Annotated in this window: 67 protein-coding genes and 1 pseudogene (2 of these 68 running past the window's edge); 26 read left to right on the top strand and 42 right to left on the bottom strand. The window is 65.1% G+C overall.

The window, feature by feature from the left end; translation table 11 throughout:
- Window positions 1–3,238 carry the 5' portion of a type VII secretion protein EccCa gene (gene eccCa / locus R3P93_RS01125; RefSeq protein WP_317532238.1) on the bottom strand. It extends 761 nt beyond the left edge of the window, so 3,238 of the gene's 3,999 nt are visible here — the first part of the coding sequence; the start codon lies at window positions 3,236–3,238; its stop codon lies beyond the left edge, outside the window.
- A 232-nt stretch (window positions 3,239–3,470) separates the two neighbouring features.
- Between eccCa and R3P93_RS01120 the strand changes: the two genes are divergently transcribed.
- The 3 genes from R3P93_RS01120 to mycP all read left to right on the top strand — a co-directional run bounded on the left by R3P93_RS01120 (window position 3,471) and on the right by mycP (window position 7,540).
- Window positions 3,471–4,460 (top strand): LLM class flavin-dependent oxidoreductase, encoded by a 990-nt coding sequence (locus tag R3P93_RS01120; RefSeq protein WP_317532237.1) that lies wholly within the window; start codon window positions 3,471–3,473, stop codon window positions 4,458–4,460.
- A 129-nt stretch (window positions 4,461–4,589) separates the two neighbouring features.
- Window positions 4,590–6,152: a type VII secretion integral membrane protein EccD gene (gene eccD / locus R3P93_RS01115; protein ID WP_317532236.1), complete on the top strand. Its 1,563-nt coding sequence runs from the start codon at window positions 4,590–4,592 to the stop codon at window positions 6,150–6,152.
- Entirely contained in the window at window positions 6,119–7,540 is a 1,422-nt protein-coding gene (gene mycP / locus R3P93_RS01110; protein ID WP_394855234.1) for a type VII secretion-associated serine protease mycosin, read from the top strand. The genes eccD and mycP overlap by 34 nt, the downstream gene beginning before the upstream one ends.
- A gap of 8 nt (window positions 7,541–7,548) precedes the next feature.
- Here the strand turns inward: mycP and eccB are convergent, their stop codons facing one another.
- Window positions 7,549–9,003 carry a type VII secretion protein EccB gene (eccB, locus tag R3P93_RS01105; protein ID WP_317532235.1) on the bottom strand — a complete coding sequence of 485 codons (1,455 nt, stop codon included), beginning with the start codon at window positions 9,001–9,003 and terminating at the stop codon, window positions 7,549–7,551.
- 132 nt (window positions 9,004–9,135) lie between these two features.
- Between eccB and eccE the strand changes: the two genes are divergently transcribed.
- Window positions 9,136–10,824, top strand: a complete 1,689-nt coding sequence (eccE, locus tag R3P93_RS01100; RefSeq protein ID WP_317532234.1) for a type VII secretion protein EccE — start codon at window positions 9,136–9,138, stop codon at window positions 10,822–10,824.
- Window positions 10,825–10,831: 7 nt separating this feature from the next.
- Here eccE and R3P93_RS01095 read toward each other — a convergent pair whose 3' ends face one another.
- The 9 genes from R3P93_RS01095 to infA form a co-directional block, all read right to left on the bottom strand.
- Window positions 10,832–11,389, bottom strand: a complete 558-nt coding sequence (locus R3P93_RS01095; protein WP_068051320.1) for an NADPH-dependent FMN reductase — start codon at window positions 11,387–11,389, stop codon at window positions 10,832–10,834.
- 30 nt (window positions 11,390–11,419) lie between these two features.
- Window positions 11,420–12,316: a tRNA pseudouridine(38-40) synthase TruA gene (gene truA, locus R3P93_RS01090; protein WP_317532233.1), complete on the bottom strand. Its 897-nt coding sequence runs from the start codon at window positions 12,314–12,316 to the stop codon at window positions 11,420–11,422.
- Between the two features lie 5 nt (window positions 12,317–12,321).
- Window positions 12,322–12,909 (bottom strand): 50S ribosomal protein L17, encoded by a 588-nt coding sequence (gene rplQ, locus R3P93_RS01085; protein WP_068051325.1) that lies wholly within the window; start codon window positions 12,907–12,909, stop codon window positions 12,322–12,324.
- A 34-nt stretch (window positions 12,910–12,943) separates the two neighbouring features.
- The gene (locus tag R3P93_RS01080) at window positions 12,944–14,008 is read right to left on the bottom strand and encodes a DNA-directed RNA polymerase subunit alpha (protein WP_317532232.1); all 1,065 of its coding nucleotides are present in this window, start codon (window positions 14,006–14,008) and stop codon (window positions 12,944–12,946) included.
- A gap of 99 nt (window positions 14,009–14,107) precedes the next feature.
- Window positions 14,108–14,713, bottom strand: a complete 606-nt coding sequence (gene rpsD, locus R3P93_RS01075; RefSeq protein WP_032397528.1) for a 30S ribosomal protein S4 — start codon at window positions 14,711–14,713, stop codon at window positions 14,108–14,110.
- A 21-nt stretch (window positions 14,714–14,734) separates the two neighbouring features.
- Window positions 14,735–15,148 (bottom strand): 30S ribosomal protein S11, encoded by a 414-nt coding sequence (gene rpsK / locus R3P93_RS01070; protein ID WP_027496331.1) that lies wholly within the window; start codon window positions 15,146–15,148, stop codon window positions 14,735–14,737.
- Entirely contained in the window at window positions 15,148–15,522 is a 375-nt protein-coding gene (gene rpsM / locus R3P93_RS01065) for a 30S ribosomal protein S13 (RefSeq protein WP_008718227.1), read from the bottom strand. The genes rpsK and rpsM overlap by 1 nt, the downstream gene beginning before the upstream one ends.
- Before the next feature lie 204 nt (window positions 15,523–15,726).
- A complete protein-coding gene (rpmJ, locus tag R3P93_RS01060) occupies window positions 15,727–15,840 on the bottom strand; it encodes a 50S ribosomal protein L36 (protein ID WP_025347279.1) in 114 nt (37 codons plus the stop codon).
- Between the two features lie 89 nt (window positions 15,841–15,929).
- The gene (infA, locus tag R3P93_RS01055; protein ID WP_005140011.1) at window positions 15,930–16,151 is read right to left on the bottom strand and encodes a translation initiation factor IF-1; all 222 of its coding nucleotides are present in this window, start codon (window positions 16,149–16,151) and stop codon (window positions 15,930–15,932) included.
- A gap of 348 nt (window positions 16,152–16,499) precedes the next feature.
- On the opposite strand from infA, the pseudogene R3P93_RS24580 reads away from it, so the two are divergent.
- Together R3P93_RS24580 and R3P93_RS24575 are read left to right on the top strand one after the other, a co-directional pair.
- Window positions 16,500–16,673: pseudogene (locus R3P93_RS24580) on the top strand (glycosyltransferase); the annotation flags it as partial.
- 35 nt (window positions 16,674–16,708) lie between these two features.
- Window positions 16,709–17,392 carry a glycosyltransferase gene (locus R3P93_RS24575; RefSeq protein ID WP_366235704.1) on the top strand — a complete coding sequence of 228 codons (684 nt, stop codon included), beginning with the start codon at window positions 16,709–16,711 and terminating at the stop codon, window positions 17,390–17,392.
- An 18-nt stretch (window positions 17,393–17,410) separates the two neighbouring features.
- Here the strand turns inward: R3P93_RS24575 and map are convergent, their stop codons facing one another.
- The 9 genes from map to rpsH form a co-directional block, all read right to left on the bottom strand.
- Window positions 17,411–18,208 (bottom strand): type I methionyl aminopeptidase, encoded by a 798-nt coding sequence (map, locus tag R3P93_RS01045; protein ID WP_269594390.1) that lies wholly within the window; start codon window positions 18,206–18,208, stop codon window positions 17,411–17,413.
- The gene (locus R3P93_RS01040; protein ID WP_094639134.1) at window positions 18,208–18,762 is read right to left on the bottom strand and encodes an adenylate kinase; all 555 of its coding nucleotides are present in this window, start codon (window positions 18,760–18,762) and stop codon (window positions 18,208–18,210) included. The genes map and R3P93_RS01040 overlap by 1 nt, the downstream gene beginning before the upstream one ends.
- Entirely contained in the window at window positions 18,759–20,081 is a 1,323-nt protein-coding gene (gene secY, locus R3P93_RS01035) for a preprotein translocase subunit SecY (protein ID WP_032397531.1), read from the bottom strand. Before secY ends, R3P93_RS01040 begins: the two co-directional genes overlap by 4 nt.
- Before the next feature lie 316 nt (window positions 20,082–20,397).
- On the bottom strand, window positions 20,398–20,841 hold the full coding sequence (rplO, locus tag R3P93_RS01030) for a 50S ribosomal protein L15 (protein ID WP_317532230.1): 444 nt from the start codon (window positions 20,839–20,841) through the stop codon (window positions 20,398–20,400).
- Window positions 20,842–20,843: 2 nt separating this feature from the next.
- Window positions 20,844–21,023, bottom strand: coding sequence for a 50S ribosomal protein L30 (rpmD, locus tag R3P93_RS01025; RefSeq protein WP_008718256.1), 180 nt, complete (start codon window positions 21,021–21,023; stop codon window positions 20,844–20,846).
- Window positions 21,023–21,694 carry a 30S ribosomal protein S5 gene (rpsE, locus tag R3P93_RS01020; protein ID WP_032397534.1) on the bottom strand — a complete coding sequence of 224 codons (672 nt, stop codon included), beginning with the start codon at window positions 21,692–21,694 and terminating at the stop codon, window positions 21,023–21,025. Before rpsE ends, rpmD begins: the two co-directional genes overlap by 1 nt.
- A gap of 34 nt (window positions 21,695–21,728) precedes the next feature.
- A complete protein-coding gene (gene rplR, locus R3P93_RS01015) occupies window positions 21,729–22,145 on the bottom strand; it encodes a 50S ribosomal protein L18 (RefSeq protein WP_032365631.1) in 417 nt (138 codons plus the stop codon).
- Window position 22,146: 1 nt separating this feature from the next.
- On the bottom strand, window positions 22,147–22,686 hold the full coding sequence (rplF, locus tag R3P93_RS01010; protein WP_032397535.1) for a 50S ribosomal protein L6: 540 nt from the start codon (window positions 22,684–22,686) through the stop codon (window positions 22,147–22,149).
- A 14-nt stretch (window positions 22,687–22,700) separates the two neighbouring features.
- Window positions 22,701–23,099 carry a 30S ribosomal protein S8 gene (gene rpsH, locus R3P93_RS01005; RefSeq protein ID WP_008718266.1) on the bottom strand — a complete coding sequence of 133 codons (399 nt, stop codon included), beginning with the start codon at window positions 23,097–23,099 and terminating at the stop codon, window positions 22,701–22,703.
- A gap of 481 nt (window positions 23,100–23,580) precedes the next feature.
- Between rpsH and R3P93_RS01000 the strand changes: the two genes are divergently transcribed.
- The 8 genes from R3P93_RS01000 (at window position 23,581) to R3P93_RS00970 (ending at window position 28,615) form a co-directional block, all read left to right on the top strand.
- Window positions 23,581–23,913 (top strand): WXG100 family type VII secretion target, encoded by a 333-nt coding sequence (locus R3P93_RS01000; protein ID WP_317532229.1) that lies wholly within the window; start codon window positions 23,581–23,583, stop codon window positions 23,911–23,913.
- Entirely contained in the window at window positions 23,910–24,200 is a 291-nt protein-coding gene (locus R3P93_RS00995; protein WP_317532228.1) for a WXG100 family type VII secretion target, read from the top strand. The genes R3P93_RS01000 and R3P93_RS00995 overlap by 4 nt, the downstream gene beginning before the upstream one ends.
- Window positions 24,200–25,405 (top strand): colicin E3/pyocin S6 family cytotoxin, encoded by a 1,206-nt coding sequence (locus R3P93_RS00990; RefSeq protein WP_317532227.1) that lies wholly within the window; start codon window positions 24,200–24,202, stop codon window positions 25,403–25,405. The genes R3P93_RS00995 and R3P93_RS00990 overlap by 1 nt, the downstream gene beginning before the upstream one ends.
- A 2-nt stretch (window positions 25,406–25,407) precedes the next feature.
- The gene (locus R3P93_RS00985; protein ID WP_300525308.1) at window positions 25,408–25,647 is read left to right on the top strand and encodes a DUF7683 domain-containing protein; all 240 of its coding nucleotides are present in this window, start codon (window positions 25,408–25,410) and stop codon (window positions 25,645–25,647) included.
- Between the two features lie 15 nt (window positions 25,648–25,662).
- Window positions 25,663–25,914: a hypothetical protein gene (locus R3P93_RS00980; protein WP_317532226.1), complete on the top strand. Its 252-nt coding sequence runs from the start codon at window positions 25,663–25,665 to the stop codon at window positions 25,912–25,914.
- A gap of 49 nt (window positions 25,915–25,963) precedes the next feature.
- Window positions 25,964–26,203 carry a DUF7683 domain-containing protein gene (locus R3P93_RS24675; protein ID WP_449619213.1) on the top strand — a complete coding sequence of 80 codons (240 nt, stop codon included), beginning with the start codon at window positions 25,964–25,966 and terminating at the stop codon, window positions 26,201–26,203.
- Window positions 26,204–26,547: 344 nt separating this feature from the next.
- Window positions 26,548–27,915 (top strand): glutamine synthetase family protein, encoded by a 1,368-nt coding sequence (locus tag R3P93_RS00975; RefSeq protein WP_317532225.1) that lies wholly within the window; start codon window positions 26,548–26,550, stop codon window positions 27,913–27,915.
- A 1-nt stretch (window position 27,916) separates the two neighbouring features.
- Window positions 27,917–28,615 carry a DUF3303 domain-containing protein gene (locus R3P93_RS00970; protein ID WP_317532224.1) on the top strand — a complete coding sequence of 233 codons (699 nt, stop codon included), beginning with the start codon at window positions 27,917–27,919 and terminating at the stop codon, window positions 28,613–28,615.
- A 93-nt stretch (window positions 28,616–28,708) separates the two neighbouring features.
- Here the strand turns inward: R3P93_RS00970 and R3P93_RS00965 are convergent, their stop codons facing one another.
- The 4 genes from R3P93_RS00965 to rplN are packed head-to-tail and all read right to left on the bottom strand — an operon-like array spanning window position 28,709 to window position 30,159.
- A complete protein-coding gene (locus tag R3P93_RS00965; protein ID WP_008718273.1) occupies window positions 28,709–28,894 on the bottom strand; it encodes a type Z 30S ribosomal protein S14 in 186 nt (61 codons plus the stop codon).
- 4 nt (window positions 28,895–28,898) lie between these two features.
- A complete protein-coding gene (gene rplE, locus R3P93_RS00960) occupies window positions 28,899–29,471 on the bottom strand; it encodes a 50S ribosomal protein L5 (protein WP_300518520.1) in 573 nt (190 codons plus the stop codon).
- 1 nt (window position 29,472) lies between these two features.
- Window positions 29,473–29,790 (bottom strand): 50S ribosomal protein L24, encoded by a 318-nt coding sequence (gene rplX, locus R3P93_RS00955; protein WP_317532223.1) that lies wholly within the window; start codon window positions 29,788–29,790, stop codon window positions 29,473–29,475.
- On the bottom strand, window positions 29,791–30,159 hold the full coding sequence (gene rplN, locus R3P93_RS00950; protein ID WP_032397538.1) for a 50S ribosomal protein L14: 369 nt from the start codon (window positions 30,157–30,159) through the stop codon (window positions 29,791–29,793). It abuts the gene before it with no gap.
- A gap of 238 nt (window positions 30,160–30,397) precedes the next feature.
- On the opposite strand from rplN, the gene R3P93_RS00945 reads away from it, so the two are divergent.
- The 4 genes from R3P93_RS00945 to R3P93_RS00930 are packed head-to-tail and all read left to right on the top strand — an operon-like array spanning window position 30,398 to window position 36,591.
- Window positions 30,398–31,435: an endonuclease domain-containing protein gene (locus R3P93_RS00945; RefSeq protein WP_317532222.1), complete on the top strand. Its 1,038-nt coding sequence runs from the start codon at window positions 30,398–30,400 to the stop codon at window positions 31,433–31,435.
- On the top strand, window positions 31,432–32,097 hold the full coding sequence (locus R3P93_RS00940) for a hypothetical protein (protein ID WP_317532221.1): 666 nt from the start codon (window positions 31,432–31,434) through the stop codon (window positions 32,095–32,097). The genes R3P93_RS00945 and R3P93_RS00940 overlap by 4 nt, the downstream gene beginning before the upstream one ends.
- Before the next feature lie 17 nt (window positions 32,098–32,114).
- Entirely contained in the window at window positions 32,115–35,240 is a 3,126-nt protein-coding gene (locus tag R3P93_RS00935; protein WP_317532469.1) for an ATP-binding protein, read from the top strand.
- Between the two features lie 28 nt (window positions 35,241–35,268).
- Window positions 35,269–36,591, top strand: coding sequence for an AIM24 family protein (locus R3P93_RS00930; RefSeq protein ID WP_317532220.1), 1,323 nt, complete (start codon window positions 35,269–35,271; stop codon window positions 36,589–36,591).
- Between the two features lie 64 nt (window positions 36,592–36,655).
- Here R3P93_RS00930 and rpsQ read toward each other — a convergent pair whose 3' ends face one another.
- From rpsQ to rpsJ, 11 genes are read right to left on the bottom strand one after another with little or no spacing between them, the layout of a single operon-like run.
- On the bottom strand, window positions 36,656–36,934 hold the full coding sequence (rpsQ, locus tag R3P93_RS00925) for a 30S ribosomal protein S17 (protein ID WP_032376635.1): 279 nt from the start codon (window positions 36,932–36,934) through the stop codon (window positions 36,656–36,658).
- Window positions 36,931–37,176 (bottom strand): 50S ribosomal protein L29, encoded by a 246-nt coding sequence (gene rpmC / locus R3P93_RS00920; protein WP_032376634.1) that lies wholly within the window; start codon window positions 37,174–37,176, stop codon window positions 36,931–36,933. The genes rpsQ and rpmC overlap by 4 nt, the downstream gene beginning before the upstream one ends.
- On the bottom strand, window positions 37,176–37,592 hold the full coding sequence (gene rplP, locus R3P93_RS00915) for a 50S ribosomal protein L16 (RefSeq protein WP_027496313.1): 417 nt from the start codon (window positions 37,590–37,592) through the stop codon (window positions 37,176–37,178). Before rplP ends, rpmC begins: the two co-directional genes overlap by 1 nt.
- 3 nt (window positions 37,593–37,595) lie before the next feature.
- Complete coding sequence (gene rpsC, locus R3P93_RS00910; protein WP_027496312.1) at window positions 37,596–38,405, bottom strand: 30S ribosomal protein S3; 810 nt, start codon at window positions 38,403–38,405, stop codon at window positions 37,596–37,598.
- Window positions 38,405–38,827: a 50S ribosomal protein L22 gene (rplV, locus tag R3P93_RS00905; protein WP_037188319.1), complete on the bottom strand. Its 423-nt coding sequence runs from the start codon at window positions 38,825–38,827 to the stop codon at window positions 38,405–38,407. Before rplV ends, rpsC begins: the two co-directional genes overlap by 1 nt.
- Window positions 38,824–39,105 carry a 30S ribosomal protein S19 gene (rpsS, locus tag R3P93_RS00900; protein ID WP_008718309.1) on the bottom strand — a complete coding sequence of 94 codons (282 nt, stop codon included), beginning with the start codon at window positions 39,103–39,105 and terminating at the stop codon, window positions 38,824–38,826. Before rpsS ends, rplV begins: the two co-directional genes overlap by 4 nt.
- Window positions 39,106–39,118: 13 nt before the next feature.
- On the bottom strand, window positions 39,119–39,955 hold the full coding sequence (rplB, locus tag R3P93_RS00895) for a 50S ribosomal protein L2 (RefSeq protein ID WP_008718311.1): 837 nt from the start codon (window positions 39,953–39,955) through the stop codon (window positions 39,119–39,121).
- A gap of 39 nt (window positions 39,956–39,994) precedes the next feature.
- Window positions 39,995–40,300: a 50S ribosomal protein L23 gene (rplW, locus tag R3P93_RS00890; RefSeq protein ID WP_027496310.1), complete on the bottom strand. Its 306-nt coding sequence runs from the start codon at window positions 40,298–40,300 to the stop codon at window positions 39,995–39,997.
- The gene (gene rplD, locus R3P93_RS00885) at window positions 40,297–40,974 is read right to left on the bottom strand and encodes a 50S ribosomal protein L4 (RefSeq protein WP_008718317.1); all 678 of its coding nucleotides are present in this window, start codon (window positions 40,972–40,974) and stop codon (window positions 40,297–40,299) included. The genes rplW and rplD overlap by 4 nt, the downstream gene beginning before the upstream one ends.
- Entirely contained in the window at window positions 40,971–41,636 is a 666-nt protein-coding gene (gene rplC, locus R3P93_RS00880; protein ID WP_027496309.1) for a 50S ribosomal protein L3, read from the bottom strand. Before rplC ends, rplD begins: the two co-directional genes overlap by 4 nt.
- Window positions 41,637–41,650: 14 nt before the next feature.
- A complete protein-coding gene (gene rpsJ / locus R3P93_RS00875; protein ID WP_003938093.1) occupies window positions 41,651–41,956 on the bottom strand; it encodes a 30S ribosomal protein S10 in 306 nt (101 codons plus the stop codon).
- Window positions 41,957–42,445: 489 nt separating this feature from the next.
- Between rpsJ and R3P93_RS00870 the strand changes: the two genes are divergently transcribed.
- From R3P93_RS00870 to R3P93_RS00835, 8 genes are all read left to right on the top strand, one after another.
- On the top strand, window positions 42,446–42,940 hold the full coding sequence (locus tag R3P93_RS00870; RefSeq protein ID WP_317532219.1) for a hotdog fold domain-containing protein: 495 nt from the start codon (window positions 42,446–42,448) through the stop codon (window positions 42,938–42,940).
- A gap of 12 nt (window positions 42,941–42,952) precedes the next feature.
- Window positions 42,953–43,855: a prephenate dehydrogenase dimerization domain-containing protein gene (locus tag R3P93_RS00865; RefSeq protein WP_317532218.1), complete on the top strand. Its 903-nt coding sequence runs from the start codon at window positions 42,953–42,955 to the stop codon at window positions 43,853–43,855.
- 34 nt (window positions 43,856–43,889) lie between these two features.
- Window positions 43,890–44,843, top strand: coding sequence for an AurF N-oxygenase family protein (locus R3P93_RS00860; protein ID WP_317532217.1), 954 nt, complete (start codon window positions 43,890–43,892; stop codon window positions 44,841–44,843).
- A 122-nt stretch (window positions 44,844–44,965) separates the two neighbouring features.
- Window positions 44,966–45,937: a daunorubicin/doxorubicin resistance ABC transporter ATP-binding protein DrrA gene (locus tag R3P93_RS00855; protein WP_068051396.1), complete on the top strand. Its 972-nt coding sequence runs from the start codon at window positions 44,966–44,968 to the stop codon at window positions 45,935–45,937.
- Window positions 45,934–46,791 (top strand): ABC transporter permease, encoded by an 858-nt coding sequence (locus tag R3P93_RS00850; RefSeq protein ID WP_317532216.1) that lies wholly within the window; start codon window positions 45,934–45,936, stop codon window positions 46,789–46,791. The genes R3P93_RS00855 and R3P93_RS00850 overlap by 4 nt, the downstream gene beginning before the upstream one ends.
- A gap of 10 nt (window positions 46,792–46,801) precedes the next feature.
- The gene (locus R3P93_RS00845) at window positions 46,802–47,656 is read left to right on the top strand and encodes an ABC transporter permease (RefSeq protein WP_317532215.1); all 855 of its coding nucleotides are present in this window, start codon (window positions 46,802–46,804) and stop codon (window positions 47,654–47,656) included.
- A 339-nt stretch (window positions 47,657–47,995) separates the two neighbouring features.
- Complete coding sequence (locus R3P93_RS00840) at window positions 47,996–48,919, top strand: esterase/lipase family protein (RefSeq protein ID WP_317532214.1); 924 nt, start codon at window positions 47,996–47,998, stop codon at window positions 48,917–48,919.
- 39 nt (window positions 48,920–48,958) lie between these two features.
- Entirely contained in the window at window positions 48,959–49,813 is an 855-nt protein-coding gene (locus tag R3P93_RS00835) for a glycosyltransferase (protein ID WP_317532213.1), read from the top strand.
- Here R3P93_RS00835 and R3P93_RS00830 read toward each other — a convergent pair.
- The 7 genes from R3P93_RS00830 to R3P93_RS00800 all read right to left on the bottom strand — a co-directional run.
- The gene (locus tag R3P93_RS00830) at window positions 49,810–63,528 is read right to left on the bottom strand and encodes a non-ribosomal peptide synthetase (RefSeq protein ID WP_317532212.1); all 13,719 of its coding nucleotides are present in this window, start codon (window positions 63,526–63,528) and stop codon (window positions 49,810–49,812) included. The two genes, R3P93_RS00835 and R3P93_RS00830, sit on opposite strands and share 4 nt — an antisense overlap.
- A gap of 197 nt (window positions 63,529–63,725) precedes the next feature.
- Window positions 63,726–69,464 (bottom strand): non-ribosomal peptide synthetase, encoded by a 5,739-nt coding sequence (locus R3P93_RS00825; protein ID WP_317532211.1) that lies wholly within the window; start codon window positions 69,462–69,464, stop codon window positions 63,726–63,728.
- Window positions 69,465–69,699: 235 nt separating this feature from the next.
- Window positions 69,700–91,449 (bottom strand): non-ribosomal peptide synthase/polyketide synthase, encoded by a 21,750-nt coding sequence (locus tag R3P93_RS00820; protein WP_317532210.1) that lies wholly within the window; start codon window positions 91,447–91,449, stop codon window positions 69,700–69,702.
- 53 nt (window positions 91,450–91,502) lie between these two features.
- Entirely contained in the window at window positions 91,503–112,373 is a 20,871-nt protein-coding gene (locus R3P93_RS00815; RefSeq protein WP_317532209.1) for a non-ribosomal peptide synthase/polyketide synthase, read from the bottom strand.
- 283 nt (window positions 112,374–112,656) lie between these two features.
- Window positions 112,657–113,082, bottom strand: coding sequence for a PPOX class F420-dependent oxidoreductase (locus R3P93_RS00810; protein ID WP_068051470.1), 426 nt, complete (start codon window positions 113,080–113,082; stop codon window positions 112,657–112,659).
- Between the two features lie 88 nt (window positions 113,083–113,170).
- Window positions 113,171–114,364: a glycerate kinase family protein gene (locus tag R3P93_RS00805; RefSeq protein ID WP_317532208.1), complete on the bottom strand. Its 1,194-nt coding sequence runs from the start codon at window positions 114,362–114,364 to the stop codon at window positions 113,171–113,173.
- A gap of 30 nt (window positions 114,365–114,394) precedes the next feature.
- Window positions 114,395–115,343, bottom strand: the 3' portion of a protein-coding gene (locus tag R3P93_RS00800; RefSeq protein ID WP_317532207.1) for an SLC13 family permease. It continues 551 nt past the right edge of the window; 949 of the gene's 1,500 nt are visible here — the last part of the coding sequence; its start codon lies beyond the right edge, outside the window — the gene reads right to left on this strand; it ends in the stop codon at window positions 114,395–114,397.

Below are 115,343 nucleotides of genomic sequence, written 5' to 3'. Positions count from 1 at the left end.
GCAGCATCCGCACCGGCGGCGCTGGAGTTCCCGCAGATGCAGCCGCGATCGCGGCGACCGACTCACCGACTGCGCGAGACAGGTCGTCGACGGAACAGACGTCGTCCACTCGCGGAAGTGCGATCAGCAGATGTAGTCCGTCCCTGGTCATGCCCCGGCCCGGCCGCCCCTCGGGAACGCTCGCCGCCTTGGCGCGACCCATGTCCGAATCCGACGGGTCACCGAGCCGCAGTTCCAATCGGGTGCCGATCAGGTCCTTGGTCGCGGGCCGAACTTCCGCCCACCGCGATGCGGTGAGGATCAGATGCAAACCGAAGGCGAGGCCCTGCGTCGTCAAAGTGGCGATCTGCTGTTCGAGACTCTCGAAATCGGACCTGATCGACGGCCAACCGTCGATGACGAGAAAGACGTCGCCGAATCGATCCTCCGGGTCGACGGGTTGCGTTGCACGTCGTCGTCGGAACTCGGCCATCGAGTCGATCCCGCGATCACGGAACGTCCTCTCTCGCTGTCGAACGACGCCGGCGACTTCGGCCACGGTTCGCCGCACCCTATCGACGTCGAGCCGGTTGGCCACCGATCCGACATGCGGCAGATCGGCCAGTCCGGCCAGCGTTCCGCCGCCGAAATCCAAGCAGTAGAACTGGACCTGCCCGGGCGAGTGCGTCATCGCGAGAGCAAGGATCAACGACCGAAGCGCCGTCGACTTACCCGATTGCGGGGCACCGACTATGGCGACGTGGCCCGCAGCACCGGACAGATCGACGGTCAGCAGATCGCGGCGCTGATCGAAAGGCCGGTCGATGATCCCGATCGGGGCGCGGAGGGTGCTGAGCGGACCGATCCGCTCCGTCAGAACCGATGCGGGCAGCAACCGGTTCAATGTCGGTGCGGTGTCCAACGGCGGCAACCACACCTCGTGGGCCGGCATTCCCCGACCCCGAATTCGTCCGACGACAACGTCGAGCACCGTCGCACCGGTGCTCTCGGAGTCGACCGGATCCGGTTCTGCCGCCGGCGCAGTGGCAGCCTCGATCCGGCCGACATCGATGGAATCCAGTGGTACCGCGTAGCCGGTGAACGGCTTCGGCCTGATGTCACTGCCGAGCGAGGGCCGCGCGCCAGCGCCGGAACGCGGGGGCGAGTAGGGACCGGAGACGTACGCCGCAGCGAACCTGACGATCTCGGCCGAATCGCACTTGAGATAGCCCGCACCCGGCTGAGCGGGAAGGTGATAAGCGTCGGGAACCCCGAGCACCGAACGAGACTCGTTCGCGGAGAACGTCTTCAGACCGATTCGGTACGACAGGTGACTGTCGAGACCGCGTAGTTTTCCTTCTTCGAGGCGCTGGCTGGCCAGCAGCAGATGCATGTGCAGCGAGCGCCCGAGCCGACCGATCGCGACGAACAACTCCGCGAATTCGGGTTGCTGACTGAGCAATTCCGAGAACTCGTCGACCACCACGAACAGGGCGGGCATCGGTGCCAGATCCGCTCCCCCGGCGCGCGCCCTCTCGTAGTCGGAGACGTTCGCGAAGTTGCCTGCCGAGCGCAGAGACTCCTGCCGCCGGTTCATTTCACCGGCCAACGCATCGCGCATTCGATCCACCAACGCCAAGTCCTCGGACAGGTTGGTGATGACCGCGGCCACGTGCGGTGCCGATTCGAGACCCGCGAACGTCGCGCCGCCCTTGAAGTCGACGAGCACCAGGTTCAGCTGTTCCGGCGAGTGAGTCGACACCAAGCCGAGCACCAGCGTACGGAGAAACTCGGATTTACCGGAACCCGTTGCGCCGATGCACAATCCGTGCGGCCCCATACCGTTCTCGGCAGATTCCTTCAGGTCGATCTCGACAGCACTGCCGTCGGGGGCGACACCTATCGGTACCCGCAGCCTCTCGCGTCCCCGGCGCATCGTCCACGCTCGGTCCGTGTCGAGTGCGCCCACATCGGCGATACCGACCAGGCTGTTCCACCCCGAAATCCGGACTCTGCCGTCGTCGACCACATCGACGACCGACGAGGACGACGGCGCGCGGTACGGCGACAGGCGTCGCGCAACGGCGTGTGCTTGCGTGGTGCTCATCGAATCCGCGACGGCGAACACCTCGACCGTGGTTCCGCTGACCGCTCCGATCGACCCGTTCTCGACGAACAGCTGGATTCCACGCGATGCAGCCAGTCGTGGGCACAGGCCGGACAGATCGATGATCGTGACGGAATCGAGGCCCGTGTCGGTGAGATCGGTCGAACGGTTGTCGAGAAGCCCGCCGTCCACCACGATCACCAACTGCACGACGCCGGCAACAGGCACAGCTCCACGCGCAAATCGATTCCGCACACTCAGCACGTCGCCCAGCGCACCCTCGAGTTCGAGAAAACTACCGAAGATCATCCGAGCGGACCCGGCCCCGTCGCGCAGAACGTCGTGCTGAGTGTGTGGAAGCCACTTGGCCCACTCCCACTGCTGCACGGTGTCCGGACCACAGACGATCGCGACCGCGACGTGGTCGGGCCCGTGAAAGGTGCACAGCGAGGCCAACATCGCGCGCACCATCGCGCGGGCACCGTCCCGGTCGCCCGCTACGGACAGCGCCGCGAACCCCCTCAGTGACACCGCAGTCGGCAGCGCGGGCACCACCGAATGCGCCCGCACGAATCGACGCAGGGACACCGCCGAAACCGGTTCGAGTTCCTCCACCGGCCCGGTCTCGGGCGGAACCAGTCGAGTGGCAAGCCGCTGATCCCCCAGGCCGACTCGGACGTGAGCGAAATCCGGATCCGACAGTCGCCGTTCCCACATGCGCTCGGTTCCGGCGACCGACCACAACGTATCGGGGCCCGGGTGGCTCCATTCGAGGGCTCGGCGCTGCGCGCGTTCGGTTTCCGCGACGTCGCGGCGGAGCTGATCGAGATAGCGGAGGTAATCCTTGCGGTCCTCATTGGCCTCGGCGGTGCGCGCCCCGCCGGACTTCCCGCCGCCGGCCAACATCCCCACCATGGACATCAGCATCATGGCCGGGAACATCAACATCATCGGGTTCGCCGCTGCGCCGGAGGTGAACATCAGCGCGACCATCCCGACCATCGCGGCAACCATCACGAGCGGCATCAGCTTCATCAGCAGATTGCCCGGCACCGCGCGTGGGATCTCGGGCGGCGGCTGCAGGGTCACTTCCCCACCAGGAGATCGAGGCACTTCCCGTCGGGCACCGCGAACGAAGCGCACGGTACTCATAGATCCGCCCCCACGGCCACGCCCCCAGAACTGCATCGCGGCAGCCTCCCCCCGAGGCTGCAGGACGACAGGCTAACGCATCGAAGACCGGGCGGTCCACAGTCGGCATCGCCACCCCGGACGGACATGACCACCGGTACGTCCGACGAGAAATAGAACGCTGCCCGACACCGTTGCAATTGAATGCGGCTCTTCGGCCGCGTGCTCGACGAACGAAAGGCTGGCCCCAACCGTGTCCGTACCTCTGTCCATCCTCGATCTCGCTCATGTGGGCGAGGGCGAAACAGTCCGCGACAGCTTCGATGCAAGCGTCACACTCGCTCAGCATGCCGAGAACTGGGGATACCGACGCATCTGGTACGCCGAGCACCACAACATGAAGACGATCGCGTCGTCGGCCACGTCGGTTCTCATCGCGCACGTAGCTGCCCACACCGAGCGCATCCGGCTCGGATCCGGCGGAATCATGCTTCCCAATCATGCGCCGCTGACCATCGCCGAGCAGTTCGGCACCTTGGCGACGCTGTACCCGGGACGGATCGATCTGGGGCTGGGCCGCGCACCCGGCAGTGACCAGGTGACGATGCGGGCGATGCGGCGCGATCCCGCGTCGGCCGATCGCTTTCCGCAGGATGTCCAGGAATTGCAGGGCTACCTGTCGGAAGAGTCTCTGATCCCCGGAGTGAGCGCGACTCCCGGCGCAGGTACCGAGGTACCGCTGTACATCCTGGGGTCGTCGCTCTTCGGCGCACAGCTCGCCGCTGCACTCGGCCTGCCCTATGCCTTCGCCTCACACTTTGCACCCGACGCTCTCGAGCAGGCCGTCGAGATCTACCGACGTGACTTCCGGCCGTCCGCTCAATTGTCCGAGCCACACCTGATCGTGGGCGTCAACGTGATCGCGGCCGATTCTCTGGCCGACGCACAGGCCCAGTTCCTCCGCACCAAGCGCAGCCGCGTCAGCCTCCTGCTCGGCCGCGGCCGGACCTTCACCGACGAGGAAGCCGACATGGTCCTCGAAGCGCCTGCGGGCCAACAGATCACGAAGATGACCAAGTACTCGGCCGTCGGCACTCCGGACATGGTGAAGGACTACCTCGACCGTTTCGCCGAACGCACGGGAGCGGACGAGCTGATCGTCGCGTCCGGTGTGTCCGACCGCGCATCGTGGCTTCGCTCGTTCGAGTTGCTCGCACAGGTGAGTGACCTGGTTCCTGCCTGACGGCGGTGCCGCGTCACCGGCAGATCCCGACGGGCGATTGCTTGTCGCCGCGATGTCGTAAGGTTTGGACACCGATGCCCACTGGGGCGGGCATCGGAACGTGAATCGAACGTATCCGGGGGGATATCCATGACACGCGCCGACAGCCGTCCACCGGCCGGCATTGCGCCGTCACGCACGGCACCTGCCGATCCGACACAGTCACCCGCCGCGTCGGACGTGGGTCGGCGGGCAGCGGGCGCGCAGTCCGTCTTCGCGCAGGAAGTCTGTCGGGTGACGGTGTTGGCCAGGTCCACGCAGGTGGACATGGCGCTGCCGGTGGACGTTCCGGTCTCGCTTCTCGTACCGGGAATCGTCGACCTGATTGCGGCGGGAGTGGAGCCTGCGGGACGAGGAGAACCCCGCGACGGGGATCCCGCGTCTGAAGGGTTGCCCGTGGCGTGGACGCTCGCGCGGATCGGGTTCCCACCGTTGTCACCGACTGCGACGTTGGCGGAGCTGTCGGTGCGTGACGGTGAGTTGCTCGTGTTGGGTGTGGCCGAGCGGCCCGCGCCGGTTCCACTGTTCGACGACCTCATGTATTCCGTTGCGCGATCGGGTACCGACGATGTTCCGCACTGGACTGCGCGTACCGCGCGCACGGTGGGTTCGGTTGTCACCGGTGCGCTGGTGTTGCTGGCGTGCGCGGTCCTGTTACGTGGGCCGATCCGGGCCGGAGCCGAGCACGTCGGCAGTCTCGTCGAGGGGCTGGCTGCCGTCACTGCGTCGATTCTCTTCGCGATAGCGGGGGTGATTCTGGGGCGGATGTATCACCAGCACTCCGTCGCCGTCCTCTTCGGTGGATGCGCCGTCGCGCTGATGTTCACCGGCGGAACTGTGCTGGTACCCGGGCAGTTCGGCGCGGCTCAGCTGATGCTGGGTTCGGCCATGGCCGGTGCGACGGCTCTGCTGTCCCTTCGTATCGGCGGGACCGGGTTCGCACTGTTCACCGCTGCGATATCGGTGGCGCTTCTGACGTTCGCTGCCGCGGTGTGCGCCTTGTTCACCACGATGGCACCACCGGCGATCGGTACTGCCGCGGCCCTCACCGGCCTGGCTGGAATCGCGCTCTCTGCCCGCGTGTCGATGATGCAGGCCAAATTGCCGCTTCCACCGGTCCCCACCGCGGGAGCACCGCTGGACACCGTCGAGGAAGCAGAACTCGACGCGATCTCGTTCGACGATCTGCAGGTCGCCGCGGCCGAAGCGCGTAGTTACCTGACCGGTCTGCTGTCGGCGTTCAGCGTCGCCGTGGTGGCGGGCGTGCTTGTCGCGGCGGGAGCCGATTCGGGAGATGGCGTCCGTTGGCCTGCGGTCGCGCTGGCGGCGCTGTGTGCGCTCGTCCTGCTGCTGCGTGGACGCACCTATGCCGTTGTGACGCATGCCGTTCCGCTGGTCGCAGGCGGAGCGACGATTCTGCTGGCGCTCCTCGTCGGTGCGGTCGTCGCACTGCCGGATCTCGTCCTCGCTCTGTTCGGGGTGGCACTGGCCGGCGCGGTGGCCTCGTCGATCTTCGGGGCATTCGTGCCCACACGGACGTACTCGCCGGTGATGCGGAGAGCGGCCGAACTACTCGAATACGCCGCCATCGCCCTGGTCATTCCGATTGCAGTGTGGGTGTGCGGTCTGTACAGCGTCGTCCGCGGGCTGTGACGCCGCACCGACGGCGAACGGTCGTCATCGCGGCGTTCACTGCTCTGTCGCTGTCGTTCGACGCAGCCTTCGGCGGGTATCCCGCACGCGCCGAACGTCCGGTGATCGACCCCTTCCAGCTGCCTGCGCCGAGCGCTCCCGGCCCGCTCGAACCCACGGAACAGAAGAACGCCTGCGCGCTGCCGTCCGCGACTGCCGACGCCCAGGACGTGCCGACCGCACTGAAGGCGCTCGACTTCGCATCGGTCTGGCCCATCACCCGTGGGGCAGGTCAAGTGGTTGCCGTCATCGACACCGGCGTCACCGCACATCCGCGCCTGCCGGGTCTGATCGCCGGCGGCGACTATGTCAGCGCAGGCGACGGGCTGTTCGACTGCGATGCACACGGAACGATGGTCGCCGGCCTGATCGCCGCACAGACCGCACCCGGCAGCGGATTCGCTGGAGGCGCACCCGACGCCCGCATACTGTCGATTCGTCAGTCCAGCAGTGTCTTTCAGATCGTCGACAACCGGCCCGAGGAGGAGAAGACAGCAGAGCCGGAGAATGCCGCGGGCTACGGCAACGTGCGCACCATGGCCATGGCCATCCGAACTGCGGTGGACTCGGGTGCCTCGGTCATCAACATCTCCGAGGTCGCCTGCGTGCCCGCCGGAGGCGGTGTGGCCGACGGTCCGCTCGGCGCGGCCGTGCAGTACGCCGTCCGAGAGAGGAACGTCGTGGTCGTCGCAGCAGCTGGAAATCTCGGCAGCGCTGCCTGCCAGGCACAGAACCCGATGACCGATCCGCTTCGGCCTGGTGCCGACCCGTGGGCGTCCATCGCGACCATCGCGACTCCGGCGTGGTTCGACGACGTGTTGACTGTCGGTTCGGTCGAGTCGGACGGCACACCGTCTCCGTTCAGCCTGGCCGGTCCGTGGGTCGACGTCGCCGCTCCGGGCTCGAATATGACGTCGCTGTCGCCTACTGGCAACGGACTGGCGAACGGCACCCGGGGCACCGATGGCGTGATTCCCATGACCGGAACGAGTTTTGCGGCACCGCTGGTTGCCGGGGTTGCGGCGCTGGTGCGCTCCCACCGGCCCGAACTGTCGGCGCTGGAGGTGATCGATCGGATCGAACGAACGGCGCACGAGCCGGCCGAAGGGTGGAATCCCTTCGTCGGCCACGGCGTCGTCGATCCGCTTGCAGCGGTGACCGATTCGGTGACGCCCACCCCCCGGTCGGTTCCTGCGGACAGTGTTGCGATGAGTGCGCCGTTGCCGCCGCCCACGCCGGATCATCGACCGCGGACCGCAGCCGTCACCGGTTCGGTGCTGGTGGCAGTGATCCTGGCACTCGGACTCGCACTGTCGGTACCGCTGCGCCGACGCGGCAGAACCGACTGAGCCCGGCGCTACTTCGTCGGAAGCGCCGCGGCCTGCGGGTCGGGAGCAACACCGTCGTGCATCGTCAGGGCCTGGCCGCGCCCGAGAGTTGGCCCACTGCCGAGCAATTGGAGTATCTGCCAGGGCGCGGGTGCCGGCGGTCCGAACCCCAACGCCGACGCAGCCTCGGCACCGTCGACGCCGTATCGCACTCCGGTATCGGCCACGAAGAAGACGCTGCCCTGACGTGTACTCGACGCGGAGATACCGGTACTGCGCACGAAACCGCCGCTACCGGGTGCCAGATAGACCTGGTCGACGGCGTCACCGCCACCATCGGCCTGAGCCAGCGAAACCGGTTGTGCATCTGCCTCCAGCGGCAGCCCGCGACCGGCGGACTCGACCAGTCGAGCCGACGGCCCGCCGTCGGCAACTGCGAGTGGCTCCCACGTCAAGCAACCCACCGGGCGCTCCCCGGTATCGACGATCGTGGGAGCGGTCTCCGGAAACGTCGAAACCTCCAGCCCGAAGGACGTTTTGGGAGCATTCGCGAGCAGGTCGGGATTGACGGCTACGATTTCCGGACTGCCCTGCGAATCGGTGAATTTCAGGAGGAGGGCCGCAGTCTCGTTGATCGCTTGTATTCCGTCCTCGAGAACCACGTAGTACTGGACGTCGCGACCGGCGACCTTGACGACCGATCCGATCGTCCGGCCGTCGAACGGAAACGCAGGAGCCTCACCCGCTCGAGGCACGAACGGTGCTGCGACGGGGGGTGATTCGGGCACGGAATTGAGCAGACCGGCACTGACCGGAGATGGTGTCGCGTCCTCGAGTCCGAGTGCCCGGACCACTGCCCTGTTGTTCAGGTCGACCGGCGATTTGGTGCCGTCGTGCACGAGATAGGCAGTGCCGTCCGATGTCCAGAGGAACGCCTCGGAATCGGCGAGCGCAGCCGTGCTTTCACCGAAGCGAGGATCACCCACCACAACCGTTGTCGAGGTCACTCCCGTGATCCGGTCGACGGTGTCGCAGACGGTCCACGTTTCTGCGCTGCCGTCACTGTCGTGCGGTAGCGCAGACGGAGCACCGGGAATACCCACCAGCGCGCCGCGGGGTCGTGCGGACAATTCGGATTCCTTGACCGTCAACGGGTCGTCGGGCTTGCCTACGATCAATCGAGCCGACGCGAGATTGAGCACCGGATGGAACACGTCGTCCACTTTCACGAACATCGCGGCCGAATCCTTGCCCACCACGATCGACGCGTCGCCGATCTTGTCCTGCGGCCGAAACAGTGCCAGCGCAGCGCATCCCGCCAAGCCGATGCAGGCGACGACGACGCCCACGAGCAGTGCCCGCGACTGCGACTTCATCGGATCGTGCAGCATCCGAACGTCGCGTCTGATCAGTGCATGTTCCATTCTGCGGACGAGAAAGCGGTAACCGCCAACCTGCCACTTCGTTGTCGGCGTCGACGCCACGCTTCCTCCCCAGGATTGTGCGGACCCGATCCCCATTCGGGTCACGCGACACAGTACAGTTCGTCCGCACACCTCGGCGACCGCGTTGGCGTTCGTCGATGGGGCACTGCGACCTTCGGGGGGAGGGTTTCGATGACGCGTACCGGTCGGGCAGGGCGTGGGCGAGCCGCCGTTCCTTTCGTCGCGCCCACGGTGCGGCGGGTGATCTTGGCCGAGACCGCAGCCGTGGCGATCGGCTCGGCTCTGTTCGCGGCACAGGTGAGACCAGGGCTGACTCTGCTCGCTGTTGCGACGGTAGCGCTCGTTCCGTTCGTCGCCGTTCGGCGCAGATCGGTCGTGGACTGGGTCCGGACAATCTGGCGGTTCCTCGCCGATCGTGCCCCCGATGTCGGTGTGAGTACGGACCACACCGACACGGCAGTCGGCCCGGTCGGGGTCCACTGGCAGCGCGACACCGTCACCTGCACCATCGAGATCGTCCCGCCCGGGCACGCCACCACAGTCCTCGGCAAGGCGAGCGCCGAGACGCAACACACGCTTCCTGTCGACGCGTTGGCGTCGTGTCTGCGACAGCACGACATCGAGGTCTGCTCCATCGACGTCGTTGCACTCGGATTCCGCAGCTCGGCAGGCTCGGTCGCCACCGAGGTGTACGAGTCACTCATCGGTCCGCTACCGGCAGTAGCGGTGCGAACAGTCTGGGTGGCAGTCACTCTCGACCTGCGTGCGAATGCGCGTGCGATCGGGGCCAGAGGCGGAGGCAGGGCCGGGGCAGCCCGCGCCGCTGTCGTCGCGACCACTCGCGTACATCGCGCTCTGAACGCCCACGGGCTGTCCTCGCGACTGTTGACGAGCTCCGAACTACGATCGGCTGTGTTGCACCTGTGCCGGGGCGTGAGTATCGACGACCTCACCCAGACGTGGTCGACAGCACCCCTACCGGGTGCGTCGAGTACCGGCTTCGGAATCGATTGCAGCACAGTCACTGCCGAGGACATCGCGACCCTGTGGGCAACACCGTCCCTCGGAACGACGCTGTCCTTCCGCCTGCAACCGACCCACGACACCGGGAAGGTGCGCATCCATGGGTCGTGCAGATTCGCCACTCGAACACCGATCACGAAGCCTCGTGTACGCGCGCTGACCTCGATGAGCGGGAGTCAACGCGACGGCATCCTCGCCCAGCTCCCGCTGGCCCTACCCGCCCTGGATTCGTTGTCTCCCAGACGATTTCTCGACACAACGACGATGCACGAGCTGAAACTCCCGGTAAGCGGGTGCGGCCAGCTGTTGGGATCCGATGCTCACGGACACGGTGTCGCGGTGCGGCTGTTCGGACCGGGCCTGACGCGAGTTCGAATCGCCGGAGAGCTCTACCTCGCCCAGCAACTGATCTTCCGCGCCATCGCCACCGGTGCCAGGGTTCTCGTCCGCACGGATCGCCCGCACGCCTGGCGCGCGATCCTCGACGCCATCGGCGCACCCGATCGACTACTGGTCGACGGCACCACGACCCGATCCCGGCCGTCGTACGACGTGATACTGATCGACTTCGCCGACGATTCGGCACCGTCTGTGCAACAGGGACTTTCGGGCGTCACCATGATCTCGTTGTCCGAGCACCTACCGCGGACCGGCCGCCCCGAACAGGAGCGAAGCGTGCCTGAGCCGGATCTGACGATCGTCCAGCCCCATGCGTCGGGAGATCGAATTCGAGTCCGATCCGGTCCACTCGACGTCGAGCTGACATTGGTCACGATTCCGCCGGAGACGGCGTTCATCGGCCGCCCCAGGAGTCTGCGCCCCGCGGTTCGTGCATGACCGATTCTCAGCCGGGGTAGTCGGCGCGCCCACGAGCGCCGGCGACCGCATCGGCCCACCACTCCAGCTGATCGAGAAGACGCCCGAGAGCGTCGACGGCTGCGGCATCGTCGATCCGTCCCGACTCGTCGAACCGCTTGCGCACCCGGTGCAGCGACACGGCGTCTCGGACCGAGACCATGTGCAATTCGGCAGTGATCTGCCGCAGCTGTTCGGTCGCTCGAATCCCACCGCCCAGCCCGCCGTAGGAGACGAATCCCACCGGCTTGCCACGCCATTCGTACTTCACCGTGTCGAGCGCAGTCTTCAACGCACCGGGTACGCCGTGGTTGTACTCCGGAGTGACGAACACGAAGGCGTCGGCGGCACCTATGATCCCGGTGAAGCGTTCGGAGTCCTCGCACGGAACGAGAGAATTCGGTAACTCGAAATCGGCCAGGTCGACGTCCACCACCTCGACGGTGGTGCGTTCGGCTGCGACACCTCGAACCCAGGCCGCGACGGTCGGTCCCACTCGACCGGCACGCACACTACCGACGACGATGGCGAGCTGTATCGGCTGCATCGCTCCGACACTAGACCCGGTGACGCTCGGTCAGCCCTCTCCCCCACAGCAACCGCCGCCGGTGATCGCCGAGCGCACTTCTCGGGTGGCCGCGTTCCGAGCGGCCAGCTCGTCGGCCGGCGGGTAGTCGACTCCAACCAAGGACAAGCCGTGCGCCGGAGCCACCGCCACCTCGCTCGCCCGCTCGCGCCGAGTCAACAATGACCGCGCCCAGTCGGGAGTTCGACGCCCTTCCCCCACGGCCTGCATGGCACCGACGAGGCTACGGACCATCGACCAGCAGAATGCGTCGGCGCTGACGTATGCGGTGAGACGATCGCCGTCGCGCTCCCAGTCGAAGCGCTGCAGTTCCCGAACGGTGGTGGCACCGTCACGTCGCTTGCAGAACGCGGCGAAATCGTGCAGACCGACCAATCCCACGGATGCCTCACGCATCGTACCCAGATCGATGGGCCTGGGCCAGGAGACGACACCGGCGACATCGTGGGGGTCGACACCGTATGGCGCAGTGCCGAAACGATATTCGTAGTGCCTGCGGTATGCCGAGAATCGCGCGTCGAAATCACGGGAGACGGCGGTGATGGCCCGCACTCGAACATCGGTGGGTAGAAACCGGGCCATTCGGCGGACCAGTCGGTCGTGATCGTCGGGAACGTCGACGGCGTCGAAGTGCGCCACCTGTCCCGTCGCATGGACTCCCGCGTCGGTTCGTCCCGCCACGGTCAGCTCTACCGATTGCCGCAGCACCGTGGAGAAGGCTTCTTCGAGCACTCCGCAGACGGTGCGGATACCCGGTTGGCGCGCCCACCCGGAGAATCTCGTGCCGTCGTACAAGATGTCGAGCCGAAATCTGGTGGGGACCGACAAAGCGGGCCCGCCTTCCCCTGGGGGAATGGCGGGCCCGCTTCGATCGTGCGCGGAGCTCAAAAGGACTAGTCCTTCTTGGCTTCCTCGGCCTCGGGGGCGTCCGACGCGTGTGCGTCGTTGTCCTCGATGCCTTCGATGACTGCGTCGGCGTTGGCCACCTCGGCGTCGGTCGCGTCGGCTTCGACAGCCTCGACGACGTTCTCGTCGGTCGCGTCCTCGGCCGGAGCCTCGGTTGCGGCGGGAGCAGCCTGCGAAGCCTTCACGCGGCGAGCGCGATCGGCTTCGTTGGACACCGTCTGCTCGTTGACGAGCTCGATGATGGCCATCGGCGAGTTGTCACCCTTGCGGGGGACGGTCTTGATGATGCGCGTGTAGCCACCGTCGCGATCGGCGAAGAAAGGCCCGATCTCGGCGAACAGCTTGTGCACGACATCTTTGTTGTTGATCGTCTTGAGAACCTCACGACGATGCGCCAGATCACCCTTTTTGGCGTGGGTGACGAGCTTCTCGGCGTGGGGACGAAGGCGCTTGGCCTTCGACTCGGTGGTGGTGATGCGGCCGTGCTCGAAGAGTGACGTCGCCAGGTTGGCCAGGATGGCCTTCTGGTGCGACGCCGACCCGCCGAGACGGCGGCCCTTGGTGGGCTTGGGCATGATGAATCTCCTAGTAAGAGCTCCAGCGAGCTGATTACAGCTGTTCTGTCTCGGCGTAGTCCTGCTCGGCACCTTCGGTGTCGCTGAAGGAGCCGGCGTCGGTGTCACTCCACGTGCCCGTGGTGGCGTCGTAGCCAGGCACGGTGCTCGGATCGAACGACGCGGGGCTGTCCTTGAGGGAGAGGCCGAGCGAATGCAGCTTGACCTTCACCTCGTCGATGGACTTCTGCCCGAAGTTACGGATGTCGAGCAGATCGGACTCGGTACGACCAACCAACTCGCCGACGGTGTGAACACCCTCGCGCTTGAGGCAGTTGTAGGAACGGACGGTGAGGTCCAGATCCTCGATGGGGAGTCCGAAGGAAGCAATGTGATCGGCCTCGGCGGGCGAGGGTCCGATCTCGATGCCTTCTGCTTCGACGTTCAGCTCACGGGCGAGGCCGAAGAGCTCAACCAGGGTCTTGCCCGCCGAAGCGAGCGCGTCCCGCGCGGTGATGGAATTCTTGGTCTCCACGTCGAGAACGAGCCGATCGAAGTCGGTGCGCTGTTCGACGCGGGTGGCCTCCACCTTGTAGGTGACCTTGAGCACGGGTGAGTAGATCGAGTCGACCGGAATACGGCCGATCTCGGCACCCGAAGCCTTGTTCTGAACGGCGGGGACGTAGCCGCGACCGCGCTCGACTACGAGCTCGATCTCCAACTTGCCCTTGCCGTTCAGGGTCGCGATGTGCAGATCGGGGTTGTTCACCGTGACGCCGGCCGGGGGCACGATGTCGCCTGCGGTCACAGCGCCGGGGCCCTGCTTGCGGACGTACATGGTGACCGGTTCGTCTTCTTCGGAGCTCACCACGAGGCCCTTGAGGTTCAGGATGATGTCGGTGACATCTTCCTTGACTCCGGGGACGGTGGTGAATTCGTGGAGGACGCCGTCGATACGGATGCTGGTGACAGCAGCGCCGGGGATCGACGACAGCAGGGTGCGGCGGAGCGAGTTGCCGAGTGTGTAACCGAAGCCGGGCTCGAGCGGCTCGATGACGAATTTCGAGCGGTTGTCGGCGATGACCTCTTCGGTCAGCGTCGGGCGCTGTGAAATGAGCATTGTGTGTTCCTCCTGTACGGGCGTCCGCTATTTGACGCCCACGTGTGGAGGCGAAGACGCATGTGAGCCTCACGGGGAGACTCACATGCGTGCTGCGCCTTACTTCGAGTAGTACTCGACGATGAGCTGCTCCTGGAGCGGCACGTCGATCTGTGCGCGCTCCGGCAACCGGTGCACCAGGATGCGAAGACGGTTGGGAACGACCTGCAGCCACGGGGCGACGGGACGGTCGCCGTAGCTTTCGCGGGCGATCTGGATCGGCAGAGTCTGTGCCGACTTCTCACGCACGTCGATGATGTCGTACTGCGAGACGCGGTAGCTGGGGATGTCGACGCGCTTGTTGTTCACCAGGAAGTGACCGTGCGTGACCAGCTGACGGGCCTGACGACGCGTGCGTGCCAGTCCGGCGCGGTAGACGACGTTGTCGAGACGACTCTCGAGGATGGTCAGCAGGTTCTCGCCGGTCTTGCCGACCGTCCTGTTGGCTTCCTTGTAGTACAGACGGAACTGCTTCTCCATGACGCCGTAGGTGAAGCGAGCCTTCTGCTTCTCCTGCAGCTGGAGCAGGTACTCGCTCTCCTTGATCCGCGCGCGGCCGTGCTGGCCGGGCGGGTAGGGACGACGCTCGAACGCTTGGTCGCCTCCGACGAGGTCGACGCGCAGACGACGCGACTTGCGGGTGATAGGACCGGTATAACGTGCCATTTTCTAAACCTTTCCTTCCCGCTAGACCCGACGCCGCTTGGGCGGACGGCAGCCGTTGTGCGGCTGAGGGGTGACATCGGAGATGGTGCCGACCTCGAGGCCAGCGGCCTGAAGCGAGCGGATCGCGGTCTCACGGCCGGAGCCGGGACCCTTGACGAAGACGTCGACCTTCTTGACGCCGTGCTCCTGTGCCTTGCGCGCAGCGTTCTCGGCTGCGAGCTGTGCGGCGAACGGAGTCGACTTGCGCGAGCCCTTGAAGCCCACGTGTCCCGAGGACGCCCACGAGATGACGTTTCCGGCGGGGTCGGTGATCGACACGATCGTGTTGTTGAACGTGCTCTTGATGTGCGCAGATCCGTGCGGGACGTTCTTCTTGTCCCTGCGACGCGTCTTCTGCGCCTTCTTCGGACCGGTACCGCGTGCTTTGGGGGGCATTACTTCGCCTTCTTCTTGCCGGCAATGGTGCGCTTGGGTCCCTTACGGGTACGCGCATTGGTCTTGGTGCGCTGTCCACGGACGGGCAGACCACGACGGTGGCGAAGACCCTGGTAGCAGCCGATTTCGATCTTGCGACGGATGTCGGCCTGAACCTCGCGGCGCAGGTCGCCCTCGACCTTGAGGGACTCGTTGATGTAATCGCTGAGCTTGCGCAGATCGTCGTCGCCGAGATCCTTGCTTCGCAGGTCGGGGCTGACGCCCGTCGCTGTGAGGATTTCCTTGGAGCGGGTACGGCCGACGCCGTAGATGTAAGTCAGTGCGATCTCCATGCGCTTTTCGCGCGGCAGATCCACACCTGCGAGACGTGCCATGTGGCATTTCCTTTTCTTGTCCGGAGGTCTGCTCCCAGTCCGTCCCCTGTGTCCTTCTCACCGCTGGGGTGTGAAGCGTCTTTCAACTAACTCAGTGGGGCCCCGGCCTCCGTGCCGGGGGTCTGCCGCGACGCGTGTGTCGCGGTTGGTGCTGGGAGGTCATCTTCTAGCTGTTGCCAAGCCGACGTGCGAAATGCTCGGTGGTTATCCCTGACGCTGCTTGTGACGCAGGTTGTCGCAGATCACCATGACGCGTCCGTTACGACGAATCACCTTGCACTTTTCGCAGATCTTCTTGACGCTCGGCTGAACCTTCACGTCGTTGATCTCCTGTGTGTAGCTCGGCCCCGCTGCGTGCAGTGGCCCCGAGCATGGTTCTCCCCGACCGGACGTGGCCGGGGAAGCTCTTACTTGTAGCGGTAAACGATGCGTCCACGCGTGAGGTCGTAGGGCGAAAGCTCCACCACGACGCGATCCTCGGGAAGGATGCGGATGTAGTGCTGACGCATCTTTCCGCTGATGTGAGCGAGTACCTTGTGGCCGTTTTCGAGCTCAATGCGAAACATCGCATTGGGCAGCGGTTCGACAACTCGGCCCTCTACCTCGATAGCACCGTCTTTCTTGGCCATATCCTCCGCGATCCTGGCTCTCACACCTGGTTGATTGCATCTGTTTCCGTTACCGTGATGCCCACTGACCGACCCGAATCAACGGGTCGACGTATCGCCGGAACGGTTCGCAGCCCACCAGGGCACGCGAACATCCGGTACGCAGGGCGCACCGTCGATCCATGCTACCGGGTAATGCACGTCTGGCCAAATGCGTCCAGTGTCCATACTCCAGGTCAACGTTTGCCCCAGTTCGATTTCCTGAGCTAACGTTCCGCCGGGCTGCATCACAGCCGCACAACCACTGGCCGTACCGACTGCGTTCGCAGCGGCGGCCGTGTCCGCGAAGACGACTACGAGGCACCCCTCTTGAGATCAGACACGCGCGCCGGAGACCCGGTCGTATCCGTCATCATCCCAATTCACAACGCCAAGGACGTTCTCTACGATCAACTGCGAGCTCTCGCTCGACAGGACTACGAGCATCCGTTCACGGTGATCATCAGCGACAACGGCTCGACCGACGGCCTTCGCGAACACATCGACAGCCATCACCTTCGTGGCGCTCTGGACCTGAGATACGTCGATGCTGCGGGAACCCCGGGGCATCGTTCGCACGCAACCGGGGTGCAGACGCCGCCCGCAGCGAATTGCTTGCATTCTGCGACGCGGACGACGCGGTGCACCCGAGCTGGCTCCGACGCATCGTTGCGGGCCTCGACGAGTACGACCTCGTGGGTACCGGCCTGGAGACGGAGACACTGAACTCCGTTGCCACGCGAGCATCGACGCCTTTCGCACCGCCCACGGATCAGGGCAAGTCGACATTCCTGCCGTTCGTCATCGGTGCCAGCATGGCGTGCCGCAGATCGACCTACCGTCAGCTCGGCGGCATGCTCGAATACGTACACGCCAGCGAGGACATGGAATTCTCGTGGCGCGCACAGCACGCGGGCCGTCGGTTGCACTTCATCGCCGAACCACTGGTCTCGTACCGACTGCGCACCGGCCACCGGGAGAACTGGAAACAAGCGGGAGCTCTGGGATACGGATCGGCTCACGTGCGCGGCCTCTACCGAGTCCACGGCTGCCCGCCGTTCCGGGCCCGCTCGATCTCCGTCGCCCTGCTGATGCTGGGCGTACGGAACCCTCTGCTTCCGACTGCCGTGACAAGGACGCCCACTCGACTCTGGCTACGTCTGGTGGCTGCGCACCTCGGCCTGCTCCGTGGCGGGCGGCGCTACGGCTCGTTGGCCTGGTGACCCCGGCCGGGTCTGCCCCTAGCTGGGTCGTAGCGTCAGGATCCGCGGCCCGTCCTCGGTGACGGCAACGGTGTGTTCCCAGTGCGCGGATCGGGATCCGTCGGTGGTCACGACCGTCCACCCGTCGTCCAGAATGTCGGTCTCGTACGTTCCGAGGGTCAGCATGGGCTCGATCGCGAGGGTGGATCCGACCACCAACTCCGGCCCCTTGCCGGGCGCACCCTCGTTCGCAAGGAACGGGTCCATGTGCATTTCACGGCCGATGCCGTGACCGCCGTATCCGTCGACGATTCCGTACTTGCGGCCGTGTGCCTGCTCGGCCGCGTGGGTTCCGGATTCGATGGCGTGCGAGACGTCCGTGAGCCGGTTGCCGGGAAGCATCGCGGCGATACCGGCTTCCATCGACAGCCGCGTCGCCTCGCTCAGCATCGCATCGGCCTCGATGATGTCGCCGACACCGAACGTCCACGCAGAGTCTCCGTGCCAACCGTCGAGAACTGCCCCACAGTCGATGGACACCAGGTCGCCTGCGACCAGCAGCTCATCCGCCGACGGAATGCCGTGCACCACACGGTCGTTCACCGACGAGCAGATGCTGCCGGTGAAGCCGTGATACCCGAGGAACGACGGCACAGCGCCGGCGTCGCGAATGACCGCCTCGGCCACTCGGTCCAGCTCGAGAGTCGAGACACCGGGTACCGCCGCTGCCCGAACGGCAACCAGAGCAGCGCCGACGACCGCGCCGGCCGCAGCCATGGCGTCGAGTTCGCCTGCGCTGCGGAACGGCACGACCTTGCGTTTACGGCCGAACGCCATTACTTGCCGTGGTCCTCGATGGACTTCAGCGCGCGAGCGTTGACCTCGTCCACCTCACCGATCGCGTCGACCGTCACGAGTTGACCCTCGTAGTAGTCGAGCAGCGGCGCGGTCTCGTCCCGGTACACCTTGAGTCGGTTCCGGATGACGTCTTCCTTGTCGTCCTCGCGTCCACGCGAGAGCATGCGTTCGACGACGACGTCCTCGTCGACGGCGAAGGAGAGTACCGCGTCGAGCTCGGCGTTCAGATCCGCCAGGATGCCGACCAGCGCCTCGGCCTGACCCACCGAACGCGGGAAGCCGTCGAGCAGGAAGCCGTTCACCGCGTCGGGCTCGGCGAGGCGACTGCGGACCATGTCGATGGTCAGCTCACTGGGAACAAGGTCGCCTGCATCGAGGTACTTCTTCGCTTCGAGTCCGAGCGCCGTCTTCTCACCGATGTTCGCGCGAAACAGGTCGCCGGTGGAGATGTGCGGAACGCCCAGCTTCTCGGACAGGAGGACGGCCTGGGTGCCTTTGCCGGCACCGGGGGGACCGAGCAGAACAAGTCTCACTTGAGGAACCCTTCGTAGTTACGCTGCATCAGCTGGCTTTCGATTTGCTTCACGGTATCCAAGCCCACGCTGACCATGATCAGAACGGCGGTGCCGCCGAACGGCAGGTTCTGTCCTCCACCCGAACTTCCGATGTCGAGGAACAGGTTCGGCAGTACGGCAATGGTGCCCAGGTAGACCGCACCCGGCAACGTGATGCGACTGAGGACGTAGTTCAGATAGTCGGCGGTCGGCTTGCCCGGACGGATGCCCGGGATGAACCCGCCGAACTTCTTCATTTCGTCGGCGCGCTCTTCGGGGTTGAACGTGATCGCCACGTAGAAGTACGTGAAGAAGACGATCAGACCGAAGAAGATCGCGATGTACACCGGGTTTGCGGGGTTCACCAGGTACTCGTTGATGATGCGCTGCCACCAACTCGGATCGACCGCGGTGCTCGCCGAGGTGAGCTGGGCGATGAGGTTCGGCAGGTACAGCAGCGAGGACGCGAAGATCACCGGGATGACGCCGGCCTGGTTGACCTTGAGTGGAAGGTACGTGGACGAGCCGCCGTACATCTTTCGACCGACCATGCGCTTGGCGTACTGGACGGGAATTCGGCGCTGACCCTGCTCGACGAAGACCACGCCGGTGATGATCAGGAACGCTGCGAAACAGACGAATCCGAACACCAGCCCGCCGCGGCTCTCGAGGATCGAGTTGCCCTCGGACGGGATACGCGAGGCGATTCCGGCGAAGATGAGCAGCGACATGCCGTTGCCGACGCCGCGCTCGGTGATGACCTCGCCGAACCACATGACGACGGCTGCACCGGCGGTCATGACGAGCACGATGATGACGAGGCCGAAGATGGACTGGTCAGCGATGATGTCCTGCTGGCAGCCCTGAAGCAGCTGGCCGCGCGAAGCGAGTGCCACCAGGCCGGTCGCCTGCAGGATGGCCAAGGCGATCGACAGATAACGCGTGTACTGCGTCATCTTGGCCTGCCCGGACTGGCCCTCCTTGCGGAGTTCCTCGAACTTCGGGATGACGACGGTGAGCAGCTGCACGATGATGCTGGCGGTGATGTACGGCATGATGCCGATCGCGAACACCGAGAGCTGAAGGAGCGCTCCACCGGAGAACAGGTTGATCAACGAGTAGATGCCCGCCGAGTCTCCACCGGAGACCTGGTCGATGCATGCTCGGACATTGGCGTAGTCGACGCCCGGCGACGGCAGCGTGGCACCGAAGCGATACAGGGCGACCAGACCGAGCGTGAAGAGGATCTTCCGTCTCAGGTCAGGAGTCCTGAGGGCCGACACGAAGGCGGAAAGCAAAGATCCTCCTGGCACGACTGCATTGACGCTGCGAGTACTTCGTCGGGAGCGCAAACCGGTGCTCCCGTGAGCCTCACGAGCATGGACTGCAAGCGACATGCGTCGCCCGCATCGAAACGAACTTCTGTGAACTCTAGAACTCTAACAGTGCGTATCGAACCGCCCGACGGTCAGTGTTGGACCCCGTCCGTTCGGTCGACCACGGCACGTGGTGCCGAGGCAACGATGGCCGCAGCTCAGCTGCGAGAGCTGTGGCTGCGGCCATCGTCACGAACTGCTGGTCGATGCACTGCTACTCAGCACATCGAACCGATGCTCATACCTCGGTTGCAGAACCGCCGGCAGCGGCGATCTTTTCCTTGGCGGAGCCCGTGAACTTGTTGGCCGAGATCTCGACCTTCACGGACAGGTTTCCGTCGCCGAGAACCTTGACGGGCTCGTTCTTGCGAACGGCACCCTTGGCGATGAGCTCGGGGATACCGATCTGACCGCCCTCGGGGAACAAACGCTCGATGTCACGCAGGTTCACGACCTGGAACACGACACGGTTGCGATTGGTGAAGCCCTTGAGCTTCGGGAGCCGCATGTGGAGGGGCATCTGGCCACCCTCGAAGCGTGCCGGCACGTTCTTGCGTGCGCCGGTTCCCTTGGTACCGCGACCTGCGGTCTTGCCACGCTTGCCACCTTCACCACGGCCGACGCGAATCTTCGTCGACTTGGATCCGGCTGCGGGGCGCAGGTGGTGCAGTTTGATGGTCATGGTTAGACCTCCTCAACAGTTACGAGGTGGCGCACCGTGTTGACCAGTCCGCGGTTCTGCGGGTTGTCCTCGCGGACGACCGTCTGGCGGATGCCCTTGAGCCCGAGAGTACGCAGGCTGTCACGCTGGTTCGCCTTCTGGCCGATGGTGCTCTTGATCTGGGTGACCTTCAGCTGAGCCATTACTTCACCGCTCCTGCCTGTGCGCGTGCGCGCAGCATTCCGGCGGGTGCAACCTCTTCGAGGGTCAGGCCGCGGCGAGCCGCAACTTCCTCGGGACGCTGCAGACCCTTGAGGGCTGCGACGGTCGCGTGCACGACGTTGATGGCGTTGTCGCTACCGAGCGACTTCGACAGCACGTCGTGGACACCGGCGCACTCCAGCACGGCACGCACAGCGCCACCGGCGATGACGCCGGTACCGGCGCTGGCCGGACGCAACATGACGACGCCTGCTGCGGCTTCGCCCTGGATGGGGTGGGTGATGGTGCCGGCGATCATCGGGACGCGGAAGAAGCTCTTGCGAGCCTCCTCGACACCCTTCTGGATGGCCGCGGGAACTTCCTTGGCCTTGCCGTAGCCGACGCCGACCAGTCCGTTGCCGTCACCGACGATGACGAGGGCGGTGAAGCTGAAGCGTCGACCACCCTTGACCACCTTGGAGACGCGGTTGATCGTGACGACCTTCTCGATGAAGTTCGACTTGTCCGCAGCGTTGCCGCCACGGCCGTTGTCACGACGGTCACGACCGCCACCGCGGTTGTCGCCGCGCTGGTTGTTGTCGCCACCTGCGTTGGGGCCACTGTTCTGTCCGGCGGGGCCGCTTCCGCCGTCACGCCGTTGACGTCCCGGCATCAGGCTGTCCTTCCGTTGTCAGTCATTGTCATCATCAGAACGTCAACCCGCCTTCACGGGCTGCGTCTGCGAGTGCCGCGATGCGGCCGCTGTAGTTGTTGCCGCCGCGGTCGAACACGACTGCCTCGACGCCGGCTGCCTTCGCGCGGCTGGCGATGAGCTCGCCGACCTTCGCGCTGACGGCCTTCTTGTCGCCCTCGAGGGCGCGCACATCTGCTTCGATGCTCGACGCGCTGGCCAGCGTGTGGCCGGCGAGGTCGTCGATCAACTGCACGTGGATGTGACGCGAGGACCGGTTGACGACCAAGCGGGGACGCTCGGGCGTGCCGGAGATCTTCTTGCGAAGGCGGAAGTGACGACGTGCCTTCGACAGGCGACGCTTCGTCGAGACGTCGGTGCCACGCGGAGTGCGCTTGACGACGTTCGCCTTGTCTGCTGTTTGCTGGCTCATATCACTTACCCGTCTTTCCGACCTTGCGGCGGATCACTTCACCCTCGTAGCGGATGCCCTTGCCCTTGTACGGGTCCGGACGCCGCAGACGACGAATGTTGGCAGAGATCTGACCGACCTTCTGCTTGTCGATGCCGACAACGGTGAATCGCGTGGGCGACTCGACCGTGAACGTGATGCCCTCGGGTGCTTCGATCAGCACGGGATGGCTGTAACCGAGTGCGAACTCGAGGTCCTTGCCCTTGAGTACGACGCGGTAACCGACGCCGTGAATCTCCATCTTGTTGGTGTAACCGTTGGTGACACCGGTGATGAGGTTCGCGACGAGAGTGCGCGAAAGTCCGTGCAGTGCACGGCTCTTGCGCTCGTCATCGGGCCGGGTGACGGCGATGGTGCCGTCGTCGGCGCGAGCGATCTGGATGGGCTCGGCGACCGTCAGGCTCAGGGCACCCTTGGGGCCCTTGACCGCAACGTTCTGGCCGTCGATGGTGATATCGACTCCAGCGGGGACCGGTACCGGCAATTTTCCAATACGTGACATGGTGGTGGCCTCCCCTACCAGACGTAGGCGAGGACTTCTCCGCCCACACCCTGCTTGGCCGCCTGACGCTCCGTGAGCAGACCTGTGGACGTGGAGATGATCGCCACGCCCAGGCCGCCGAGAACCTTGGGCAGATTGGTGGATTTTGCGTACACCCGGAGACCGGGCTTGGAGACGCGTCGCACGCCGGCGAGGCTGCGCTCACGGCTCGGGCCGTACTTCAGATCGACGATGAGGGTCTTGCCCACCTCGGCGTCTTCCGTGCGGTAGTCGGAGATGTAGCCCTCGCGCTTGAGGATCTCGGCGATGTTCGCCTTGAGCTTCGAGTGGGGAAGCTTCACCTCGTCGTGGTACGCCGAATTGGCGTTGCGCAGACGGGTCAAGAAGTCTGCAATTGGATCGGTCATCGTCATGGTGTGACCTGTGCACCTTTCTCGCAGCGGTTCCCATACAGCACGCGCGAGCTGGTGCCCCTGGATTCTCGAGAACCCGGCGGGCCTGGCTCGTCACATCGTGGGCCTACAACGAAGTGAACATGTCCTGACCGACTGTTGCCGGTCAGGGGTTGCGCTCCAAGCAATGCATCGCTGCACTGCCAGGTGTTTCGAGCTTCCGCATTTCGATGCTGACGTACGGAGAACTCGAGGTTGCGTTTCCATTGCAAGGACTCGCGTGCAGGCACGACGAAGCCCGGGCAACCGCTCTAGTGTAGGGAACCGGGTGCCATTCTCAAAATCGGTCGTGGTAGAGCTCGAGCGGCACCACGCCAGTAGAACTCGCGAGACACAGCCGTGCTCGTCGGTTCGGTGCAGTATTCTTCCGGAATCATTTCATCGCTCCGGGGGGTTCGATGCGCACAACCGATTCCGTTGCCAGGACGGTCGACGTCCCACCATGGCCGGGTTCGTCCCGCACGACGCAGTGAAAGCCGATCCCGATCGGATCCGCCGTGCCTCTGCTCGGATGTCCGGCCTCGCCGACGTGTTGTGGGATGACATCGATCTCGTCCGTCTCGCCGTGGAGGAATTGCTGGAGACCTCCTGGACAGGCGCTGCGGCCGATTCCCATGCAGTTCTGTGGGCGGAGTGGGTCGATTCGGCTCGGAAGATATGCGGCGCGCTCACCGAGGACGCGTGGCTGCTCGATGGCTTTGCGACCGAATATGCCGCAACGGACAACGTGATCGATGAACACGTGGTGGATTCCGGCCTTCGGTTGGACCGTTGACGGCGCGCTACGTCGCCGACGTCGAGAAGATTTTCGCTCTTGTCGATCGCGCACACATAGTTGGAGCCACGATCGAATCGGCTATCGCCGATGTGGAGCGCGAGGTGAACGATCTCGGCATCGAATGGGAAGGCGAAGCGGCTGAGGCGCACCGCTCGAAGCACGAGCTGCTCCGGCAGGAATTGAACGATATGCGAACCGCACTCGCGCAACTCGGCACGCTGGCGCGAGGTGCCCATGATCGCTACCGCGCAGCCGTCGACCACAACAAGCGAATGTGGCCCTGATGGCCCCGATCAGCGTCGACCCGCACATCCTCGCCGATGCGGCCTCCCAGTACAGCAGCGCCAAGACCATCTCGAGCGGCGCGATAGCGGAACTCGCCGCGGAACTCCACCGGAACTGGGGCTGCGCAGGCACCGACAACGCCGGAAAGTCTTGGGCAGACAGCTACGACTCCGCGGCATTCGACGCAGTCACCGCGGGGACCGACATCGCGAATGCGTTCGGCAAGCTCCACGACCTGCTTGCAACAACCGGTGTCAACCACGCCAACGCAGAGAATGCGAACACCGTTCCGCCGACACCGCCGCTGCCCGCTCCCCCACAACTTCCTCATACGAATACACCGCGGTTCAACGGTTCCTACGGCGGCGATACCGACGCCCCGATGGGGTGGGGACTGATCACGCGTTGGCTACAGGGCCACATGTGGCCCAACGGTGACCCGGAGAAGTTGCGGGGACTCGGAAGCGCGTGGCGCACCGCCGCCGAAGAGCTGAGACGAGCGAGCGACGCCACGAACTCCGCGTGGACCGACATCGAAAAACTTGCCTCCGACGAATTGCCGCAGGTCCTCGCCCAGATGGACGGCGTCCACAGCGCTGCGCACAACGTCGCCGACCAATTCGACACTCTCGCGAGCGCTTGCGGCGAATGGGCGTCGACCATTCAGGACGCGCACCAGAGCGTCATCGATATCGTGGGAACCGCCATCGTTGCCGGCACGATCGCCGGTGCAGTTGCCGGCTTCTTCACCCTCGGCGTGGGAACAGTCGCCGTTACCGGCGCGACGGGCAGCGTCATCGCCGGAAGTGTCATCGCCGTCCTGACCGGAGTGGAAGCGGCGTCCGCAATTGCCGTCGGTGTCACCGTGGCAACCGGGGCGGCGGCCATTGGAATTGCATCGGACGTGCAACCGCTCCTACAAGCAAGTCCGACCACCTTCAACGCAAACACCGGCGGAGGAAATTGGCACTACAACCCTCCCCCGGCTGATCGACGGCTTCCTGGCTTTCCTGATGCCAAACAGACGAAGCCGTTGAATAATCGACCGCGTTGGACTGACAGCAGAGGAAATATTTTGGAGTGGGACTACCAGCACGGAGCTATCGAAAAATACACGAAAAACGGAAAACACCTAGGCGAGTTCGACCCAGTAACGGGCGACATGACCAAGGGGCCAGCGCCCGGCCGAACACCAGGGAGATGACAATGTGGTACTTGGACGCGTACGAGAACAAATCTGAACTTCTTGCAAAAAGCTATCCGCTTCAGGGTGCAACCAGCACGACTATAGAAGAATTGATCGGGACAAATGAAGAAAGCGGACCGATTGAAGCCGCAATGCACGAGGTTGCGCCCGCAGACTTACCTAGATTCGCCAGATATATTGATGGCGAGCTGCTGATCGACCTCGGCTGTACATACTTCGTAGGCCTTTTCGCAGACTGACTAAAGAAGAAGGGAATGTGGTACTTGCAAGAATTCGATGATGAAACCGAGTTGGGAACAGAAATACACCTTCTTCGCGACATGACTGTCGAATTCGTCAAACGCACGCTCCAGATCGATGACAGCGACTTCGACCTACCCGTTGCAGTCGGCCAGAACGACGTTCCGGCGGAGACGATACCCAACTTTGCTCGGTTCATGCAAATACCGTTCGAGGCGAAGGAGAATCATTCGCACGAAGTCTCGTTTCTTGCCGAACCGAAATAGACTTCACAATCCGCCACCATGGCCGGTAAGCAAGAAGTAGCGAGACGGCATGTGGTATTTGGAATCTTATAATAAACGAACCGATACGATCGCACACAGCTATCTCCTGACTGCTATCACCGGAGACGAAATCAGAGAACTGATTGACGTCGACGAAAGTGAACTTCCCCTAGAAATGGGATCATATCCAGTCGCATTGGCCGACGTGCCGAAGTTCGCGCGGTACATCGAGGGCGATTTCAGGATCAGCTCCGATAATGAGTACTTCATCGGCCTGTTCACCGACTGAGGAAAAGCAGTCTGGCACCTGGAGGCCAGCTGTAACGCGACTGAAAACCGGCCCGAAATTCACGTGCTCGGGAACATGACTGTCGACATTCAGAATCTGTCATTCGGCACCTGACATCACAACGCGCCCTGACACGGTCCGGAGGTTCAGATGCAGGCCTCGGGCACTCTTCAACCCTGTTCCAATGTCGTCCGTGAGACTCACGTCGCGGCGACTCCGCCCTGGGCTCAACCGCATAGACGATGAAGCGCGGCAATCGCTCAGTTCCCGCGCAGCCCAGCCATTTCGCAATCCGCACACCCGGTTGGACACCCGAACTCCCACTTCTTCGCTAACGTCGGACCATGACGGACTCGAAGGCAGTCGACATCGACCATCTCACCCACTCGCTGCGCGACCGCAACATCGCCGGGGTGACCATCGGCTGGGTCGACAACAACGGCATCGTCCGATCACGCACCGTGCCCACCGCAGAATTGACGGCAGTCGCACGTCGCGGAGTGGGAATCACCGCGGTCTTCGCCGTATTCGATTCGCACGACGGGATCACGTTCGCCCACGATGGACTGTCGACCCCGTCCGGCGATGTGCGGTTGATTCCGGTGATCGACAACGCGTCGAGCGTAGTAGCGCTCGCCGGCCAATCGGGGCTTGCCTGGGTACACGGCCGGCAGCTCTCAGCAGACGGCTCTCCCTGGCCCTACGATCAACGCGCGGTTCTCGAGCGTCAGGTGCAGAAGGCGTCCGATGCCGGATTCGAGGTGCGGGCCGGATTCGAGATCGAGTTCGCGCTTACTCGCGAATCGGACGGCCTGTCCGCTCATCGCGGACCTGCCTACTCCGCGAACGCAGTACGTGATGTCGACGAATTCGTCGTGCTGCTGCTCAACGCGCTTGCCGCGAACAGTCTGAATATCGGCCAGATTCACGCCGAGTACGGCGCTTCCCAGATCGAGATCGCGCTCAGTCCACTCGATCCACTCGCCGCGGCCGATGCGCAGATCCTCGCGCGGCAGACCATCCACTCAGCGGCACGTGCTCTGGGTCTGCGGGCCAGCTTCGCTCCCTTGCCGTCGTCGAGCAGTGCAGGCAATGGTTGGCATCTGCACACGTCGCTGGTCCGCGACGGCCGGAACGCTCTGACCGGAGACGGAGAGCACGGATTGTCCGAGACCGGGCGGTCCTACATCGCCGGCCTGGTTCGAGAACTGCCGGGACTCACTGCCATCACGGCACCGAGTTCGGGATCGCTGCTGCGTCGTCGACCCGGCTACTGGGCCGGTGCCTTCGGGTTCTGGGGCGTCGAGAACCGTGAGGCTGCAGTGCGGCTCGTACCGTCGTCGCCGCTGCTCGGTCCGAATCACACAAACGTCGAGTTGAAAGCGTGCGATGCGTCCGCCAACCCGTATCTGGCGCTGGCCGTCACGATTGCGGCCGGCCTGTCGGGAGTAGCGGATTCGGCCCAGTTGCCGCCACCCGTTCAAGAGGATGTGGGCGGCTGGGACGACGCACGTCGTGAGGCCGCGGGTATCTCCCCACTCGCGACGACCCATACTCAGCAGCGGGAGAACCTGCTGTCATCCGAACTGGTCGCGAACGTGTTGGGCGAGGATCTTCTGGGAGCGTTCGTTGCGTGCCGGGACGCCGATGCCGCGTGGGCGGAGAGTCACACCGAGGACGAACTGCTCGAGTCGTTGCGCTGGATCTACTGAGATGCTGCGACGGTTCCCCGGCGCAGGTGCAATCGTCTCGTCACTCGATCGTGTTCTGCCGCAACCGGATCAACTCTGCGGACCGTTCTCGGCATCGGTAGCGTTGACCGCTGTTCTCGACGAAGACGCACCGGATGTCACGGCACTCGCGGTCGCATCGGGATCCGCGATCTGGCCGATCGAGGTCGAGTCGGCGCGTCCCCCTGGATCGCCCCGGACCACCGACGGGTGGGATGTACTGCCGAGGGCTGCATCGATCGATGCAGCCGGGACCACAGCAGCAGGTCTCGCGTCGGGCATCGAGACGGCGACCGACCACCGCGTTTCCGTTGTTCCGATCAGGGGACCCGGTGCCGGGAGACTGCGTCTGTTTCTTTCCCGCCTCGCGGACGCGCAGTTCCGATTCAGCCTGCTGGCGAATGTACATACTGCAGAGTTGACCGAATTCGATTGGAACGTAGGGCATTTCGTGACCGTCTGGGGATTCGACCCAGCCGAGGACGGAGTAGCGATTGCCGACACCTATCGAGAACTCGGAGACCCAACTATGCCACCCGGATGTAGGACCGTCTCCGCCGATGCTTTCGCGTCGGCGATGTCCGAACGCGGCCTGCTCATGATCGTCGAGAGCGATGATCACGATGCCGCACTGGCTCTGACCCGATCGCTCGATCTGCGACACGACGTGTGGTCGGTATGAAGCTCCGGGCCTGAGAAACACGAAATGGGCGTGGGTTCCTCGAAAGGAACCCACGCCCATCAGCGTGGTGTGGTGAAGCCCGAGGGCTTCAGATCACCAGGAGCTCTTGCGAACTCCGGGAAGCTCTCCGGCGTGTGCCATCTCGCGCACGCAGATACGGCAGAGGCCGAACTTGCGGAACACGGAATGGGGACGGCCGCAGCGGTTGCAGCGAGTGTATGCACGCACCGCGAACTTCGGCTTCTTGTTGGCCTTGTTGACCAATGCCTTCTTCGCCATGGACTCAGTTCTCCTTGAACGGGAAGCCGAGGTGCTTGAGCAGCGCGCGGCCTTCTTCGTTGTTGGTTGCGGTGGTTACTACGGTGATGTCCATGCCGCGCGGACGGTCGATCTTGTCCACGTCGATCTCGTGGAACATCGACTGCTCGTTGAGGCCGAACGTGTAGTTTCCGTTGCCGTCGAACTGCGTGCCCGAGAGGCCGCGGAAGTCCCTGATTCGGGGAAGGGCAATGGAGACCAGACGGTCGAGGAACTCCCACATGCGGTCGCCACGGAGGGTGACGCGTGCGCCGATGGGCATTCCTTCGCGCAGCTTGAACTGTGCGATGGACTTGCGAGCCTTGCGGATCTCCGGCTTCTGGCCGGTGATGGCAGCGAGGTCGGCAACTGCACCGTTGATCAGCTTGGCGTCACGGGCGGCGTCGCCGACACCCATGTTGACGACGACCTTGACGATGCCGGGGATCTGCATGACGTTCTCGTATGCAAATTCGGTGTTCAGGGCGTCTTTGATCTCGGCGCGGTAGCGCGCCTTGAGGCGGGGCTGTGCGCCCGCGATGTTTTCGGTGGTAGTCATCTCAGATGTCCTTCCCGTTCTTCCGGGAAACACGAACGCGCTTGCCGGTTTCATCGTCGGTCCGGTAGCCCACGCGAGTGGGGTTTCCGTCCGAGTCGACCACTGCGACGTTCGATACGTGGATCGGGGCTTCCTGGGTGACGATGCCACCCGAGGATGCGCCGCGCTGGTTGGCGGAGACCGCGGTGTGCTTCTTGATGCGGTTCACACCCTCGACCAGAACCTTGGAGTCAGCGGGGTAGGCCTGAATGACCTTGCCCTTGGCACCCTTGTCCTTGCCTGCGATCACGAGAACGGTGTCGCCCTTGTGCACCTTCATTTACAGCACCTCCGGGGCGAGCGAGACGATCTTCATGAACTTCTTCTCACGCAGCTCACGGCCGACCGGGCCGAAGATACGAGTTCCACGGGGATCGTTGTCGGGCTTGATCAGCACCGCAGCGTTCTCGTCGAAACGGATGTACGAGCCATCCGGACGGCGACGCTCCTTGATGGTGCGGACGATGACGGCCTTGACGACCTCACCCTTCTTGATGTTTCCACCGGGAATGGCGTCCTTCACCGTAGCTACGATGATGTCGCCGATTCCGGCGTAGCGACGTGACGAACCACCGAGAACGCGGATGCAAAGGATTTCCTTCGCGCCCGTGTTATCAGCGACGCGTACTCGCGACTCCTGCTGAATCACTAACTTCTCCTTGACCTGGATGTACGTACGTGCCGGATTTCCGTCCCGACACGCGCGGTCGGCTGCCGGGAACGGGCGCACGAAGGCACACCGCTGCCACAGGCAACCGGTCAAGTGTAGGGGAACGGGCCCTCGGGATCCAAATCGCCATCGCGCGAGCACCGACCGCCGCCTGCCGACCCGGAACTCTCGGTACGGTTTCGGGGATGGGACATCTTCGGATCAGCGGGGCGCGGCGATGACGTCGACGGGCGACGGCGGCCACTGGTGGTCGAGTCTGCCACTGGATCGGGTCGTCCGACTGCACGGTGCCACCGAGCGTGAACTCGCCGAGTCCGTGAACCCTCTGCCGTCGGACGCGCCCTCGATCGTGTTCTTCGCGGTCGATCCAGCGACGGCGAATCGTGCCGTCGATCTCGTCGATGCGGTGGTGGCAGAACTCGAGAACGCTGCAGTCGACTCGGTTCCGCTGTTGCTCACGGAATTCGACCATCAGGAAGACTCGTCGACGTTGCATCGGCGCGCTGCACGCGCCGCCGCTGTGCGGCTCGCCGGCGACACAGCGCACTTCGGTCCGTACGTCGGGGCCCTCGCAGATGCCGCAGTCGCGGGGCGGTCGCCGCGTCGAACCGCATTCACCGTCGAGACCCGAGCAGCAGGGTCGGCCCGAGTACTTGCCTCCGCTCAGCACAGAAGCACTGTTGCCCTCGTGTTGGTCGTGCCCGTCGGAACGGACGCCGGAGTCGTCGCGGGAGCAGCGGAATGGTTGTGCGCCCACGCCGGGGCAGGGGTCTGGGTGACGGGCGACGGGGCGTCGAGCGTGAACCGATTCCCGTCGGTCTCGGTACGTGCGCCGGAAGTACCCGACGGCGTCAGCACGGTCCTCGATCGATTCCGGCCGCTCAGCTATCCCCCGATCGCGGGTCACCCCCACCCGGCGAGCGAACCCGAGAAGCGTCTGTGCCGCGCGCTGGACGCCCATGACTGGGCCACCGGGCGTGAGCACAACCGCTCGATCCGGCTCGACGAGCTCAGCCGACCGTTCACGGTCGACGTACTGTGGCGCACCGAGAAGGTCGTGGTGGAAATCGACGGAAACGAGCACCGGGCAGTCGATCGGTTCGCCGAGGACCGCGTCCGTGACAACCAGCTGCAGACACACGGCTACATGGTGTTGCGCTTCACCAATGCTCAGGTGATCGACGATCCGCAACGTGTGGTCGCTACCATCCGCGAGGCAGTATCGAGAAGACGATCGAAGGGGGATCCTCGATGAGCACCGAAGACCTGAACGGGACGGAAGCGGCAGTGCTGCTCGTCCTGATGGCCGAGGCAAGTCCGGTCAAGAACTCCGAACTCAGAGCGATGGGACCCGAGCTCGCGAAGCCGTCCCGGGACAGGCTGAAGAATGCCGGTCTGATCGAGGTGAATGCATCCGTCCGACCGATGACTCTCGAACTGACCGACAAGGGTTGGCGCACCTGCGGCGAACTCATCGGCGGGGAGCCACCGGCCCGGTCGACGGGAGCAGGAAAGGCCATGTTCACCGTCTTGGCCGGGTTGCGTCGGTGGCTCGACCGCACCGACAGCCGTCCGGCAGACGTGTTCTCGCCCCGCGGAGACGAGGCTGCACCCGACGAATCTGCAATCGACGAGAAGGCCGTCGATTCCGATACCGTCGACATCGAAGCCTCGATTCGCGCGGCGTATGCCCGGATCGCGCGCGAACCCGGCAGCACCGTGCGACTCTCGCGCCTGCGAAACGAGTTGCGCGACATACCCAGAACCGATCTGGACGACGCCCTCGCGCGCCTGCGTCGTGCGGCGGATGTCTCGCTGATACCCGAAGAAAATCAGAAGACTCTGACCGACGAGGAACGCGCCGCGGCCGTCGTCGTCGGTAATCAGCAGAACCACCTTCTTTCGATCGAACCATGATGGGCGTTGAGTCGACGATGACGGACAACGAGCAGATCAGAGCTCTCGAATCGGTGCGGTTGAGCTGGGCACCGACCCCCGACGACGTGTGGCGTTCGCAGTCCAACGTGCATGTGCCGGGGATGCACGAACGAGTGTTCCTCGAAGTGATGAACGCATACGACGACGCGGACGCCTCCGACGACGCGAGTCCGCTCGGGGTCGTCGTGCGCGGCCCGGCCGGTTCGGGCAAGACGCATCTGCTCGGCCAGGTGCGCGAAGACGTGCAGCTCAAGGGCGGTTACTTCTTCCTGATCAGGTTGCTCGACGCTGCCGGCTTCTGGCGCTCGACGCTGATGGGGATGCTCGACGACCTGATGCGTCCGTCCGGCCGCGGATCGGACAGCCAGCTCGGGCTGTTGCTCCGACGCCTGTGCGAGATCGGCGAGATTCCCGACGATCGACGCGCAAAGATCATGGGCGAGAACATGATCGACGCGGACACGTTGAACGATTTCGTCACCGCGGTGTACAAGGTTCACCCCCGCCACCGCCGGACGTCGCAGCACACGCTGCGCGCACTCGTGCTGTCCATCGCCCCCGACTCGGCAGTTCAGGACCTGGGTGACGCATACCTGCAATCGATCGACGATGTCGATCCGGACGAGTTCTCGGCCTGGGGCATCCGCCGGGCCGAACTCGGCCATCAGGGCATCGCCGAGAACATCTCGCGTCTGCTCGCTATCACCGGTCCGACGATTCTCGCGATCGACCAGATCGACACACTCGTGGCGCAGTCTCGTACCGGATCGGACCAGGAGTTCGCCGACGCTCAGGAAGACAAGGTCGTCGAGCAGCTCGCGCACGGCTTGATGTCGTTACGCGAGACCCTCCCCCGCACCGCCTCGGTACTTTCTGCGCTGTCGAGCGCCTGGGAACTGATCGCCGCGCGCGGAGTCGCGCCGATGCGTGACCGCTTCCGAGTCACTCAGTCGCTCAAGCCGATTCCATCGTCGGACATCGGACGCCTCCTTCTCGGACGACGTCTGGCAGCGTGCTTCCTCGAAGCCGGGTTCACTCCGCCGCACCCCACGTGGCCGGTCGCGCCCGACGCGTTCGAGCAGGCCCCCGATTTCACTCCGCGCCAGCTGCTCATCGCCGTCGATCGCCACATCAGGCACTGCCTCGACGCCGGCGTCGCGTCGGAGTTGGAGAGCTTCACCGACCGGTCGGGTCCGGCCGATGCGCCGGATCTACCCACTGCGCGGGTCAACGAACTCGACGCGCTCGACGATCGCTACAAGCAACTTCGCGAGCAGGTCGACGTCTCGATTCCGCTCCGACCCGACAGCGAGGACTCGATCGTTCCCGCACTGCTGTCCGCGGGCCTGACCGCGTGGATTCACGAGCATCAGTCGTCCGACGACAGCCTGGCCCAGGATCCGCCGCCGAGCGGCAAGCCTGCGCTGCACGCTCGCCTGCGCCACACCGTCGACACCGATACCGACGACGAAGAGCACTGGTGCTTCCGCGCGGTCACGTCCGGTAATGCCCGCGCCGCGCTGGCCCGAGTGGAACGGGCAGTGACGACGGCTGGCCTGCGGATAGACATGCCGAGGCGTCGGCTGATCCTGATCAGAAACGATCCGTGGCCGAACGGCGCGAAAACCGAGCAGACAATCGCGGCCCTGCGCCGCGCCGGCGGCATCGTGGTGCCCTTCGGCGACGAGGACCGCAGGGCTCTGGCGGCGTTGTCGATCCTGTTGACCGAGAACTCCCCCGCACTCACGTCCTGGCTGCTCGCACGCAAGCCGGCGCACGATGTGGAATTGTTCCGGGCGGTGCTGCCCGCTGTCAGTGTCGTCGACGACGACACAGCCCTCATCGAACCCGAGACGCCGAGCGTCGCAGCGCAGCCCGCGGCGCCGCGGCGGCCGTCCATCGTGGTCGGTGCCGAACTCAGCACAGGTGCGGACGTCGCCGTTCCACTCGAAGCGTTGCGCAAGCACACTGCGATCTTCGCGGGCTCCGGTTCGGGCAAGACGGTGCTGATCCGTCGCCTGGTGGAAGAGTGTGCGCTGCAGGGAGTTTCGGCGATCGTACTCGACGTCAACAACGACCTGGCTCGGCTCGGCACCGCCTGGCCCGAGGACGAGAGGACGTGGCCACCGGGGGACGAAGCGAAGGCGACCGCGTATCTGCGCGACACCGACGTCGTGGTCTGGACGCCGCGCAAGTCCTCCGGTCGGCCGCTGAGCTTCCAGCCACTTCCGGACTTCGTCAGCGTCCTCGGCGACGCCGATGAGTTCGAGGCCTCCGTCGAGTCGGCACTAGCCTCACTCGAACCGGCTGCGGGAGTTCTGGGCACGTCACAGAAGGCCAAACACGGTCGGGCCGTGTTGAAGTCAGCGCTCGATCTGTTCGGTCGACGGCCGCAGGGCGGGGACCTGACCGCCTTCATCGACCTGTTGGAAGAGTTCCCCGAGGACGCCAGCGAGATGCGCGATGCGGTGCGCATCGCGGCCGGACTGGCCGAGAATCTCAAGGCCGCCGCCGCGAACGATCCGATGTTCGCGGGAGCGGGTACCCCGGTCGATCCGGCCGTTCTGCTCACTCCTGCCGAGGGCAAGAAGGCCAGGGTCTCGGTGATCAACCTCGCCGGCCTGACCACCGACGAGCAGAAGCAGAGCTTCGTCAACCAGCTGCAGATGGGTTTGTTCGCCTGGATCAAGAAGAACCCTGCGGGCGACCGGCCGCTGGGTGGGCTGTTCGTGATGGACGAGGCGCAGAACTTCGCGCCCTCGGACAGGACGACCGCTGCAACACACAGCACTCTCGCTCTGGCCTCGCAGGCACGCAAGTACGGACTCGGCCTGGTGTTCGCCACCCAGGCCCCGAAAGGTCTGCACAATCGAATCGCCGGCAATGCGTCCACTCAGTTCTACGGCCTGCTCAACAGTCCCTCGCAGGTCGAGGCAGCCAAAGAGATGGCGCGCGTGAAGGGTGGCTCGGTTCCCGACGTCGGACGCCTGCCCGCCGGTCAGTTCTACGCGGCCGTGGAGGGCGCAGAATTCCGTCGTACGGCCACTCCGCTGTGCCTGTCCTACCATCCGAAGAGTCCGCCGACCGAGGAAGAGGTCATCGAGCTGGCGCGCCAGTCCTGACGCCCTCGACAGTGGCACACTGGATTCGATGAAAACCCTCGCACGCGGGGAGAACTGCCCCGCTCCTGCCGGTCCCCTGACGGTGACACTCGCAGCGTCGACCTCGGTCGACGTCTCCGCGCTGCTTCTGGGGCCGGACGGGCGGGTCCGTTCGGACGCGGACCTGGTGTTCTACAACCAGCCATCCGCCCCCGGTGTCGAGTATCGCCGTGCATCGACCGGGCACCTGCTGATGTTCGACGCCACCGCCGTCCCCGCCGGCGTCGATTCCGTGGCCGTTGCCGCGTCCCTCGACGGAACGGGGCCGGCAACGTTCGCGGCTGCGGGTCCGACGGCGGTGACGGTGTCCGATGTGTCGGACACAGCCCTGGTGGCATTCAATGCCGAAGCACTCGGAGACGAGAGCGCGCTGGTGTGTCTCGAGTTCTACCGCCGCGGCGAGCAGTGGAAGATCCGTGCCGTCGGCCAGGGCTACGCCGATGGTCTGGCGGGGTTGGCCACGGCGTTCGGGATCAGTGTCGAAGACGACGAGCCGACGCCCGACACCCCCGACGAGCCATCAGCAGACGCCGCCGCGCCACCCGTGAATTCACCCGTCCCTCGAGGAGTCCTGGCCATGAGAAGTGAACTGTTCACGCCCGCCCACGCCGAGGTTCCCGGCTCGGGCATTCAGAAGCAGGGCAGCAAGATGTGCCGAATCGGGATGAACGGTGACGTGATGGCCCGGGCCGGTTCGATGGTCGCGTACCAGGGCGATCTCCGGTTCGAGGCCAAGGGCTCGGGTGGTATCGGCCGGGCGCTCAAGCAGGCGCTCTCGGGCGAAGGTGTCCCTCTGATGAAAGTCACGGGCCGGGGCGACCTCTTTCTCGCCAACGCAGCTCAGGACGTCCATCTGATCGACCTGGACGGGTCCGACGGTCTGACCATCAACGGTGCCAACGTTCTGGCTTTCGAGTCCACGCTGAGCTACGACGTCAAGCGTGTGCAGGGCGCTGCGGCAGGCGGTAACGCGGGCTTCTTCAACTGTGTGTTCACCGGGCGCGGACGGATCGCCATCACCACGGACGGGATTCCGGTGGTGCTGAACGTCGATCAGCCCACATTTGCCGATCCGCAGGCTGCGGTTGCGTGGTCGTCCTCGTTGCAGACGAGAGTCAAGAAGAACGATTCGTTCGGTCTCGGCACGCTGATCGGCCGATCGACCGGTGAGCGGTTCACCCTCGAGTTCGCGGGCCAAGGGTTTGTCGTCGTACAGCCGTCGGAGCAGCCGCCGGGCGGGATGATCGGTGGCAGCGGCAGTGGTGAGCAGGCCGGTGTGGGCGGCGCGCTCGGCGGCTTGTTGGGCAGATAGGCCGCGCGGCCGGAACACAGAAATGCCCGCTCCCAGGAAGGGAGCGGGCATTTGTGTGCAGGTACTACTTGGCCTTTTCGAGAACCTCGACCAGTCGCCAGTGCTTCGTGGCGGACAGCGGACGGGTCTCCATGAGCTGAACGCGATCGCCTACGCCGGCGTCGCCCTTCTCGTCATGTGCCTTGACCTTGGTTGTGCGACGGATGATCTTGCTGTAGAGGGGGTGCTTGACCCTGTCCTCTAGCTCGACCACGATCGTCTTTTCCATCTTGTCGGATACGACGTAGCCGATCCGAACCTTACGGTTGTTGCGCTCTTCAGTCACAGTGTTTTCCTCGCTCATGCTGCGTCACCTGCTGTGTCCTCGGAAGGACCAGAGGCCAAGCCGAGCTCACGTTCACGAAGCACCGTGTAGATACGCGCGATTTCGTGGCGCACCACGCGCAGTCGACGGTTGTTGTCCAACTGGCCGGTAGCCATCTGGAAACGAAGGTTGAACAGCTCTTCCTTCGACTCACGCAGCTTGGTGACCAGCTCTTCACCGGTGAGCTCGCGGAGCTCTGCGGCTGGGGTTCCGGTAGCCATCAGAACTGCTCCTCCCTGGTGATGATGCGTGCCTTGATGGGCAGCTTGTGGATGGCGCGAGTCAGTGCCTCACGCGCGATGGTCTCGTCGGGGTACGACAGCTCGAAGAGCACACGACCCGGCTTGACGTTGGCGATCCACCACTCGGGCGAACCCTTACCGGAACCCATGCGGGTCTCGGCAGGCTTCTTGGTGAGCGGGCGGTCCGGGAAGATGTTGATCCAGACCTTGCCGCCACGCTTGATGTGGCGAGTGATCGCGATACGAGCGGACTCGATCTGACGGTTGGTGATGTAGGCGGGCTCGAGAGCCTGGATGCCGTAGTCACCGAATGTCACCTGAGTTCCGCCCTTGGCGGCACCCGAACGCTTCGGGTGGTGCTGCTTGCGGTGCTTGACCCGGCGGGGGATCAACATGCGTCAGCCCTCCTGAGTGGGCTCGGTCGAGGCCGGAGCCTCGGTTGCGGATGCCGCGCGGCCGGCCTCGGTGCTGGTCGCCGTGGTGCCCGAGGCACCGCTGCGACGCGGACGAGTGGGACGCTCACGACGGGGACGGTCTGCACCGGCGGCCGGAGCCGCAGCGGCAGCGAGTTCACGCCGTCCGCCGACGATGTCGCCCTTGTAGATCCAGACCTTCACGCCGATGCGGCCGAAGGTGGTCTTGGCCTCGTACAGTCCGTAGTCGATGTCGGCACGGAGCGTGTGCAGGGGAACGCGTCCCTCGCGGTAGAACTCCGAGCGCGACATTTCGGCGCCACCGAGACGGCCGGAGCACTGAACACGAATGCCCTTGACGTTCGGCTGACGCATGGCCGACTGGATGGCCTTACGCATTGCGCGACGGAATGCGACGCGGTTGCTGAGCTGCTCGGCAACACCCTGGGCCACGAGCTGAGCCTCGGACTCGGCGTTCTTGACCTCGAGGATGTTGAGCTGAACCTGCTTGCCGGTCAGCTTCTCGAGAGCTCCGCGGATGCGGTCGGCCTCGGCGCCACGACGACCGATGACGATGCCCGGACGTGCCGTGTGGATGTCCACGCGAACACGGTCACGGGTGCGCTCGATCTCGACCTTCGCGATGCCTGCGCGCTCCATGCCGGTGGCAAGAAGCTTGCGGATCTCGACGTCTTCCTTGACGTACTCCGAGTACTGCTTGTCTGCGTACCAGCGCGACTTCCAGTCAGTGGTGATACCCAAGCGGAAGCCGTGCGGGTTGATTTTCTGACCCACTACTGAGCCCCTTCCTTGGACGCCTGGCCCTTACGACGGTTGCGAGACGTTCCGCCGGTCTTGGGCAGGCTTTCGACGATCACCGTGATGTGGCTGGTGCGCTTGCGGATCCGGAATGCCCGGCCCTGAGCGCGCGGCTGGAATCGCTTGAGGGTTGCACCCTCGTCGACGAATGCAGTGGCGACGATCAGTGTGCTGGGATCGAGATCCAGGTTGTTCTCGGCGTTGGCCGCTGCGGAGGCGATCACCTTGGCGACCGGCTCGCTCGCTGCCTGCGGCGCGAACTTGAGGATGTTGAGCGCGTCCTCGACGGAGCGCCCGCGAACCAGATCCACGACGCGACGTGCCTTCATCGGCGTGACGCGAACGTGCTTCGCTACGGCCTTGGCAGTCGGATTGGCGGTGGGGGTGAAGTTGGTCATCGCCTCTTCGCCTTCCGGTCGTCCTTGATGTGACCCTTGAACGTGCGGGTCGGTGCGAATTCCCCGAGCTTGTGGCCGACCATGGAGTCGGACACGAACACCGGCACGTGCTTGCGACCGTCGTGGACGGCGAAAGTGTGACCGATGAAGTCGGGCAGGATTGTCGATCGACGGGACCAGGTCTTGATGACCTGCTTGGTTCCCTTGTCGTTCTGGACGTCAACCTTCGCGAGGAGGTGATCGTCTACGAACGGGCCTTTCTTCAGGCTGCGTGGCATTCTGAACTCCCTCCTAGCGCTTGTTCTTGCCGGTACGACGACGACGGACAATCAGCTTGTCGCTCGCCTTGTTCTTGCGGGTACGGCCTTCCGGCTGTCCCCAGGGGCTGACCGGGTGGCGTCCACCGGAGGTCTTGCCCTCGCCGCCACCGTGCGGGTGGTCGACCGGGTTCATCACGACACCACGAACGGTCGGGCGCTTGCCCTTCCAGCGCATGCGGCCGGCCTTGCCCCAGTTGATGTTCGACTGCTCGGCGTTGCCGACCTCGCCGACGGTTGCGCGGCAGCGCACGTCGACGCGACGGATTTCACCGGACGGCATACGCAGCGTGGCGTAGGGGCCTTCCTTACCGAGGAGCTGGATGCTCGCTCCGGCGGAGCGGGCCATCTTGGCGCCACCACCCGGACGGAGCTCGACCGCGTGGATGGTCGTACCCGTCGGGATGTTGCGCAGGGGCAGGTTGTTGCCGGGCTTGATGTCGGCATTGGCACCCTGCTCGATCGGCGAGCCCTGGGCGATGCCCTTGGGTGCGACGATGTAGCGCTTCTCGCCGTCTGCGAAGTGCAGCAGTGCGATGTTCGCGGTGCGGTTGGGGTCGTACTCGATGTGAGCGACCTTGGCCGGCACGCCGTCCTTGTCGTTACGACGGAAATCGATGAGACGGTACGCACGCTTGTGACCGCCACCCTTGTGCCGGGTGGTGATACGACCGTGTGCATTACGTCCACCGCGACCGTGCAGCGGGCGGATCAGCGACTTCTCGGGGGTCGAACGCGTGATCTCAGCGAAATCGGAAACGCTGGAGCCACGACGGCCCGGGGTTGTCGGCTTGTATTTACGGATTGCCATGAGTCTTCTCGTCCTCTATATCCGAAGAGTCCCAGTCGCTTACGCGACCGGACCTCCGAAGATCTCGATGGGCTTGCTGTCGGCGGAGAGCGTTACGAGCGCGCGCTTGGTGTCCTTGCGCTTGCCGTAACCGAACCGGGTCCGCTTACGCTTGCCCTGACGGTTCATCGTGTTGACGCTGGTCACGGTGACGTCGAAGATCTTCTCGACGGCAATCTTGATCTGCGTCTTGTTCGAGTCCGGGTGCACCAGGAACGTGTAGGTGCCTTCTTCGATCAGTCCGTAGGACTTCTCGGAGATGACCGGTGCCAGCAAGATGTCGCGGGGATCGGCGATCGTGGTCACTTGCTTGCCTCCTCGTTCTTTGCAGGCCCAGCGATGAAGGTGTTCAGCGCTTCCACGCTGAAAACGACATCATCGGCGTTGAGCACGTCGTAGGTGTTGAGCTGGTCGGGTGCGATGGGATGCACGCCGTCCAGGTTCTGAACGCTCTTCCAGGCTGCGATGTCCTCGCGGCCGACGACGAGCAGGACCTTCTTGCGGTCCGAGATCTCGGCGAGGAACGTCTTCGCACCCTTGGTGGACGGAACCTGTCCGGCAACCAGTTCGGTGATGACGTGCAGACGCTCGCTGCGGGCCCGATCCGAGAGGGCTCCGCGCAATGCGGCGGCCTTCATCTTCTTGGGGGTCCGCTGGCTGTAGTCGCGCGGCTGCGGTCCGTGGACCGTGCCACCGCCGACGAACTGAGGAGCGCGGGTCGAGCCCTGACGGGCGCGGCCGGTGCCCTTCTGCCGGTACGGCTTCTTGCCGCCGCCGCGAACCTCGCCACGAGTCTTCGTGGAGTGGGTTCCCTGACGAGCAGCTGCCAGCTGTGCGATGACGACCTGGTGCAGCAGCGCGATGTTCGCCGGAGCGTCGAAGATCTCCGCGGGGAGATCGACGGTGCCGTTGGTCTTGCCGCCGGCTTCCTTGACATCGAGCGTCAGCTTGGTCTCGGTGTTCTTCTCGAGGCTGGTCATGCCCGTGCACCACCCTTCAATGCAGACTTGACGATCACGACGTTGCCGCGACGGCCCGGGATCGCTCCCTTGATCAGCAGCAGACCGTTCTCGCTGTCCACCTTGTGGACCGAGAGGTTCTGCGTCGTGACGCGGTCGCCACCCATACGTCCGGACATGCGCATTCCCTTGAAGACGCGACCGGGCGTTGCGCAGCCACCGATGGATCCGGGACGACGGTGCACGGCCTGTGCACCGTGGCTCGCGCCCTGACCCTTGAAGCCGTGACGCTTCATGGTTCCGGCGAAGCCCTTGCCCTTGCTGGTGCCGGTGACGTCGACGTAAGCGCCGTCCTCGAACACTGCAGCGGTGAGCTCCTGGCCGACCTCGAACTGCGAGGCGTCGGCAACGCGAATCTCCACGATGTGGCGACGCGGCGTGACACCTGCCTTCTCGAACTGGCCGGTGGTGGGCTTGTTCACCTTGCGCGGGTCGATCGCACCGAATGCGACCTGGACGGCGCTGTAGCCGTCACGTTCCTGGGTGCGGATCTGGGTGACCACGTTGGGGCCTGCCTTGATCACGGTCACCGGAACGACGCGGTTGTTCTCGTCGAAGACCTGGGTCATTCCGAGCTTGGTGCCCAGAATTCCTGTTGCAGGCCGGTTCTTGTTATCAGTCATCGTTGTCTCCGCGCTCACTGGATGTTGACGTCGACACTGGCCGGGAGGTCGATGCGCATGAGCGCGTCCACCGTCTTCGGTGTCGGGTCGAGGATGTCAATGAGCCGCTTGTGAGTACGCATCTCGAAGTGTTCGCGCGAGTCCTTGTACTTGTGCGGCGAACGGATGACGCAGTACACGTTCTTCTCTGTCGGCAACGGCACCGGTCCGACGACGCGGGCACCCGTACGGGTGACCGTTTCGACGATCTTGCGCGCTGACGCGTCGATCGCCTCATGGTCGTAGGCCTTGAGCCTGATGCGGATCTTTTGTCCCGCCACGCTTAGTGTCCTTTTCTTGCCGCTTGGTCGTAGAACGGGCCGTTCGGCCTGCTCCACCTCGTCTGCACAGTCCCCGAGCCGTGGGAAACCCACCGACTCGAACTGCCTTCGTGCACACACGACAGTGAAAAACGTTGACGACCAGGCGTGACCTGATTCCGTTGCCGCTCTTCATCTGTCATGGTTCTCCGGTCCACGCGGTCGGGCGTGTCGCGATTCCGCTCATTCTTCTGGGCTGAAACTTTCGCTTCAACCATCCGAATCCAACGAAATCCGCACCGATCGAGCTGGTGTTCCGGACGCGCTCACGTGGAGCGCTGGTCTCATGTTCTTGCTCAGTCGGCTTTTCGGCCGACTCACCTGTGTCAGGCCGCACGCATGCGCGTCCCGTGTCCAGGCAACCCGACCAGTATGCCGCAGACCGGGCATCAGATCAACTCGGGGCCGATCGATCGTCACCGCGCTACCTTACCGAGCAGTAAGGTAGCCATGACCGCCGTCGAGAACACCACCGGCGCGACCTATCGCGCCTGGTCGAAGCTACCCAACAACGGTATCGGCTCCACCCTCTTCTCTGTCGGCATGTGCCTACGGGTTCCGTACTTCGCATCCGTACTGCCCCGTGTCGTCGCGCTCGAGCCGGGGCGCTGCGAGGTCACTGCCCCCAAGTGGTTCGGCATTCGAAACCACCTGGGCACCTTCCACGCCGTCGCGGCCTGCAACCTCGCCGAGGTCGCGATGGGCATGCTCGCCGAGGCAACCGTCCCCACCTCGCACCGATGGATCCCCAAATCGATGACGGTCCAGTATCTGACGAAGGCCACCACATCACTGCGCGCGGTCGCCGCACTCGACGAGCTCCCCGACTTCGGGACGGTCACCGATGGCATCGACATCGTCGTGCCGGTCGCGATCCGAGACACAGCCGGCGTGGAGGTGGTGCACGCGGACATCACCATCTGGGTCTCTGCCGCATCTCGTTGACATACTCGACCGATGAACTCGGTGACGCGGTCGGAGCCCGACAACTCCGTGATTGTGGTCGGAGGTTCGGGAGCTGTCGGACGTCTGATGGTCGACCTGCTGCGCGGAGACGGCGCTTCGGTCACCGTCGTCGACATCCACGACGGTCCCGACGCCTTTCCCGTCACGGTCGGTAACATCACTGCGCCCGACGAACAGCTCGCAGCGGTGCTGGCACGTGCGGCGACGGTCATTCTGGCGGTGCCCGAATCCGTGGCGCTGGCGGCGGACCTGTCTGCTCTGCGGCCCGACGCTCTGCTGGTGGAGACCCTGTCGGTCAAGTCCGGCTTCTCGCGCCATGTGCAGGGCGCACGTCCGATCGGTGCCGCGGTGGGAATCAATCCCATGTTCGCCCCGTCGCTCGGAATGACCGGACGCCCCGTCGCCGCCGTCGTGCACCGACCCGGCCCGCCGGTGGATCTCTTCATCGAGGGAATTTCGCGGTGGGGCGGTCGAGTAGTGCTCCTCGACGCTGCACGCCATGATCGCCTCGCCGCCGCGACGCAGGCGCTGACACACGCCAGTGTGCTGGCGTTCGGCTTGGCTCTGGCCGAACTGGACCTTCCGTTCGTCGACATCGACGCCGTTGCGCCTCCCCCACACGCAACGATGCTCGCGGTGCTGGCGCGCATCACCGGCGGTGAACCCGAGGTCTACTGGGACGTACAGGCAGGCAATCCGCACGCCGCCGATGCCAGGGCGGCGCTGCATCGAGCGACGCAGACGGTGAGCGAGACCGTCGATTCCGGCTCCGAGACCGACTTCGCTCGCCTGTTGACGCAGGCCGAAGCCGCTCTGGGCGGGAACGGCAATCGGTATCGAGCATTGTGTGCGGAGATGTTCGGTATCGTTCGAGGCAGCGGCGGTAACCGATAGCCGCAGTCGGACGAGCGGAAAGCGCAGGCACGCGATGTTGGAGCAACCGTCGTTGCCGGAATTCGACTCCGCCGATGTCGTGGAGAGTGCCGTCGTCGCCCGGTTGGCGAAGAACTGGTCACAACGCGCGACGGTCAAGAAGCCCGAACCCGAGCTGGACGATCTGTTCGACATCGCCAAGCAGGATTTCCCCGACGCTCTGATCCCGTTCGGTGAGCACGACACCTTCACCGGTGCCACTCCCGAGCAACAGAATCGACTTCGGGCGTGGGGCTGGATCGCGTTCAACAAGAACGTGATGGACGTCGAGCAGCATGTCGTTCATCCCGGTTTCGCCCTGCTGGCGCAAGACGTGTTCGAGACCGGGATGGGTGACACCCTCGCAGTTGCGGTGACCCAGGCCATGGTGGACGAGCAGTACCACACCCTCATGCACCTCAACGCGAGCGCAGCCACCAGACGCGGACGCGGTTGGGCCCTGTCGGAACGCTCGCTGCCGTTCAGCTCCACCGTGCGCCGGCAACGCGCGGCACAGGCGAACAGTGACGACCCCTGGTCGGCCGCGATCAGCTCCCTCGCGTTCATGACGGTTGCAGAGATCTCCATCACGTCGTACCTGGACCTGATCGAGGACGACGACGTCATTCAGCCCATCAATCGGGCAACGGTCAAGCTGCACAACCGCGACGAGTACTGCCATGCGTCCATCGCCGACGACATGGCCGCGATCGTCTTCGAGCGACTCGGTCCCGACGACCGGCAGAAGTTCCTGGACGGCCTCGTCGATGGCATGGACGCGTTCTCGAGCAGCGATTTCTCCACCTGGGGACGCATTCTCGAACTCGAAGGCGTGCTGGGAGCCGAGGCGATGCTCGCCGATGTCGAGCAGGACAAGAGCCGGCGCGCGTTGGTTCAGGACTACAGCGGGTTGCGGTCTCTGTGCCGAAAACTCGACGTCGAGAACAGTATCGATATCGACTGGGGCTGACTGCGGAACTCACGCAACGACGCCCCTCCACGTAACATCCACGGCGAATTTCGCTATCAAGTAGTGGCCCTCGACTCCACGGGGTCCGATCCCACCACTCCCCCCGACAGCTCGGAGATTCGATGTCGTCAGCTCAACACGCAGCCGTACACGTGGAGGACGTACACAAGTCCTTCGGCGATGTGCAAGCGTTGCGCGGCATCAGCTTCTCCGCGGAGCGGGGAACAGTTCTGGGCATTCTCGGCCCGAACGGTGCAGGCAAGACGACGACCGTGAAGGTGCTCTCCACCCTGATCGCACCCGACAGCGGCAGAGCCTTCGTGGCGGGTCACGATGTCGCAACCGACGCTCCGGCAGTACGCCGCTCGATCATGATGACCGGGCAGTACGCGGCCCTCGACGACACACTGTCCGGCCGCGAGAACATCGAGCTCTTCGGTCGTCTGATGGGTCTGGACAAGAAGGCCGCGAAGGCCCGCGCCAAGGCGCTGCTCGACGAGTTCGACCTCTCCGATACCGGCAAGCGCCCCGTGCGCGGCTACTCGGGTGGTATGCGTCGCCGCATCGACATCGCCTGTGGCCTCGTCGTGCGGCCGGAGGTCGTGTTCCTGGACGAGCCGACCACCGGACTCGACCCACGCAGCCGGCAGGGCGTCTGGTCGCTGGTCGAGGCACTCAAGGCACAGGGCATCACCGTGCTGTTGACGACGCAGTACCTCGAAGAAGCAGACGTTCTGAGCGACAACATCATCGTCATCGACAAGGGCACGGTCATCGCAGAGGGCACGTCGGACCATCTCAAGGCAATGACCGGCGGAAGCTACTGCGAGGTCGTTCCTCTCGATCCCGGCCAACTCCGTGCGGCCGCCGAAGCCCTGGGCGACATGGTCCCCGCTGCAGTTCACGCCGAGATCACCGCTGCCTCGGACCGGCTCTCCGTTCCCGCACCCGACGGCGCGGCAACGCTGTCGGAGATTCTGCGGCGTATCGATGCGAGGGGAATCGTGCTCGCCGACATTGCTCTGCGCCGCCCGTCGCTCGATGACGTGTTCCTCACGCTCACCGGGCACTCGCAGACGAGCACCACACCGTGACGGCCACTACGCGAGGCGTCGCCGATTCGAAGGCCAGAACCGTCCAACGGGCCGATGCCGGTTCGACGGCTCAGCAGCCGAAACGACGGTCGAGGACGAAGCCGTCGGGGTTCGTGCAGTGGCAGGCCCTCACCGGCCGCGCACTGTGGACCATGCTGACCAAGGGCGAGTTGCTGATCGCGGTCATCGCCCCGTTGATCTTCACCATCGGCTTCTACCTGCCGTTGAAATTCGTGATGGGCCTACAGGGCATCGACTACGCGCAGTTCCTGATGCCGATCATCGTGTTGCAGGCCATGGCGTTCACCGCCATCTCCGCCGCGCAGAGGGCATCGACGGAGGCGATGAGTGGACTGAACTCTCGCTTGAAGACGATGCCCGTCGTACGCGGTGTCCCACTGGTGTCGCGAATCTCAAGCGGAGTAGTTCGCTCGTTGGTGTCGCTGGTATCCGCCCTCGGTTTCGGTTATGTCATCGGTTTTCGCTTCACGGCAGGGTTCGGTCAGGCCCTGTTGTTCTGCGCACTCGCGATGCTGATCAGCACCACGTTGTCGATCGGGGCCGATGCGATCGGAACTCTGTCGAAGAGTCCCGAAGCAACCAGCCAGGTGTTGACTCTCCCCCAGCTCATTCTCGGGATGGCGTCGTGCGGCTTCGTTCCGGAAAGTGGATTCCCGGAACTCATCCGACCGTTCGTACGCAACCAGCCGATCTCGCAGTTCTCCTTCGCGATGCGCGATATGGCCGAAGGCGGAGTCACTTTCCAGGTGTTGTGGCCGTCGCTCGCGTGGGTGACCGGCCTGATCCTGTTCTTCGTACCGCTCGCCATCTGGGCGAGCTCCAGGCCAGAGTGACGAGTCGGAGATGACGATGTCCGAAGCGTCGGTGAACACGACCCGCGTGTCCAGCTTGACCTTCCCCGAACCCAACATGGTGCTGGGCGAAAGGTCTGTCCGAGCTCTCTGGACCCACAGTCTGATCCAGGCCAAACGACTGTTGATGCGTTGGATGCGAGATCCGTCGACGATGATCCAGGCGTTGTTGTACCCCGCCTTGATGCTGGTCATGTTCCGTGTCGTACTCGGGAACTCGATTTCGGCGGCCACCGGTGCGCCGGCGATCTACGGCCAGGTGCCGATGATCGCTCTCGTCGGAGCCATGTTCGGATCGATCGTGAGTGCTGTCGGTCTCAAAGGCGAACGCAAATCGGGTTTGCTGTCACGGTTCTGGACGACACCGACGCACCGTGCCGCCGGTCTGCTGGGCAGAATGATTGCCGAAGCAGTTCGAGTGCTGGTCACCACGCTCGTGATCACCTGTGCCGGTGTGGCAATGGGGTTCAGATTCACCCAGGGAATCCCGGCCGGCATCCTGTTGATGTTGATACCGGTTGTATTCGGTATCGGTTTCGCCGTGATGATCACATTCCTGGCCACCGTCGCCGGCGACGCACCCCTGGTCGAGGTCGTGTCGATCTTTGCCACACTGCTCATGTTCTTCAACGCCGGCTTCGTACCCGTGCTCGCCTACCCGCCATGGCTTCAACCGGTCGTCGCGGCGCAGCCGATGTCGGTGGCGGTCGATGCAATGCGAAACCTGGCAATGGGTGGTCCGGTCCTGACGCCGGTGTTGCAAACTCTTGCGTGGTCACTCGGAATGGCAGTTGTGTTTCTGATCCCCGCAATCCGCGGCTACAAGAAGGCATCTTCGGACGGCTGACAGGGGTCCACACCCGGGTGCTTTCGGACCAATACGTAGCCCGAGCGGGGAGGGGTCCGGATCTGTTCCTCAGTCGAAGACCATTTCCCAGCCAGTAAGGACGTAAGGGTCAGCCGGCACCTGTGAATGGCAGACCGAAGTGTCGAACACCCGATATTCAGATGGTTGACAAATTGACCAATGAAGTGAGCATTATCACATTGCAGCGGGTACACAACTCGCCCACCAGTAGTTCTGCAATTGTCCAAAAGGACGCTCGCAGTAAAAATGTTACGGTTCTGTCAACCCCATGCTAAAGCTGACGTCGTCCGACGCGGCGAGCTGAATCGGAAAGAGGCCATGGCGATTACACCCCGAGCCGCGCGAATTCTCTGTGCGCTCGCAGCAGCGTTTGCCATGATCATCTCCGGACAAGCCATCGCGTCCGCCGATCCTGCCGCTACCCCTGCACAGTTCCCGACCGTCGAGGGGACCAACGACTTCGGCTGCGTCCCCAGCCCCGAGCATCCTCGACCCGTCGTGCTCATTCACGGCACCAAAATGGACGCCACGACGTGGACGATCCTGGCCCCTCAGCTCATCGAACAGGGCTACTGCGTGTTCGCGCCCAACTACGGCGCGGTCGGACTGCTTTTCGAACCCGGCAAGATTGTCTGGGGATCGGGTGACATACCCGAATCGGCACGCGAGATCGGCGGCTTCATCGATCGAGTTCTGACCGAAACAGGAGCCTCACAGGTCGACATCGTCGGACACTCGCAGGGCGGAATCGTAGCCAGGCAGTACATGAAGTTCGACGGAGGAACAGATCCCGCCGACCCCGCTCGCAACAAAGTCCACAGCCTTGTCACCTTGGGCGCGACAAACCACGGAACAACTTTCGGTGGATTGCAGGAGTTGGCAAAGCTCGTCACCTCACTCGGACTGCCCGGTGACGCCATCACACCCTTGACGTGGAACATGGCCGGTGCCCAGCAACTCGTCGGCTCTCCGGTTCTGGTCAATCTCAATGCCGGTGGTGATGTGCTGCCCGGAGTCGACTACACGGTGATCGCCACTCGTGACGACACGATCTCTACCCCGCCCGAGCTGACCTTCCTACGCACGGGTGATACGGAGTCGGTTCACAACGTGTGGGTGCAGGATGTCTGTCCCGCCGCTACCACTACCCACGTCGGGCTCGTCACCGATCCAGTACCGAACCACATGGTGCTCTCCGCACTCGACCCGGAGTACGCCGCAACCCACACTGCAGCTTGCTGATCATTCGCGATTACCGCTCCCAGCAGGAGAGGTCAGCTTTTGCATGATTCCGTAGCCGTCTCGATCGTGGTGCCCGCCCACAATGCCGGGGAACTACTGGCAGTCCAGTTGACCGCACTGTTGCAGCAGGATTACGACGGCCGATTCGAGATCGTGGTGGTCGACAACAATTCGACAGACGGCTCGGTGGACCACCTCGAAATTTCGAATACAGGTCAGGCGGTACGCATCGTGCGGGCCCACGACGGTGTCGGCCCTGCTTACGCCCGCAATCGAGGGGCAGACGCCGCCCAGGGCGAACTGCTGCTGTTCTGTGACGCCGACGATCGAGTCCACCCCGATTGGGTTCGCAAGATGGTCGATTTTCTGCACGATGGCAGCTACGACATCGTGACCTCTGCTGTCGAAGGACGAACCCTCAACCCCGCGGGGCATCGCAAGATCGCCGAGATCGCATCTCCGGAGACCTTTCAATCCCCCAAGTTCTTTGCACCGATCGTCGTGGGTTGCAGCTTCGGATGCACCGCTGCGGCATACCGAGATTTGGGTGGGATCGACGAAACCTACCGTGCCAACGAGGAAGTCGAATTCGGATGGCGGGCAGTTCGGTCCGGCTACCGTGTGGGCTACTTGCCCGAGGCACTTGTCGCATACCGGTATCGCGTCGGCTTCCGAGCCGGCTTCCGCCAGGGCGTGTCTCGCGGAACCAGTTTCGCGCGACTCGCAGATGCGTTCCCCGACAGTGGGCTACCCTCCCAATCGGCCACTCGCCTCTGCCGTGAACTCCTCGGACTCGCTGTCGCGCGTGCGACACCCGAGGAGCGCGGCTTGCTGACAGGTATCGCCCTCGGCCGCCTGCGCGGCGCGATCACGCACCGCACCCTTCGTCTCTAGTCGACCGTTGTCCCCTCGGCGGCGTGCATCGCTGTGTCGAGTGCCCGCCCGACGACCACCAGCGACTCCGCTGAGGTCATGTTCGCGTGGGTAGCGTCGACGTCGATGTTCTCGATGGTGCCGCCCACGTACGGCGACCACAGCAGGGCCGCATCGCTTGCAGACGGGTGATCTCGCGCTGCGGAGAAGAACAACAGATCCCCCTCAAGCGCCAGCGGCGAATAGCCGTTGATCTTCATCGCGCTCGCCAGAGCGTCCTCATACAGGTTCGACACCTGCAGCTCGTCGAACATGTCCAGTTCGGCCAGCACGAGATCGACAACCTGCCGGCGAGTGGCCTCGCTGCGCAAGTCGGTGAATGCCCCCGCTCCGCCGATCCCGAGCGCATGCAGGTTGTCCGCGAACTCCTCGGCGAAGACCGTCTCGTCGACAGTCGGGAGACTGTCGAGCATCGCGACCACTCCCACGTCGTGCCCGGATGTTCGGAGCGAAACGCTGATGGCATGGGCGAGCACGCCGCCGAACGACCAACCCAGTAGATGGATCGGACCGGTCGGCTGCACACGAAGAATCTCGCGGGCGTAGAACTCGGCTTGCTCATCCATGGTTGTCGGCAATGCCGAACCACCGCTGAGTTGCGGAAGCTGCAGGCCGTAGATGGGGCGTCCCGGAGCGGTGGTCTCGGCCAGCGCGGCATAGTTCCAGGCCAGCCCGATCATCGGGTGGATACAGAACAACGCGGGACGGTCACCGCCAGTACGAATGGGCAGGACTGTCGCCAACGGGTCTGCTGCGTCCGTGGAGCCGAGAGACTCCTGAATCCGGCGTGCCAGCAGCTCGACGGTGGGCTCGGTCAGAATCCACTGCACCGCAACTGCAGCGCCGCAACGTGAACGGATCCGAGCGGCAAGCTTGGCCGCGAGGAGCGAATTGCCACCGAGCTGGAAGAATCTGTCGTCGAGCCCGACGTCATCGAGTCCCAGCACGTCGGCGACCGAGGCAGCCACGTCCGCTTCGAGATCTGTGGTCGGCGCGCGAAACTCGTTCCGGCGCACCTGCGGGTCCGGTAGTGCGCGACGATCGAGCTTGCCGTTGACCGTCAACGGCAACAACTCGAGGGCAATCAGGGCGTCGGGGACCATGTAAGACGCCAGGCTCTGCGCCACGTGCCCGCGAACGTGATCGAGATCCACGGACCCGTCGACGGGAACCACGTATCCGACGAGCCGGGATCCGAGGTGATCGTCATCGCGGACGATGGCGACAGCCTGCGCCACACCGGGTGCGGACCGAAGCGCTGCTTCGACCTCGCCGAGCTCGATCCTGAAGCCTCGCAACTGCACCTGCGAGTCCGCCCGCCCGACGTAGTCGAGGGTGCCCTGCGGCGTCCACTGCGCCAGATCGCCGGTGCGGTACATACGCGCGCCGACGCCCTGGAACGGATTCGCGACGAATCGTCCCACTGTCAGTCCTGCACGTCCGAGGTACCCGCGCGCGAGCTGCACACCGAAGACGTAGACCTCGCCCACCACTCCGACCGGGACCGGGCGCAGACCCTGATCGAGGACGTACGTTCCGAGGCCGTCGATCGCGGTCCCGATCGGGTGTCGGACGCTCTCGTCGACACCACGGACCTCATGGTGTGTCACGTGCACAGTGGTCTCGGTGATCCCGTACATGTTGCTCAGCAGCGGCGCATCGACTCCGTGCGCATCGAACCATCCGGTGAGCTTGCTCGGATCAAGGGCCTCGCCGCCGAACACGACGTGTCGCAACGCCGTCGGAGACGACGACGCCCGCTCGGCGTCGACGAACTGGTAGAACGCCGATGGCGTCTGGCTGAGCATCGTCACGCCTTCGCGCGCCACGAGCTCGACGAACTCTCGAGGCGACCGGGACGTGGCATGATCCACCACCACCAGAGTGCCGCCGTGCAACAACGGTCCCCAGATCTCCCACACGGAGAAGTCGAACGCGAACGAGTGGAACATCGTCCACACGTCACTCGGTCCGAAGTCGAATGTCCGCTCGGTGTTGCGGAACAGCCGTACGACGTTCTCGTTGGGTATCGCAACGCCTTTGGGCGTGCCGGTGGAGCCGGAGGTGTAGATGACGTAGGCGAGATCCGCGCCACTGCGCGCTGTACCGGTTCGGGTCGCCGAAGGCTCCTCGGTCGCACCCGCGCCCTCCCATGCGATGACTGGCACACCGAATTCGGCGTACGCCGTCGTGCCGTCATGGTCCGTCAGTACACACGTCGGACGCGCATCCTCGATCATGAAGCGCGCCCGGTCGAGCGGCAGTGACGTATCGACGGGGAGGTAGCCGGCACCGGACTTCAGTACGGCCAACAGGCCGACGATCAGCTCGATGCCCCGGGGAAGCGCTATGGCAACCAGGGTTTCCCGCCCCGCGCCAGCGGAGACAAGCGTGCTGACCAGCTTCTCGGCTCGTACGTCGAGGTCTCGGTAGGTCACGCGCTCGTCACCGAAGACCACGGCGGTGGCGTCGGGTGCGGCCAGTACCTGCTTCTCGAACAGTGAGATCAGCGATTCGTCCCACACCTCGGAATCGGACTCGGCTGCAACGGTTTCCGTCACACCGTTCCAGGTCTGCAGCAGCTGCGCCCGCTCGGCATCATCGAGAATGTCGATGGAACCGGCCGTGTCGGCTCCCTTCGAGGCGTCGGCGACGGAGTCCAGCACGCGAGCAAATCTCGTCGTCATCGATTCCGCGGCGTCCGCGTCGACCAGATCGGCCCGGTACTTCAGGGTGAAGGTGATCTCGGCGTCGGCCACGACCACCATGGTCAACGGATAGTGAGTTGCATCCTTGGTGTCGACACCGAGAACGCTCATCCCGTCGATCGAGCTTGCCGCGGACAACCCGGACTTGTCGATCGGGTACGACTCGAACACCACCAGGGTGTCGAACACTGCTGCCGAGCCGACCGTCTGCTGAATGTCGGTCAGACCCACGTAGTGATGATCGAGAAGTTCCGCCTGCGCCCTCTGTGTGCGGTGCACCAGATCCTCGATGCTCGAGTTCGCGTCCTGGGTGAATCGGACCGGAACGGTGTTGATGAACAGACCGACCATCGATTCGATGCCGTCGAGCTCCGCCGGACGACCGGACACCGTGGTTCCGAACACGACATCGTCGCGAGTCAGCAAGCGCGAGAGCAGGACTCCCCATGCCACCTGAACCAGAGTGTTCATCGTGACGCCCAGTTCCGACGCGCGGTCCGACAACCGAGCGGCGTCCACACCGCTGAGCACGAACTTCTTCTCGCCGATCTCAGGAGAGTCGGCATCTGCAGAGCCACGCTGCGAGATCAGCGTCGGATCGTCCAGTCCTGCGAACGCCCGTCGCCAAGAGTCCAGCGAGTCGTCGATGTCACGCGTGGACAGCCACGCAAGGAAATTGCGGTAAGGACGCACCCTCGGCAGGACGGACGTCTCACCGCGGGTTGCGTACAGGACCAGCAAATCCTTCATCAAGATGGGCATCGACCAGCCGTCGAGCAGAATGTGGTGGCTGGTCACGCCGAGCGTCCACCGATCGGCGGCCGTGCGGATCAGCAGGAATCTGATCAACGGCGGCGCGGTCATATCGAATCCGAGCGCTTGTTCAGCACTCAGCAACTGGTCCGCAGTCGTCGAATCATGTTCGGCGACAGTGAGATCGATGGTTCGCCACGGCACGCGAACCGACTCGACGACGACCTGTACGGCATTGCCGGTCTCGTCGCGCAGGTATGCGGTGCGTAGGTTGGCATACCGTTCGAGAATCCGATCCGCCGCTATGTGCAGCCTTTCCGAGTCGACGTCGCCGCCCAGGTGCAGCTGGATCTGCGTGGTGTACACGTCGGTCGTGGCCTCGGAGATCGACGCGTGGAACAGCAGTCCGTTCTGCAGCGGCGACAGCGGCCAGATGTCGCGCACCGACGGCAGCTGTGCCTCTACCTGCTCGATGTCGCGCTGAGTCAGCTGCACGAGCGGGAGATCCGACGGCGTCAGGCCTCCGGCGCCGTCCTGTCGTCCGTGCTCGACGATGGACGTCAGCGCATCTCGCCAGTGCTCGGCCAAGGCGTGAACGTCCGACTCCGACAACAGGGTCGTCGGGAAGCCGAAGTCTGCGGTGAGGCGTCCACCGACCACAACGGCGTTGATGTCGATCGGAGCCATGGCGGGGGCGTCCACGTCGGGCGTCCCGGTGAGGTCACCGAGATCGCCGGCCGGAATCCACCCGACCTTGTCCATGCCCTCGGGTATGTCGGCCGCCGACACACGGCCCAGGTAGTTGAAGCTGATCTGCGCGTGCGCCGCCGAGGGCGGTGCGAACGCCGGGTCGCCCATGTACCGCAGCAATCCGTAGCCCAGCCCCTTGTCCGGAATCGATCGCAACTGCTCCTTGACCGACTTCACGACGTCACCCGCAGCGACGCCACCGGAGAAGGCGTCCCCCACGTCGATGGTCTCGAGTTCGAGTCGGACGGGGTAGATGCCGGTGAACCAGCCGACCGTGCGGGACAGATCTGCCCCTGGGGCCAGCGACTCCTCGCGCCCGTGACCCTCGAGTCTGATCAGAACCGACGGAGACTGTGTACCCCGTTCTTCACGCCAGCGGGCCACCGCGAGCGAGAGTGCGGCGAGGAGAACATCGTCGACACCGGCGTTGAAGGCAGTGGGGATCGCCGTCGTCACGGCCTCGGTCGTGGCCTCGTCCACCTCGATGTGGACCTTGCGCACAGTCGATGCCAAGTCCACCGTGGGGTCGAAGGCGCGCGTACCGACGGGCACCTCGACCCGATCCAGAACCGAAGTCCAGTAGGGCAATTCGGCTCGACGGAGGTCGGAACCAGAGTTGTCGACCAGTGCGTGCGCCCATCGCCGGAACGACGTGCCGACGGCATCGAGTGTCGGTACGGACCCCGCAGACACCTGCAGCCAGGCCGAGATGAGATCGGGAACGATGATGCGCCAGGACACGCCGTCGACGACGAGGTGGTGAGCAGCGACGATGAGCCTGCCCGTGTCGGCGGTTCGTTCTCCCGACGGTGATGCCGGATCGAGCCAGGCGAACTCGACGACTCGTCCGGCCGCTGGGTCCAGACGACTCAGCGCACCCTCGAGTGCCGACCCAGCGAGGTTCAGACGATCCTCGTCACCGAGGCCCGGATCGACGGCCGTGCGAGTGACGGCCGCTGCGACATCGACACTGCCCTGCTCGCGCGTGCTCAGCACCCACGCACCCTCCACGTCGCGTTGCAGCACCGCACGCAACATGTCGTGGCGATCGATCACCGCGGTGAGGGTGGCGACGATCTGGTTCTCGGTGATGCCGGCAGGAAGCTCGAGAGCGAGGTTCTGGGTGAACCGATCGAAGCCACCGGCGCGCTCGACCATGAAACCGACGGCCGGGGTCAGCGGAATCGTCCCCACTCCCCCGCCGGGCAGTTCCTCGAGCACCTCGGCGGCACCGGATTCCACGATCTCGGACAGTGCGGCAACAGTTCTGAGCTCGAACACGTCCCGCGGTCCGAAGTTCAGGCCGCGGGCCCGGGCGCGCGAGACCAGCTGGATGGACACGATGCTGTCACCGCCGAGGGCGAAGAACGAGTCGTCCACGCCCACGGTGTCGACACCGAGTACTTCCGCGAACACCTCGCTCAGGGCGCGCTCGGTGTCGGTGGAAGGTTCCCGACCCGCAGCGGTCTCGAACACCGGCTCTGGCAATGCGTTTCGGTCGAGCTTGCCCACCGGGGTCAGCGGCACTTCGTCCACCACAACGACGGCCGAGGGGACCATGTGTGCAGGGAGAGATCTACCGACGTGCTCACGAACGTCGGCGGCGTCGATGTGAGCTCCCGGCTGTAGGCGCACGTAGGACACGAGGGCGGTGCCGCCGGAGGCAAGCGTCCGCCCGAGGGTGGCCACGAAGTCGACGCCCGGATAGGTCGCGACGACGGAGTCGATCTCACCGAGCTCGATGCGGAATCCGCGGATCTTGACCTGAAAGTCCGAGCGACCAACGTACTCGATCACGTTGCTGCCGTTGCTCTTTCGCCAGCGTACGACGTCACCTGTCCGGTACATCCGGTCTCCGGCATCGCCGAAAGGACTCGCGACGAAACGCTCGGCCGTCAGCCCGTGCCGCCGGAGATATCCCCGAGAGAGCTGCACACCGGCGAGATAGAGCTCGCCGGTGACGCCGAGCGGTACCGGACGCAGGCGCGAATCCAGGACGTACGACGCCATTCCCCGGATGGGCCCGCCGATCGACAACAGGTCGCCGGGGCTCAGAGCGTCGCTGATGTTGGTCATGATGGTGGTCTCGGTCGGGCCGTAGCCGTTGAAGAACCGAACGTGAGTGGACCAGCGCTGCACCAGCTCTGGCGAGCACTGCTCACCACCGGCGATCACGACCTCGAGACTGGTCACCGCGTCGGGATCGATCGAGGCCAGAACCGTCGGAGTCAAGAACGTGTGCGTTACCGACTCCCGCGTGATCAGCTCCTCCAGCTCGCCGCCGCCGTACGTGCGAGGAGGCGCGATCACGAGGGTGGACGCGGAGGCGACCGCGAGAAGTAGTTCGAGAACCGACGCGTCGAAACTGGGCGATGCGAAGTGCAGCGCGCGTGATCGCTCGGTCAGCGTGTATCGCTCACTCTGCTCGGCCGCGAAGTTGGCAAGCCCGCGATGCGTGACCACCACGCCCTTGGGCTTTCCGGTGGAGCCGGAGGTGTAGATGACGTATGCGGCGTCGTCGGTCTGTGCACGGCGAATCGAATCAGACTGCACTACTGGGGTGTTCGGCTGCGCGAGTGCGTCGACGACGATCCAGTCCACCTCGGTCGGCAGTGAGTCGACGACATCCGACGTCGTGAGCCCGATTGCTACGCCGGAGTCACTGAGCATGAAGCGAACTCGATCGTCCGGGTAGTCGGGATCGACGGGCACGAAGGCCGCGCCGGATGCCGTCACGGCCCACACCGCGGTCACCGACGAGATGCTCCGGCGAGTGGCGACAGCCACCGTGGTGCCCGGCCCGACACCGCGACCCCGCAGAATCTCCGCGATCGCGGCGGACGTCTCGTCGAGCTCGCGATAGGTCATCTGGTCGCTGCCCTGCGCCAGTGCAGTTCCGTCCGGGTTCGCCGCGACGGCATCGGCCATCAGGTCCGCGAGGGTTTGTGGGGCGACGGTTCCCACCGGCCCGCGCAGCAGATCCTGCACCTCGCAAGGTGCCGACAACTCGATATCGCCCACCACCGTCTCGGGATCGGCAGCAACGGCGGCCAGCACCCGCACGAGCCGCGCAGAGATCTCGTCGACGGTGTCGGCGTCGAACAAGTCTGTGGCGTAGGTGATCACGCCTGCCATGCCGTCGGCGCTGCCGTCTGGCCGGGCCTGTTCGGACAGCGTGAACTGCATGTCGAACTTTGCGCTCGTGTCCTCGATGTCGACACCGGCGATCGTCAGATCGGGCAGTGCCAGAGAACTGGTAGCCGGGTTCTGGAACGAGAGCGCAATCTGGAACAGGGGGTGCCGGGACTGCGAACGTTCGGGGTTCAGCTGTTCCACCAGACGCTCGAACGGCACATCGGCATGCGCGAAGGCCTCGAGGTCCGCGTGCCGAACTGTGTTCAGAACGGTCGCGAACTGGCTGCTCGGCTGGACGTCGGTCCGCAGTACGAGCGTGTTGACGAACATTCCGACGAGATCGTCGAGGGCGGCGTCCCCGCGGCCCGCGATCGGCGTGCCGATCACGACGTCGTCGGTCGCCGCCAATCGTGCCAACAGCACTGCGAGCGCTGCGTGGACCACCATGAACAGCGTCGAACCACGCTCGCGTGCGACCCGGCCGAGGGAGGCGTGCAGGGACGCGTCGATCTCGAAACGGGCCGCTGCTCCCCTGTTGCTGATCACCGGTGGACGAGGTCGATCCGTGGGCAGATCCACTCGGTCGGGGATTCCGGCCAGCGTCCGGGTCCAGAAATCCAACTGCTTCGAGAGCACCGACTCCGGGTCGGTCTCCTCACCCAGTACCCGACGCTGCCACAGGGTGTAGTCCGCGTACTGCACGGCCAGATCCGACCAGCTCGGGGCAGCTCCCGCCGTGCGCGCCGAATACGCCACCGCAAGATCCCGCGCGAGCGGCCCCATCGAGAATGCGTCACCGCTGATGTGGTGCACCACCACGGCCAGTACGTGCTCGCGTTCACCGAGCCGGTAGAGCCACGCTCTCAGCGGTACCTGGATCGTCACATCGAACGGCATGCTCATGGCGTCGGTCAAAACCGCGACGAGTTCGTTCGACTCGACGGCAATGGGCGTGAGATCGGGCACCTCGATGCCGTCGGTCACCACCGATTGCCTTGCCCGACCATCTGTTTCGGGATACAGCGTCCGCAACGACTCGTGTCGATGAACGATGTCGGATACCGCGCCCTGTAGCGCAGCCACATCCAGATCACCGGTCAGCGAGATCGCCAACGGCAGATTGTCGGCGGCCGAGGTGGTGTCGAACTGGTTGAGGAACCACATCCGCTGCTGTGCGTACGACAGCGGGATCTCCGCCGGACGCTCGACAGGCTCGAGCTTCGGAACGGCGCGCTCGGACGACAACGCCGAGACCGCCGCAGCGAAGGCGGCGACAGTGGAGGCCTCGAACAGCGCTCGAACCGGAACACGCCATCCGGCGACAGCCCCCACTCGTGCGACGAGACGGGTTGCGATCAGAGAGTTCCCGCCCAGAACGAAGAAATCGTCGTCGAGTCCGACGCGGTCGACACCCAGAACATCGCTGAACGATGCCGCGACGATTTCTTCCACCGGTGTCGACGGTGCGCGGTACTGCCGGGTATCGATCGACGGGGACGGTAGTGCTCGACGGTCCAACTTGCCGCTCGAGTTCAACGGAAGTTCGCCGAGGACAACGACGGCACTCGGAATCATGTACGCGGGCAACAAGTTCTTGGCGAACTCGGTCACAGATGCACGATCGGGTGCGGCACCGACCGTCGGCACCACGTAAGCCACGAGCTGATCACCGGTGGCCGTCGGCACCACCAGCACGACGGCCTGGTTGACATCGGCAGAGGTGAGCAGCGCAGACTCGATGTCGCCGAGTTCGATGCGCTGGCCGCGGAACTTGACCTGGAAATCGCTGCGCCCGATGTAGTCGAGCACGCCGTCGGGTCGACGCCGAACCAGATCGCCGGTGCGATACATCCGAGTGCCGGAACCACTCACGTCGGCGACGAATCGGTCCGATGTCAGATCCGGACGGGCGACGTAGCCCCGGGCGAGCTGGTCACCGACCAGATACAGCTCGCCCTGCACACCTGCCGGCACAGGGTGCAGTCGTCGGTCGAGTACCAGTGCGCCGACGTTCCACTCGGCCACACCGATGGGTACCGAGCCGCGCGAATCCGGCTCCGCGCGATGATGGGTCACCGATACCGCAGCCTCGGTAGGCCCGTAGAGATTGTGGACGCGGGCAGTGCTGACGCGACCGAAATCGGTGACGGTCTCCGGCGGCAACGCTTCACCGATGACGAAGATGTCACGCAGCGTCGCACATTCGGCGGCGCGTGCGTGCGCAGCGAACACGGTGAGCATCGACGGCACGAAGTCCGTGAGTGTCACCCCGTGCCGGGCAATCGAGGCCGAGATGTACTCGGGATCGCGATGCCCGTCCGGCGTCGCGAGGACGATGCGGCCCCCGGTACGCAGCGGGAGGAAGAAACCCCACACCGACACGTCGAAGGTGGTTGCGGTCTTCTGGAAATAGACGTCGGTGTCCGCCACGTCGTACTGTGCCGCCATCCACGCCAACTGGTTCTCGACCGCGCGGTGCGAGACCGCGACTCCCTTGGGGTTTCCGGTCGAGCCGGAGGTGAAAATGACATAAGCGGGACTGGCCGTGTGCAGGGGGCGCAACTCGTTCGTGCGCAGAGGAGAACCGTCGAGCGCTGGGTCGAGGGTGTCGATCGCGATGGACTCCGGCACCGTTTCGTGCCGGCGGGTCTCGTCGGGTTCGATGTCGGCGGCGCTGGTGAGCAGACACAGCGGGTCAGCCGTGCCGAGGATGTGGGCTCTGCGTTCGCTCGGGAGATCAGGATCGATCGGCACGTAGGCACCGCCTGCTCGAACCACGGCGTAGATCGCCACCAGCAGGTCGATCGAGCGCCTGACGGACACGGCGACGAGCACCTCGGGGCCGACACCGCGCGAGATCAGGTGCCGCGCAAGCGCGTTGACTCGACAGTCGAACTCCGCGTAGGTCAGCGTGACGTCCTCGAACGTCACCGCCGGCGAATCGGGAGTCGCGGCTACCTGCCGCACGTAGGCGTCCAGGATCGACCGGTCCGGCACCGCTGCTGCGTCGACGGCAGCGTGTTCGGTGGACTGTGCTCGCTCGGCGGCGTCGAGCAGATCCACATCGCCGACCGGAAGTGTCGGCGCATCGATGAGCCGCGCGAGCAGCAGGACGAAGCGGTCGGCGATTCCGCGTACCGTCGCCTCGTCGAAGAGATCTGCCGCATAGGTGAACGTGCCCGCGAGAGCGTGCTCCTCGGTACCGGCGGCGCGGTCCTCCAGGACCAGTTGCAGGTCGAACTTCGCGACCACCTCACCGAAGTCCAGCGGGGCGATCGTCAGATCGGGCAGCTCGAGTGTGCCTGTCGCCTGGTTCTGGAAGAACAGAGCAACCTGGAACAGCGGGTGACGGTCGCCGGATCGAATGGGGTCGAGCACCTCCACCAGACGCTCGAACGGGAGGTCGGCGTGCGCGAACGCCTGTAGATCGGCCTCGCAAACCTGGAAAAGCAGGTCCGAGAATGTGCGGGACGCATCGACGGCGGTCCGCAGAACGAGGGTGTTGACGAACATTCCGATCACGTCGTCGAGCGCCTGCTCACCTCGACCGGCGATCGGCGATCCGACGACGACGTCAGTGGAATCGGACAGGCGGGCGAGCAGCACCGCGAAGGCGGTGTGTACCACCATGAACGGCGTGGCCCCGTGCTCGCGGGCCAGACGCCCGATCGCCGCCGTCGACGCCGCGTCGATGTCGAATCCGAGTACCCGACCGACTCCGGACGGATCTAGTGGGCGGCTACGGTCGGTCGGCAGGTCGAGCTGATCCGGCAACCCCTCGAGGTTGTCCTTCCAGAACGAAATCTGCTGATGCGCAACGGACTCGGGATCGTCATCGGATCCGAGCACCTCGTGCTGCCACAGCGTGTAATCGGCATACTGCACGGCCAGTGGTTCCCAGCCGGGTGCATTCCCCGCGCTGCGAGCGGCGTAGGCGGTCATGATGTCTCGCACCATCGGCGCAACGGACGAGCCGTCGGCGGTGATGTGGTGGGCCACCAGCACGAAGACGTAGTGGTCGGTGCCCAGATGCAACAGGTGCAACCGCACAGGGACCTGCTGGGTCACATCGAAACCCGTGAAAGCCAGCTTCTGGACCCGACGCGCGACCGCATCGGCCTCGATCGATTCGATTTCGAGCGTGACGCCGCTCTCGACTGCGTCCCGCACCATCTGGTACCCGGTCCCATCGACCTCGGGGTAGTACGTGCGCAGGGATTCGTGACGATCGACGACATCGTCGATCGCGGAAGAGAGCGCCGGGACGTCGAGAATTCCGCGCAGTTCGATGGCGGCGGGGATATTGTTCGCTCCTGACGCGGTGTCGAAGCGGTTGAGGAACCACATCCGCCGCTGAGCCAACGACAGCGGGATCCGCTCGGGCCGCTCCCTTTTCGCCAGCACCGGCTGCGGTCGGCTCGCGGCGTTGTCGCCATCGGACGAGGCAATCTCCAAACGGACGGCGAGGGACTGCACCGTCGAGAACTCGAAGACGGTGCGTGCCGGCACTCGGGTTCCGGTCGCAGCGCCGAGACGTGCGGCCAATTGCGTTGCGATCAGCGAGTTTCCACCGAGCTCGAAGAAGTCGTCGTCGGCACCGACTCGGTCCATTCCGAGCAGCTCACCGAAGATCTGCGCGACGGTGTTCTCGAAGGGCGTCGACGGGGAACGGAACTCTGCCGCGGCGAAGACCGGAGCGGGCAACGCGGCGCGATCCAGCTTGCCGACGGGCGTCAGGGGAATCGAGTCGAGTGCGATGATCATCGACGGAACCATGTGTCGCGGAAGATGTTGTGATGCAACCGAAAGAAGTGCTCGCTCATCGAATACCGACGTCGACTTCGGCAGTACGTACGAGACGAGGGCGGTGGACTTCGACGGGGTCTCGCGGCCGACCGTCACGGCGAATTCGACGTTGTCGTCGGCCGCCAGAACGGCGTCGATCTCACCGAGTTCGACGCGGAAGCCGCGAATCTTGACCTGAAAGTCGTTGCGGCCGATGTATTCGACCACTCGCTCGCCCTCGACCACCCGCCAGCGCACGACGTCTCCGGTGCGGTACATCCGCGCACCGCCCTCGCCGAACGGACAGGCAAGGAAGCGCTCCGAGGTCAGTCCACGTCGCTGGTGATAGCCGCGGGCAAGTCCCGGTCCGGCCAGGTACAGCTCTCCTGCCACCCCGTCGGGAGCTGGGTTGAGGGATGCGTCGAGCACATACGCGCTGACGCCGCGGATGGGTCCGCCGATGGTCACGCGCTCGTTCTCGGCGATCGGTCCGCCGATGTTGGTCATGATCGTCGTCTCGGTGGGCCCGTACCCGTTGAAGAAGCGGCGGCCCGGTGCCCATCGGTTCGCCAGCTCGGGCGGGCAGGCCTCGCCGCCGACGACGACGGTGTGCAGAGTGTTCGTGTCGGCCGGATTCACCGACGCCAGTGCTGCGGGGGTGATGAAGGCGTGACTCACGTTCTGCGCGCGGATGAGCGCAGCCAGATCGTCTCCACCGAAAATCTTCGGAGAGGCGACGACCATCGTGGAACCCCGGCCGATGCTCATCAGGAGTTCGAGTACGGACGCGTCGAAGCTCGGTGATGCGAAGTGCAGCACTCGCGACTGCTCGGTGAGCGAGTAGCGATCGATCTGCTCCTCGCAGAAGTTGCTCAGTCCGGCATGGGTGACGACGACGCCCTTCGGCAGACCGGTCGATCCGGAGGTGTAGATCATGTATGCCGGGTGCGTCGGTTCCAAGGCTCGCACCCGATCCTCCGCGGTGACGGGCTCGCCGGACAGTTCATCGAGACGCCGAGTCATGTCACTGTCGTCGATGACCAGCCATTCGACCTCCGCAGGCAGATCCTCGCTCACCGCGCCGACGGACAACCCCAGCAGCACGCCGGAGTCGGACACCATGTGCCGTACCCGGTCGGCCGGATAGGTCGGATCGATCGGCACGAATGCCGCGCCGGTCTTGGCCACCGCCCACAGCGCCATGACGGACAGATCGGAGCGCGGAATCGACAATGCGACGAAGTCCTCGGGACCGACGCCACGCGCGATCAGTACGCGGGCGAGGGCAGCCGATCGAGCATCGAGCTCGGCGTAGGTCCAGGTTCGGTCGTCGAACACGAGGGCATCCGAGTCGGGTCCGAGTTCGACTGCCGAGGCCAGCAGCTGAGGCAGGAGTGGGGTGCGCGGGCGCCGACGGCGTGCCGGACGCTCACGTCGTGCCGGCCGCTCTCTGGTTCGTGCTTCCCGGCCCCGCTCTTGCGAACCGTCCTGCACCGGGTTACCGCCGCCGGTCGTTCCTGCTGTCCCCGACGTCTCGGTGCCCATGTACTGTCGTGCTCCTCACATTCGAACGGCATTCGGCCGTCGACCACTCACCCGATTCAGCGCCGGCGAACTATGACGTCCGACGGTACGCATTACTCGAGATATCGGGCACTTAGTTGGATTCGTTACCCTCGAACTGACGCCGCGTTCACGTGTGAGCTGCTCGGCGATACGGATCCATGCGGTGCCGCTCACCGTCAGCGAGATACCCATTCGTCGAGGACGGGTCCGATCTCGGCGAGTGCCGTCGCCGACGCCATCTGCCAGTGTGTCGAATGAACCTGCGTCACGATCGGTTTCCCGTCGACGAACTCGGCCCACGTCGACGCACCGGCATCACCGGTCGGGTCGTCGACGACGGACGCGAAATAGAGCAGCTCGCCGTCGAACCGTTCGGGCTCATGGGCCTGCAACATCGCCGACGACCGTTCGATTCCGTCGACGATTCCCTGCACCCGCTCTCTCGACAAGGCGTCGAACGGAGCGGGCATGGTGCGTAGTAGCGCCATGGCAGAATCCACAGACAGTTCGGCCACGTCCGAGTCGTGTGCGGAGTCGATACCCAACCCGCCCAGCACCTCCCCCGCAGTCACCGTCCGTTCGACGAGATGCGTGGTTCTTGACAGCACGAACGAATCCATCATCGCCAGCGTCGACACCGTCTCGCCGAGCCCACGTAACTGCACGGCGACGGCATGAGCGATGACGCCACCCATCGACCACCCCAGCAGGTGGTAGGGACCGCTGGGCTGAATCTCGCGGATACGATCGACGAAGGTCGATGCCCACTCCTCGATCGAGGCGGGCATCGGGTCGCCGGCGAGTACCGGCGATTGCAGGCCGTAAATGGGCCGAGTTCTGTCGACGTACGGCGCAAGCCCGCCGAACGCCCACGACAGACCCACGATCGGATGTACACAGAAGAGTGGTGTTCCGCTGCCGCCGCGCAGTTCGACAACGGTGTCCAATCCGGTCTCTTCGGCGATCGGACTCTCGGCACCACGCGCCGCATCGATCCGAGACGCCAACGCCGTGACCGAGGAATCAGAAAACACCCACGACACCGGCACCGTCACGCCTTCGAGGGAGCGGCCCAATCGGGACACGAGCTTCATCGCCGACAGCGAGTTTCCGCCCAGCGAAAAGAAGTCGTCGTCCACACCTACTCGCTCGACGCCCAGTACATCCGCGAACACCGACGCCACCGCCTCCTCCAACGCGGTTGCAGGAGAACGGAATTTGCGTGCTTCGAACACTGGATCCGGCAACGCTCGGCGATCGAGCTTTCCCGCAGGATTCAGCGGAAGTGACTGCAGGACAACAAAAGTCGACGGAACCATGTACGACGGAACCAGCGAGCCGAGCCTGGTGCGAATATCCTCGATATCGAGAACCGCATCGGCTACCGGTACGAGGTACGCAGCCAGGAGGTCACCGGCGACCGAACTTGAGACCACGACCACTGCCTGACCGATCCCGCGCAACGATGTCAGAGCGGTCTCGATCTCCCCGAGCTCGATGCGCTGACCGCGGAACTTGACCTGGAGGTCGGTACGTCCGATGTACTCGATTCGGCCGTCGCCGAGCATCGACCACCGCACCAGGTCGCCCGTTCGGTACATGCGGTCACCGGCGCTGCCGAACGGATCGGCCACGAACCGTTCGGACGTCAGGTCCGGTCGTGCGACGTAACCGCGGGCCAACTGCACACCCGTCAGATACAGCTCACCGGGCACCCCGGCAGGAACCGGATTCAATCGCGAATCCAGAACTTGCACAACCGTATTCCATTCCGGTACACCGATCGACACCGAACCGTCACCGGACGCGGTACCGAGGTCGAGTGCGTCATCGGAGACATCACGATAGGTCACCGACACTGCCGCCTCGGTGGGACCGTAGAGATTGTGCACTCGTGCGTTCGACACTGCACGGCAGGCCGCCACCGTCCGAGAGGGTAGAGCCTCTCCGATGACGAATACGTGCTGAAGTGTAGATATCAATTCCGCAGCAACGGATTCCGCGAAGACAGTCAACATCGACGGTACGAAATCCGTCACGGTCACTCGGTGTCGAGAGATGAGGGTGCCGACGACATCGACCTCGCGCTGCGCACCCGGCGGCGCGATGATCAGCTGCCCGCCGGTCCGAAGGGGAAGAAAGAAGCCCCACAGTGATACGTCGAACGTCGTCGCCGTCTTCTGTAGATACACGTCCGATTCGTCGAGTCCGTACTCCTCGGCCATCCAGACCATCTGATTGACGATGGCCCGATGCTCGACGGCGACACCCTTGGGCCTGCCCGTCGAACCCGACGTGAACAGGACGTACGCGAGATCGGCGGAGTGGGGTCGACCGAACGTGGGCACAGAATCGGCTCGCTCCACCCCGTCGACGAGGAGGACCGAGACATCGCTGCCCGTCGTGAATTCGTCTCTGCTGGTGGACAGTACAACCATCGGATCTGCCGTGGAAAGAATGTGATCGTTTCGCTCGGTCGGTTGATCGGGGTCGAGGGGAACATAGGCCGCACCGGTCCGCAACACCGCATACATGCCGACGACCAGTTCGATGGATCTCCTCATGGCCAACCCGACGAGCGCGCCGGGACCGGAGCCGTCCTGATGCAACCGCTGCGCGACGGCATCCACCCGAGCCGCGAACTGGGCGTAGGTGAGCACCTCGTCACCGCAGACAACGGCTACGGCATCCGGCGTCGCGGCGACCTGTCGATCGAATCCGTCGAGCAGCAACTCTCCATCGGGCACACTCGAATTTCGAGTATCGTTCCACTGCACCAGAATCCGGTCTCGCTCGGAGTCCGATACGATGTCGAGGTCACCGGACGCCACGTGCGGGTTCTCGGTGACAGCATCGAGCAACGCAACCAGCCGCTCCCCGAAGGCGACGACGGTATCCTCGTCGAACAGGTCGGTCGCATACAGGAGTTCGCCGGCGAGTCCACCCGCCGACTCCGTGATCGTGACCTGCAGATCGAACTTGGCCGAGAACGCTGCGGACCCGAATCGCGAGACCGTCAACCCGGGAAGCTCGAACGTCCCCTCGGAGAAGTTCTGGAAGAACAGTGCAACCTGCACCAGCGGGTGTCGGTTCTGCGATCGCACCGGATCGAGCACCTCGACCAAACGCTCGAACGGCACGTCTGCGTTCTCGAAGGCGTCCATGTCGGAGATCCGGACCTGGTCGAGCAGCTGCGCAATCGATCGATCTCCGTCGATCCGCGTCCGCAGGATCACCGTATTGACGAACATGCCGACCAGATCGTCGAGGCCGGCATCGCCGCGACCACCGACCGGTGCACCGACGGCGACGTCGGGGGAACCGGACAGCCGCGCAAGCAGAACCGCCAACGCCGCATGTACCACCATGAACGGTGTCGCGTCGTGCTTGTGCGCGAGTTCGACGATGCGCTCGTACGTCGTGGGTTCGACGGCGAACTGCGTCAGTCCACCTCGCCCGGACGCCACCCGGGGACGTGGCCGATTCCATGGCAATTGCAGCTGCTCCTGGGTACCTGCCAAAGCAGCCTCCCAGAAAGCGACCTGCCTGGACACCAACGAATTCGGATCGTCCTCGGAACCGAGCATCTCGTGCTGCCACAGTGTGTAGTCGGCGTATTGCACAGCCAGCGGAGGCCAGTCCGGTGCATCTCCCGCCGCCCGAGCCACGTAGGCAGTCATCACATCTCGTGACAGCGGCCCCATGGACAACCCGTCGGCGGAGATGTGATGAGCGACGAAAGCCAACACGAATTCCGGCTCGGAACCGTCCGGGTCCGTGATCTCGAACAGCCGCACCCGAAACGGAATCTCCGTCGTCACGTCGAATCCCCTCGACAGGAACTCGCCCACCGCCTCGGACACCGACTCGCGTGACGCCGGAACGACTTCCATGGCGACGTCGACACCGGACACGTCGAGAATCTGCTGGAAGCCCGTTCCGTCGAGTTCGGGATACACGGTGCGCAGCGACTCGTGCCGAGCGATCACATCGTCTATCGCCGCGCGCATCGCATCGACGTCGAGTGCGCCGGTCAGAGCCAACGCCACCGGCACGTTGTTCATCGCCGATGCAGTGTCGAATCGGTTGAGGAACCACATGCGCTGCTGCGCCGGAGAAAGCGGAATATGTTGCGGGCGTGGCCTCGAGGAATCCAGAACCGTCAGGGCGTCGGCGTCGGTGGTGTCGATCGCCGCGGCCAAGGACTCTACGGTGGCGTTCTCGAACAGTGCCCGTGGTCGTACTCGACGCCCGAGGGCTGCGCCGATGCGCGCAGCGGCCTGAGTCGCGAGGAGCGAGTTGCCACCCAGCGAGAAGAACTCGTCGTTGGACCCCACCTCGTCCACACCGAGCAAGTCGGCGAACACGTCGGCCACGGCGATCTCGGTTGGAGTCGTCGGAGCGCTGAACTCGCGCACGGCGAACACCGGTTCCGGTAGCGCACTTCGATCGAGCTTGCCCGCCGGTGTCAGTGGAATCGACTCGAGTATCGTCAGCGTCGTCGGGACCATGTGGGCAGGCAAGTATCTCTTCGCTGCGTCCAGGACCTCATCGACGTCGAGATCCACCCCCGCGTTCGGCAGAACGTAGCCGACCAGTTCGGTTGCGCCGGAATCACGTCGATAGCCGACGGTCACGGCGAAGTCGACCCCGTCGACGGCCGCGAGCACCGCGTCGATCTCCCCGAGTTCGATGCGAAAGCCGCGCAGTTGAATTTGCGCGTCGTTGCGACCGACGTACTCCACCACGGGTCCGCTGTCGCCGTGCCGCCACCGAACCAGGTCGCCGGTTCGATACATCCGCGAATGTGAAGCATCCCCCTCTGCTGCAAAGGGATTAGCCACGAACCGTTGCGCCGTGAGCGCCGTGCGTTCGAGATAGCCGCGGGCCAGTCCAGGCCCACTCATGTACAGCTCCCCCACCACACCCGCCGGAACCGGCCGGAGTCGGTCATCGAGCACATGACCGGCCATACTCTGTGTGGGAGAGCCTATGTCGACAGCCCCGCCGGGGACGAGCGGGGCGGACAGACTGCAGATGACGGTCGTTTCGGTAGGACCGTAGGCGTTGTGGAACTGCCGACCACGGGCCCACCGTCCCATCAGCTCCGCGGTGAAGGTTTCCCCACCGACGGCGAGCGCGCGAAGTTCGGGAAGGTCGCCGGAATCCATTGTCGTCAGCGCGGCAGGCGTGATGATCGCGTGAGTGACTCGATGCTCCGCCATGATCTCGGTCAATTCCGAGCCGCCGTAGATGCCCGACGGAACGATCACCATCATCGACCCGTTCACGATGGAGATCAACAGTTCCAGCACGGAGGCGTCGAAACTGGGTGAAGCGAAATGCATTGTGCAAGAGTCACCGGAGGTCTCGAACGTGTCGTTGACGGTGGCGGCGAGCGGGGCAAGTCCGGCGTGCGTGACCGCGACCCCTTTCGGCCTTCCGGTCGACCCGGACGTGTAGATCACATAGGCCAGATTGGCGGGAACCGGCTGAGCCAGACGGTCCTGCGGTGCGATCGGCTCTGCCGACAACTGCTCGAGTTGCCGCTTTTCGTCGGGCCCGTCCAGCGCGATCCACGACACTCCGTCGGGCAGCTCGGCTACCCGGTCGGACGTCGTCAGTCCCCACCGAACACCGGAGTCGGTCACCATGTGCTCGATCCGCCCGGGGGGATACCGCAGATCGATCGGCAGGAAGGCTCCGCCGGACTTCGCGACCGCCCACACCGAGGCCACGGACTCGATGGATCGATCGAGCGCAATCGCCACCAGGTGGTCCGGTCCGACGCCGTGAGAGATCAACAGCCGAGCCAACTTCGACGACTGACCGTCGAGTTCTTCGTACGTAACCGACGTTTCGCCGAATACGAGCGCGGTACCCGTCGGATTCTTCTCGACCGCTGCCGAAAGCAAGGCCGGCAAGGTAGGAACCCGTGCAGCTCGGCTACGGCCCGGTTTCGGACGCCTGACACGTCCATTCGGTCGCTTTGCCTTACCCGACGTACTGGTCCCCGACCAATCCGAACTCACTCAACACTCCTCATCGGCGGCGCTCCCGCACAACCACCTCAGTGAGGCGCGTCGAGAACGCTCACCGTCTCTATGGACGGTTGTTGTTCAGGGCCGAAGTCTATCGACCCGAACGGGTTCAGCCGAACTGTGGCGCGCCGTGTACAGACACACCGACCGGTCGTTCGGCCTCCTCCACATCACCGTCCACGATCACCAGAGCCACCAGGTCCTCGAGATCGTCCGACTCCAATTCCGCGACCGCCGTGGCTTCCGCCGCAGTCACGAACACGTGCGTCATCCACTCGGCGACGACGAGATCGGCAGAGTCCTCGGGTGATTCGGCCCGATCGACCACCAGCACCGCACCGACCGAAGCAGCCAACACACCGGCGAACCACGCTGACGGAGAGGTGATCGCTGTGGGTACGCCCAGTCGCGACTCGTAGTCGATTCCGTAGTCCCCGACCGCCCGAACGGCCGTGGCAGCAAGGGCACCATGGCTCACCGTAGCGCCGGTCGACACATCCACCACCAGAGCCGGGCTGTCTGCGGAGAGTACGGCCACGCGGTCGGTGTACGTGATCGGACGAGCCGATCGGCCGGTCACCGAGCCGGCGGTCGCCTCGTCACCGAGATCGACGATCGTGGAGATTCGATCCCAATCCTGCGCCTGACCGGTGTCGATGACGACTGCGCTCGCGCCCACCCTGACGGCACTGTCGATGTCGTCCACCAGGGCCAGAGCGCCGCCCGCCTTGACCACCGCCCACCGGGCAACGACAGCTTCGACTGCGTCGTCGACGACGACGGCAACCGTGACGTCGGGACCTACGTTGCGATCGATCAGTTCACGGGCCAGGCGTGACGAACGTCGGTCGAGCTCGAGGTACGTGGTTTCCTCACCTGCCGAGGACAACGCCGGGGCCTCCGGATCCGCTTCCACGGTCGCAGCGAGCAATTGTGGCAACGTGCGCCCCGCCACCGCGCCCACGGCGTCGCCGACCGGTGTCGGGGATGCTGTCAACGCTGCCCGCTCGTCGTCACCGAGATCGTTGATCGCACCGACCTTGATTCCCGGAGCCGCCGCGACGGCGTCGGCGATCCTGACGAAACGATCGACCATTGCCGATACGGTCGTCTCGTCGAACAGGTCTGCGGCGTAGGCGAACTCGACCGCGAGGTCTGGTTCGCCCTCGATACCGGCCGCGGGCCTGGTCTGCACCGTCACCTGGAGATCGAACTTGGCGGTCGGCTCGAATCCCTCGACGGGCTCGACGGTCAGAGCAGGCAGCTCGAAGCGAGCCTCGCCCAGTGGTTCGACCGACAGCACGGTCTGGAACAGCGGGCTGATTCCGGGGGTTCGGTCCTGCCCGATGACGTCGACGACGTGCTCGAACGGTACGTCCGCGTTGCCGAATGCCCGCAGGTCGCTTTCCCGAATGCTGCGTACGAGATCCTCGAACGTCGCGTCAGGATCGACGCTGGTACGAAGCGCCAGCGTGTTGACGAACATTCCGACGATGTCGTCGAGTTGTTCGTCTCCCCTACCGGCAATCGGAGTTCCGACGGCGAAATCCCGTGCACCGCTGGTTCTCGCCAGCAATACCGCGAGGACGCTGTGCAACACCATGAACAGAGTCGCGTTGTTCGACCGTGCGATGTCGACGAACGCCTCGTGGGTCTGCGCGTCGAGATGTACGCGGACACTTCCGCCGTGCAGCGAGGGCTCTGCCGGTCTCGGCCGATCCCACGGCAGGGCGATGACCGGGGTGATACCGCTCAGCTCGGTGCGCCAGAAATCGACCTGCCGATTCGCTGCGGAACCCGGATCGTTCGTCGAACCCAGCACCTCGCGCTGCCACAGCGTGTAGTCGGCGTACTGGATCGGCAGCGGTGCAACCGAAGGAACCGTACCGGCTGTCGCGGCGAGGTAGGCGGTCATCACATCGCGAGCCAGCGGTGCCATCGACGCTCCGTCGCCGCTGATGTGGTGCATCACGATGACGAACACGTACTGCATGTCGCCGTCGTCCGTTCCGGCAAGTCGGAACAGTGCCCCACGCACCGGAGGCGCGGCGGTGACATCGAAGCCGTCGTACACCAGTCGACGCACCCGATCGGCGATGTCGGCTTCGCCCGTGGCGTCGATCGGATCGAGGTCGAGAGTGGTGGCCCGGGCATCCAGGACCTCCTGGAAAGCAGTGCCGTGGGCATCCTCGGGATAGCGGGTTCGCAACGTCTCGTGCCGCTCGATCGCCCACGTCGCGGCCGCCTGCAGTGCGGCCACGTCCAAATCACCGGTGAGCCGCAGCGCGAGCGGCATGTTGTACGCGCCCGACCCGGGGTCGAGTCGATTCAGTACCCACATCCGCTGCTGCGCGAGCGAAAGCGGTACCCGCTCGTCGCCCGTCCTGGGTCGAAGCGGCACGCGATGCACCGTTCCCTGGAGGTCCGTGCGCGCTGCGAGCGCTGCGACCGTCGAGTTCTCGAACAGCTCGCGCACACCCACCTGCTTGCCCAGAGCAGCGGTGATGCGAGCCGCTGCACGGGTGGCCGCCAGCGAATTTCCGCCCAGCGCGAAGAAATCGTCGTCCGATCCCACCCGATCGATACCGAGCACGTCGGTGAACACGTCGGCGATGGCGATCTCGGTCGCGGTCACCGGTGCACGGAACTCGCGGGCTTCGAACACCGGCTCCGGCAATGCTTTTCGATCGAGCTTGCCGCTGGCGTTCAGCGGGAACTCGGCGAGCACCATGATCTGGGTCGGCACCATGTAGCCGGGGAGTCGGCTGCCTGCGAACGAGGTCAGCTCGCTCACGTCCACCGACGCACCGGTACGAGGAACGACGTAGCCGACCAGGATTTCGCCCGACGCCGTCGACGTCACCAGTACGGTCGATCGGTCGACGTCGGGGTACGCCGTCAACGCCGCCTCGATCTCGCCGAGCTCGATGCGCAGGCCGCGCAGTTTCACCTGGAAGTCGGTGCGGCCGATGTACTCGAGCTCGCCGTCGACGTTCCACCGGACCAGGTCGCCGGTCCGGTACATCCGAGTACCCGGTGCACCGTACGGATCGGCAACGAACCGGTCTGCGGTCAGATCCACTCGCCCGAGGTAGCCGCGGGCCAGCTGGACTCCCGCGAGGTAGAGCTCACCCGCGACGCCGACCGGCACCGGTCGCAGCCGCGCGTCGAGCACGGTCACTCGGGTGTTGGCCACCGGCACACCGATCGGAACGCCGGCAACGTCGGCGGCGGTGACGCGGTGGTAGGTCACGTCCACCGCAGCCTCGGTGGGGCCGTACAGGTTGTGCAGGTCCGTGTTCGGCAGTGCCGTACCGATTGCCGAGGCGACCGATACCGGCAGCGCCTCACCCGACGCGAACAGCATGCGCAGGCTCGAACACTGCGAGACTCCGTCCGCTGCCGCGAACACGGCCAACATCGACGGCACGAAGTGTGCGACGGTGACCGACCGCTCGGTGACGATCTCGACCAGATAGGCCGGGTCGCGATGCCCGTCCGGTTTCGCTATCGCCAATTCGGCACCGATGTGCAACGGCCAGAACAGCTCCCACACCGACACGTCGAACGTCACCGGAGTCTTCTGCAACACCACATCGTCGACGGTCAGACCGTACTCGTCCTGCATCCACACGAGCCGGTTGACGATGGCGGCGTGAGTCACGGCAACACCCTTGGGCTTACCCGTGGAACCCGAGGTGAAGATGACGTACGCGACGTCGTCGGAGAGCAGCGCGGCGCGGCGCTCGTCGGCGCGAACCGCATCGGTGGCGAATCCGGTGAGATCGACGGAATCGACCTCGATTCGCGGTGCGGCGGGCGAGACCGAGTCCACGGCAAACGAATCCGCCTCCGTCGTGAGAATCGCAACGGGATCGGCCGTCGCCAGGATGTACTCGACGCGCTCGGCCGGCTGGTCGGGATCGATAGGAACGTACGCCCCGCCCGCGGTCAGCACCGCGTAGACACCGACGAGCATGTCCACCGATCTACGCATGGCGATGGCGACCATCGTTTCCGGGCCGACGCCCTCGCGGATCAGCAGTCGCGCAAGCGCGTTCACTCGACCCGCGAATTGCGCGTACGTCACTCGATCATCCTCGAAGGAGACCGCGATCCGGTCCGGGGACTGCGCCACCCGATCCTCGAACATCGACACGAGCGTTGCCGCGGACTCGATCTCGCGGGCAGTGTCGTTCCACTCGTCGAGTATCTGGGTGCGCTCCGCGGCGTCGAGCAGGTCGATGTCGAGAACCCGACGCGTGGGGTCCGCCGCGAACGTAGCGAGAAGCGAGACGATGCGCGCCAGGATCGACTCGACCGCACGGGTGTCGAACAGGTCGCTGATGTACTTCGCCGTCAGCGTCACTTCCTCGTTCGCCACCACCAGCAGGGTCAGCGGGTAGTGGGTGTTGTCGTTGGAGCCGACACCCTCGACGGTCATGCCGTCGATCGATGCTGCCTGCTGTGCCAACTCGGCCTCGTTCACCGGGTACGACTCGAACACCGTCAGCGTGTCGAACAGGTTGCCCAGCCCAGCATCCCGCTGGATGTCCGCCAATCCCACGTGGTGGTGATCGAGCAGATCGGCCTGCTCACCCTGGAGTCGCGTGAGGTACTGCTCCACAGTGTCGTGTGCGTCGAGGCTAACTCGTACCGGAATGGTGTTGATGAACAAGCCGATCATCGACTCGACTCCGGGCAGGTCCGCGGGCCGACCCGACACCGTGGCCCCGAACACCACGTCGTCGCGGCCCGTCATCTGAGCCAGCAGCATTCCGTATGCGGCCTGTACCAACGTGTTCACGGTGACGCCGAGGCGTCCACCGAGCGTTGTCAACGCTGCGGTGGCCTCCGCGTCGATCCGTACCTCGGTCTCCGCCGATCGGGTGGAGATCTCGCGGCCCAGCGTCGGCGGTGTCAGTAGTGTCGGCTCGTCGACGCCATCGAGCGAACGGGCCCACGCCTGCCGGGAGATCTCCGGGTCGCGCTGACCGAGCCACTGCAGGAACGAGCGATACGAGCGCGGACGCGGCATCGACGACGTGTCACTGCGGACGGCATAGAGGTAGAGCAGCTCCTTCATCACCAGCGGCAGCGACCATCCGTCCAGCAGCACGTGGTGGTTGGTCATTGCCAGTCGGTACGTCGTGGGTCCGAGGCGAATCAGCAAGAACCGCAACAACGGGGCAGTGGTGATGTCGAAATGCTCCCGCTGCTCCCCGTCCAGCGCAGCCGCGACCGCGGCCGCGCGTGCGTCGTCCTCGACATCGCTGAGATCGACAGTGCGCCAGGGTAACCGCACACCCTGCTGAACTATCTGCACACTCTCGCCGTCTGCGGTCACCGCGAACACTGCGCGCAGGTTCTCGTACCGATCCAGTAGGGCCTGCGCGGCATCGCGCAGACGCTCCTGATCGACGTCGCCTGCCAGGTCCAGCACGACCTGCATCGTGTAGACGTCCAGCGACGTGTCGGCGAACAGGGCATGGAACAGCAGGCCCTGCTGCAACGGTGCCAGCGACCACACATCGGTCAGTGCCGGATAGCGCTGCTCGAAACCGAGAATGTCGGCCTGATTCACGCGCGCCAACGGAAGGTCCGACGGAGTGAGACCACCGGCACCGGGGGTACGTGCGTGGGCCGCGAGCGAGTCGAGCAGCCCCGACCACAGTTGTGCCAGACGCGCCACGGTCGCCTCGGAGATCGCGCCCCGCGGGAACGCCAGCGAAGCACTCAGGGCGCTTCCGTCGTCGGTGTCGACCACGATGGCGTTGATATCGATCGTCTTGTTCGCGGCCATGTCCGGATCACCGGCTGCAGACAAACCTGCGGTGTCCTCGGCAGGCAACCAGCCGAGAGACTTCATGTCCTCCGGTACATCCCCGGTACCGACCCGACCGAGATAGTTGAAGCTGATCTGCCCGGTGGACAGCGGCGCCAGCTCCGTCTCGCTCGTCGGATCGAGGTAGCGCAGTAGCCCCCATCCCATTCCACGGTCGGGCAACGCCAGCATCTGCTCCTTGACGGCCTTCACGGCGTCACCGAGGGCAGAACCGCCGCCGAGAGCGTCGTCGACGTCGATTCCGGTCAGGTCGAGCCGAACAGGGAAGAGGCTGGTGAACCAGCCCACGGTCCGACCGAGATCTGCTCCGGGGACCACGGCCTCCTCGCGGCCGTGACCTTCGAGCTGAAGCAGCGTCGCGGGGGCATCGATTCCCTGTTCCTTGCGCAGCGTGGTGACTGCCAGCGCGAGTGCGGCGAGCAGTCCGTCCGCGACTCCGCCGTGGTAGATCTCGGGAACCGTGGTCAGCAACGTGCGCGTCGCATCCGACGACAGGGACATCTCGACTCGCTCGAGGGTGTCCACCACGTCGACGGTCGGCTCGAAGGCCCGCTCCCCCAGGATCGGGTCCGGGGTCCGGGCGATGCTGCGCCACTCCGGCAACTCGTGCGTGCGGCGCACCGCTTCCTCCACGAGTGCGTGTGTCCATCGCCGCATCGAAGTACCGACGTCCGGCAGCACCGGGGTGGCACCGCCGCCGATCTGCGCCCACGCGGACACGAAGTCCGGCACCAGGATTCGCCACGACACACCGTCGACGACGAGGTGATGCGCGACGACCGTCAGTGTGTTCGGTGCGCTGTCGACCCACACGAACGCGAGCATGCGCCCGTTCTCCGGATCGAGCGATCCGACCGCCGCATCCACCGCGGCGGTTCCACCGTCCGCCGCCGAGGTCGTCAGCAGCTCGTCGACGTCCACCGAACCGGGCTCGCCGACCTCGAGGCCCCAGCCACGATCGTCGTGCACGAGGGTCGACCGAAGAATGTCGTGATGATCGACGACAGCAGTGAGTGTGGCAACGACACCGTCGCGGTCGATCCCTTCCGGAAGCTCGAGTGTGAGCGCCTGATGGAAGCGACGGTACCCACCGCCGCGCTGCAGTAGTGCTGCACCGAACGGTGGCAGCGGGAGCCAGCCGACTCCACCGCCGTCGAGTTCCTCGAGCACGGCCGCGTCACTGCCCTCACCGATGACAGCCACCTCGGCCAGCCCGGCAACGGTCTTGCGCTCGAACACATCTCGTGGGCCGAACTGAATTCCCCTGGCCTTGGCACGAGAGACGAGCTGAATCGAGACGATGCTGTCGCCGCCGAGCGCGAAGAACGAATCGTCGACCCCGACGGTGTCGAGGCCGAGGACGTCTGCGAAGACCTCGGCAATGACACGTTCGGTGTCGGTTGTCGCCGTACGGAATTCGGCATCGCTGCCGAATTCCGGTTCGGGTAGTGCTCTGCGGTCCAGCTTGCCGTTCGGCCCGAGTGGGAGGGCATCGAGCACGATGAGCCCGGTCGGCACCATGTATTCCGGAACCAGGGTGGCAACCGAGGTGGTGACCGCTGCAGTGTCGATCGTCTCCCCGGCGACAGGAACGACGTACCCGACCAGTAGTTCACCTGCCGACGGCGTCCTGCGCACGAGAACCACGGCTTGGTCGACCGACGGATCTCCGGTCAACGCGGCTTCGATTTCGCCGAGCTCGATCCGCAAGCCTCGGAGTTTGACCTGGAAGTCGGTGCGGCCGAGGTACTCGAGCTCGCCGTCTGCGTTCCAGCGAACCAGGTCTCCGGTGCGATACATCCGCGAGCCGGCACTGCCGTGCGGGTCGGCTACGAACCGGTCGGCGGTGAGGTCCGGGCGGCCGAGGTATCCGCGGGCCAGTTGCCGCCCGGCGAGATACAGCTCCCCGGGTACTCCGACCGGGACCGGGTGCAGGCGTGCATCGAGCACGGTGACTCGGGTGTTCCAGACCGGAGCACCGATGGGGACCGACGCGACGTCGGCCGGCACCACGCGGTGGTAGGTGACGTCGACTGCAGCTTCGGTCGGCCCGTACAGGTTGTGCAGTTCGGTGGCGGGCAGTGCCGCGCGCAGCGCCGAGGCAACCGATGCAGGCAGTGCCTCACCCGAGGCGAAGACCGCACGCAGGCCGATGCAGTCGGAGACACCGTCGGCAGCAGCGAACACGGCCAACAGCGACGGGACGAAGTGCGCGACCGTGATGCCGCGTTCGGCGACGGTGCTCACCAGGTATGCCGGATCTCGGTGGCCGTCGGGCACCGCGATGACGAGTTCGGCACCGATCTGCAACGGCCAGAACAGTTCCCAGACCGATACGTCGAACGTGACCGGCGTCTTCTGCAACACCTTGTCCTGCTCGGTGAGACGGTATTCGTCCTGCATCCACAGCAGACGGTTGACGATGGCCTCGTGGCTGACCGCAACGCCTTTGGGGCGACCGGTGGAGCCGGAGGTGAAGATGACGTACGCGGTGTCCGCCGGTCGCAGCGGCGCGGTTCGCTCGGCATCGGTCACCGGTGCCGTGGACAGACCTGTCGTGTCGACGGTGTCGACCAGAATCCTGGCGGCGTCGGTCACGAGAGATGTGCCGTCGTGCTCGGTCGTGAGCAGTACCACCGGTGCCGCCGTGTCCAGGATGTAGCCGATTCGTTCGGCCGGAAGATCCGGGTCTACCGGGACGTAGGCACCACCGGCGGCGAGCACGGCGTAGATACCCGTGAGCATGTCGATCGAGCGGCGCATGGCCGTTGCCACCACGGTTTCCGGGCCGACCCCCTCGGCGATGAGCAGGCGCGCGAGCGCATTGACCCGCTCGGAGAATTCGCGGTAGGTCACTCGGTCGTCGGCGAAGCTCGTGGCGATGTTGTCCGGAGACGCCGCAACTCGGGCCTCGAACAGCGACACCAGAGTTGCGCCGGGATCCACCTCGTGCGCGGTGGCGTTCCATTCCTCGAGGACGCGGGTGCGTTCGCCCTCCTCGAGGATGTCGATGTCGCCGACGACTGCGTCCGGTGCATCGGTGAGCGCGTGCAGAACCCGGACGAGCCGGCGCCCGAGAGACGCCATGCTGGACTCGTCGAAAAGATCGGTGGCGTAGTCGAATTGGACGTCGATGCCGGCTGGAGCGCCGGATCGGTCGACGTTCTCCCACAGCGTCACCTGCAGGTCGAACTTTGCGAAGGCGCTGCCGAGATCGATTCCCTCGACGCTCAGCCCGGGCAGGGCCAACGTCTGACGGTTCAGGTTCTGGAACGTCAACATGACCTGGAAAATCGGGTGCCGAGCCTGAGAGCGGTCCGGGGCCAGCTCGTCGACCAGCCGCTCGAACGGCATGTCGGCGTGCCCGAAGGCACCAAGGTCGGCGTCACGAACCGCGGCGAGTTGCTCGCGCAACGTTGCCGCGGGGTTCATCGCGGTACGGAGGGCGAGCGTGTTGACGAACATGCCGACGAGCTCGTCCAGATCTGCGTCACCGCGGCCGGCGACCGGGGTTCCGATCGTCACGTCGTCGGTTCCCGCCATCGCGCCGAGGAGCACCGCGAGCGCGGTGTGCACCACCATGAAGTTCGTGGCGTTTCCGGCCCGGGCGGCCCGAGCGATGTTCGACTGCAGGGTCGAGTCGATCGAGAAGTTGTATGCCGCACCGCGATACGACGCCACCGCCGGGCGCGGCCGGTCGGTCGCGAGATCGAGCTGCGCCGGGGCACCGGCAAGAGCCGACGTCCAGTAGGCGAGCTGGTTCGCCAACGGCGAATCGGGGTCGTCCTCGGAACCGAGTACCTCGCGTTGCCAGAGCGAGTAGTCCGCGTACTGCACCGGAAGTGGAGCCCACTGGGGGCTCTCCCCCGCGGCACGGGCGGTGTAGGCCACCATGACGTCGCGCGTCAGGGGTCCCATCGAGAACCCGTCCGCGGCGATGTGGTGGGCGACGAATGCCAATACGTGCTCGGTCTCGCTGACCCGCAGGATCCGGATTCGCACCGGGACCGCTCGGGTCACATCGAATCCAGCGGACACGAAGTCGCGCAGGGACTGCTCGATCGAACTCTCGTCCACGTCGTCGACGACAACCGTCACGCCGGACTCCGCGGTACCGAGCACAACCTGCTGGCCTCGCCCGTCGACCTCCGGGTACACGGTGCGCAGAATTTCGTGCCGCGCCAGCACGTCGTACACGGCGCTGACGAGTGCATCGACATCGACGCTGCCGGACAACCGAATTGCGACCGGGATGTTGTTCACGGCGGACGTCGGATCGAACTGGCTCAGGAACCACATGCGCTGCTGGGCCATCGACAGCGGCACCGAGTCCGGTCGTGTTCGAGCCGTCAGTGCCCGGCGCGCACCGGTACCCACCTCGGACTCGATGGCGCGTGCGAGCGACTGCACCGTCGGAGACTCGAAGATCGAGCGAACCGGCACCTGTGTATCGAGCGCCGCCCCCAGCCGGGAGACCACCTGGGTGGCGATCAACGAGTTACCGCCGAGTGCGAAGAAGTCGTCGTCCAGACCGACCCGCTCCACCGAGAGCACCTCGGCGAAGACCGCCGCGACGGCCTCTTCGACCGGGTTGGTCGGTGCGCGGAACTCGGCTGTCTCGAACTGCGGTTCCGGCAATGCCTGTCGGTCCAGCTTCCCATTCGTGTTGCGGGGCAACGCATCGAGAATCACGAAAGCCGACGGAACCATGTACGACGGCAGCAGGCCGAACAGGGCTGTCCGCAACGTGTCGGCATCCACCGTGGCACCGACTGCGGGCACGACGTAGGCCACGAGTCGTGCGCCCGATCCCGTGTCCGCGAGAGCGATCACGGCGACGTCACGAATCTCGTCGAGCGATCCGAGAGCGGCATCGATGTCGCCGAGTTCGATACGGAAACCGCGAATCTTCACCTGGAAGTCGGTACGGCCGACGTACTCCAGTTCGCCGTCGGCGCGCCAGGACACGAGGTCACCGGTGCGGTACAGGCGGCCACCTGGGGTGAACGGGTCCGCGACGAAACGCTCGGCGCTCAGATCCGGCCGCGCGAAGTACCCATCGGCCAGCTGCGCACCCGCGAGGTAGAGCTCGCCGGCGACGCCGACCGGAACGGGAGCCAGACGCGAGTCCAGCACGTAGACACGGGTATTCCACTCCGGGCCACCGATGGGAACGGTGGTCGCGTCGACGGTCGACACTCGATGCGCGGTCACCGACACCGCTGCCTCGGTCGGTCCGTACAAGTTGTCCAGTCGCGCAGCAGAACTGCGTAGAGCGCGCTCGGCCGTCGCGACCGGCAGCGCCTCGCCGATCGCCAGGATCCGTGTCAGATGCCGGGGTAGGACTCCCGCCGACGCCGTGACCAATGCGTCGAGGACGGACGGCACGGTGTGCAGTGTCGTCACCGATTCCCGGTCCATCAGATCTACGAGATAGGCGGGATCGCGGTGGCCTTCGGCGTCGGCGACCACGATCGCACCACCGGAGGCGGTGGCGACCCAGAACTCCCACACGGACAGATCGAAGGTGGCGGCGGTCTTGAGCAGTACCCGGTCCGTGTTGCCCAGCCCGTAATGGGCGCTCTGCCAGAGCAACTGGTTGACGATGGCGGCGTGACCGACCGCGACGCCCTTGGGGCGGCCGGTGGATCCGGACGTGAAGATGACGTACGCGGTGTTCGCAGGCCGCAGCGGCGAGGTGCGCTCACTGTCTGTGACGGGCGCGTCCGAGACCTCTGCACCCAGCAGTCGAGGATCGGTGTCGACGAGCAGAACCGGAATCGACTCGACGTCGACATCGTCACGCGACGTGCTCAGAACCAGAGCGGGAGCAGCTACCTCGAGAATGTAGGCGTTGCGGTCCGCCGGCTGATCCGGGTCGATGGGTACGTACGCCCCGCCTGCCTTCGCGACGGCGTACATCGCCACGAGCAGATCCACCGAGCGCCTGATCGCCAGGGCAACCGTCACCTGCGGGCCGACGCCGGCACCGATCAGGACTCGAGCCAACCGGTTGATTCGACGATCGAACTCCGCGTACGACAGCGATTCTCCCGCATGGACCACCGCGATGGCGTCGGGCTGCGCCTGCACCTGTCGATCGAACAGCGATACCAGGGTCTGCGACGCATCGACATGATGATCGGTGTCGTTCCACGTGCGCACGATCCGGGTGCGCTCCTCGGGCGAGAGCAGAGCGAGATCGCCGATGACGGCCGAGGGATCCTCGGCCACTGCGGCGAGGAGGCGCACGAACCGGTCGGCGAACGCTTCGATCGTGGTGCGATCGAAAAGGTCGGTGGCGTAACTGAATTCGGCCGACAGTTCCGCAGGCGAGCCGTCCTGGTCGTAGCGATCCGAGATCGACAGTTGCAGATCGGTTTTCGCTGTCACAGCATCCGCCTCGACGGCGCTCACCGTCAGACCCGGCAGCTCGAACGTCGACTCGGCGAGGTTCTGGAAGGACAGGCCCACCTGGAACAGAGGGTTGCGCGCCGTGGACCGCACCGGGTTCAGCACCTCCACGAGACGCTCGAACGGAACGTCGGAGTGCGCGAACGCGGCCAGGTCCCGCTCGCGGGCCTGAGCGAGCAACTGGCGGAAGGTCATCGACGATTCGACGGTCGATCGGAAGACGAGAGTGTTGACGAACATCCCGATCATCGAATCGAGAGCCCGCTCGCCGCGGCCGGCGATGGGCGTTCCGACGGCGATGTCCTCGGAACCGGACAGGCGCGCGAGCAGCACCGCGAATGCCGAGTGCACCACCATGAACAACGATGCCTGCTCGGTACGTCCGAGTTCGGCGAGAGCGGCGTGCGTGCCTGCGTCGACGGTGAACCGCACGGCGTTGCCGCGGAAACTCTGCGCAGGCGGGCGCGGGCGATCGGTAGGCAGTACCAGTTGATCCGGCAGCTCGGCGAGCGCATCTTTCCAGAACGACACCTGCTGCGCTGCAACAGAATCGGGATCCGATTCGGAACCGAGCACGGTTCGCTGCCACAACGCGAAGTCGACGTACTGCACGTCGAGCGGCTCCCAATCCGGCGCCGACCCTGCAGATCTCGCGGTGTACGCGGTCATGACGTCGACGGCCAGCGGGCCCATCGACGCGCCGTCGGCCGACACGTGGTGTACGACGAAGGCCAAGACATGCTCGTTCTCACCGACGCGGAACACACGCGCGTCGACCGGCACCTCGACGGTGACATCGAAGCCGCGTCCGAAGAACTCCGTGACTGCCGCAACGACATTCGTACCGGCCACGTCGCGGACGGCGAGGTCCATCGGCACCTCGGACGCCGGGAGCACCTGCTGGAACGGGCCCTGTGCCGAGTCCGGGTACCGGGTACGAAGAGACTCGTGACGTTCTACGACGTCGCGTACCGCCGACTGCAGCGCAGCGACGTCGAGCTCGCCGGACAACCGCACGGCGAACGGAATGTTGTCCACCGACGACGTCGTGTCGAACTGGTTGAGGAACCAGTACCGCTGCTGCGCCGGCGAGAGCGGCGGGCGCTCGGGACGCGGACCTGCCACGAGTGCAGCTCGACCGCCCGAACCGACAGCGCTCTCCACGTGCGCCACCAGCGCGGCGACGGTCGAGCTCTCGAACAGCGCGCGCACCGGCACGACGGTGTCCAGGGCCGCGCCGAGTCGCGAGACCACCTGGGTGGCGATCAAAGAATTACCGCCGAGGGCGAAGAAGTCGTCGTCCAGTCCCACTCGATCGATGTGCAGGACATCGGCGAACACTCCGGCGACGATCTCTTCGACCGCGGTGGTGGGTGCTCGGAATTCACGGGCCTCGAACACCGGTGCGGGAAGTGCGGCGCGATCCAACTTGCCGACCGGGGTCAGCGGAACGGCGTCGAGCACGATGATCGACGACGGAATCATGTAGGCCGGCAGTGATTTTCCGACGAATGCGGTCAACTCGTCCACGTCGACGACGGAACCGCGCGTCGGCAGCACGTACGACACGAGGGTCGTGACGCCCGACGGCAGTTCGTGACCGAGCGTGACGGCGAAGTCGACCTCGGGAACGGCGGTGAGCGCGGAATCGATCTCGCCGAGCTCGATACGGAAGCCGCGCACCTTGACCTGGAAGTCGGTGCGCCCGACGAACTGCAGCTGCAGGTCGTCGGTCCATCGCACGACGTCGCCGGTGCGGTACATCCGTGCGCCGTCGATGCCGTACGGGTTGGCCACGAAGCGCTCGGAAGACAGACCGGGCCTACCGAGATAGCCGCGAGCGAGCGCACCGCCTGACAGATACAGCTCTCCCGCCACTCCGGACGGCACCGGGCGCAGTCGGTCGTCGAGGATCAGCGCCGACATTCCGTGAATCGGCCGACCCACGGTGATCGGCTCGCCGGGGATCAGGCTCGCGAAGCTTGAGATAATCGTAGTCTCGGTGGGGCCGTATCCGTTGAAGTACTTACGGCCCGGTGCCCACCGCTCTAGCAGCTCCGGTGTCGTCACGTCACCACCGACCGAGAACACCTCGAGAGAATCCATTCCCGCCGGATCCATCGTGCCGAGAACCGCGGGCGTGATGATGGCGTGGGTGACCTTCTCCGCCTTCAGCAATGCGGACAGCTCGGTGCCGCCGAGAATGGATGCAGGCACGACCACCAACGTCGCGCCGACGGAGAACGCCGCCATCCACTCCAGGACCGAAGGGTCGAAGTTGGGCGAGCAGACGTGCAGGAACTTCGAGGCCGGTTTCAGGTGGTACAGGTCGGTTGCTGCGTCGAGTACACCGCCGAGTCCGGCGTGCGTGACGACAACGCCCTTCGGCTTGCCCGTGGAGCCCGAGGTGTAGATGACGTAGGCCGGGTTCTGGAACGTGACGGGTCGCAGGCGGTCGGCGTCGGTGACCGGCTCGGCAGAGCGGGTGCGGACCTCGGCCACGAACTCCTCGTCGTCGACGCTCAGCCAGACCGGATCCTGCTGTCCGCCGGCAAGCCGATCCGCGTGCGCACGGGTGGTCAGGCCGAGTACGGCCTCGGAGTCCGAGAGCATGTGAGCGATGCGATCCTGCGGGTACGTCGGGTCGACGGGTAGGTGCGCAGCCCCGGATTTGGCCACTGCCCAAACCGCGAGCACCATGAAGTAGGAGCGCTGGAATCCCAGAGCCACAACGGATTCGGGTCCGGCCCCGCGCTCGATGAGCACCCGGGCGAGCTGCGAGGACGTCGCGTCTAGTTCGGCGTACGAGATCGAGCGGCCCTCGTAGCGTATCGCGGTCGCCGACGGGTCGAGTGCAGCTCCGGCAGCGAAGATCTCGGCCAGAGTTCCGCCGGCCAGCACCTCGTCTCCGTGTACGTGCGTGAGCCGGTCGTTCTCGTCGTCGTACAGGATCGGGAGATCCCCCACCGGTGCGCTCGGGGTCCGAACCACAGCGGCGAAGAGCCACCGTAGTCGGCGGGAGAACACCTCGATCGTGTTCTCGTCGAACAGGTCTCGCGCGAACAGGAAGCTGGCCGACATGCCGGCACCGTCGGGCTTCTCGTGCAGTGTCAGCGACAGATCAAACTTCGCCGTCTCTATCTCGAAGTCGACGGCGGAGACCTCGAGTCCGGGCAGACGGAAGGAGCTCGGCGGAAGGTTTTCGAAGGCGATCGCAACTTGGAAGAGCGGATGGCGGGCGGTGGATCGCTCGGGATCGAGCAGATCGACCAAGCGCTCGAACGGTATGTCCGCGTGTGCGAACGCGGCGAGATCGACCTCCCGCACGGCGGCGAGCATCTGGTCGAAACCGAGTGCGCGATCGACCTTCGTTCGCAGTACCAGAGTATTGACGAACATTCCGACGACATCGTCGAGCGCAGCGTCGCCGCGGCCCGCTACCGCGGTACCGACCGCAACGTCGTCCGAGTTCGACATGCGAGCGAGGAACACCGCAAAAGCAGTGTGCATCACCATGAACAGGGTCGTTCCCGAGGTACGGGCCATCTCTGCGAGACCCGCATGGACGTCGGCATCGATGTCGAAGGAGAATCGACCACCGGTGTACGACTGAACAGGTGGACGGGGGCGATCGACCGGCAACGACAGCTCGGCGGGCAGGTCCGCCAACGCAGTTCGCCAGTAATCCGCCTGCCGCGAGATCAGACTCGTCGGGTCCGATTCGGCACCGAGAACCGAACGCTGCCACAACGCGAAGTCGATGTACTGCACGGGTAACGGTGACCACTGCGGAGCGTCGCCGCCTGCTCGGGCCACGTATGCGGTCATCACGTCGCGAGTCAACGGTCCCATCGACCAACCGTCGGCGCTGATGTGGTGGACGACGACCACGAGAACGTACTGCTGCGCAGAGGCTTCGAGCAGTCGAGCGCGCAACGGGACCGAGGCCGTCACATCGAATCCTGCGGAGACGAACGCGGTGACGTCCTCGAGAATCGTTCCCGCCGAGGAGGGGACCGGAGTCAGATCGGGCAGCGCCGAACTAACGGGCAGCACAACCTGGTAGCCGGACCCGTCCTGGTTCGGATACACGGTACGCAGGGATTCGTGGCGGTCGAGCAAGTCGGCCACGGCTGCCCGGAGTGCGTCGACATCGAGTTCGCCTGACAGCCTGATGGCCACTGGGATGTTGTTGACGGCAGATTCCGGCTCGAAGCGGTTGAGGAACCACATTCGTTGCTGCGCAAGCGAAAGCGGGATGCTCTCCGGTCGTTCCTGTGGCACCAGCGGGGCGCTCCCGCCATGACCGACATGGCTTTCCATGCGCGCGGCTAAGGCACCCACGGTGCTCGCCTCGAAAAGCATCCGTACCGCAACGGTGGTTCCCAACTCCGTCCCGAGCCGCGACGCCACCTGGGTCGCCACCAATGAGTTGCCACCGAGCGCGAAGAAGTCGTCGTCCACACCGACGCGGTCGACACCCAGAACGTCACCGAACACTGCGGCGACGATCTCCTCCACCGGGTTCGACGGGGCGCGGTACTCGGTTTCCTCGACTGTGACGTCCGGCAATGCTTTTCGATCGAGCTTGCCACTGGAGCCGATCGGCAGTCGATCGAGCACCACAATCGTGCGCGGCACCATGTACGTCGCCAGACGCTCACCCAGCGCTTCACGGAGAGCCTCGGTGTCGACGGTCCCACTCTCGGTATCGCTGTCCACGACGATGTAGGCGACCAATTGCTCGCGGCGCACCACCGTCACTGCCTGGCGAACCGATGGTAGTTCGGTCAGTGCCGATTCGATCTCACCGAGCTCGATGCGAAGACCGCGCAATTTGACCTGGAAATCGGACCGACCGACATACTCGATCTCACCGTCGGGCGTCCATTTCACGACGTCACCGGTTCGATACATGCGCACGCCGCTCCCCCGCGACGGATCGGCGACGAAGGGGTTGGCGACGAACCGCTCCGCGGTCAGGTCGGGCCGTTCGACGTACGCCCGCGCCAGCTGAACACCCGCCAAGTAGAGCTCACCCTCGACACCGACCGGGACCGGCCGGAGCCGCGCATCGAGCACGAACACCGAGGTGTTCCACACGGGCGCACCGATGGGCACCGAGGTGGTGTCGGAGTCGGTCACGGTATGGAAGGTGACCTCGACTGCCGCCTCGGTGGGGCCGTACAGGTTGAGCACGTCGATCTCGGGCAACAACGCCCGCAATTCGTGCGCGGTCGCAGCAGCGAGAGCCTCGCCGGAGGCGAGCACACGGCGCAGCGAACGCGCGGCGACGGGGCGGCGCCGGACCTCCGGTACGAAGACCGACATCATCGACGGCACGAAGTGGGCCGTCGTGATCTGCTCGCGTTCGATCAGATCGAGCATGTACGACGGGTCGCGGTGGCCGTCGGGAGCCGCCAGAACCAGCGTCGCGCCGTTCTGCAGCGCTCCGAACAGCTCACCGACGGAGACGTCGAAGGTGACCGGCGTCTTCTGAACGACAATATCGTCCGGCGTCGACGGGAACCGACCCTGCATCCAGAGCAATCGGTTGCGAATTGCCGAGTGCGAGACGGCAACCCCCTTCGGCCGTCCGGTCGAACCCGACGTGAAGATTACGTACGCGATGTTCGTCTCGCGGAGCGGGGACAGTCGTTCGTCGGGGGTCAGCACATCGGCGGACAGCGCGCTCAGATCGAGAGTATCGATATCGACGGTGGAGAATCCGTCGATGTCCACGTGGTCACGGGTAGTCGAGAGCACACAGACCGGTGCGGCTGTGGATGCGATGTAGCGATTGCGATCGACGGGCTGAGTGGGATCGATCGGAACGTACGCGCCACCCGCTTTCAGGATCGCGTACATGCCGACCATCATCTCCACGCTGCGGTCGATGGCGAGACCGACGGTGCGCTCGGGGCCGACTCCGAGCGAGACCAGATGTCGCGCCAGGCGATTGACTCGCTCGTCGAACTCCCGATACGTCAGATGCTCGGTGTCGTACACCAGGGCAGATGCCTCGGGAGTGGCGGCAACCTGCGCCTCGAACAACTGCACCAGGGTAGAGCCCGTCGGGACCTCGTGGGCCGTCGAGTTCCAGGACGTCACCACCCGGTCCAATTCGCCGGCATCGAGGATGTCGACGTTTCCGATCGGGGCCGCCGGGGTCTGCACCATCGCCGAGAGCACCCGGAGGAACCGCCGACCGAATTCGGCCATCGTGGTTTCGTCGAAGAGGTCGGCGGCGTAGGTCAGCGCAACGGTCAAACCCGAGGGATCGCTCTCTGCGGCAATCGAATTCCACAAAGTAACCTGTAGGTCGAACTTTGCCAGATCGGCCTCGTAGTCGAGTGCGGCAACGCGAAGACCCGGGATCTCCACGGAGGTCTGGTCGAGGTTCTGGAACGTGAGCATCACCTGGAAGAGTGGATGCCTGGCCTGGGACCGCGTCGGAGCCAACGCGTCGACCAACTTCTCGAACGGCACGTCCGCGTGCGAGAACGCCGCTAGGTCGACGCCCCTCACCTCGCGCAGGAAGTCTTCGATTGTCGCGTCCGGTTCGACGGCGGTGCGCAGAACCAGGGTGTTGACGAACATACCGATGACGTCGTCGAGGACTGCGTCACCACGTCCGGCGACCGGTGTACCGATCGAGATGTCCTCGCTGGAAGACAGTTTGGCGAGAAGAATGGCCAGAGCAGCATGCACGACCATGAAGGTCGTCGCACCGTGGGCGCGGCCGAGCTTCTCGGTCGCGAGGACCAGGTCGGCGTCGATCTCGAACTTGTACGTTCCGCCTCGGGTCGTGGCGACGGCAGGACGGGGCCGGTCGGTGGGTAGTTCGAGTTGATCGGGTGCTCCGCCGAGGCGTCCGCGCCAATAATCCTGCTGAGCGGAGAGCACCGACTCGGGGTCGTCCTCGCTACCGAGGACGGCTCTCTGCCACAGCGTGAAGTCGGCGTAGTGCACCTCGAGCGGAGTCCACTGTGGTTCCTGCCCGTTGGTGCGGGCAACGTAGGCCCCCACCACGTCTCGGGTCAGCGGGCCCATCGAGAATCCGTCGGCCGCGATGTGGTGTACCACGAACGCGAGCACGTGCTCGGTCTCGGACGTCTCGAGAAGCACTGCGCGGAACGGTAGCTGTATCGCCAGATCGAAGGGCCTGAGTGCGAACTCGAGCAGCACGGCGGGGACGTCGGCACCGGCTGCCGTCGCTCGCTCCAATTCCACTGTCACCGAATCCGATTCGAGCACCCGCTGGAAGCCGATACCGTCGTGGTCGGGGTAGACCGTCCGTAGCGACTCGTGCCGATCCAATACGTCGACCAAGGCCGACTGCAGGGCCGTGAAGTCGAGTACTCCACTCAACGCGATGGCGACCGGGATGTTGTTGACAGCCGAGTCCGGCTCGAATCGGTTGAGGAACCACATCCGTTGTTGGGCAAGCGACAGCGGCACACGTTCGGGCCGCTGCTGCGCAACCAACGCCGGTCGCGCGTGCGTCGAGCCTGCGGCGTCGACTGTCGCGGCGAGTTCGGCGACGGTCGGTGCGTCGAAGAACGACCGCACATCCACCGCAGTGCCCAGCTCGGCGTTGACCCGCGCGATCACGCGGGTGGCGTTGAGCGAGTTGCCGCCGAGTGCGAAGAAGTCGTCGTCGACGCCGATACGGTCGATGCCGAGCACGGTCTCGAAGATCGCGACCAATGCCGACTCGGTCTCCGTGCTCGGTGCGCGGTACTCCCGCGCCAGGGACGCGAAATCGGGAGCGGGCAACGCTTTTCGGTCGAGCTTTCCGCTGGCGTTCAGCGGAAACTCGTCCAGGACGACGAACACCGACGGCACCATGTACTCGGGCATGCGGCGTCTCACCGCGTCCGCGAGGCCGTCGTGGTCCAGATCGGGATCGGTACTGACGACGTAGCCGACGAGCTGTTGTTCCGACTGCTCCGACGAATGAAGCAGTACAGCCGCCTGGGTCACCTCAGGCTCGGCGAGCAGGGCCGATTCGATTTCGCCCAGCTCGATACGCAGGCCGCGCAGCTTGACCTGGAAGTCGGTGCGCCCGATGTATTCGATGAGGCCGTCGCCGCGTCGACGCACCAGGTCGCCGGTGCGGTACATGCGGTCACCCGGCTCACCGAACGGGTCGGCCACGAACCGATCGGCTGTCAGGTCGGTGCGTCCGAGGTATCCGCGAGCGAGCTGCACGCCCGCCAGATAGAGCTCGCCCTCGACTCCACGGGGCGATCGCCGCAGTCCTTCGTCGAGCACGTACAGATCGGTGTCGTCGACGGCAGCGCCGATGGGAACCGAAGCTTCTTCCACCTGCTGGGTTCGGTAGTACGTGACGTCGACGGCCGCTTCGGTGGGACCGTACAGGTTGTGGAGTTCCGCGTTCGAGATCTCGTGGAACGCGTTGACGGTGCGCGCCGGGAGAGCCTCGCCGGAGGCGAACACCATCCGAAGCGAATCGGCCTGCGCAGCAGTGGGTTCGGCGACGTACACCGAGAGCATGGAGGGCACGAAGTGCGTCACGCTCACGCCGCGCTCGCCGATGACGCGGGCGAGGTAGGCGGGGTCGCGGTGACCCTCGGGCTCGGCGATCACGAGCGTGGCACCGATCTGCAACGGCCAGAAGAACTCCCACACCGATACGTCGAACGTGAACGGAGTCTTCTGCAACACGACGTCGGCAGCACTCATCGAGTACTCCCGCTGACGCCAGGAGATGTTGGCGACGATGGCCCGGTGGCTCACCGCCACACCCTTCGGACGTCCCGTCGAACCGGAGGTGAAGATGACGTAGGCGAGATCGTCCTCGGTCAGGGCGGAGAGCCGATCCGCATCGGTGATCCGTCCTCCCGGCACATCGGTCAGGTCGAGCTCGTCGACGAGAACGGTGGCGGTGCCCTCGGGCAACTGCGGTAGGTCGTTCGTGGTCGTCAGGACCAGGACAGGTGTCGCGATGTCGAGAACGTAGCCGAGTCGGTCGACCGGATGATCCGGGTCCAACGGCACGTAGGCTCCGCCTGCTGCCGAGATGGCATACATACCCACCAGCAGATCGAACGATCGGCGGATCGACAGTCCCACCGCTGAATCGGGGCCGACTCCCCGTGCGATCAGTACGCGGGCGAGACGCTCCACCGAGGCGGCGAACTCGGCGTAGGTTCGGGTGTCGTCGCCGAAGACGAGGGCAGGTGCGTCCGGGGTGCGCTCGGCCTGGTCGGCGAACAGCGCGTACAGCATGGCGGCTTCGGGATGGGCGGAGTTCGACGTCGACTCGTCGCCGCCGAGAACCGACACGGCATCCGCGACCACGGTGGATACGACCGCGTCCAGTCCACCCTCGGTGGCCTCGATGAGGCCCGCAAGCGTGTTGGACAGCACGACCGGGACCAGCGCGTCGGGGCCGAGGACGCCCCCCATGGCCGCATCGAGGGTGGTGATCTCCTCGTCCAGGCGGGCGTAGGTCAGTTCCGTACCGAGGTGCGTGAGAGCTACGCGGTCCGGTTCGACCGCTGCGACCCTCCGAACCAAGCGCGGAAGGTCCTCGACCGTCAGAGCTGCATCGCTTCGACGTCCTACCGCCATCTACCTTTTCCTCCTGATCGATCCACGTGCACAACCGGCGAGCTCGGCATTCGTCACGACGACGCGATCACCGACTCCGCCCGTTCGATCAACGATGCCAGAGCGGTGTTCAGCCCCTCCGCACCGAGGGCGGGCAAGATCCCCGGAACCAGTGCCGACAGAGTGACCGTCACCAGAGCCTGCGGCTTCATCGCCGAGCCCATCGTTGCCGACATCTGAGCCAGTTTGGCGTGCAGAGCAGCAAAATCGACCGTCGTCGACTCGTGTTCGAGTGCCACCGCATCGGGTGCGACGGCCGCTGCGCGGGCAACGAGATCGGGCAGATCGTCCACCGTCTTGGGCTTGGTTCGCGGTGCGAACTCCGCCTTCTCCTCCTCGGAGAGGATGTCGATGGACCGCAGCACCACATCCGGATCCGAGACCACGGCGTTCAGAATCCGCAGCAGCCGATCTGCGAACGTCGCGATCGACGACTCGTCGAGGATCGCCGTCGCGTAGGTGAACGTCGCCTCGATGTCGCGCAGTGCTCCGGTGTCGTCGAATCGTTCGACGGCGGTCAGCTGCAGATCGAACTTGGCCTGGTCGTCGCCCGCGGGCAAGGCCTGTACGTGCAGACCCGGCAACTCGAACGATCCGGTCACGTGGTTCTGGAACGTCAGCATCGCCTGGAACAGCGGAGTGTAAGCACTCGACCGCGCCCGGCCCAGTGCGTCGACGAGCCGCTCGAACGGGACGTCCGCGTGACCGAACGCAGCCAGATCCTTGTCCTTGGCCTGCCGCAGCAGCTCGGCGAACGTGCCGCTCTGATCGAGTCGAGTTCGCAACACGAGGGTGTTGACGAACATGCCGACGAGCTCGTCGAGTTGCTGTTCACCGCGACCGGCAGTGGGTGTGCCGATGCTGATGTCGGAGGAGTTGCTCAACCTCGAGAGCAGCACGGCGAAGGCACTGTGCACCACCATGAACGTCGTCGCCGAGTGTTCGCGAGCGATCTTCTCGATCGCCGATGCGATGTCGGTGCCGAACGAGAATTCGTACGACGCACCCTGCATCGTCGGGCGAGGCGGTCGCGGCCGATCCAGCGGGAGCGCCAACTGTTCGGGCGCTCCTGCCAACTCGGTCGTCCAATACGCCAGTTGCTTCGCGAGTGGACTCTCGGGATCATCCTCGCTGCCGAGCACGTCACGCTGCCACAGCGCGAAGTCGGCGTACTGGACCGGCAGCGGAGTCCATGCCGGCATCTCCCCCGCAATCCGAGCGGTGTACGCCACCATGACATCGCGGATCAGCGGACCCATCGAGAAACCGTCGGCAGCAATGTGGTGTGCCACCACGGCGAGCACGTGCTCGTTGTCGGCGACCTGCAGCAACGCAGCGCGCACCGGAACCGACTTCGTGACGTCGAACCCGGCACCGAGGGTCTCGGTCAGGCGGGAGATCACTGCATCCGGTTCCACCCGCTCGGGCGTCAGATCGACCCCTACCTCGGCGACGGAAACGATCTGCTGCACCGGCCCGTCCACAGAATCGGGGTACGCCGTGCGCAGAATTTCGTGGCGCCCCAGAACGTCGTCGAATGCCCCACGCAGGGAGTCGACGTCGAGTGCGCCGGTCAGCCGGACCGCGACAGGAATGTTGTACGCCGAGGAACCGGGGTCGATCCGGTTGATCGTCCACATTCTTTCCTGAGCGATCGAGAGTGGAAGCAGATCGGGTCGCTCACGAACGGTCAGTTCTCGGCGCGCACCGCCGCCGACGAGCGGGGCGATGTGGGCGGCCAGGCCTGCGACGGTGGACGCCGCGAACACTGCTCGCACCGGAATCTGGGCGTCGAGAGCCTGTCCCAGCCGCGAGACCAATTGCGTTGCGACCAAAGAGTTTCCACCGCGCGCGAAGAAATCGTCGTCGAGTCCGGCACGGTCCAGACCGAGCAGTTCCGCCACGGTGGCCGCGACGATCTCTTCGACCGGAGTGACCGGAGCGCGGAACTCGGCAACCTCGAACTGCGGTGCCGGAAGTGCCCGTCGATCCAGTTTGCCGTTGGCGTTGAGCGGAAGGGCATCGAGGACGACGAACGCTGCCGGAACCATGTACGACGGCACGGCGCGGGCGAGTTCGGCTTCGACACTCGCCACGTCGAGTACTGCTCCGGACGTACCGACGACGTAGGCAACCAGCTGGTCCCCCATCGATTCGCCGGTGTGCACCACGACGGCGGTGTCGGCCACCGTCGCCTGTGTGCGCAGGGCTGCCTCGATCTCACCGAGCTCGATGCGGAAGCCGCGAATCTTGACCTGGAAGTCGGCGCGCTCGATGTATTCGAGGCGGGCCGCGCCAGGTGCTCCGTCGACGACCGGAACCCGCCAGCGCACGAGGTCGCCCGTGCGATACATCCGCATTCCGTTCGCGTCGAACGGATTCGCCACGAACCGTTCGGCGGTGAGGTCCGCACGCCCGAAATATCCTCGCGCCAGCTGTGCACCGGCGAGATACAGCTCTCCCGTGACTCCGGCAGGAACCGGATGAAGGCGCGAGTCCAGCACGAACACGGCGGTGTTGGCCTCGGGCACGCCGATCGGCACGGTGACGGTGTCGGCATCGGTGACCGGATGCGAGGTCACCGACACCGCAGCCTCGGTCGGACCGTAGAGGTTGAACAGCTCGGCGGAACCGTTGTGCCGCCGGAAGTCCTGTGCCACCGCTGCGGGTAGTGCTTCACCGATGGCCAGGACACGTCGCAGATCGGGTGACAGCTCGCCCGCGGCAACGGTGCCGAGCATCGACAACATCGACGGCACCAGATGCAACGTCGTCACCGCGTGCCGACGGATCAGCGTGAGCAGGTAGTCGGGATCGCGATGACCCTCCGGGTTCGCGATGACGAGTCGCCCACCCGAGGTCAGTTGCGACCAGAACTCCCACACCGACAGGTCGAACGTCGCTGCGGTCTTGAGCAGAGACGCATCGGTCTCGTCGAGGCCGTACTCCGCGCGCAGCCAGTTCAACTGGTTCACCACTGCGCCGTGCGAGACCGCCACGCCCTTGGGCCGGCCGGTGGAGCCGGACGTGAAGATGACGTAGGCCGTGGTGTCGGCGGAGAGTTCACCGCAGCGCTCGGAGGTCTCGACCGGCGCGGACGAGTAGACCTCGAGATCGAGTTGCGCCAGATCGACGACCGTTGCTGCAGAGGAGATCTCCGGGCCGACAGCGCCGGATGTCAGTACGCACAGCGGAGCTGCGGTCTCCAACACGAGCGCGTTGCGCTCGGCCGGCTGATCCGGATCGATCGGAACGTAGGCACCTCCGGCCACGGAGACGGCGTACATGCCGACGAGCAGATCCACCGAACGCCGAATGGCAAGCCCCACCGGCACTTCGGGTCCGACACCCAGACCGATCAGATGACGGGCCAGACGCGACACCCCCTCGGAGAACTCGCCGTACGTCAGTGTGCCGTCGTCGTGCACGAGTGCAACGGCGTCACCGTTGCGCGCTGCCGAGCCCGCGAACAGATCGGCGAGCGTGGTGCCATCTGCCGAATCGAACTCGCGGTCGGTGTCGTTCCATTCCTCGACGATGGCGGGCAGCTCACCGTCGAGGAACAGATCGAGATCGCCGATCGGGGTCGACGGTGCCGCTGTGACAGCGTCGAGCACGGCCTCGAACCGGGCTACGAGCGAACGCGCGGTGCGCTCGTCGAACAGGTCGGTCGCGTAGGTCAACAACGCATCGGCCCCGCCCGACGACTCGTCGCCGCTCGATGCGTCGGAGACGATCAGATGTAGGTCGAACTGCGACGTTCCGGTCTCGGTGTCCAGGGCCGAGATGTCCAGTCCGTCGAGCTCGAATTCTCGGCGCGCGAAGTTCTGGAACGAGAAGCCGACCTGGAACAGCGGGTGACGCGCCGTCGACCGGGTGGGGTTGACGACCTCGACGAGCCGCTCGAACGGTATGTCGGAGTTGGCGAAAGCCTGCAGATCGGTTTCCCGAGCCGCGTCGAGGAGGTCCTCGAAGCTCGCTCCGCCCGCCACGTCGAGCCGCAGCACCAACGTGTTCACGAACATCCCGACGAGGTTCTCGATCTCCGCTTCGCCGCGACCAGCGATCGGAGTCCCGACGACGATGTCCGACGACCCCGACATGCGCGAGAGCAGCACGGCGAACGCCGCGTGCACGGCCATGAACACCGTCGCGTTGCGTGCGCGTGCCAGTTCGGTCAGTCGAGCGTGCGCGGCTGCGTCGATCCGGAAGTCGACGCGGCTGCCCCGGAAGGTCTGCTCGGCCGGTCGCGGGCGATCGAGCGGTAGTTCGATCTGCTCGGGCAGCTCGGCCAGAGCGCTTCCCCAGTACCGAATCTGCTGCGCAGCAATCGATTCCGAATCCTCCTCGGATCCGAGAACCTGGCGTTGCCACAGCGCGTAGTCGGCGTACTGCACCGGCAACGGTGCCCACGCCGGATCGGAACCACGGGTGCGCGCGGCGTATGCGGTCATGACGTCGGTGGACAACGGCATCACCGACAGACCGTCGGCGCTGATGTGGTGGATGACCATGCCGAGTACGAATTCGGTGTTCGAGACTCGGAAGAGTGCGGTCTTCAGCGGAACCTGGGTGGTGACGTCGAACGTCGCCGACAGGAGCTCCAGAACCCGCGCGGTCACCGACTCCGCGTCGGTGTCGATCACCTCGAGAGTGGTGGGCACCTGGGACATCGGCACGATCACCTGATGCGGGCCTTCGGGTGAATCCGGGTAGACCGATCGCAGAGTCTCGTGACGTTCGATCACGTCGGAGACGGCACGCTGCAACGCGTCGACGTCGAGACGCCCGCTGAGCCGAAGCGCGAACGGGATGTTGTACGCCGTGGACTCGGAATCGAAGCGGTTGAGGAACCACATCCGCTGCTGCGCGAGCGAGAGCGGCACTCGGCTCGGTCGCGTCGATGCCACCAGCGCCGGACGCGCGCCTGCGCCCGAACCCTGCTCGACCCGCGCTGCCAGAGCCGCGACGGTCGGGGCTTCGAACAGTGCGCGGACGGGGACAGTGGTGTCCGCTGCGGCACCCAGCCTGGACACCACTTGCGTTGCCACCAGCGAATTGCCGCCGAGCTCGAAGAAGTCGTCGTCGAGACCGACGCGCTCGACGCCGAGAACGTCGGCGAACACGTCAGCGACCATTTCCTCCACCGGAGTGGTCGGTGGTCGGAACTCACGTGTGCGCGCGGCCGGCTCGGGCAGCGCTCGTCGGTCCAGTTTTCCGTTGCCGGTCAACGGAATCGCGTCGAGAACCACGAACGCCGAGGGCACCATGTACTCGGGAAGGTGCTCCCCGATCGCTGTCCAGACGACGTCGATGTCGACGGTCGACTCGGCCGCGGGCACGACATAGGCAACCAGGCGTGCGGCACCGGGAGTGTCCTCGCGCACGATCACCGCGGCCTGCCCGACGGTAGGAGCGGTGGCGACGGCGGATTCGACCTCGCCCAGCTCGATTCGGAAACCGCGGATCTTGACCTGATCGTCGGCGCGACCGACGAATTCGAGTTCGCCATCGGTCGACCACCGTGCCACGTCGCCGGTGCGGTACAGGACCGATCCGTCGCCTGCGAAAGGATCGGCGACGAACCTCGTTGCGCTCAGTCCGGCTCGCCCGAGATACCCGCGCGCGACCTGACCACCGGAGACGTACATCTCCCCCGGCACGCCTGCTGGCACCAGGGACAGTCGCGAATCCAGTACGTACACCGAGAGCCCGGAGATGGCGCGTCCCACCAGAGATCCCGAAGCCTGCGCTGCGGACTGCGCGTCCACGACGCGGTGCGAGACGTGGACGGTGGTTTCGGTGATGCCGTACATGTTGACCAGTTGCGGGGATTCGTCGCCGTGACGATCGAACCAACCGGCCAGTCGTCGCAGTTCGAGCGCCTCGCCACCGAACACGATGTACCGCAACGAATAGTCGCCTGTCGAGCCTGCGGTCCGATCGACCTGATCGAGCTGGTAGAACGCCGACGGAGTCTGGTTGAGAACGGTGACACGCTCACGAACGAGCAGCTCTCGCAATGCTTCCGGCGACCTGGAGGTGAAGTAGTCGACCACGACGACGCTGCCGCCGGTGGTGAGCGGGCCCCACAGTTCCCACACCGAGAAGTCGAACGCGAACGAGTGGAACAGCGTCCACACGTCGCCTCGACCGAAGTCGAAGTGCCGCTCGGTGTTCGCCAACAGCCGTACGACGTTGCGATGCGGAACGAGCACGCCCTTGGGCTTGCCCGTCGAGCCCGAGGTGTAGATCACGTACGCCGTCGCAGCCGCGGTCGCCGGAATCGGATCGGCCACCGACACGTCGCCCGCGATCGAGGCGGTGTCGATATCGATCCGGGGAAGCGCGGCGGGTAGCTCCACGTCCACACCGGTCCACGTCAGGACGGCCACCGGACGAGAATCGGTGAGTACGAACTCGATACGGTCGGCCGGGTAGGACGGATCGATCGGAACGTAGGCACCGCCGGCTTTGAGCACCGCGAGCAGTGCCACGACGAGATCGGCGGTACGCGGCAGCACGACGGCCACCAGCGACTCCGGCCCGACTCCCTGGCCGGCGAGAATTCTCGCCAGTGCCGTCGAGGACTCGTCGATCTCTCGGTAACTCCTGGTGGCACCCTCGAACACCACTGCGGGAGCGTCCGGGTCCTCGGCCACCCGAGCGGCGAAGAGATCGACGATCGTGTCGAGCGAATCGGCAACGGCAGGCGCGTCCTGGGCGAGTGCGAGAACACGGCCGCGTTCGGCGTCGTCCATCACAGGGACGTCGCCGATTCGCTGACCAGGATTGCTTGCCACGGACTCGAGGACGCGGATCAGGCGTTCCCCGATCACACGCGCTGTGCTGTCGTCGTACAGGTCGCGAGCAAAGGTGACGTCGACGGTCATGCCGCCGTCGACGTGGTTCTCGGTGAACGTGAACTGAACGTCGAACTTGGCCGTCTCGACGTCGAGATCGACTCCGCGCACGCTCAGTCCGGGGAGCTCGAGCTCGGTCTGCTCCATGTTCTGCACGGTGAGCATCACCTGGACGAGCGGGTGCCGAGCCGCCGACCGCGGTGGGTCGAGTACCTCGACGAGCCGCTCGAACGGCACCTCGGCATGGGCGAACGCCGACAGGTCGGTCTCGCGTGCCCGAGCCAGCAGCTCGGTGAACGCGCCGCCGTGATCGATGTCGGTCCGCAGTACCAGCGTGTTGACGAACATTCCGATGACGTCGTCGAGCGCGGCCTCACCGCGTCCTGCGACCGGAGTACCGATCGCGATGTCGGTCTCACCGGACAGCCGGGCCAACAGCACGGCGAGCGAGGAGTGCAACACCATGAACAGTGAGCTCTGGTTGGCGCGGGCCACGTCGCCGAGGCGTCCGTGCGTGGCTGCGTCGAGGGCCAGCGTGATGTTGCCGCCGCGATACGACGACCTGTCCGGGCGGACGCGATCGCCGGGGAAGGTGACCTCGTCCGGCAGCGAGGCCAATGCCCTCGCCCAGTACCGAATCTGGTTCGAGACCGGTGACGACGGATCGTCCTCGGAACCGAGAACGGCCTGCTGCCAGAGGGTGTAGTCGACGTAGCGGACGGCGAGCGGAGCCCAATCGGGCTCGGTGCCCGCGCTCCGGGCCGCGTACGCGACCATCAGATCCCGAGTCATGGGGCCGATCGAGAAGCCGTCTGCAGCGATGTGGTGGGTGACGAACGCCAGAACGTGGTGGTCCGAGCCCAGCTCGAACAACGCAGCGCGCAACGGCGGCTCCGCGGTGACGTCGAACCCGCCCATCGCCAGCGCCGCCAGCGCCGACGGCAGTTCCGCCGTGGTGGTCGCAGCCGGTACCAGATCCGGAACCACCCGCTCCGCCGGGACGATCACCTGGGAGGCGACGCCGTCGACCTCCGGGTAGACCGTTCGCAGCGACTCGTGCCGCTCGATCACGTCGGCCACTGCTGCGCGCAGAGCGGGGATGTCGAGATCGCCACTGAGCTCGATGGCGACGGGGAGGTTCTCCGTCGCGGACTCCGGGTCGAACCGGTTGAGGAACCACATCCGGCGCTGCGCGAGCGAGAGCGGTACCAGATCCGGCAAATCGGCACGCACCAGCGGAATTCGACGGCCCGAACCCGAGAGCTCGTCGAGCCTGGCCGCCAGAGCGGACACGGTCGATGCCTCGAATATCGTCCGCACGGTCACCGTGGTGTCGAGTGCAGCGCCGATTCTCGACGCCACTCTCGTGGCGACGAGGGAGTTGCCGCCGAGCGCGAAGAACTCGTCGTCGACACCGACCACATCGATGCCGAGAACATCGCGGAAGACCTCGGCCACAACGGTTTCCGACGTGGTGGTCGGTGCACGGAACACGCGCTGCTCGATGTTCGGCTCCGGCAGAGCGCGACGATCGAGCTTGCCGTTGGGGGTCAGTGGCAGCGCATCGAGGACGACGGTCGCGGCCGGGACCATGTAGCTCGCGAGCGAACGCGACGCGAACTCCGTCAGTTCGGCGACGTCGACGGTCCCGCCGACCGTGGGTACGACGTATGCGACCAGCTGATCACCCGCGGCAACGGTCTGCCGAACCAGTACGACGGAGGATTCCACGGACGAATGCTTGCGCAGCACGGTCTCGATCTCGCCGAGTTCGATGCGCAGTCCTCGAAGCTTGACCTGGAAGTCGGTGCGGCCCAGGTACTCCAACCGTCCTGAACCGGGGGACGCCGCGCGCCAGCGCACCAGGTCACCGGTGCGGTACATGCGCGAGCCCGGTTCTCCGAACGGGTCGGGAAGGAATCGATCGGCCGTCAGGTCCGTTCGTCCGAGATATCCGCGGGCCAGTTGAACTCCGGCGAGGTACAGCTCGCCGGCAACCCCAGGAGCGACCGGAGACAGTCGAGCGTCGAGGACATACGTTCTGGTGTTCCACACGGGGACACCGATCGGGACGAGGTCGACGTCCGCCTCCGTCACTGCGTGGTAGGTGACGTCGACGGCCGCCTCGGTGGGGCCGTAGAGGTTGTGCAGAGCCACGCCCGGCAAGACGCGACGGAGCCGATCGCCGACCTCGGCGGGCAGCGCCTCTCCTGATGCGAACAGCGTCCGCAGAGAGCCGGCCGCAGGAGACGGCGCAGCCGCCACGACGGACACGAAGACCTCGAGCAACGACGGTACGAAGTGCGCTGTGGTGACCGACTGTGCCTCGATCGTCTCGAGCAGGTACTGAGGGTCGCGATGGCCGTCGGGCTTCGCGATGACCAACGTAGCGCCGATCTGCAACGGCCAGAACAGTTCCCACACCGACACGTCGAACGTGACGGGGGTCTTCTGCAGCACCACGTCGTCGGGACTCAGCTCGTACTCCGACTGCATCCACAGCAGGCGGTTGACGATCGCCTCGTGTGAGACGGCCACGCCCTTGGGCTGCCCGGTCGAACCCGAGGTGAAGATGACGTAGGCGGTGTTGGACGGTGCCAGCGCACTGATTCGGTCCGCGTCGGTGATCCGCGCATCGGAGAAGCCGGACAGATCGAGGGTGTCGATATCGAGCACCTCGTAGCCGTCGGCTTCCACCGCGTCACGTGAGGTGGTCAGCACGCAGACCGGTTCCGCGGTTCCGAGAATGTGTGCGATCCGCTCGGTCGGCTGGTCCGGATCGATCGGTACGTACGCACCGCCGGCGGCGATGATCGCGTGAATGCCGACGAGGAGTTCCACCGAGCGACGGGCAGCGATGCCCACCGCGCTCTCGGGTCCGACACCGCGGGCGATCAGGAACCGCGCCAGACGGGAGACCCGTTCCTGGAATTCGCCGTAGCCGAGCGTGTCGCCCTCGAAAATCAGTGCGGCGGAGGTCGAGTCGACCTGTCCGGCGAGCGAGGCCAACGTCTGTGCCCGGTCGAGCTCGTGCGCGGTGTCGTTCCACTCGACCAGCACCCGACTGCGTTCGACGGGCTCGAGCAGCTCGATGTCGCCGACCACGGTGGAGAGGTTGTCGGCGACGGCTTCGAGAACCGTGATCAACCGATCGCCCAGCGTGACAACCGTGGCTTCGTCGAAGAGATCGGTGGCGTAGGTGACGTCGACGGTCATGCCCTGCGGAGCACCGCTCGGTCCGATCGACTCGACGAACGTGAACTGCAGATCGAACAGCGCGACCAGCGTCTCGAAATCGACACCGGAGACCGACAGTCCCGGCAGTTCGAGATCCTTCTGTCCCAGGTTCTGGAACGCGAGTACCACCTGCACGAGGGGATGCCGAGCCGTGGATCGGGCGGGGTTGAGAATTTCGACCAGCCGCTCGAACGGTACGTCCACGTGGGCCAGAGCCGACAGATCGGTCTCGCGGGTGTCGGCGAGAACCTGGTCGAATCGCCGTGACGTGTCGATCTCGGTGCGCAACACCAGCGTGTTGACGAACATGCCGATCAAGTCGTCGAGGGCGGCCTCACCGCGACCGGCGACCGGGGTGCCGATCGCGATGTCGGCCTCGCCGGACAACCGCGACAGCAGTACGGCCAACGAGGTGTGCACCACCATGAACAGCGAGGCGTTCTCTGCTCTGGCGGCATCGATCAGCGCGCGGTGCAGATCTTCGTCGATGGAGAAGCGTACGAGCGCGCCTCGGTTCGACGCCACGACGGGCCTCGGTCGGTCGGACGGCACGTCGAGCTGATCCGGTAGGCCGGCCAGAGTGGCTGTCCAGTAGTCGATCTGCTGCGAGACGACCGACTGCGGGTCGTCCTCGGAACCGAGTACTTCGCGCTGCCAGAGGCTGTAATCGGCGTAGTCGACCGGCAGCGGAGACCAGAAGGGCTCCTGGTTCAGCGAGCGAGCCGCGTACGCGTTCATCACGTCTCGGGTGAGCGGGCCCAGCGAGAACCCGTCGGCCGCGATGTGGTGGACGACGAACACCAGCAGGTGCTCGGTGGGGCTGACCTCGAAGAGCCTGGTTCGGAAGGGCAGGTCCTTCGACAGGTCGAATCCGGTGGTCGCCAGTTCACGCAACGCATCCGCGACCTCGTGCGCGGCGATGTCGACGGGCGTCAGATCCGGTGTGGCCGTGGCTGCGTCGACGATCACCTGATGTGCGGTTCCGTCGGTCTCCGGGAACACCGTGCGCAGGGACTCCTGCCGAGCCACGACGTCCGCGACCGCGATCTGCATTGCGCGACGGTCCAGCAGACCGGACAGTCGCACGGCGATCGGGATGTTGTTGGCTGCGGATTCGACGTCGAACTTGTTCAGGAACCACATCCGCTGCTGCGCGAGCGACAACGGAATGTGTTGCGGCCGTTGCTGAGGCACCAGCGGCGGACGGCTTCCGGTGGCGACCAGTGTGCCCAACCGCGCGGCCAGATCGGCCACCGTGGAGGTGTCGAACAGCTCTCGAACCGCAATTCGAGTGTCCATGGCGACGCCCAGTCGTGACACCAGTTGTGTTGCGATGAGGGAGTTTCCGCCGAGCTCGAAGAAGTCGTCGTCGAGACCGACGCGCTCGACTCCGAGGACCTGGGCGAAGACCTCCGCAACGGTGCGTTCGATGTCGTTGGTCGGTTCCCGGTACTCGGTGACCTCGAAAGCGGGATCGGGCAGAGCCTTGCGGTCGAGCTTTCCGCTGGCACCGAGCGGAAACTCCTCGAGCACGATCAGCGTCGACGGCACCATGTACTCCGCGAGTCGAGAGCGCAGGGCACCGAGGACGGCTCCGGTCTCCACCGAGGCACCGGACGGTACGACGTACCCGACGAGTTGGTCGTTGCGGACCACGACGACTGCCTGAGAGATGGAGCGTTGTGCCAGCAATGCGGATTCGATCTCGCCGAGTTCGATGCGCAGGCCGCGCAGCTTCACCTGGAAATCCGAACGACCCACGTACTCCAGCTCGCCGTCACGGTTCCACCGCACCACGTCGCCGGTCCGATAGAGGCGCTGCCCGCCCGTTGCGAACGGATGTGCCACGAAGCGATCCGCGGTCAGGTCGGGGCGGCTCACGTAGCCGCGAGCCAGCTGTGTACCTGCGAGATAGAGCTCACCTGCGACACCGACGGGAGTGGGATTCAGCCGCGAGTCGAGCACGTACACGGCGGTGTTCCACACCGGCGCACCGATCGGCATCACGTCCGAATCCTCGTCCGTGACAGCGTGATAGGTGACGTCGACGGCGGCCTCCGTCGGACCGTAGAGGTTGTGCAGCTCGACTCCCTTCACCGCTCGGCGTAGTGCACGAGCCGTGGTGGGAGCCAGTGCCTCGCCGGATGCGAACACCAGCCGCAGTGTGGCACCCGATGCTCGGCGTCGCTCCACCTCGGGGACGAAGACAGACATCATCGACGGTACGAAGTGCACCACCGAGACATGTTCGCGCGCAATGACGTCGAGCAGATACATCGCGTCTCGGTGACCGTCCGGAACAGCGATGGCGACCGATGCGCCGTTCTGCAGAGCCCAGAAGAACTCCCACACCGAGACGTCGAAGGTCGACGGAGTCTTCTGCAGCACCACGTCGTCGGCGTTCAGCCGATACTCGTGCTGCATCCACAGCAGGCGGTTGACGATCGCCTCGTGTGAGACCCCGACACCCTTGGGGCGACCTGTCGATCCCGACGTGAAGATCACGTAGGCGATGTTCGAGGGCCGCAGCGGGGCTGCACGGTCGGCATCGGTCAACGGCGTCGAGGACAGGTCGGACACGTCGAGGGTGTCGATGTCGATCGTCTCGACGCCGGCGAACTCCACGTGATCTCGCGTGGTGGACAGCACTCGGACCGGTGCGGCCGTGGCCACGATGTATTCGTTGCGATCGGCCGGCTGCGTCGGATCGATCGGAACGTACCCGGCTCCGGCCTTGACGATCGCGTACATGCCCACGAACAGGTCGAGGCTGCGTCCGATGGCGAGCCCCACGAGGGAGTCGGGTTTGACACCGGTCGACACCAGATGTCGCGCAAGGCGATTGGCTCTCGCCGCGAACTCCGCATACGTCAGCCGCTCCCCCTCGAACACCAGAGCCGGTGCATCGGGGGTTCGGTCGACCTGACGGTCGAACAGGTCGACCAACGTCACCTGCTTCGGCACGTCGTGTTCGGTCCGGTTCCACGCCGTGACGACTCGGTCGCGCTCGCCGTCGTCGAGAAGGTCGATGTCTCCCACCGACAGCGAGGGATCTGCGACCACGGCAGTGAGCATCCGCACGAAACGTTCGGCAAATCCTCGGACCGTCGCGGCGTCGAAAAGATCGGTCGCGTAGGTCAACTCGGCTGCCATGCCCTGTCCGCGACCGTCCACTCCGATGGACTCGGTGACGGTCAGCTGCAGGTCGAACTTCGCCACCTCGGCATCGAGCGCGACGCTGTCCACCGACAGTCCGGGTAGGTCCACGTGCGTACGGGTGAGGTTCTCGAACGAGAGCATCACCTGGAACAGCGGGTGCCGAGCCTGCGACCGGGACGGGTTCAGCACCTCGACCAAGCGCTCGAACGGCAGATCGGCGTGCCCGAACGCACCGAGCGCGACCTCGCGGGCGCGGCCGATCTGCTCCGAGAACGTGCGACCCGACTCGATGTCGGTGCGCAGCACGAGGGTGTTGACGAACATGCCGACCACGTCGTCCAGGGCTGCGTCGCCGCGGCCTGCGACCGGAGTACCGATCGCGATGTCCTCGGTGCCGGACAGGCGCGCGAGCAGTACCGCCAGAGCGGCGTGCACGACCATGAACAGCGATGCGTTGTGCGTGTGGGCCAGCGAGGACAGGCCTCGGTGGACCTCGGCCGGTACCTCGAATCGGATCGACGATCCCTGGTACGACTGACGATTCGGGCGCGGCCGATCGGTCGGGAGATCCAGCTGATCGGGCAGACCGGCAAGCATGTCGGCCCAGTAGTCGACCTGACCGGAGATCAGCGAGTGCGGATCGTCCTCGGAGCCGAGAACCGAACGCTGCCACAGGCTGTAGTCGGCGTACTGCACCTCGAGCGGCATCCACGCCGGGTTCTCCCACGCGGTGCGTGAGGCGTACGCGATCATGAGGTCGCGGGCCAGTGGACCCATCGACCAGCCGTCGGCCGAGATGTGGTGCACCACCATGGCGATGACGTGCTCGCGGGGACCGATCTCGAAGAGGCGAGCCTGAATCGGAACGTTGACCGTCACGTCGAACGTCGTCGATGCCAGCGTGAAGACCTGCCGCTGGATATCGGTCGCGGACGTCGGAACCGGCATCAGGTTCGGCACCGTCTGCGCGGCGTCGAGGATGGTCTGCTGCGGGCCGGCCGCGGTGTCCGGGTAGACCGTGCGCAGCGATTCGTGGCGGTCGATGACGTCCATGATCGCCACCTGCAAGGCGGCGACGTCGAGTTCGCCGGTCAGTCTGAGTGCGAACGGAATGTTGTATGCGGTCGAATCGGCGTCGAATCGATTGAGGAACCACATACGCTGCTGCGCGAGCGAGAGCGGAATGCGCTCGGGCCGCACGGTTGCGACGAGCGCGACGCGGCCGCCCTCCCCTGCGGCCTGCTCCACCCGTACCGCGAGCAGCGCTACGGTCGATGCCTCGAACAGCATGCGCACCGGCACGGTCGCATCGAGAGCGACTCCGAGGCGCGAGACCACCTGCGTGGCGATCAGCGAGTTACCGCCGAGCTCGAAGAAGTCGTCGTCGAGACCCACGCGTTCCACGCCGAGAACGTCTGCGAAGACGTCCGCGACGATCTCCTCGATCGGTGTGGTCGGGGCGCGGAACTCGCGCACCTCGAACACCGGAGCCGGCAGTGCCCGGCGATCGAGCTTGCCGTTGACGGTCAGTGGGATCGAGTCGAGCACGACGAAAGCCGACGGCACCATGTACTCGGGAAGTACCTCTGCGATACCGGTTCTGATGTCTTCGATGTCGACGATCGGCCTGCCCTCGACCGCGGCGGACACCACGTAGGCGACCAGTCGAGCTGCACCGGGCGAGTCCTCGCGCACGACCACGGCGGCCTGGGTGACGGTGGGCTGCGCGGACACCGCCGCCTCGACCTCACCCAGTTCGATGCGGAATCCGCGAACCTTGACCTGGTCGTCGGAACGTCCGAGGTACTCGAGTTCGCCTGCGGAGTTCCACTGTGCGAGGTCACCGGTTCGGTACAGCAGCGATCCCTCGTCGGCTCCTGACGCGAACGGGTTCGCCACGAAGCGGACCGACGTCAGTTCCCGGCGACCGAGGTAACCGCGGGCGAGTTGTCCACCGGCGACGTACATTTCACCGGGCACCCCGACCGGAACCGGGTGCAGGCGAGTGTCCAGTACGAATACCCGCAGCCCGGCGATCGGCTTACCGACCACCGACGCACTGGTCTCGACGGACGCGGCATCGAGCGCACGGTACGACACGTGCACGGTCGTCTCGGTGATGCCGTACATGTTGACGAGCTGGGGCGCACTGTGCCCGTGCCGTTCGAACCAGCCGGTCAGCCGTCGTTGTTCGAGGGCTTCACCGCCGAAGATCACGTACCGCAGCACCAATTCGCCGTGCGCGGTCGCCGTCGTGCGATCGGCCTCGGAGAGCTGATAGAACGCCGACGGCGTCTGGTTGAGCACCGTGACCTGCTCGTCGACGAGCAGTCGGTGGAATGCCTCCGGCGACCGTGAGGTGAAGTAGTCGACGACGACCAACGTGCCGCCGTACAGCAACGGGCCCCACAGCTCCCACACCGAGAAGTCGAACGCGTAGGAGTGGAACATCGTCCAGACGTCGTCGGCACCGAAGCCGTAGACCGAATCGGTGTTGTCGAGCAGCCGAACGACGTTGCGATGCGGAACCATCACGCCCTTGGGACGGCCCGTCGAACCCGAGGTGTAGATGACGTAGGCGACGTTGTCGGGCCGCAGCGGAGCAGTCCGATCCTCGTCGGTGACGGGATCGTCGGACACCGAGGACAGATCGACGGTGTCGATATCGAGCAGCGCTGCGCCGGTACGTGATTCGACGTCGGACGGCAGTTCGACTCGGTCCGAGCCGGACAACAGAACGGTGGTGGGGCGAGCATCGTCGAGCATGTACTCGACCCGGTCGAGTGGGTAGCTCGGGTCGACGGGGAGGTATCCACCGCCGGCCTTGATCACCGCGACGAGCGCGACGACCAGTTCCGCCGACCGAGGAAGTGCTACGGCGACCAGGCTTTCGGGGCCGACGCCGTGCGAGACGAGAACGCGCGCAAGGCGATTGGACTGCGCATCGAACTCCGCATAGGTCATCGACGAGCCACCGAATCGCACCGCGACGGCGTCCGGGTGATTCGCGGCTGCTGCATCGAGCAGATCCACCAGGGTCAGCTCTCGTGAGACGTCGTCTCCCGAGACGTTCCACTGCGACACCACGGCACGGTGCTCCGCGGCGTCGACGATCGTGACGTCACCGACCGGCACTGTCGCGTCCGTGGTGACCGCGTCCAGAATCGCCAGGAAGCGACGCGCGAAGCTCTCGACGAGATCTTCGTCGAACAGATCCGTTGCGTACTCGAACACCGCATCGATACCCGCGGGCGCTCCGTCGTCGAGGTGCTCGGTCAGCCACAGCTGTATGTCGAATTTGGCGATGGGAACATCGAATTCGGCGGCTTCCGCGCGCAGACTGCCGACGGTGAGTTCACGAGACATCGCCGATTCGAGTGAGATCGCGACCTGGAACAGCGGGTGCCGAGACGTCGAGCGGACCGGGTTCAGCACCTCGACGAGGCGCTCGAACGGCACGTCTGCATGCGCGAACGCGGACAGATCCGTGTCACGTACGCGCGAGAGCAGATCCTCGAACGTCAACGCCGGGTCGACCTCGGTGCGCAGCACGAGCGTGTTGACGAACATGCCGACCAGGTCGTCCAGCGCGGGTTCTCCCCGACCGGCCACGGGCGCACCGATAGCGATGTCGGTGGTACCACTGAGCCGGGCGAGCAGCAGCGCGTACGCCGATTGCATGACCATGAACAGCGAGGCGTTGTTCGCTCGGGCCAGGTTCGCCAGCGAGGCATGCAGATGAGCCGGAACGTCCACCCGGAGTTTGCTGCCCGCATTCGAGGACACGGCGGGCCGTGGCCTGCTCGACGGCAGCGCCAGTTGATCGGGCAGATCTTCGAGAGTCGCGCTCCAGTAGGCGATTTCGCGAGACGCCAGAGACAGCGGATCGGTCTCGGGACCGAGCACCGCTCGCTGCCACAACGCGTAGTCGGCGTACTGGACCTCGAGAGGGGTCCACTCGGGTGCGCGCCCCTTGACGCGGCTCGAGTACGCCACCAGCACGTCCCGCGCCAGTGGGCCGAACGACGCACCGTCGGCGGCGATGTGGTGGAGCACCATCGCGAGTTCGTGTTCGGTCGGTGAGATCTCGAAGAGTGCGATGCGGAACGGTGTATCGACCGTGACGTCGAATCCCTTGGCGACCAGTTCGTGCAGCCGGCCACCCAGTTCGTCGCGTTCGATGCGGACCGGCAGGATCGTCGCCGGTGTCCGTGCGGCCGTGAGTACGACCTGTTCCGGTGAGCCGTCCACTTCGGGGTAGACGGTGCGCAGCGTTTCGTGTCGATCGACAACGTCGGCGAATGCGGCAGACAGCGCCACCACGTCCAGCGGGCCGGTCAGACGAACGGAGAACGGCAGGTTGTACGCCGCAGTGGTCGGGTCGAAGCGGTTGAGGAACCACATACGCTGTTGCGCAGGTGAGAGCGGAATACGCTCGGGGCGTTCCCGCGACTCCAGAACCGGGGTGTCCGCCCCGAGCCGGGCCGCCGATTCGGCCCTGGCCGCGAGTGCGCCGACCGTGGGAGCCTCGAACAGCTCACGGACACCGAGGCGCACACCGAGAGCGCTGCCGACTCGCGTCACCAACTGCGTGGCAATCAGAGAGTTACCACCGAGCTCGAAGAAGTCCTCGTCCAGACCGACCTTGGAGGCTCCGAGCAGATCCTCGTAGATGCCCGCGACGACGTACTCCGCTCGGCTCTGCGGAGCCCGGTACTTCTTCGCACTGCTGAACACCGGTTCCGGCAACGCTTTTCGGTCGAGCTTGCCGCTGGTGTTCAGCGGCAGGGCGTCGAGGACGACGACCGCTGCAGGCACCATGTACGACGGTAGGGCGTGACCGGCGAACTCGATCGCCGCGGCCGACTCGATGGATCGTCCGGGAGCGGCGACCACATACGCCACCAACTGATCACCGGTGACCGTCTGGACCACCAACACCACTGCCTGCGAGATGGATTCGTTGGAGAGCAGAACCGTTTCGATCTCACCGAGCTCGATGCGTTGGCCGCGGAACTTGACCTGGAAATCGGTTCGTCCGATGTAGTCCAGCACTCCGTCGCTACGCCAGCGCACGAGGTCACCGGTGCGGTACATCCGCTCGCCGCCGGTGCCGAAGGGGTTGGCGACGAAGCGATCCGAGCTCAGATCCGGTCGGCCCACGTAGCCGCGCGCCAACTGGACTCCGGCAAGGTAGAGCTCGCCCGATTCGCCGATCGGGGTGGGCCGCAGCCGACCGTCGAGAACGAAGGCCCTGGTGTTCCACTCGGGGACACCGATCGGAACGGTGCGGGTGTCCTCCGGTCCGCTGGGGTGATAGGTGACCGAGACCGCGGCCTCGGTGGGGCCGTAGAGATTGTGCAGCCCCGCCGAGCACAGCGCGCGGAACGACGCTGCTGTCTCGACCGGCAGTGCCTCACCGATGACGAACACGTGGCGCAGCGAACTGCAGGTGCCCATCGGCGCGTTGGCCACGAACACCGTCAGCATCGACGGCACGAAATCGGTGATCGTGACCCGATGTTCGGCGATCTTGTTGGCCACGTAGACCGAGTCTCGATGCCCGTCGGGGGTGGCGAGCACCATCGTCGCGCCGACGCGCAGCGGCAGGAAGAATCCCCAGAGCGAGACGTCGAAGGTGGTGGCCGTCTTCTGCAGATAGACGTCGGATGCGTCCATCGGATACTCCGAGAGCATCCACTCCATCTGGTTGTGGATGGCCGCGTGTTCGACCGCGACACCCTTCGGTCGTCCGGTGGAACCGGAGGTGTAGATCACGTACGCAGTATTCGAAAGTCGAAGTGGCGCAGTGCGTTCGACATCCCGAACGGGTGCCGTGGACCTCGCGGCACAGTCGACGAGATCGACCGCAACCGTCTCGGTTCCCTCGGGCAGCGCCACGTCGTCGCGGGAGGAGATCAGCACGCACCGCGGCTGCGCGGAATCCAGAATGTAGGCCGTGCGATCCGCGGGGTGGTCGGGGTCGATCGGCACCCAGGCACCGCCCGCCGCGACGATCGCGTACATGCCGACGACGAGGTCGAAAGAACGGCGAATCGACAGTCCGACGAGCGTCTCGGGACCCACACCCATGTCGATCAGGTGGCGGGCGAGGCCGTTCACGCGCGCCGAGAGGTCACCGTAGGTCAGCGCCTCGCCCTCGTACACCAGGGCTGTCGCATCCGGGTTCGCGGCCGCGGCTGCCTCGAATGCAGAGAGCAGAGTCCGTGGTTCGGTCTCGTGCTCGGTGTCGTTCCACCGGTCCACGACCTGCTCGCGTTCGAGACCGTCCGTCAGTGCCAGATCCCATACCGCGTCCTTCGGTCCCGACGCCACGAAACGGGCGAAGAAATCGACGAAGCGTTCGTGGTTCCGGCCGGCTTGTTCCGGTCCGTACAGATTGGGGTTGGACTCGAAGTCGATGTGCGTGGTGGACCCGGCGACGCTGGTGTAGAGATTGAGCCCGAAATCCTCGATGAGGCCGGTCGAGAGAATGTTGATGCCGCCGACCATCGAACCGAGGCGCACCTCACCGAAGAACAGCATGATGTTGACCCACGGGCCGAAGAACGAGGCCTGACCACTGGCCGAGCCTGCATCGCGCCGGATGTCCTCGTGCCGGTAACGCTGGTGGCGCAGGGCCCCGGAGACCTCGGCGTTGACGCGCGCGAAGAGGGTCTCGACGGTGGTGTCTCCCGACACGTCGAGCCGCAGGGGAACGACGTTGGAAACCATGCCGCCGGAACGGCGAAGTACAGCGGTGGTGCGTGCGGTGACCGGCAGCGACAGTACGACGTCTTCTCGTCCGGTCATCTGGGCGAGGTAGGCAGCGAAGCCGGCGATGACGATGGTTGCCATCGTCGTGTCCGTCTCGGCACGAAGAGCCTCGAGCCGTTCCATCGTCTCGGTGGACAGAGCTGTGCTGTCGATCTGGCTCTTCGCTGCGGGCGGAGCCGTGTGCCCGGCGAGAGTGGTGACTCCGTCGATGCCGTCGATGCGTGACGCCCAGTATTCGCGGTCGGCCTCGAAACGGGTCGAATCACGGTATGCCACGTCGATGTCGTAGACCTTGGTCAGGTCCGATGCCAGGTTCTTGCTCGGCTCGGTGCCCTCCACCGCTGCGGTGTACAGCTCCGCCGCACGGTTCATGAACGTGACGGCACCGAAACCGTCGAGCACCACGTGATGCACGCGCTCGTACCAGAACCACACGTCGTCCTCGAGGCGCAGGACGGTTGCAGCGATGAGTCGGTCGCGGAGAATGTCGATCGGCGCGCTGTAGTCACCGTGCATCCACGCCAGGGCGGCTGCCCGCGGATCGGTCTCACCGCGCAGATCGAGGTAGTTCAGAGAGTCGTCGAGAGTGGGGTCGACGATCTGCCGGGGCTCGGCGTCGACCTCGACGATGCGCACGAATCCGGATTGCAGTTCGAGTGCCGCCTGCGAGGATGCTCGGCGAAGCAGCTCCACGTCGAGGTCGCCGTGAAGTTCGATGTACTGGGCGATGTTCGCGGGTACCGAGGGGTCCACGTGCTGCGCGAACCACATTCCCAATTGGGCCGGTGACAGTGGGAACGACGAATGCTCGGAACTGCCGACTCCGTCGTCGTGTCCAGCACCTTCCACACCTAGCGGGTCCAATCGAAGCCTCTCTTTCCCACAATCACACGCGCCCCCACCGGCTGCCACACGGGCAGCGATCGGCAGGCACCGAACACATCGAGCAAGTTGCTTACTTCGTTCTCTATTTTCTCACCGGAAACAACTCGAAGTTACCTTTCAGTACATATCCGTCCGTATGTACCGGACCGTTACAAGTCGATACCCGATCCGAGCTCACCCGACACACTCCGACTCGATTCGGCACCCGGTCAATCTACAGTGCCGACCGGGCGAAGACCGTCGGTCGTCATGCCGTCATGTCGAAAGCGGCGATCACCTTGTTCGGTGTCACTCGAACGATCAATTCGCCCGGAACACCGTTGCGTGCGCCGAACTCCTCGGCGCGATCGCGGCCCATGTACCGAGCCCCCAGCTCGGTGGCGGTGCGGAGCAACTCGGCGGGATCCTCGTCGACCGACGCGATGCCCTGCACCTGGACGAATCCGTACGGCGGCTCTTCGAGATCGACGGTCAGCACCACGCGGGGATCACGGCGAATCGACTTTCCCTTCGCGGTGTCGGCCCCCGTGTTGAACACGATCTCGTCGCCCTCGACGATGAACCAGACGGGGGCCACCAGGGGCCTGCCGTCGGAGGCCAGGTACCCGAGCTTGCCGGTGCGGGTACCCGTGGACAGAAACTCGCGTACGCGCGGATCGGTGATCGACGTCATCGCAGACACGCTACGCGGGTGGTCCGACAGAATCGGCGATCGCGGACACTTCGGCAGGTCCACGAGATCCATTCACGCTGCTCCGGCCTCACCGGCCGAGAGTCGCTCCGACCAGAAGCAATCTCATCGCTCGCTCCGTGGCATCGGTCAGGAACTCGGCACCCCGTTCGAGCGCTTCGACCAACTCGACCGGCGAGGGCAGGATGCCGGCGAAGGCGTCGATACCCGAGTCGTAATTGGCGCGGGCGTCGAGACCGATGGTTCCCGCGAGCGCCACCACAGGTTTGCCGTGGAGCTTGGCTCGGCGGGCGACCTCCGTCGGGATCTTCCCCTTCGGCGTCTGCTTGTCGATGGACCCCTCGGCGGTCAACACCAGGTCGGCAGTCGCGATGAGGCTGTCGAGGTCGACATGATCGAGCATCACCTCGAAGCGCGGTAGCAGCTCGGCCCGCAGGACCGCTGCCACGCCTGCCCCCATCCCGCCGGACGCGCCGGTACCGGGCCCGGTGCGGAGGTTCAGACCGGCCGGCCGCGTCGACACGTCACGCTCCAACACCTCGGCCCAGCGGTCCATCGCGGCCGACAGGATCTCCACTTGCGTCGAGCTGGCCCCCTTCTGCGGTGCGAAGACCCGGGCAACTCCGCCGGGCCCACAGAGGATGTTGTGTGGGTTGCATGCGACCCTGATCTCCACACCGCTTCCCGGACTCAGCCGTGAATCGAGGCCGGATACATCGATGTGGTCGAGCCGAGTCAACTCGCCTCCGCCGTCGCCCAATTCGAGGCCTTCGGCATCGAGGAGTCGCACTCCGAGCGCCTGTAGGAGCCCTGCACCGCCGTCCGAGGTGCCGGAGTCGCCGCAGCCCAACAGGATTCGTTCGGCACCGTAGTCGAGGGCGGTACGGATGAGCTCACCGACTCCGCGGCTCGTCGTCACCGTCGGGTCGCGCATGTCTCGCGGAACCAGCGACAGACCGGCCGCTGCTGCCATCTCCACGACCGCGGTGACCGGCCCGTCCGTTCCCAGCAGAGCGAAATGGGAATCGACCGGCTTGCCCACCGGCCCGGTCACGACGGTGTCGATCACCTTGCCCAGGGTGGCACCGGCAAGGGCGCGAGCGGACCCCTCACCCCCGTCGACGAGAGGGACCGAGTTGACGATGGCCCCGGGCACCACCCGGCGAATACCAGCGGCAATGGCCGATGCGACCTCGTCGGCACCGAGAGATTCCTTGAACCCGGACGGGGCGACGACGAACCGGAGTGGGGTGGAAGACGGCATGGTGATCGATTCCTTTTCGAGGGTGGGAGGTCAGGCGATGGGGGTGCCGAGCAGCGGCCACACGAACACGGCGAAGAACAGCACGGTCCCTGCGGTCAGCGGCGCGAGAAACGCGGACAGGCGTAGCAGGTCCCGCGGTGAATACGTCTCCACACCTTCGGCTTTGGCAAAGATTGCCACCGGCTTCGCCGAGGACGGCATGGTGTGGCAGAAGCCCGCTGCAGCCGTCGACGCGAAGGCCGCGGCCATGGGGTCGACTCCGAGCGCGGAAGCCGTGGTGACGACGAGCGGAACGAGGACGGACGAACGTGCCGAGCGAGATTGGATGAGAAGGTGCGAGGCCACGGACAGCACGATCACCACCGCGATGAACACCCAGGGCGGTGCCGAGCCGATCGGAACCACCGTGAACAGCCCGTCCGAGAGCCACCCTGCCGCACCGGACGTCGTCAACGCGGTCCCGAGGGCCAGCGTTGCCGCCATGAACAACAGCAGCGACCACGGCACGGTAGCGAGCGCCTTTCCGAAGTCGGTGGTACCCACCCGCGGTGAGGTGGAGATCAAGGCACCCAGCAGGGCGATGATGGCGGGGTGCACGCCGTGCAACGGTTCGGAGCACCACAGCACGATGACGACGGCCAGCAGCGTCGCGGCCCGGTTCTCCGCGATGGTCAGCGGTCCCGTCACCGGTGTCGGGAGACGTGACGCCATGTCGGAAACGTTCACCGTCAACGGTATTCGGCGATCCTCCCGATCGGTGAACAGCACCAGTACCAGTTCGGCGGCGCAGTGGCTGCTGACCACGGCCAGCGGCACACCGAGCAACAGCCACGCGGTGAAGCTGATCCCGGTACCCGTCGCACTCTCGAGCACCTGGCTGGTGATCAGATGCGCCCCCGCCCCGATGAGCGTCGCCACCGCGGACAGCAGGATGACGGTAGGAAACAGGATTGCCAACGCCCGCACCACCCGCTTGCGC

It is taken from the genome of Rhodococcus cerastii (assembly GCF_033042195.1).
GTDB lineage: Bacteria > Actinomycetota > Actinomycetes > Mycobacteriales > Mycobacteriaceae > Rhodococcoides.
The sequence above is the reverse complement of the archived record's forward strand: the minus strand, read 5'-3'. Positions and strand labels throughout refer to the sequence as shown.

Coding starts and splice junctions, on each gene's coding strand:
- R3P93_RS00935 (WP_317532469.1), top strand. CDS start 32,115: ATGACGGACAACGAGCAGATCAGAGCTCTCGAATCGGTGCGGTTGAGC.
- R3P93_RS00965 (WP_008718273.1), bottom strand. CDS start 28,894: ATGGCGAAGAAGGCATTGGTCAACAAGGCCAACAAGAAGCCGAAGTTC.
- R3P93_RS00945 (WP_317532222.1), top strand. CDS start 30,398: ATGACGTCGACGGGCGACGGCGGCCACTGGTGGTCGAGTCTGCCACTG.
- rpsK (WP_027496331.1), bottom strand. CDS start 15,148: ATGCCCCCCAAAGCACGCGGTACCGGTCCGAAGAAGGCGCAGAAGACG.
- rplX (WP_317532223.1), bottom strand. CDS start 29,790: ATGAAGGTGCACAAGGGCGACACCGTTCTCGTGATCGCAGGCAAGGAC.
- eccD (WP_317532236.1), top strand. CDS start 4,590: ATGACACGCGCCGACAGCCGTCCACCGGCCGGCATTGCGCCGTCACGC.
- R3P93_RS01095 (WP_068051320.1), bottom strand. CDS start 11,389: ATGCAGCCGATACAGCTCGCCATCGTCGTCGGTAGTGTGCGTGCCGGT.
- rplR (WP_032365631.1), bottom strand. CDS start 22,145: ATGAGCCAGCAAACAGCAGACAAGGCGAACGTCGTCAAGCGCACTCCG.
- rplB (WP_008718311.1), bottom strand. CDS start 39,955: ATGGCAATCCGTAAATACAAGCCGACAACCCCGGGCCGTCGTGGCTCC.
- R3P93_RS00865 (WP_317532218.1), top strand. CDS start 42,953: ATGAACTCGGTGACGCGGTCGGAGCCCGACAACTCCGTGATTGTGGTC.
- rplE (WP_300518520.1), bottom strand. CDS start 29,471: ATGACTACCACCGAAAACATCGCGGGCGCACAGCCCCGCCTCAAGGCG.
- rplF (WP_032397535.1), bottom strand. CDS start 22,686: ATGTCACGTATTGGAAAATTGCCGGTACCGGTCCCCGCTGGAGTCGAT.
- R3P93_RS00820 (WP_317532210.1), bottom strand. CDS start 91,449: ATGGCGGTAGGACGTCGAAGCGATGCAGCTCTGACGGTCGAGGACCTT.
- R3P93_RS00860 (WP_317532217.1), top strand. CDS start 43,890: ATGTTGGAGCAACCGTCGTTGCCGGAATTCGACTCCGCCGATGTCGTG.
- rpmD (WP_008718256.1), bottom strand. CDS start 21,023: ATGGCTCAGCTGAAGGTCACCCAGATCAAGAGCACCATCGGCCAGAAG.
- R3P93_RS00980 (WP_317532226.1), top strand. CDS start 25,663: ATGTGGTACTTGCAAGAATTCGATGATGAAACCGAGTTGGGAACAGAA.
- rplV (WP_037188319.1), bottom strand. CDS start 38,827: ATGACCAACTTCACCCCCACCGCCAATCCGACTGCCAAGGCCGTAGCG.
- R3P93_RS00870 (WP_317532219.1), top strand. CDS start 42,446: ATGACCGCCGTCGAGAACACCACCGGCGCGACCTATCGCGCCTGGTCG.
- R3P93_RS00930 (WP_317532220.1), top strand. CDS start 35,269: ATGAAAACCCTCGCACGCGGGGAGAACTGCCCCGCTCCTGCCGGTCCC.
- rplP (WP_027496313.1), bottom strand. CDS start 37,592: ATGTTGATCCCCCGCCGGGTCAAGCACCGCAAGCAGCACCACCCGAAG.
- rpsQ (WP_032376635.1), bottom strand. CDS start 36,934: ATGAGCGAGGAAAACACTGTGACTGAAGAGCGCAACAACCGTAAGGTT.
- rpsS (WP_008718309.1), bottom strand. CDS start 39,105: ATGCCACGCAGCCTGAAGAAAGGCCCGTTCGTAGACGATCACCTCCTC.
- rpsH (WP_008718266.1), bottom strand. CDS start 23,099: ATGACGATGACCGATCCAATTGCAGACTTCTTGACCCGTCTGCGCAAC.
- R3P93_RS01000 (WP_317532229.1), top strand. CDS start 23,581: ATGGCCGGGTTCGTCCCGCACGACGCAGTGAAAGCCGATCCCGATCGG.
- map (WP_269594390.1), bottom strand. CDS start 18,208: ATGGCGTTCGGCCGTAAACGCAAGGTCGTGCCGTTCCGCAGCGCAGGC.
- rpmC (WP_032376634.1), bottom strand. CDS start 37,176: ATGGCTACCGGAACCCCAGCCGCAGAGCTCCGCGAGCTCACCGGTGAA.
- R3P93_RS00970 (WP_317532224.1), top strand. CDS start 27,917: ATGCTGCGACGGTTCCCCGGCGCAGGTGCAATCGTCTCGTCACTCGAT.
- R3P93_RS00990 (WP_317532227.1), top strand. CDS start 24,200: ATGGCCCCGATCAGCGTCGACCCGCACATCCTCGCCGATGCGGCCTCC.
- R3P93_RS00840 (WP_317532214.1), top strand. CDS start 47,996: ATGGCGATTACACCCCGAGCCGCGCGAATTCTCTGTGCGCTCGCAGCA.
- R3P93_RS00855 (WP_068051396.1), top strand. CDS start 44,966: ATGTCGTCAGCTCAACACGCAGCCGTACACGTGGAGGACGTACACAAG.
- rplC (WP_027496309.1), bottom strand. CDS start 41,636: ATGACTGATAACAAGAACCGGCCTGCAACAGGAATTCTGGGCACCAAG.
- R3P93_RS24675 (WP_449619213.1), top strand. CDS start 25,964: ATGTGGTATTTGGAATCTTATAATAAACGAACCGATACGATCGCACAC.
- R3P93_RS00805 (WP_317532208.1), bottom strand. CDS start 114,364: ATGCCGTCTTCCACCCCACTCCGGTTCGTCGTCGCCCCGTCCGGGTTC.
- rpsE (WP_032397534.1), bottom strand. CDS start 21,694: ATGCCGGGACGTCAACGGCGTGACGGCGGAAGCGGCCCCGCCGGACAG.
- R3P93_RS00810 (WP_068051470.1), bottom strand. CDS start 113,082: ATGACGTCGATCACCGATCCGCGCGTACGCGAGTTTCTGTCCACGGGT.
- R3P93_RS00940 (WP_317532221.1), top strand. CDS start 31,432: ATGAGCACCGAAGACCTGAACGGGACGGAAGCGGCAGTGCTGCTCGTC.
- rpsD (WP_032397528.1), bottom strand. CDS start 14,713: ATGGCACGTTATACCGGTCCTATCACCCGCAAGTCGCGTCGTCTGCGC.
- rplO (WP_317532230.1), bottom strand. CDS start 20,841: ATGACCATCAAACTGCACCACCTGCGCCCCGCAGCCGGATCCAAGTCG.
- rplQ (WP_068051325.1), bottom strand. CDS start 12,909: ATGCCCAAGCCCACCAAGGGCCGCCGTCTCGGCGGGTCGGCGTCGCAC.
- R3P93_RS00985 (WP_300525308.1), top strand. CDS start 25,408: ATGTGGTACTTGGACGCGTACGAGAACAAATCTGAACTTCTTGCAAAA.
- R3P93_RS00830 (WP_317532212.1), bottom strand. CDS start 63,528: ATGGGCACCGAGACGTCGGGGACAGCAGGAACGACCGGCGGCGGTAAC.
- rpsM (WP_008718227.1), bottom strand. CDS start 15,522: ATGGCACGTCTCGCAGGTGTGGATCTGCCGCGCGAAAAGCGCATGGAG.
- infA (WP_005140011.1), bottom strand. CDS start 16,151: ATGGCCAAGAAAGACGGTGCTATCGAGGTAGAGGGCCGAGTTGTCGAA.
- R3P93_RS00845 (WP_317532215.1), top strand. CDS start 46,802: ATGACGATGTCCGAAGCGTCGGTGAACACGACCCGCGTGTCCAGCTTG.
- eccE (WP_317532234.1), top strand. CDS start 9,136: ATGACGCGTACCGGTCGGGCAGGGCGTGGGCGAGCCGCCGTTCCTTTC.
- R3P93_RS01080 (WP_317532232.1), bottom strand. CDS start 14,008: ATGCTCATTTCACAGCGCCCGACGCTGACCGAAGAGGTCATCGCCGAC.
- rplD (WP_008718317.1), bottom strand. CDS start 40,974: ATGACCAGCCTCGAGAAGAACACCGAGACCAAGCTGACGCTCGATGTC.
- R3P93_RS00975 (WP_317532225.1), top strand. CDS start 26,548: ATGACGGACTCGAAGGCAGTCGACATCGACCATCTCACCCACTCGCTG.